Source organism: Planococcus sp. VCh962 (assembly GCF_057748275.1).
The window spans coordinates 1,206,384-1,321,726 of record NZ_JBYLHS010000001.1 but is presented as its reverse complement, the minus strand read 5'-3'; the positions used below and the strand labels follow the sequence as shown (position 1 = coordinate 1,321,726).

Sequence of the window (115,343 nt, the reverse complement as noted above, 5' to 3'; positions counted from 1 at the left end):
TATCGGTTTTGCGGTTGACGTCGGCATTGCAGGGGATACACCGGGAATCTCTTCCCAGGAATCCAACAGCAAAATGGGAGCCGGTCCGCAGATTGTGTTATACGATGCTTCGATGGTTTCCCACCGTGGTTTGCGCGAGCTTGTTCTCGATACTGCGGAAGAAGCTGGCATTCCTTATCAATTTGAAACGATCCCTGGCGGAGGAACTGATGCAGGATCCATCCACTTGACAGCAAACGGTGTGCCATCACTTTCGATCGGTGTAGCTACCCGCTATATCCACTCGCATGCCGGCATCCTGCACCGCGATGACTATGAAAATGCAGTGAAGCTGGTCATTGAAGTGATTAAGAAATTAGATAAAGACACAGTTGCTCGGATTACATTCGAGTGATTGACCAACCTTCGCCTTTGGCGGAGGTTTTTGTATTTAATGGATGAGTGATCATAGAACAGCCTTGAGTGATCATAGACATGCTGCGAGTGATCATAGAATCTCCCAGAGTGATCATAGAAAAAAAAAACCGCAGAAATCATCATGGATGATATAATTCATCTACCCTAGAAAGGAGGAAGATATGAAATTATCAAGAGCAGAAGCATTGCAAGGCGCAATCCGGAGGTTGAAAGCGGGTTCTCCCGATCAACTCTTTCTCGAAAAAGAGCTATTTAACACAGAAGCTGGAATACGAGGAGAGCAGCGGTTGCGTAAAAAGTTTATTGAATTTTATTTTCCAGAAGGATACGAAATTATTTGGAACAATTGCCTCACATTAAATCAGTGGCCGGTTCAGATCGATGGACTGTTATTAACGAAAAAAGTAGCCATTATTATCGAATCAAAAAATATTAGCGGCGAACTATATTTCGATAACGACACAAGCGAATTTTATCGCGTTGATGGAACCGGTATTAAAACAGTTATGGACAACCCAGCAATACAAGTGGAGAAACACATACGCTTCATGAAAGCTTGGTTCGCGGCACATTCTATCCAGCTGCCTGTCGATGGACTCCTGGTTTTTACCGCCAAGCAATCCGAACTCAAATCCCTCCCCCGAAATATTCGTACATGTAGACATCACCACATGATTGAAGTTCTTTTTAAAATCATCAAAGAATACAAACCTCCAACGAACTTACGAACTTCCCTTGAGTATACGAAGAATTTAATCGAAAGCAACCAGACACCTTTTCCGCAAAAGCCGATTCTAGTCCAGTATTCAATAAAACCTGAACTGTTGGATCACGGTATTTTTTGTGAGCACTGCGAAACGCCAACTGTAGCCAAACATCTTCGCAGCTGGCGATGTTTACAATGCGGGCTGGTCGACAATCACAGTCCTGTAAGAGCAGTGCTCGAATATATTTCTTTTTTTGGCGGGCCGGTTTCAAATGAAAATATAAGAGATTTTACCGGAATAAAAGATCGCCATACTGTTAAACGGTTGCTCACTTTAAATGATTTTGAAAAAGCCGGACAAAAAAGGCACAGCAGATATTTTCTGAAGTAAATATCTGCTGTAATTAGAGTGAATGATCATAGAAAGCCGCTGAGTGATCATAGAAGTCAAATAGTGATCATAGAACGTTGATGAGTGATCATAGAATTGTCTTCAACGCTCATAGACTCTCCAAAAGTGATCATAGAAAATCAGAAAGCTCTCTTTTAACGCTTTTCGCCCGCGAAAAGCATCCATTTAAATTCCTTTTCTCTCGGTTTTTCCAATAATCCATACTCACAAGCCCTCCGCAGCCAGCGGAGGGCCTTTTTAATTATAATGACCCCGGTCCGCTGTTCGCCAGCGAACAGCTGCCAGAGAAAAATGTTAATTATACTTGACTTAATGTTAAGTAAACTATACATTATGTTATATAGACCGAACATCGGCAAAAGGAAGGATGAAGCGGATGCTGAAGAATCGGGTGAAAGAGCTGCGGGCACGGTACGGTTTTACACAAAGTGATTTAGGCAAGCAAGTGGATGTCACACGGCAGACGATCGCGTTTATTGAAAAAGGCGAGTTTTCGCCTTCAATTACGTTGGCGCTAAAGCTTGCGAAAGCATTACAGACGAATGTGGATGAATTATTCTGGTTGGAAGGGGATGAAGAGGATGAAAAATGATTTTCGCTTGCAGTATCCATTGTGGATGATGGGGTTTATCGTGGTACTGGGGATTTTTGCTTATGGCATCAGTTCACCCATTACAGAAGTGATCGAAACAGATAATGAAACGAGCATTATGGTAAGCATCGGACCGGCAGAAGGTATATTTGCTGTAGGCTCAGTGATTTTGTATTCAATCATGCTGGCAATATTCGCTTACAAATTGAGAAGCCACAATAAAAGAAACCCAGCACAACGAGTTTCTGCATTTTCAATACGGCCGCCTGAATACATGGAGCAGGATGAAGGTATGACTTACATCACCCGGAAAGCAGCCCAAAAAGTATATACGTTCATTACATGGGGATTGCCTCTCCTGGCAGCATTTGCGATTGTCATGCCCTTGCCAAGAATTTTCATCATTTGGGGAATCTTGTGCATCGCGCTTGGCCAGTACTGGATTTATTACCGAGAAGTCAGCAAACACTTGAAGGAGGAAGCTGAATGATTTACGAATATTTTCTTGTATTTCTTGGAGCCGCGATTCCGTGGCTTGAAATTGCATTGGTCATTCCACTCGGAATTGTCTGGGGACTGTCGCCGTTTTGGGTAATGGTGATGGCTTTTGTCGGCAATATGTTGACGGTGCTGGCGCTCATTATCGGTTTTGACCGATTCAAAGTCTGGTATTTAAAGCGGCAAGAGGAAAAAGGGAAAATCCATTCCAAGAAAAACGAACGGGCAAAGCGAATATGGAATAAATATGGTTTGCCTGGACTTGCGCTTCTGGGTCCGATTCTCATCGGCACACATATCGCAGCTTTCATCGGAATGACGCTTGGGGCGACGAAAAAGAATACGACACTTTGGCTGACCATCAGCATTGCGCTGTGGACCCTCTTTTTCGGACTCGCGACAGCATTAGGCTTCGACTTTTTCACGAAGGAATTGTAAGCTGTATCCAGACTCCAGCGCTCAAGCATAAGCTAATCCGGCTACGCGGCAAAAGCGTCGCTTCGCCTATGCTTGTCGAATCTACATGGGCACCTGTGCATTTCTATATGCTATACTTGAGCTATTCTGAAATAAAGGCGTGAACCACATTATGAAAAGAATTGAATCCACTCAAAACTCACTCGTCAAGCATTGGAAAAAGCTTGTCACCACCAGAAAAGAGCGCGATAAATTTGCCGAGTTTCTGGTTGAAGGCTTTCATTTGACGGAAGAGGCATTGAAAAAGAAAGAACTCATCAAATCCTTGATTGTCCGTGAAGGCGTCGATATTCCAGAGGACTGGGATGTATCGGATGTTCCTCAGTACTCGGTGACGGCAGCGGTTGCGAAAGAAATTTCTGAGACGGAGCATTCGCAAGGGATTTTCGCCCATTGCGCACAGCCGGAATTTATGGAAGACGAACAGCAATCGTGGAGCAAATTATTGCTGATTGATGCGGTCCAAGATCCAGGCAACATTGGAACGATGATCCGCACAGCTTCAGCTTGTGGCATGGATGCGGTCGTTCTTGGGAAAGGCTGCGCAGACCCGTTCAGCCCGAAAACGGTCCGTTCCGCACAAGGCTCCCATTTCCAGATACCTGTCGTAAAAGGCGAACTGACAGAATGGGCAAGTGCACTGAAAAACCGCAGCATTCCATTGTTCGGGACAGCCTTAGTCAACGCGACGCCTGCGCATGAAGTAACAAGCCAGGAAGATTTTGCTTTGATTGTCGGCAATGAAGGCAGCGGCGTGGATCCGGTTTTATTGAATCAGACGGACCAGAACTTGGTGGTGCCATTATACGGCGAAGCAGAATCATTGAACGTTGCAGTAGCTACGGGAATCCTGCTGTATAGTCTGGTGCCGAAAAACTAAGTTTGATTAAACTTGTGAAATTTCGTATAATTGAAAGGTAAATAACAAAAGCTGTGACCGGGAAAAGTACGTCGCGAAGTTGCAAAAAGGGAGTCTGCACCTTGACTGGAAGTGCGGATATGCAAAACGCCTCGGAAGTTCACCCCGCGAGCTGCCTGACGGGACCAGTAGAACTGCTGTAAAGACAGGCCGGTGAAGAGCCGTTATGTAAATGAGTGATTGCGCCTGACGCAATAACTAGGGTGGTACCGCGAATAATGCCTCGTCCCTTTTTTGGGACGGGGCTTTTTTATGTTTAAAAGGAGGAGAAAAAATGGAAGCACAATTGCAGGAATTAAAAACCGCAGCGCTGGAGAAAATTTCAGCGGCGACAAATGTAAAAGAATTGAACGATGTCCGCGTTGCCTACTTAGGCAAAAAAGGGCCGATTACGGACTTATTGAAAGGCATGGGGAAACTGCCGGCTGAAGAGCGCCCGAAGATGGGCGCGCTGGTCAATGTGATCCGTGAAGAAGTGACAGCTTCTCTTGAAGAACGCATGGCGATTCTAGAAGAACAAGCGATCAATGAAAAATTGCAAAGCGAAATCATTGATATTACATTGCCTGGACGTCCGGTAAAAACGGGCAATCCTCATCCGCTGACACGTGTTGTTGAGGAAATCGAAGATTTATTCATCTCCATGGGCTACGAAATCGCGGAAGGCCCGGAAGTGGAAAAAGATTATTACAACTTCGAAGCGCTCAACTTGCCAAAAGGCCATCCGGCACGCGATATGCAGGATACCTTCTATATAACGGATGAAATTTTGCTGCGCACGCATACTTCACCCGTGCAGGCACGCACAATGGAAATCAAAAAAGGGGAACCGTTCAAAATCATCTGTCCGGGGAAAGTGTACCGCCGCGATAGCGACGATGCGACACACTCTCACCAGTTCACGCAAATTGAAGGGCTGGTCATCGGCGAAGATATCCGCATGAGCGATTTGAAAGGGACACTTCAAGTGTTTGCGAAGAAAATGTTCGGCGATGACCGTGAAATCCGTCTGCGTCCAAGCTTCTTCCCGTTCACGGAGCCTTCTGTTGAAATGGATATTTCTTGCTTCAAATGCGGCGGAAGCGGCTGCAACGTCTGCAAGAAAACCGGCTGGCTTGAAATCCTTGGTGCCGGCATGGTTCACCCGAATGTGCTTGAAATGGCTGGCTACGATTCAAAACGGCTAACTGGTTTTGCGTTTGGTATGGGACCTGAACGGATCGCGATGCTGAAATACGGTGTGGAAGATATCCGCCATTTCTATACGAACGACGTCCGCTTTTTATCCCAATTCCAACGCACGGAAGTTTAAGGAGGAAATAAAATATGTTAGTATCCATTAAATGGCTGAAAGATTATGTAGATACACAAGAATTAGCACCTGCTGACCTTGGTGAAAAAATCACGCGTTCCGGCATTGAAGTCGATGCAGTGATCGACCGTTCACATGGCATGACGAATGTCGTCGTCGGTTACGTTGACTCATGCATCAAACATCCGGAAGCGGATAAATTATCCATCTGCCAGGTGAATGTCGGCGAAGAAACGACACAGATCATCTGCGGCGCACCGAATATTGCAGCCGGACAAAAAGTAATTGTTGCACGCCCAGGCGCCATACTGCCAGGCGGCATGAAAATTAAAAAAGCGAAGCTTCGCGGAGAAGAATCGAACGGCATGATTTGCTCTCTTCAAGAATTAGGAATTGAAGGCAAGCTTGTACCAAAAGCATACGCAGAAGGCATTTATGTCTTGCCGGAAGACGCGGAAATCGGTTCTGATGTCATCACGAATTTCGACTTGGATGATACCATACTTGAATTAGGCCTTACGCCAAACCGTGCAGATGCCATGAGCATGCTGGGTGTCGCTTATGAAGTTGGCGCTATTTTATCGGAAGAAGTAAAACTTCCGGAAGCGGCTTACATGGAAGCAGCGGATACAGCACAATCCATGCTGACATTGAACATCGATGCACCGGACGCCAATCCGCTATACGTCGCTAAAGTGATCCGCAATATCGAAGTGAAAGAATCGCCAATGTGGCTGCAGCAGCGCTTGATGGCTGCCGGAGTACGCCCTTTGAATAACGTAGTCGATGTCACGAACTACGTGTTGATGGAATACGGCCAGCCGCTGCATGCGTTTGACTACGATTCTTTGAAAACAGGCAATATCACCGTAAGAAACGCCAAAGAAGGTGAAAAAATCACCACTTTGGATGACACGGAACGTACGTTGTCTGCACATAACTTGGTTATCACAAACGGCGAAGAGCCTGTCGCGCTAGCTGGTGTCATGGGTGGCGCAAATTCGGAAGTCAGCGATTTGACTGAGACCATCGTCATTGAATCTGCATATTTTGCGTCAAATTCAATCCGTCAGACATCAAAAGACCATGGCCTGCGCAGCGATGCAAGTTCACGCTATGAAAAAGGCGTCGACCCGAACCGCGTCATTCCTGCAGCGGAACGCGCAGCGAGCCTGATTGCTGAACTTGCCGGCGGGGAAGTGCTTGCTGGATCGGTCATTTTCGATAAGCTGGACCGGGAAGAAAAAATCGTCAAAGTTTCTCCAGACTTCATTAATACACGTCTTGGCATGAAGATTCCTTTTGAAGACATGATGGAAATTCTGGACCGTTTGAAATTCAATGCGGATGCCATCAATGGCCAGTTGGTCATCTCGGTGCCGACGCGCCGTCAAGACATTCAAATAGAAGAAGATGTTGTAGAAGAAATCGCCCGCCTTTATGGCTATGATGAAATTCCTGCTACTTTGCCGGAAACAGAAGCGACTCCAGGCGGCTTGACGCCGTATCAGGAAAAACGCCGCATCGTCCGCCGTTATTTGGAAGGCGCAGGGCTTCTGCAAGCAACGACTTATTCACTGACGTCTGAGAAATCAGCGACTCAATTTGCGCTGACTGAAACAGAAACGACAAGACTGTTGATGCCGATGAGTGAAGAACGCAGTGTTCTTCGCCAAAGCCTGCTGCCGCATTTATTGGAATCGGTATCGTACAACACGGCTAGAAGAATGGATTCTGTGGCTATGTATGAAACCGGTGCGGTGTTCTTGAAAACAGAAGGCGAATTGCTGAATGAAGAAGAACATTTAGCAATCGCTATGACTGGATTATGGCTGGACAATAGCTGGCAAGGGGAAAAGAAAGCCGTCGATTTCTTCGTATTGAAAGGAATCGTGGAAGGGCTGGCAGCTAAACTTGGTGTTGAACTGGCGTTTGAACGCGGTCAAATGGATGATTTGCATCCAGGACGTACAGCATTTATCATGCTGAACGGAAACCGTGTCGGTGTTATCGGACAGCTGCACCCGAATGAACAAAAAGAACGCGACTTGAAAACGACCATCGTTATGGAATTGAATATGTCGGCGTTGTTGAATGTTGAACCGGAAGCACTGGTTTACACACCGGTGCCTCGTTATCCGTCCATTTCGCGTGACGTTGCCTTAGTCCTTTCGAAAATTGTGGAAGCCGGTACCATTGAAACTGTCATCCGCAATGCAGGTGGCAAACTGCTGAAAGATGTGCGTGTCTTCGACTTATACGAAGGAGATAATCTGGAAGAAGGCAAAAAATCAGTGGCGTTCTCATTGACATACTTTGATCCGGAGAAAACCTTGACCGATGAAGAAGTAACAAACGTCCATGAAAAAGTACTTTCAGCTTTAACAGAAGTAGGCGCGGAACTGCGCAGCTAATCGAATAAGCATCAGCAATAAGTAAAAGCGGAATCTTTATGATTCCGCTTTTTTCTATTGAGCAATAAATTATGATTTTATGGATTTTAGTTACATTTACATTGGTAAAAAGCACCGCTTTTATTTATTTAATATGTTAAACTTACCTTAATAGAATTTAGAAGGCTTTAAATGACATGTTTAGAGAAACGCCTTAATTGTAGAAGTGAGGGAAAAGCCTATGAAAGAAAAATTTCAAAATGAACATGGCATGACTCTGGTGGAATTGTTAGTCTCACTTGTTCTTTTGGCAATAGTATTAGTTACATTCATGTCATTCTTTACCCAATCAGCTAAATTTACTGCGCATAATAGTGAGAAATTGACGGCTGTACAAGTGGCTGAAGATGTTATGGCGGAAGTTCGACAAGGGAGAACCAGTATTCCTAGCAATAATTATGAAAATTATATAATAGCAATTGAAGTATCTAATGGTCCTCCAAATACTAATTTGAAGAAAGCGGTTATCACAGTGAAGTCGAATTCAAATCGTGAGCTTAAGAGTAAGAATTTTGTGACAGAAATGTATTTTAAACAGCCTGCGGGGTCAGCACTATGAAAAACGAACGTGGAATAACATTGGTCGAATTGTTGGCTGCATTAGCTATTGTGGGAATTATCACTGCATTAGCCGTTTCTGTATTCGTGAATGGGTCCAATGCGGCAAACAGAAATGCAGCAAACCAGAGAATGCAGCAAGAAGCGAATTATATTGTAGAAGTTATCAGGAATAAATATCTGGAGAATAGTGATCAAGTCATTACATTGGAAATCCGTGCAGGAGGAAATCCGGAAGTTTTATTGATGGATGGAACGAAAATTTCAGAAGGCTATAACTATTCTTCTTCTACTCTTATAATTGATCGGCGCCAAGATGTGAAATTTATTATGACCTTAGAAATTGAACCAAGGGCTACATATGAAATTGAAACCACATTTAGCAAGCTTCGCTGAGGAGGTAACCAAATGAAGACCATAAAAGACGAAAAAGGATATGCATTAATAATGGTTATGTTACTAGTACTTGTATTTACTATTCTTGGCGTGGGCTTGTATACAATGAATATGAATGCTGCGAAACAGTTTAATAACAAGGAAGACCAAGTTCAAGCTAGGCATTATGCTGAAATGGGTTTATTGCATTATCAAGCACTTATAACCAACGTAGTTGAGAAATATAAGTTTAACGCTACACAAGCACAAGCGGGTACAGCGATTTCCAGAAGCCGTCAGGAATTATGCAATCAAATCCGTGCAATCGGCATTATTGAACAAAATCGGATTGAGGGTTCTTATAAAGTGCCAACGGCCGACCTTAGTAGATGTGCTGCTCATGATACGGGAAGAATCACTGTAGTAATGAAAAGTACTGGAATCGCTGAAAACGGGACTAGCAAATTAGTGGAAGGCAGTATGGAAGTGGCTCCCCCAGAAATTGCAACAAGTAGTGTGGATCCTGTGAGTGGACCCGCAATTCCGGCAAAACCGGTAAACAACACTGGTAAAGAAACCATTACTACCTACCCTTCATCAGGTGCGGTTAGAGAATTTGTAGAATTAAATGGGCCATTTACGATTAACAGGGCTGCTTATAATTTTGAATCATTTATTATCAATTCACCATCTCCATCGGATAATGCATTGATAAATACAGGCGGAAACAACAACGATTCCCTTAAAGTTGAAAAAGACTTGTATATAGGAGGGGGCGTCTATTCAAATAACCATATCTGTATTTATGTCCAAGGAAATTTGACTGTACTGGGAAACATAGATTTAGGCCCACATAGTCTTATTCTTGTATATGGTAATGCGTACTTTAAAGGATCTGTTAATACTAATTCAACTACAAAAATACATGTTATCGGAAATACGTATGTAGGTGCTTCCAAAACCTTGACCAATGCATATAAGAATTTTCAAGGATACACCAGTAAATGTGAAAAGGACATCACTTGGCCGGACCCGGAAGAAGTTGCGCTTACAGGAAAAGAATATAATTGGATTACGGATAACAAGCTTGATGTTATTTATCATTGATTTAAAAACCATAAGAAATATTTCTTATGGTTTTTATTAGTTCCCCTCCAGTGTCTCCCAGTCAAATCCATTGAATCTTCACATTCGTAAAATAAGCTTTAATATTCAACTGCGAAAATTCTACGCCATGTTTCAGCGGGAATTTCCTGCCGCTTTGTTCCCAATTTTCTCTATCTTTTGGGAGAAGTCACCGAGCTTTCTTGAGTAGAGTGTCCATTTCGTTAAAGTAGCCAAAGCATGCAAAAATCGATACACAAGCGACTGGATTAATGAAAGTCTTCTACCATGGTTGAAAAAGAACTTTCTCGCTGATAATTCCGATGCGGTTCTAATGAAATTACACTAGATTCAGCGTTCGACGAATCGGTCAATTAAGTTCATTTCCGACTTTTTGAATCCACGGATTCCGTTTTTTCATCTCTAAATTACCTAGTACAAAATCCTTAAAAAAACTTTCTTTCTTCCAGAGATATGGTAAAATAAGAATGTTCTAAAAATTTGAAGGCGACTTAAAAAGCTCAAGGATTTATCCCTCAAGCTTTTCAAATGAATTTTTATCAATGGGAGCGTCTTTTAGATGCCAAATCTTTCGCTTTCTTCGTATTGGCGAAATGGACTTTCGTGATTGACTGCAAAAAAGCCTCGCCGTGCTTCAGCAGAATTTTGGCTGCCGCTTCATCAACAATTTTCCCTGCGCCTTTTGGTAAAGTGACGCCAGCTTTTTGGCTGAGCGCATCCATTTCTTCCAAAAAGGCGACACGTGCAATAATGGATGCGCAGGCTACTGACACATGCAGGCCTTCCGCTTTTGTGGAAAAGAGTACATTTTCGCGGATGATTTCCGCTTCATTTTTAATGTGGTTATAATAGATGCCACGTTCGGCAAATTGGTCAATCAGGATCGCTTCCGGCTTCTCGGGAGCCATTTTGCGCAGGACATGTTTTAATGCCTGATTATGCAAAAGCGCTTTGATTTTTCCTTGAGACCAGCCTTTGCTTTGGACAGCGTTGTATTTATCGTTTTTCAAAGTCAGCACACTATGCAGAAAGGCCGCTTTCAAGTCCGGTGCAATTAGGCGCATATAATCATCCGTCAATTGCTTGGAATCTTTCACTCCCAGTTCATGGGCAAGTGCGACTTTGTCAGCTGGTACAAAGCAAGCGGCGACCGTGATCGGTCCAAAAAAGTCGCCGGTTCCTGTTTCGTCAGAACCGAGAACTGATTTTTTAGCGAAATTAGAAGGCAAGGCATCGCCTTTTGTGGAAACGGTTTTGGCAGTAGGGGAGGCTGAACCCCATCTGGCCGCTTCCCGTTCGGCACCGGCTCCTTGGAACATAACTTTCCCGGAATTATAAACAGTTACAACCGTATCGGACAATTTAGCTGTAAAGCGGATATAGGGAGCTTTCGCTGCCACTTTTTTATTTTCATAATGATTAATGATCTGGAGGAGACTTTCCTCGGGAAGTTGAAGCACTGTATTTGACATGGGTGAGTCTCCTTTCTTATAATTCACTTTCTAGATTAGTTCATGGTATGATTATGTATAGGATTTCTAAGGAGGGATGGAGCATTGGCAGAGGATCACAGAATTCGCACTTCAGTAAAGATATATGGCTATACTTATAAAATGGTTGGCACAGAAACATCCGCACACATGCAGCTAGTCGCGTCGATTGTGGATGAGAAGATGCGTGAAATCCATGCGATGAACCCATCACTTGATAGTTCGAAGCTCGCTGTATTAGCCGCTGTTAATATGGTACATGATAATCTTAAACTGAAAGAGCGAGTAGAACAATTAGAAAATGAATTGAGAAAGTTGAAGGGTTGACGAACATGCTTGATATTATTTTATTGGTTTTGTTGATTGGCGGAATTATTGTTGGCGCCAAACGGGGTCTCGTACTCCAGCTGATTCACATGGTAGGCTTTATTGTCGCACTCGTCGTTGCTTATCTTTATTATAAACCTTTAGCCGACTACTTCGTTCTGTGGGTGCCGTACCCGGTTGTCAGCGAAGATTCCCGGTTTACAATTGCCATTGAGCAGTTGGATCTGGACCAAACATTTTACCAGCTATTCGCATTCGCATTAATTTTCTTTGTGGTGAAATTTGGATTGCAGTTGATTGCAACAATGTTTGATTTCCTGAAATATTTGCCGGTTCTTGGTTTTGCCAGCAAAATTCTTGGAGCGGCTTTAGGGTTCATCGAAGTGTACATACTTCTGTTCATTTTCATTTACGTGTTTGCGCTGCTTCCGATGGAGGCCGTACAAAGCCAGCTCGAGAATTCCGGCATATCCCAGTTCATGCTTGAACGGACACCTTATTTCTCAGAGAAAGTAAAAGAATGGTGGTATATTTATACGTAAGCAGGAAAGGAGTTGTCCTAACGCAATTGGGACAGCTCCTTTACAACGAAGCTAGCTGAGCGATGCGAATCCATTGCAAAGATAGGAGCAACGATTAATCATAGTTTTATTATATGGAAGGTTGTTCAATAAGTTATTTTTCAACTTGTTGGGCAGCCCCTTTTTTAAGTCGAATTTATACTGGAGGGCTCTGGATGAATAAAAAAATTATCATCAGAACACTTGAAAAAATTGCATTGTATATGGAATTAAAAGGCGAAAATCCCTTTAAAGTTTCGGCATTCCGAAAAGCGGCGCAAGCGCTTGAACTGGATCAACGCAGTTTGGATGAATTGGAAGACGTCACAAAATTGAAAGGCATCGGCAAAGGTACAGGAGATGTCATTCTGGAATTGATTGCAACTGGAAAATCAACGGTCCTGGAAGAACTCCAAGCAGAAGTGCCAAAAGGGCTTGTGCCATTGATGAAACTCCAAGGAATGGGCGGCAAGAAAATTGCGAAGCTGTACAAAGAGCTAGGGATCGATTCAGCTGAAGCGCTGAAACAGGCATGCCTTGATCACGAAATCCAGAAATTACCTGGCTTCGGGCCAAAATCCGAAGAGAAGATTTTAAAGGAATTGACGGAATTCGACTCCAAACCAGGCCGCCATCCCATATGGAAAACGGAAGAAGCCGTGGAGTTCGTTGAAAGTGTGCTGTCGGGCATCGAAGGCATCAGTGAGTTTTCTGTAGCCGGCAGTTACCGGCGCACGAAAGAAACGAGCAAAGACCTTGATTTTATTGTAGCAACTGCTGATCCGGCTGCTGTAAAAGAACAATTGCTGGCCGCTCTCCCAATACAGGAAACAATTGCCTCAGGAGATACAAAAGTTTCGGTGACGGTGGAATTCCAGGATCCGATTGACATTGACTTCCGCTTAGTGGCGCCAGAAGAATTTGTCACGGCTTTGCATCATTTCACGGGTTCAAAAGATCATAATGTGAAAATGCGGCAGCTTGCGAAATCACAGAATAAGAAAATCAGTGAATACGGTGTAGAGCAAGAAGACGGTACAGTGGCAACTTTTGCATCTGAAACCGATTTCTATGCTCATTTTGGATTGCCGTTCATTCCGCCGACTGTGCGGGAAGATGGGCGGGAATTGGATCTTCTGGATGACCTCCCGCTGATCGTCGATTTGTCGGATATGAAAGGCGATTTGCATATGCATACAACGTGGTCGGACGGTGCCAATTCACTGACGGAAATGATTGATGCTTGCCGCAGCCGCAAATACAGTTATATGGTGATTACGGATCATTCAGAGTATCTGAAAGTCGCCAACGGCTTATCGCCGGAACGTCTATTGAAGCAAAACGCGGAAATCCGTGAACTAAATCAGAAATACGACGACATCGAAGTGCTGTCCGGAACGGAAATGGATATCCTGCCGGACGGTTCGCTCGATTTTGATGATGAAGTGCTGGAACAGCTTGATTTTGTCATTGCCAGCATTCATTCCAGTTTCCAGCAGCCACGGGAGCAGATTATGGAACGGATCTTGACGGCGATGAAAAATCCCCATGTGGATATGATTGCCCACCCAACCGGCCGCATTGTGGGCCAGCGGAGCGGCTATGACCCGGATATGGAGCAGCTGCTGGATTGGGCAAAGGAATACGGCAAAATTGTCGAATTGAACGCCAGCCCGTACCGCCTGGATCTGGCGGTCGAACATCTGGAAATGGCACAGGAAAAAGGCGTGCCTGTCGCCATCAATACGGATGCCCACGCCATCGAACAGCTTGAAGTGATGGCCATTGGCGTCCGCCATGCCCAAAAAGCGTGGCTGAGAAAAGACAATGTTGTCAATACTTGGCCATTGGAGAAATTGAAAGAATACCTGAAAAAATAGGAGGTGTCTCGCTTGATCGCTGAACGCGCATTGAGAACACTTGAGTTTTATAAAATCCGCGATGAAGTGGCACGATATTGTACCTCATCTCTTGGGAAATCAAAAATCGATGAATTATTGCCATCGACCGATATAAATAGAGTCAACCGTTTGCTTGAAGAAATGGACGAAGGCGCTGGGGTGCTGCGAGTCAAAGGAAATGTGCCAATGGGCGGCATTTTTGACATCCGCATGCATGCCAAACGAGCACAGATCGGCGGCAGTTTAAGCCCGATGGAGTTGATGGAAGTATCTTCGACCATCCGGGCAAGCCGGATTCTTCGCCAATTTTTCGAAGGCATCCGGGAAGAAGGGACCATTCAAATCCCTCATTTTCTCGAGAAAAAAGAGTCGATGCCAATATTGACGGCGCTTGAACATGACATCAATATGTGCATCGATGACAATGGCGGCGTCCTGGATAGTGCAAGTTCTACCCTCCGGACAATCCGCCAGCAATTGCGCTCACAGGAAAGCCGTGTGCGTGAACGCTTAGAGAGTTTGGTACGCGGCAAAAACGCCTCGAAGATGCTGTCAGATTCCATTGTGACCATTCGCAATGACCGGTTTGTTATTCCGGTCAAGCAGGAATACCGCAGCCATTATGGCGGCATTGTGCATGACCAGTCTTCATCTGGGCAGACTTTGTTTATTGAGCCGGATGCAGTGGTCCAAGCCAATAATGAAGTGCGCCGGTTGAAAATGAAAGAAAAAGAAGAAATCGACCGCATCCTGCAAATGCTTTCGGCCGAGGTGCAAGAAGTGGCGCATGAACTTTTTGTCTTGGTTGAGGTACTGGGAGAGATCGACTTGATTTTCGCGAAAGCGAAATACGGTTCAGCCAATAAATGTTCGAAGCCCGAAATGAATACAGAAGGCTATATCAATTTACGGAAAGCTCGTCATCCTTTGATTCCAATCGATGAAGTGGTGGCTAACGATATTGAATTCGGCCGTGATATTACGGCAATTGTCATCACCGGACCGAATACAGGCGGGAAAACGGTGACCTTAAAAACGGTGGGCCTCTTTACCTTGATGGCCCAGGCGGGATTGCCGGTTCCGGCGCTAGACGGCTCGGAACTCGCAGTTTTTGATCAAGTTTTCGCCGATATCGGTGATGAGCAATCAATCGAACAAAGTTTGAGTACATTCTCTTCCCATATGGTCAATATCGTTGATATTTTAACGAAGTTCGATGAAAATTCATTGGTCATTTTTGATGAACTGGGGGCAGGCACCGACCCGCAAGAAGGAGCGGCTCTTGCCATTTCTCTCCTTGACGAAGTCCATGGACGTGGCGCCAGAGTCATGGCCACTACCCATTACCCGGAACTGAAAGCTTATGGCTATAACCGGCCAGGCGTCGCCAATGCCAGCGTAGAGTTTGATGTGGAAACGCTCAGCCCGACCTACCGCTTATTGATTGGCGTTCCGGGGCGAAGCAATGCCTTTGAAATTTCCAAGCGGCTTGGCTTGCCGGATCATATCATCAAGCACGCGCAGAGTTTTACCGGTACGGACCGGCGTGAAGTGGATTCGATGATTGAGTCTCTTGAAAAGAGCCGAAGAGAATCCGAACGCGATGCTGAACAGTCAAAAGAACTGTTGGAAGAAGCGGACCGCTTGAAAAAAGAGTTAGCCGACCAGTTGAAGCAGTACGAAAATCAAAAAGAGAAATTAGAAGAAAAAGCAAAAGAAAAAGCCCGCAAAATCGTGGAACAGGCAACAAGAGAAGCAGAAGAGGTCATGTCCGAGCTGCGTAAAATGCAGATGAACCAAGCGTCGAGCATCAAAGAACATCAATTGATTGATGCCAAAAAACGCCTGGAAGCTGCCATGCCGGAAAACCGCGTTTTAAAGAAAGCTGCAAAAGCAAATCAGACAAGAGAGCTGAAAGTGAACGACGAAGTAAAAGTCATTTCATTTGGCCAAAAAGGGACGCTGGTAGAAAAAGTGTCGGATAAAGAATGGATTGTGCAAATCGGCATTTTGAAAATGAAGCTGCCTGAGTCGGATCTGCAATATACAAAACCGGAAAAACAGAAGGAAACCAGAACGATGGCGACGCTGAAAAACCGTGACAGCCATGTTAAACTGGAACTTGATCTCCGCGGGGAGCGCTATGAAGATGCAATAGCCCGTGTTGAAAAATACATTGATGATGCGTTACTATCTAATTATCACCAAGTATCGATTATCCATGGAAAAGGGACGGGGGCCTTGCGCCAGGGTGTCCAGCAATACTTGAAAAAGCATCCTCGGGTGAAAAGCTACCGTTTCGGCGAAGCGGGAGAAGGCGGCTCTGGAGTTACAGTAGCTGAATTAAAGTGATTTTGCATAAGGGAGATTGAAGCATGTCAGAGACTGGATTTTGGACCCATCCGCTGGTAGAAACAGCTGGATACTTCAGCGTTGTCGTATTATGTTTAATCGTATCCATGGTGATTTTTGAAATGGTCACCAAGTACAAAAACTGGGAAGAAATCAAAAAAGGGAATTTGGCAGTAGCCATGGCAACAGGCGGTAAAATTTTCGGAGTTACGAACATTTTCCGTTTTTCGATTGAAGAGCACAATACCTTGCCTCAAATGATAGGCTGGGGATTGTACGGATTTACGCTGCTGATCTTTGCTTATATTCTGTTTGAATTTCTGACACCAAAATTCAATGTGGACGAAGAAATTGAAAAAGACAACCGCTCAGTCGGATTTATTTCATTGACCATTTCAGTCGGCCTGTCTTATGTCATTGGCGCGAGTATTTAATAGGAGTTGTGGGCAATGGAAAACCTGATAAAAATACTATTTGTTTTTTGCGTGTTGTTCGTCATTGTGGGTATTGTTTTTCTGTTCATGATCTAGACGGAACGGCCAGTCAGCGACTGGCCGTTCTTTTTTGTTACAAAAAATCGAAAGAAATCGTAATCAGCAGAATATCAAGAGCGGTAGCATGATTCGCTATTGAAAGCGTTACCAATTAAAGTTATAATTAAAAATAGGAATATTCGCACTATTCTATAGCCCTAAAGGAGGAAGAATGAATGACTGAAAAACCATGGCTAGCCCATTATCCGCCAGAAATTCCTCATACTTTAACCTATCCAAATATGCCTGTACAAGAGTATTTAACACAGGCCTATGAACAATTTCCTGATAAAGTGGCTATTCATTTTCTAGGGAAAGACGTTTCCTATCGGGAATTGTATGATTCATCAAAAAGGTTTGCAAACTATCTGCAGACGCTCGGCATAAAAAAAGGGGACCGTGTAGCCATTATGCTGCCGAACTGCCCGCAGGCGGTCATCAGCTTTTATGGCGTCCTGTATGCCGGCGGCGTTGTCGTTATGACCAATCCGCTGTATACCGAAAGAGAAATTTCTTATCAGATGAACGATTCAGGAGCACGCGTTATTGTGTCACTGGATATTTTATTTCCCCGTATTTCAAAAGCAATCAAAGATACAAAACTGGAAAACGTCATCATCACCGGAATCAAAGATTATTTGCCATTCCCGAAAAACATCGTTTATCCATTGGTGCAAAAAAAGCAGATGGGCATGTCAGTAAAAGTTGAACACCGCGGCATTTATCACCTTTTTACAGAGGTTATGAAAATTGCTTCAACAGAAGTAGCCAAGACTCCATTTGATTTTGATGAAGATTTGGCGCTGCTGCAATATACAGGCGGAACAACAGGATCTCCTAAAGGCGTTATGCTGTCGCATAAAAATATTATTTCAAATGCGACAATGTGCGATCATTGGCTGTATAAAAGCAAAAAAGGCGAAGAAACAATCATGGGCATCATCCCGTTATTCCACGTTTACGGTTTGACAACTGTGTTGATTCTTTCGGTTATGCAAGGCAACCGCATGGTGCTATTGCCAAAATTCGATCCGGAAACCGCCCTGAAAACCATCAGCAAACAAAAGCCGACTTTATTCCCGGGAGCCCCGACACTTTATATCGGCTTGATGAATCATCCGGATATAGCAAAATATGATTTGTCTTCGATTGAAGCTTGCTTGAGCGGTTCTGCCCCATTGCCGGCGGATGTTCAGGAAAAATTCGAGAAAATTACCGGCGGCAAATTGGTGGAAGGCTATGGACTGACTGAAACTTCACCGGTCACGCATTCTAACTTGGTGTGGGGTGAACGGACAAAAGGTTCAATCGGATTGCCATATCCCGATACCGACTGCAAGATTTTCCTGCCAGGCACAACAGATCCTGTTCCAAATGGCCAAATTGGCGAAATTGCCATCAAAGGGCCGCAAGTGATGAAAGGTTATTGGAACCGTCCAGAAGATACCGCTGCAACGATTGTGGATGGCTGGCTATTAACCGGAGATTTGGGGTATATGGACGACGAAGGGCATTTCTTCATCGTCGATCGCAAAAAAGACATGATCATTGCAGGAGGCTTTAATATTTATCCGCGCGAAATCGAAGAAGTCCTGTATGAACATGAAGCTGTTCAGGAATGCGTGGTAGCGGGTGTTCCAGATCCGTATCGCGGAGAAACTGTTAAAGCATACATTGTCCAAAAAGAAGGGTATAATATTTCAAAAGAAGAATTTGATGCGTATTGCCGCAAGCATCTGGCATCGTTTAAAGTACCGCGTGTATATGAATTCCGCAAGGAGCTTCCTAAAACCGCGGTAGGCAAAATTTTGCGCCGTGCCTTGGTAAATGAAGAAATCGCCAAGCAAAATGAAGCGGTGCCTTCTTAATGAAAGTCGATCCCTTCCATGCTTTTTGAATGCGAATGCAACAATAGCTTGTGGACCAAAGATAGCCAGAAAAGCTTGACACCATAATGGATTAACTATAATATGAAAATATGAATGAACCGCCATTCATATTTTCATATTTTTTTGGGTGGTGATGAATTGGTAAAGAAGGATAAACCGAAATATAAGCAAATCGTTGATGCGGCAGTAATTGTAATAGCTGAAAATGGCTACCATCAAGCGCAAGTTTCAAAAATTGCCAAGCAAGCAGGCGTTGCAGACGGTACGATTTATTTATACTTCAAAAATAAAGAAGATATTTTAATTTCAGTTTTTCAGGAAAAGATGGGTGTGTTCGTTGAAAAACTGGAACAGATTCTGATTAGAGAAATCCCGGCTTCAGAGAAACTGCGATTGATGATCGAAAGCCATTTTGGTCTGTTAGCCAGCGATTTGCATCTTGCCATCGTGACCCAGTTGGAGCTTCGGCAGTCGAACCATGACATCCGCCTGAAAATAAATGGCGTGTTGAGAGAGTATTTATTGTTGTTGGATAAAATCTTGGTCAAAGGCATGGAAGACGGAGAATTTGATAAAGAGATGGATATCAGACTAGCCAGACAAATGGTTTTTGGTACAATGGATGAGACGATTACCACTTGGGTAATGAATGATCATAAATATGATTTAGTCGACTTGGCGCCGAAAGTTCATCGCTTGTTGATGAAAGGGATGCGCGCATAAGAAAGGGGCTCATCGGATGGAATTTATCAGTTGGAAGAAAGAAGACGGTGTGGCGATTGCTACCATCAATCGTCCACCGGCAAATGCTTTATCGCGTTCACTCATTCTCGAAGTGGACCAACTGCTAGATGAAGTGGAAAATGACGACGAAGTCCGGGTTGTTTTGTTGCATGGAGAAGGCCGGTTCTTTTCCGCTGGAGCAGACATCAAGGAATTCACTGAAGTCTCTTCAGGTCAAGAATTTTCGCAATTATCAGCTAGTGGGCAAAAAGTTTTTGAACGCGTAGAAACATTCCACAAACCAGTCATTGCAGCGATTCACGGAGCGGCGCTCGGTGGAGGGCTGGAGCTGGCGATGGGCTGCCATATGCGGTTTGTCTCTGAAAATGCTAAACTGGGATTGCCGGAACTTCAGCTGGGGCTTATTCCTGGATTTGCGGGAACTCAGCGTTTGCCAAGATTTGTAGGGGTGGCAAAAGCGGCTGAAATGCTATTGACGAGCGAACCGATTTCAGGAAAAGAAGCAGCACAGCTGGGATTAGCTAACCGGGCTTATGCAGAAGAAGATTTATTTTCGGAAACGCTTTCAATTGCGAAGAAGATTGCGAAAAAAAGTCCGGTGTCGGTGAAAGCGGCCATCCAAATGCTGCAATATGCGAAACATGCTTCTTTCTATGAAGGAGTTGACGCAGAAGCCGAATCATTCGGAACGGTTTTCGTTTCTGAAGACGCAAAAGAAGGCATCCAGGCATTCCTGGAAAAACGCGAAGCACAATTTAAAGGGAAATAATACTTGGGAGGTTTACGTTCATGAACATTTATGTATTGGTAAAACGCACGTTTGACACAGAAGAAAAAATCGTCGTTTCAGGTGGCAAAATCCAGGAGGACGGTGCGGAATTCATCATCAATCCATACGATGAATACGCGATTGAAGAAGCGATCACTGTCCGTGATGAACACGGCGGAGAAGTAACGGTCATTACAATAGGCGGAGAAGAAGCTGAAAAGCAGCTGCGCACAGCTTTGGCCATGGGCGCTGATAAAGCGGTTTTGATCAATACTGAAGACGATGTGGAAGAATTGGACCAGTTTACATCTGCGTACATACTGGCTGAATATTTAAAAGACAAAAACCCGGATTTGATTTTGGCAGGAAATGTCGCGATCGATGGCGGTTCTGGACAAGTCGGCCCACGTGTTGCGGATCTTTTAGGCATCAACTACGTGACGACGATCACAGACTTGAAAATTGACGGTTCTACTGTAACGATTGTCCGAGACATCGAAGGGGATGCGGAAGAACTTGAAACTTCATTGCCATTGCTTGTGACAGCCCAGCAAGGCTTGAACGAGCCGCGTTATCCATCGCTTCCTGGCATCATGAAAGCGAAAAAGAAGCCGCTTGAAGAAGTGGAACTGGATGACTTGGATATCGAAGAAGATGACGTAGAAGCGAAGACAGAAACAATCGAAGTCTACTTGCCGCCGAAAAAAGCTGCAGGACGCGTCCTGGAAGGCGATCTATCGACACAAGTATCTGAATTGGTTGGTCTGCTGCGCAACGAAGCGAAAGTCATATAATAATCGAAAAGCGGAAGCGACTCGAAGGGCTGGGTGCAGCAGCTGGACAATGAGAAAAGCGGAAATGGCCGTTAAGGTCCGACTGGCATAAGACGGATCGGCGAAGTGGCGCTCTTTGCCACACAGCCGGAACGGCTTATGACCCGAGGACCTGGTCATTGCAGCTAGACAAGAAAAGCGGAAGCGGCCGTGTTAATTTAACAGGTCACTGAAGCATCAACTGTATATATTCGTTCCATTGATTTTTCACATCTACTTAGGGGGTAAACGGATTATGGCGAAAAAAGTATTAGTATTGGCAGAGACGCGTGAAGGCGCTTTGCGAAATGTTTCATTTGAAGCAATTGCCGCTGCGAAAAAAGTTTCTGGCGGAGGAGAAGTGGTTGCAGTATTGCTTGGTGATTCTGTTAATGACTTTGGACAGGAATTGATCAATTACGGAGCGGACCGTGTCATTACGGTGGAGCACCCGCATTTGAAGCATTATACATCTGATGGATACGGCCAGGCGTTCATGGCAGTTATCGAACAGGAAAATCCGGAAGCTTTGGTATTCGGCCATACAGCAGTCGGAAAAGATCTTTCTCCGAAAATCGCTTCTAAACTGCAAGCCGGTTTGATTTCCGATGTTACAGATATCGAAGGAGAAGGCGATGACGCAGTATTTGTTCGCCCGATTTTCTCAGGTAAAGCGTTTGAAAAAGTGAAAAACAAAGAAGGCATTCTCTTCTTCACTGTTCGCCCGAACAACATTGCGCCACTTCCAAGAGAAGAGCGTTCTGGAGAAGTAAGCGCGCTTTCAGTAGACATCACAAACTTGCGCACGATCATCAAAAACGTAGTGCGCAAATCTGCTGAAGGCGTCGACCTTTCTGAAGCAAAAGTGATCGTGGCAGGCGGACGCGGAGTAAAGAGCTCGGATGGCTTTGCACCATTGCAGGAATTGGCGAATCTTCTAGGCGGCGCAGTCGGCGCTTCACGTGGAGCATGTGACGCTGATTATTGCGATTACTCACTTCAAATAGGTCAGACAGGGAAAGTCGTGACACCGGACCTTTACATCGCCGCTGGTATTTCTGGGGCTATCCAGCATTTAGCAGGGATGTCCAACTCAAAAGTAATCGTAGCGATCAACAAAGATCCTGAAGCGAATATCTTTAAAGTGGCAGACTACGGCATTGTAGGTGATTTGTTCGAAGTCATCCCGATGCTGACAGAAGAATTCAAAAAAGTAATGTAATCAAAAAAGCGGCCATTAACACTTGGGCCGCTTTTCGTTTGATTTCCTATATTTAGGGTAAAGTAAGCTTAGGCAAATAAATAGCTAGTGAAAATAGTGCATGCTATAATCAATTCAGAGTTTGGTTATACTACTAAGGAGGAATTATTCATGGCAATTGTACACGGTACAGATCAGAACTTTTCACAAGAAATCTCAGAAGGTTTAGTATTGGTAGATTTTTGGGCTACTTGGTGCGGACCTTGTAAAATGATTGCTCCAGTTTTAGAAGAGTTGGATGCAGAAATGAACGATAAAGTGAAAATCGTTAAAGTGGATGTTGACGAAAACCAAGAAACAGCCGGCAAATATGGCATCATGTCAATTCCGACTCTTTTGTTGATGAAAGACGGAGAAACAGTTGACAAAGTGGTTGGTTTCAGACCAAAAGAAGCTTTAGCAGAATTGGTTAACCAACACGCATAATTCTAAACCGGGTCCAGCAATGGTGCCCGGTTTTTTAATAGGGTGAGACTATGGCAAACGAATTAATCCAACATAAATTAGCGATACTTCCAGACCAGCCTGGCTGTTATTTGATGAAAGACCGCCAAAATACGATTATCTATGTCGGCAAGGCGAAAGTGCTGAAAAACCGCGTGCGATCGTATTTCACGGGAAGCCATGACGCCAAAACACAGCGGCTGGTAGGAGAAATCGAGGATTTTGAATATATTGTGACCAGTTCGGAAAAAGAAGCATTGATTCTGGAACTGAACTTGATCAAAAAGCATGATCCGAAATACAATATCATGCTGAAGGACGACAAAACCTATCCTTATTTGAAAATCACAGGTGAGCGCCATCCGAAGCTCATCATCACACGGCAAGTGAAGCGGGACAAAGGCAAGTATTTCGGCCCTTATCCGAATGCCTATGCCGCCAGTGAAACAAAAAAACTGCTCGACCGCTTGTATCCATTGCGAAAATGCCATACAATGCCGGACCGTGCCTGTCTTTATTACCATATGGGGCAGTGTTTGGCGCCGTGCATCAAACCGGTGGAACAGGAAACCTACCAAGATATGATTGACGGCATCACAAAATTTTTGAACGGCGGATTCCGCGAAGTCAAAGAGCAATTGGTTGAAAAAATGTCGGAAGCTGCTGAGAACCTGGAATTTGAGCGAGCTAAAGAATATCGGGACCAGATTGTCCATATCGAAACGGTTATGGAAAAACAGAAAATGGCGATGAACGATTTTACCAACCGCGATGTTTTTGCCTATGCCATCGACAAAGGCTGGATGTGCGTACAGGTGTTTTTCGTGCGCCAAGGCAAGCTGATAGAGCGCGATGTCTCGCTGTTTCCGTTATATCGCGATCCGCAAGAAGAATTTATGACCTATCTCGGCCAATTTTACGAGCAGTCGCATCATATGAAACCCAATGAAATTCTTGTGCCGGAAGGGGCAGACGCGGATTTGATCCGGGAATGGCTCGATCTCCGTGTGCTGGTGCCTCAGCGCGGCAAGAAAAAGGATTTGGTGGAATTGGCGAAAAAAAACGCGGAAATTGCCATAAAAGAGAAATTCCAACTGCTTGAGCGCCAGGAAGAACGGACAGTAGGCGCCTGCATTGAATTGGGAGAGGCTATGAATATTGAGACACCGCTCCGGATTGAAGCATTTGATAACTCCCATATCCAAGGGGCAGATGCCGTTTCAGCAATGATCACGTTTATCGATGGCAAACCGTCGAAAAAAGATTACCGCAAATATAAAACCCGCAATGCCTCGAAACCGGATGATTACGCTGCGATGCGTGAAGTGATTCGGCGCCGCTACTCGCGTGTACTAAAAGATGGCCTTCCGCTTCCGGACTTGATCGTCATTGACGGAGGGAAAGGGCAGATGGAGTCGGCTCGAGAAATCTTGGAAGACGAACTTGGTTTATCGATACCGATTGCCGGCCTTGCAAAAGATGCCAAGCACCAAACATCGCAGCTTCTTTATGGCGATCCCGTTGAAGTAGTGCCGTTAAAACGGACGAGCGAAGCGTTTTACCTGCTGCAGCGCATCCAGGACGAAGTACACCGCTTTGTTATTACGTTCCACCGGCAATTGCGCGGGAAGAATTCCATTCAATCAGCACTCGATGACTTAGAAGGCGTAGGACCAAAGCGTAAGCAACAATTGTTAAAGCATTTTGGTTCTGTCAAAAAGATAAAAGAAGCGACAATCGAAGAACTGCGCCAGGCGGGCATGCCTGAGAACCTGGCCAAATCCATTCAGCAGCATTTTGCTCAGCAGGCATTGCCAAGCGAGCAATAACATGCTATCGTAAAAACATAATTAAATCACTTGGAAAAGTGATGATAGAGGCGCGAACGTCAATAGTATCTACTCAGAGATTTGCAGAATCTGTGAAGGGTAGAGAAAGGGGCGGTCGCCGAAGTGTGCGGGATTTTTGCAAACCCGTATGCTGGTCCGGCATTTAAGAAGTGCCGGGCTGTCAGAGTTAATCTCTGGAGGGCTATCTCACATGGACGTTTTTCGTATTCGTACATGATAAAAGAGGTAGCTTGCCGTAATTTCGGCGAGCTGCCTTTTTTTATTGCCAGGCACCCGGTGCCCGGCATGTTGAGAGCCACATCTTAAAAATGTGGGAGTGGATGAAATGAAGACGATCGTAATGAAATTTGGCGGAACATCTGTTGCAACACCGGAAAAAATTATTGCAGTGGCCAAACGGGCCATCCTTGAAAAAGAAAAAGGTTATCGTGTAGTTATTGTTGTCTCAGCCATGGGCAAAACGACAGATGCGCTGCTCCAACTGGCAGGGGAAATTTCTGCTGAACCGCCGAAAAGAGAAATGGATATGCTGTTGGCAACAGGTGAGCAAGTAACGATTTCTTTGCTTGCTATGGCATTCAAATCACTGGGGCATGAAGCATTGTCGTTCACTGGATGGCAAGCAGGCATTGAAACAGAATCCGTTCCGCGCAATGCCCGCATCGAAACCATCCATACAGAGCGCTTGGAAGGTGTGCTGAATAACGGCTACTTCTGTGTGGTTGCCGGATTTCAGGGAGTTGACCGGATTGGCAACATCACGACATTGGGCCGTGGCGGCTCCGACACGACTGCAGTCGCATTGGCAGCAGCACTAGGGGCCGATAAATGCGAGATTTATACCGACGTTGATGGTGTTTATACATCAGATCCACGATCTGTGACGGGTGCACGCAAACTCGAGCAAATTTCATATGATGAGATGCTCGAACTTGCCAACCTTGGTGCAGGTGTCCTGCATCCCCGTGCGGTCGAATTTGCGAAAAACAATAAAGTCCCGTTGTCGGTCAGAGCAAGCTATTCGGATGAACCGGGCACAATCATACAAGAGGTGATCACTGTGGAGAAAAATCTTATTGTCAGAGGCGTAGCATTTGAACCGAGAATTGCACGGGTGACCGTTTCCTATGAAAAACCATTCAATGGTTCATTGGCAAGCATTTTTACAAAACTGGCAGAAAACCATATCGATGTTGATATCATTGTACAAAGCATCACGGATGAATTTCCGCCGTCTGTGTCGTTTTCCATTAAACAAGACAGCTTGGAGGAAACGAAACGGGTGCTAAATGAATTTCAGCAAGATATCCGTTTCTCCAGCGCCAACTACGAAGTGGGCTTATCTAAAGTTTCGATTGTCGGATCCGGCATGGTTTCAAATCCCGGAGTTGCTGCACAAATGTTCGATATTCTCCGCTTGCACGAGATCCCAGTGAAAATGGTCAGCACTTCAGAAATAAAAATTTCGGTTGTAGTGCCGGAAGCGGCTATGGAAAAATCAGCGAACGCTTTGCACGATGCGTTCGGCTTATCGGAATAAAAATGCAAACGTATTCGAGTGTGCTAATCCACAAAATTTTCAAGTACAATTAAAAATCCATCACGCACCATGTGTATAAAAAGCCACAATAACCATCGGATGCCGACCATAAAAATATTCTATCCACGATGTATGTCAGATAAATGACAATTAATCAGATGTTTATAATGGGAAAATGAAATTATTATTGAACAATAAGAATAGGAAAACCCACTTCATAAAAATGAAGTGGGTTTTCAGCGGTTATGCTTTTTCACGGAGATCAGTTTTCAGCGTTATACGGATTACATTTCTTTTTAATTGAACTTCTTCATAAGCTTCAGTTAAAAAACCGTCGATTATTTGTTTTTGCTGTGCCAGAAATCCAGCTTCTAATTTAAAGCAGCGCTGTTCGAATTTAGAAGGAGACAATACGTACACTAACTCACTCTTGCTCGCTTTTTCGAGTGTTAACGAGCCGAAATTAGCCTGTTGGAAAAAATCCGGCACTTCTTCCAGCGAATAAAGCGGAAATTTCCGAGCCAGTGATTTTCCCGCCCAATAAAGAATATCTTCTTCGTGCTTTCCTAAAATTTCTGGCAATACATGATCACGTATAATTTCATAGCCAAAGTTCTGATGGATCTCGGGTTCTTTCAAAGTCATGCTAATCCTACTTTCAATATAATAAATTGCTATTAAGAATCGTACGGAAATACCTTTAGTTACCTTGACGCTCCCATTTTCGGAGAGTACAATAAATATGTCATATTATTGTATCATGATGCAAGTGGCAGTCAATGGAAGCTTTCGTGCATTAGTTCGAATGTCTTTTTTTTTGCTGCGCAACAATGTTTGAGGGAGGTAAAATTTTGGAAAATCGAGAATTTTTAATGCGCAGGTTACATTCCCTACTCGGTATCATTCCGATCGGTCTGTTCTTGACGCAGCACTTAATCGTCAACCATTTTGCAACACAAGGTGAATCGGCATTTAATGCTGCATCTCACTTCATGGCGAATCTTCCATTCGTTATCTTCTTGGAGATCTTCGTTATTTATATACCGTTGTTGTATCATGCATTCTACGGTTTATACATAGCGTTTACTTCAAGGCATAATGTGGGCAAATACAGTTATTTGCGCAACATGCTATTCACGGCACAACGCTATACTGGGATTTTCTTAGTAGTCTTCATCGCATGGCATGTGTTCGAAACCCGTTTCCAAGTAGCAATTGGCAATGCAGCAGACGCTGATTTCAACATGATGGCTAATATCTTAGATAACCCATTAATGTTAGCGTTTTATATTGTCGGTGTTTTGGCAGCGACTTTCCACTTGGCAAACGGCCTATGGTCTTTCTTTGTAACTTGGGGAATTACTCAATCGGAGAAAGCCCAGAGAGGCGCAACTTATTTCACACTTGTAGTGTTTGTTGTGCTTTCAATCATTGGTATCAGAGCTTTGTTAGCGTTCGTCTAAGAACGTTTGGATTATTGGTGAACTAAAAGAGGAGTGAATACCGAAATGGCGAAAGGCAAACTTACTATTGTCGGGGGCGGCCTTGCTGGATTGATGGCAGCTGTTAAAGCAGCCGAAGCAGGCTCACCCGTTGATTTATTTTCTATCGTCCCAGTAAAAAGATCCCACTCGGTTTGTGCTCAAGGCGGGATAAACGGGGCTGTAAATACAAAAGGTGAAGGAGATTCACCGGATATTCACTTTGATGACACTGTTTACGGTGGAGATTTCCTGGCGAACCAACGCCCGGTTAAAGCGATGGCGGACGCAGCACCAGCGATCATCCGCTTGTTCGACCGCATGGGTGTTATGTTTAACCGGACTCCGGAAGGATTGCTTGATTTCCGTCGCTTCGGCGGAACGATGCACCACAGAACGGCTTTTGCCGGTGCCACAACTGGCCAGCAATTGCTTTATGCACTAGATGAGCAAGTTCGCCGCCACGAAGTGAGCGGTCTTGTAACGAAATACGAAGGCTGGGAATTCCTAGGACTTGTTCTGGATGACCAAGGCGTCAGCCGAGGCATCACTGCACAGAACATGACAACTATGGAAATCAGAGCTTTCCGGGCTGATGCGGTCATTATGGCGACTGGCGGACCGGGAATTATCTTCGGTAAATCGACGAACTCCGTAATCAACACAGGATCTGCAGCTTCGATCGTTTATCAGCAAGGCGCATATTATGCGAACGGCGAATTTATTCAAATCCACCCGACAGCGATTCCGGGAGACGATAAACTTCGTCTAATGTCTGAATCTGCACGTGGGGAAGGCGGCCGTATCTGGACTTATAAAGACGGCAAGCCTTGGTACTTCCTGGAAGAGAAATACCCAGCGTATGGTAACTTGGTGCCTCGGGATATCGCGACTCGCGAAATCTTCGACGTCTGTGTTAACCAAAAGCTAGGGATTAACGGCGAAAACATGGTCTATTTGGATCTTTCACATAAAGATCCAAAAGAACTGGATATAAAATTGGGCGGTATCATCGAGATCTACGAGAAATTCACAGGTGATGACCCACGCAAAGTACCGATGAAAATCTTCCCGGCTGTCCATTACTCAATGGGCGGACTATGGGTTGACGATCATCAGTTCACAAGCATCCCAGGCGTACTTGCTGCCGGTGAATGTGATTATTCACAGCATGGCGCGAACCGCTTAGGGGCAAACTCACTGCTATCTGCTGTTTACGGCGGGATGGTTGCGGGTCCAAATGCGATTGAATATATTCAAGGATTGGATGTTCTTGCAGAAGACCTTCCATCAGATATCTTTGACCGGGCGGTTGCTGAAGAGCAGCGCAAATGGGAAGAAATTCTGGCCTTGGATGGTACAGAAAATGCATATATTCTTCATAAAGAGCTTGGCGAATGGATGACAGATAACGTAACAGTGGTTCGCTACAACGATAAACTGAAAGCAACGGATGAAAAAATCCAGGAGCTGCTTGAACGTTTCAATAACATCAACATTACGGATACACAGCTTTGGAGCAACCAAGGCGCAATGTTTACACGTCAGTTGAAAAATATGCTACATTTAGCACGAGTGATCACCATTGGGGCTTTGCTTCGCAACGAAAGCCGTGGAGCGCATTACAAACCTGAATTCCCAGAGCGTAATGATGAGGAATTCTTGAAAACAACAATGGCGAAATTCAACGGATACGATGAGCCGATCTTCCATTACGAAGAGGTTGATACGTCCTTGATCGTGCCGCGTAAACGCGATTACTCAGCGAAACATTAAGAAGGGAGCTAATTTACCATGGGTGAAGCAGCAAAAACGGTTATATTTGAAATCGAACGCAGAAACTCTACGAACGAAGAGTCGTATTGGGAAAAGTTCGAATTGCCATATCGCATGAACATGAATGTCATTTCGGCATTGATGGAGATCCGTCGTAACCCAGTGAACATGGAAGGGAAAAAAACCTCTCCAGTAACATGGGACATGAACTGCCTCGAAGAAGTTTGTGGCGCTTGTTCAATGGTTATCAACGGCAAAGCTCGCCAGTCTTGTACGGCGCTCGTTGACCAATTGGAACAGCCGATCCGCCTTCAGCCGATGAAAACATTCCCTGTAGTCCGCGACTTGATCGTTGACCGCAGCCGTATGTTTGATTCATTGAAAAAAGTTAAAGCATGGATTCCGATTGACGGAACCCATGATCTTGGTGAAGGTCCTCGTATGCCAGAACGCAAACGCCAATGGGCTTACGAATTATCAAAATGTATGACTTGCGGTGTGTGCTTAGAAGCATGCCCGAACGTCAACGACAAATCCGATTTCATCGGACCAGCTCCACTTTCCCAAGTGCGCCTTATGAACGCGCACCCAACAGGTGCCATGAACAAAGACGCCCGCTTGAACGCCATCATGGGCGAAGGTGGATTGGCTAGCTGTGGTAACTCTCAAAACTGTGTGGAATCTTGTCCAAAAGGAATTCCTTTGACAACTTCAATCGCAGCTTTGAACCGCGACACAACAGTTCAAATGTTCCGTAACTTCTTCGGAAGCGACAGAATGGTAGACTAGTAACGAAAAGCGGAAGTGTCCGTAAAGCCCCGACAAGCGCTGGAGGGCTTGCAGTGAATGGCGTCCTTTGTCATTCGCAGCAAGACCGAAGCGACTCGAGGGGCTGGACGCAGCAGCTAGACAGTACCGAAAAGCGGAAGCGCCGATTAAAGGCACTTCAATTGGATCACTATTTAAAACCCTGCTTCGGCAGGGTTTTTTATTTGTTTTTGTGCAAGGGCTGCAATCAAGGAGTAGAATAGTTTGTTATACTGATAAAGCAAATATCTATTTGGAGGGTTTATGATGAAAGCCAACTACATCAAGGATTTTGAAGCATGGAAAAAAGGTTTTAACTTTTCTGCGCCGGTTCAAGTTCGTTTTTCGGAAACTGACATGTTCGGACACGTCAATAACACAGTGCCGATCATTTATTTTGAATACGCCCGCATTGAATACATGAAAGAAATCGGTTTAATGCAAAGATGGCTGGAAGGCGGCAGCGAATTTTTTCCGGTAGTTGCGGATATCCAAGTCGATTATACACAGCAAGTTTATTTCGATGAGAAATTGGCTGTCCATGTAAAAGTTGACTCGATTGGCAATTCTTCAATGGACGTCCACTACTGGGTGACCAACGAAAAAGGGGAGACTTGCTTTACGGGCCGAGGTGTCATGGTGCAGCTTTCCAAAAAAACCGGCAAAGGCCATCCTTGGACAGCGCAGGAAAAGCAAATGTTCACAAATGGCGAGTTAATTTCTACAAAAAATTAAGTGAGTTCTTGCCATATTAATAAAAAACCGTCACTATAGAAGAGTAGATTTGTAGCCAAGGAGTGGTGATTTCAATGAATGATAACAACCAAAATAATCTCCATGATGCGGAACGCATAGCGTTTCTGGAAAAGGAACTTCGGTATATTTCCGGTATTATTAAACAAAAAGGCCGGGAAATCTTAAATGCTTATACAATTACACCACCTCAGTTCATAGCCTTGCAATGGCTTTTTGAACATGGGGATATGACGATTGGTGATCTTTCCAATAAAATGTATTTAGCTTTTAGCACAACGACCGATCTGGTTGACCGGATGGAAAAAAATGAATTGGTTGTACGAATCCGTGAAGAACAGGACCGCCGCGTGGTCCGCATCAAGTTATTAAAAGAAGGCGAACGCATAATTGAAGAAGTAATCAAAAAGCGACAGGATTATTTGGAAACTGTTCTCGCCGATTTCAACGAAGATGAAGTTCAGCAATTATCATTCTTGCTTGAAAAACTTCACAACAACATGAAATAGAATTGAGGCGATGAATGTGAATGCGCCAATTGGGGTAATCGATTCAGGGGTAGGCGGATTGACTGTTGCAAAAGAAATCATGAAGCTATTGCCTAATGAACAGATTTTTTACATAGGAGATAATGCCAGATGTCCGTATGGTCCGAGATCTCTTCAGGAAGTCAAAAAATACACATGGCAGATGGCACAAGCCTTGATGAAAAAAAAAATAAAGATGCTGGTCATCGCCTGCAACACCGCAACTGCTGCAGCTTTGGATTCTCTTCAAAAAAAACTGCCGATTCCGGTGATCGGAGTCATTTTTCCAGGAGCCCGAGCTGCGGTTAAAACGTCCTCATCCAAGGATATAGCGGTACTTGGAACGCTTGGGACTGTGCAAAGCGGCGCTTATGAGAAAGCGATCAAATCGCTGGTATCATCTGCCCATGTTGTTCAGCTTGCTTGTCCACGGTTTGTTCCATTAGTGGAAAGTGATGAGTACGAAGGTGAGTTTGCGCGTAAAATGGTACAGGAGACACTGTCTCAGCTGGAAGGTGAAACGTTCGATACCGCTATCTTAGGCTGCACCCATTATCCGCTGCTGCAAGGGTTTATCGAAGAAGTGCTGGGCGACGGGGTCCATGTACTTTCTTCTGCTAAAGAAACAGCGAAAGATGTGGAACGGCATCTGCGGTTCAAGCAGCAATTTGCTGCCCGCACAAAGCCGCCGGTGCACCATTTTTATACATCGGGATCTCTTCCGATCTTTAAAACGATTATTGAGAAATGGCTGGTGATCGAAGAACCTGTAATCCATGCCATCCGATTTCCAAAAACCTGACAGCGACGCCGTCAGGTTTTTGGCTGTGGGAGAGCAAATATGATACGCTAGATGAGCAGATACAAGGAGGAACTATACAATGACACGAATAGATGAAAGAAAAGCGGACGAACTGCGTCCGGTGCAAATGGAAGTCGAATACCTGATTCATCCGGAAGGCTCGGTATTGATTACAGTGGGACAGACCAAGGTAATTTGCACAGCGACAATTGAAGATAAGGTGCCTCCATTTTTAAGAGGGCAGGGCAAGGGATGGGTGACAGCCGAATATTCCATGCTGCCTAGAGCGACAAACAGCCGTAACCGGCGCGAGTCTTCACAAGGCAAAGTCGGAGGCCGGACGATGGAAATCCAGCGCCTGATCGGCCGGGCGTTGCGCGCGGTTGTTGACTTGGAGAAGCTTGGAGAACGGACATTATGGATCGATTGCGACGTCATCCAGGCCGATGGCGGCACTCGGACAGCTTCGATTACCGGAGCATTTGTCGCAATGGTCATGGCTATCGGAAAATTGGAATTAACAGCATTCCCGGTAACGGATTTTCTGGCAGCGACCAGTGTGGGGATAGACGCTGAAAATGGAGCGATCCTGGACTTGAACTACGTGGAAGATTCTTCTGCAGAAGTGGATATGAACCTCGTAATGACAGGGGCTGGCCATTTTGTAGAATTGCAGGGAACGGGCGAAGAAGCGACATTCAGCCGCGCTCAGCTCAATGAAATGATGGATCTTGGAGAAGCGGGGATCCGACAGTTGATCGCGTTACAAAAAGAAGCACTTGGCGAATTGGCCAATCGTGTTGGTGAAGAGGTGAATTCAAATTTATGAAAAAAGTGATTATTGCCACGCAGAATTTAGGGAAAGCAAGAGATTTTGAAGCTTTATTGCGCCCGCTCGGCTATGATGTGTTGACGTTGCATGACGTCGCACAGGACATGGACGTTGAAGAAACAGGCACAACCTTTGAAGAAAACGCCATATTAAAGGCTGAAGCTGTCGCAGAGGCGCTGCAGATGCCAGTTATCGCCGACGACTCCGGACTTGAAATTGACGCCTTAAACGGCGAACCAGGCGTGTATTCTGCACGCTATGCAGGTGGAGAAAAGAGCGACGATGCCAATATCGATAAAGTGCTTGAGAAAATGGCCGGCGTGCCTGAAAGCAAACGCACAGCGCGTTTCCGCTGTGTTTTGGCAGTGGCTGCACCGAATCAAAAAACCGAAACTTTCTCGGGTTCATGTGAAGGGGAAATTTTGACCGAGCGCCGCGGAGAAAACGGCTTCGGGTATGATCCGATTTTCTGGGTGCCGAGTGAAGGGCGTGCCATGGCAGAACTTAAGCCGGAAGAAAAAGCGGCTATTTCTCACCGAGGCAATGCGCTTCACCAATTAAATCAATCAATGCCAAAATGGTTATTATCGGACCAATAATATTAATTCAATTATTTTTTTAAAATAGCATTGACTTTTCTTCAAATCATTTCTATAATTAAAATTGTCTTTCAGTTAAGAAAGCATGTCCCAGTAGCTCAGCTGGATAGAGCAACGCCCTTCTAAGGCGTCGGTCGGGAGTTCGAATCTCTCCTGGGACGTTATAGGAATGTACATAAAAAAAGCCTTGAAGCAAAAGCTTCAAGGCTTTTTTATTTTTGTTTGAAAAATACCCGATAACATTGGAGGAAGCGTTTGGAAAAGATTTTATGAGACCAATTCAACAAACTGCGAAACCAAAAGCTCTGCTAAACGTATAGTAATTTACAGGAGTTGATGAAAATGCCGGAATGCACTAATTGCAAATCACAATGGAGCTGGAAGCAGACGATTAAAAAAATGTTCACTTTGAATACCAGGATGGAATGTCCGGTTTGCAGAAAAAAACAGTACATAGCACAAAAATCAAAAAAGCGACTCAGTCTTTTAAATATGGTGATCCTTTTGCCATTACTCTTGAATTTATTTGCCTCAATAAATCCGCTATTCATCATCATCCCCATTCTCATTTTATTTCTCATCAGTTTGGTCCTTATGCCTTTTCTTACAATACTTTCGGATAAAGAAGAGCCGATGTGGTAGAGCAGGTTCCCGGTTCAGGAAAAAAATTTAATACTTTTTTTATTTCTTGGCGAAAATGTGAAGCGATTTCATAAAAAATATCATAAAAAACATGAACTAGAGTTCATGTTTTAAAGACGAGCGTGTTATTCTTAACTGTGAGGTGAGAAGATGCAGCACGAAAACCTTGTCGGAGATTTTCCGACGTTCCCTAAACAACTGCGTTCCAAGCAAAAAAGAGAAGCGCTGATTGAAAGTGCAAAATTGTTATTCATCGAAAAAGGTTATGAACAGACAACTGCAAAAGAAATTGCTGCCCATGCAAAAGTGGCAACGGGAACGTTTTACCGGTATTTTTCCGATAAACGCCAATTGCTTATGACATTGATTGACGATCAAATAGATTCCATGATTCCTCTTGATTTGGAGTGGAAAAGCGGCGATCCAGAAAAGCTTTTGGCCGGCCGTTTGGAAATGCATTACCATAAGATCAATGAGAAAAATCTGCAGAAATTGGTACCGGAACTTATGCTGAAAGATGCAGAGCTTGCCGAAGTGGTCAATAACGCCAAAATGCGCATGCAGGAAAAAGTGCTGAGCCATCTCAAAAAGCTTCATAAAAGAGGATTAATGTGGCCGGATATCGAAATAGAGACCTTGATTTGGTGTTTGCACTCCTTACTTGAAAAACTTCAAGCCCGCAAAAATGAAGGGGCTAGTGTTGATTATAATGAATTTTCAAAAGTGTTTTGCCGAATGCTGTTTCCGCCAGATATTATCCGCCAAATGCGCACTGGAAAAATCAATGTATGGAAAGGACCGTGAAGAGATGAAAGCCAAATTATTTACCGCCACAAGCAACACGTCTTGCCGAAAAGCGATAGCCTGGCTCAACGAATATAATATTCCCTATGTCGAAAAAAACATTTCTACGACACCGATTACGATAGAGGAAATTCAGGAAATCCTGTCTTTGACGAATGAAGGAACTGAAGAAATCATTTCGAAAAAGGCTTATGCCATAAAAAAACTGAAACTTGATTTTGATACTTTATCAATGCCCCAGTTATATCAAGTCATCCAAGATAACCCCGGTGTGCTGCGTCTGCCAATTCTTCATGATGGAAAAAAACTGCAAGTTGGTTACAATGATGACGAAATTCGCCAATTTCTTCCCCGATGGTTCCGTACAAATCAATTCCAAAGTTTATTGAGCATGTAATAGATGGTTTACGGGTTTAATAATAAAGAACCGTAAACATAACTTCTGGGTTTTCTCGCATCTTTTATCAAGCCATGATCCAGATTTGCTTTGGATCATGGCTTGATTGTGGAAAAAGCAGTTGTTCTTGTAAAAAGTTTTTTTCATCCTTAACGCTCACTATTGAATATTTCTAAAAAATCTGTCATTTTATTTTCGCGCAAAATGCCGTTATGTTATTATAGATAGTACAAATGGGGTGTTTAAATGCGGAAAAAATATAGAGAGTTAAAGCGGAGAGGCAATGTAATTGTGTTCCCTAACACGATCAACCGGCTGTTGACTGAAGGTATGAATTTGCTGAAAGATGAACAATATGAAGAAGCGCGTGATAAGTTGTACCAAGTGCTGTCTTATGAACCGGAGCATGCCGGCGCCCTTGGTGCGTATGCATATTGCTTATTTGAGCTGGAAGAGTATGAAGAAGCACTGGATGTCTGCCGGGAATTACTGAAAGTCGGCCCAGTCCATTATTTGGAGACAATGGAATTATACATAAGTATTTTAATGCAAGTCCGGGAATTTGAAGAAGCTGAACGGATGATCGAAATTTTAATAGAGGAAAAGATCCTTCCGGAAGAGCGCCTGGCTCAATTTCAGCAATTGCGTGACTTGAACGAACGCATTGTAGCGAATATCGCCAGCCCAAAGATAGATCCAACATTATATGCGGTTAAAAACTTTATCACTTTATCTCCGAATGAACAGGAAAGGCTGATCGTGGAATTGCCGCCTGCATCTTATGAAGTAATGAAAGGCAGTTTACTGGAAATAGTGGAGCACCCGGAAACCGACCTTTTAACGAAAACATACATATTATTTATGATCCACCAGGAAAAAGTGAAAGCCCGAGTGAAAGTGAGCAAATTTCATTACGAAGGTGAATTTTCCGTAACGAAACTGCCGGATCCGATCAACAACCCCCGTATTCATGCAATCAAGCGAATGATGGAGGACGTACTCGAGAAAGATCCGACCCGCTTGGAGATGGTACAAGAATTGTTCGAGCGGCATATTTATTTGTTTTACCCGTTTCAATGGGATGAGTTTGAAGAAGCCGAAGTCGCGGACGCTTATATCAATTATTTAGAACAGTTATTTACCGGAGAAATGAATTATTCAGGCGATCCTACTTTGATGAGCTTGATTTTTTATGCCGAGCAATGGTTTGAATTGCGCAATGGATAGAAATAGTTGAACATAGCGTCAACTATGCTATAATATTGAGGTTGTCAAAATTCGTATAAAACGTAATATGACTTTGTAGAAAATGTTTGGAGGGCTTATATATGTCAGCAAAATGGGAAAAGCAAGAAGGTAACACAGGAATTCTTACAGTTGAAGTACCTGTAGAAGAAGTGAACGCAGGATTGGACAAAGCTTTCAAGAAAGTTGTTAAAGAAATTAACGTACCAGGATTCCGCAAAGGTAAAATGCCGCGCCAGATGTTCGAACAACGTTTCGGTGTAGAATCACTTTACCAGGACGCTCTAGACTTCATCTTGCCGGATGCATATGCAAACGCTGTTGAAGAAGCTGGACTTAACCCGGTTGACCGCCCGGAAATCGACATCGAAACAATGGAAAAAAACAAGCCGCTTGTATTTACTGCTAAAGTAACAGTTAAACCTGAAGTTCAACTTGGCGAATACAAAGGACTTGAAGTTTCTAAGCCGGATACAGATGTAACGGACGAAGAAGTTGAAAACCAATTGAAAGAAAACCAAGAGCGTTTTGCTGAGCTTGCTGTTAAAGAAGACGAAGCAATCGTAGAAGGCGATACAGCAGTTATCGACTTTGAAGGGTTCGTTGATGGAGAAGCGTTTGAAGGCGGAAAAGGAGAAAATTATTCTCTTGAAATCGGTTCAAACTCATTCATCCCAGGATTTGAAGCGCAATTGGTAGGCGTGAAATCTGGAGAAGAAAAAGACGTAGAAGTCACTTTCCCAGAAGAATACCACGCTGCTGAACTTGCAGGCAAAGCCGCAACATTCAAAGTGAAAGTTAACGAAGTAAAAGCAAAAGAGCTACCTGAACTTGATGACGAATTCGCTAAAGAAATCGATCCTGAAGTTGAAAGCCTTGATGCACTTCGCACGAAAATGAAAGAAACATTGGCCGAGCAGAAAAAAGCGAACGCTGATGCAGCACTTCGCGACGAACTAGTTCAAAAAGCTGCTGAAAACGCAACAATTGATCTTCCGCATGCAATGATCCACACTGAAATGGACCGCATGATGGCTGATTTCGAGCAACGTTTGACTCAACAAGGTATGAACCTTGACCTTTACTACCAGTTCTCAGGCCAAGACGAGCAAGCTTTGCGCGCTCAAATGCACGACGATGCAGAAACACGCGTACGTGTATCATTGGTACTTGAAGCAATCGCTAATGCTGAAAACATGGAAGTTTCTTCAGAAGACATCGACAAAGAACTTGAAAAAATGTCTAGCCAATTCAACATGGACATCGAACAAATCAAGACTGCTTTGGGTGGAACTGAAATGCTTGAAAATGATATCCGCATGCAAAACACAGTTGAATTCTTAGTGGAAAACGCTAAATTCACTGAAAACACTTCAGCAGCTGCAGACGCTGACGCTGAATAAACGCACCACATAAGCATCAAGATTAAACAAGGCACGGCAACGTGCCTTGTTTTACTCTACATAGAAATAAAATTCGATTACATAAAAAGCTTTCTCTTTGTCGCAATTCTAATTAGTTGCTACAATAAGCATAATCTTGTAAGATAATGGCTTGAATAGGGGTGAATACATTGTTTAAATTCAATGACGAAAAAGACCATTTAAAATGTTCATTTTGTGGAAAACCACAAGAACAGGTTCGCAAACTGGTTGCAGGACCAGGCGTATATATTTGTGACGAATGTATTGAGCTCTGCACGGAAATCGTAGAAGAAGAGCTTGGTACGGAAGAAGCAGTCGAGTTTAAAGAAGTGCCAAAACCGAAAGAGATTTTGGATATTCTTAACGGTTATGTAATCGGCCAGGAAAGAGCTAAAAAATCGTTGGCTGTTGCTGTTTACAATCATTACAAACGCGTTAATTCCAATAGCAAGATCGATGACGTCGAGTTGTCGAAATCAAATATCGTATTAATCGGACCAACGGGGAGCGGTAAAACTTTGCTTGCCCAGACTTTGGCCCGCATTCTGAATGTGCCGTTTGCCATCGCCGATGCTACTTCTTTGACAGAAGCAGGATATGTCGGTGAAGACGTTGAAAACATTTTATTGAAACTGATCCAGGCAGCTGATTACGATGTGGAACGTGCGGAAAAAGGCATCATTTATATCGATGAAATCGATAAAGTGGCGCGCAAATCCGAAAATCCGTCCATCACTCGTGATGTTTCAGGCGAAGGGGTTCAGCAAGCGTTATTGAAAATTCTGGAAGGCACAACTGCCAGCGTTCCACCGCAAGGCGGCCGCAAGCATCCGCATCAGGAGTTCATTCAAATCGACACAACGAATGTATTATTCATCGTGGGTGGCGCATTTGATGGAGTTGAACAAATCATCAAACGCCGTTTGGGCAATAAAGTCATCGGTTTCGGTGCTGACCCGAACAAAGAAGAGTTGGATGATAAGTCATTGCTTAGCCAGCTGATTCCGGAAGATTTGCTGAAGTTCGGTTTGATTCCTGAATTTATCGGCCGTTTGCCTGTATTGGCAAGCCTCGAGCAATTGGATGAGAATGCGCTGGTACAGATTTTGACTGAACCGAAAAACGCATTGATCAAACAATACCAAAAAATGATGGAACTTGATGATGTAGAATTGACGTTCGAAGAAGATGCTTTGGTTGAAATTGCGAAATTGGCAATTGAACGCAAAACCGGAGCCCGCGGACTTCGTTCGATTATTGAAAACATCATGCTTGAAGTCATGTTCGACTTGCCTTCACGTGAAGATATTGTTGAATGCGTCATTACGAAAGAAACGGTAACGAATAACGAATTGCCGAGACTCATCTTAGAAGATGGCTCTGAATACGATGAAAAAGACAACGAAAAAACATCCGCATAAAGTGAAACTTCACTTAGCGGTGAAGCCGCTAAGTGTTAGTTGAACCAATCGGACCGTTAGGGGCAGTTTTACTGCCCATTGGTCGGGTAAAGTGAAACTTCACGAAAAGGCGAAACCGCTGAGTGTTAGTTGAACCAATCGGATCGCTAGGGGCAGTTTTACTGCCCGTTGGGGTCGGGTAAAGTGAAACTTCACGCATAGGTGAAACCGCTGAGTGTTAGTTGAACAATCGGCCTTCAATGGCAAAGCTTACGAATAAAGTAAGTGTAGCTGGCTGTTGAAGTGGGTAAAGAAAGGATGATACGGGCTGACTCTGATCGTGCACATCCGCGCGTTAGGGTCAGCTTGTTTTTTTGATGAAAATAATCGGAGGTGCAACTCCCAGATGGCTAAAAGAAAAGTAAGTAAACGTGTACCGTTATTGCCGCTACGAGGGCTCCTCGTATTCCCGACAATGGTACTTCATATTGATGTTGGCCGTGAACGTTCAGTGGCTGCATTAGAACAAGCCTTGCTTGAAGACAATATTGTCTTTTTGGCGACCCAAAAAGAAATGAGCGTCGAACAGCCTGAAAAAGATGATCTGCAAAAAATCGGGACCTTGGCTTATGTCAAACAAATGCTGAAATTGCCGAATGGCACAATCCGTGTTCTTGTTGAAGGCCTGGAACGTGGCCAGTGGAAAAACTACGAAGAAGATGAAAATTACACGGTAGTAGAAGTCACTTCGTTCCCTGATGAAACGGAACGCACGGCTGAACAGGATGCTTTAATGCGCATGCTGCTCGAGCATTTTGAGAAATACGCGAAAGCTTCCAAAAAAGTATCAACTGAAACGTTTAACACGGTGGCAGATATAGAGGAGCCAGGCCGTTTAGCGGATATGGTCGCTTCCCATTTGCCGTTGAAAGTGAACGAAAAACAGGAAGTGCTGGAAACATTTGATGTCAACAAGCGCTTAGAGATGCTGATTACCCGCCTTCACAATGAACAAGAAGTAATTGATCTTGAAAAACGTATTACGCAGCGTGTGAAAAAAGCGATGGAACAAACGCAAAAAGAATTTTATTTGCGTGAACAAATGAAAGCGATCCAGACAGAACTGGGCGATAAAGACGGAAAATCCGGTGAAATCGTTGATTTGCGTAAACGCATCGAAGACGCGGGCATGCCGGAATCGACCGAAAAAGCAGCCCTAAAAGAGTTGGACCGCTACGAGAAATTGCCCTCAGCTGCGGCAGAAAGCGGCATTATCCGCAATTATCTTGAATGGCTGGTGACCATTCCTTGGTCGGAAGCGACAGAAGACCGCTTGGATATCAAATATGCGGAAGAAGTGCTTGACCGTGACCACGATGGACTTGAAAGCGTCAAAGAACGGGTGCTTGAATACCTGGCTGTCCAGCAGATGACCAATTCACTGCGCGGCCCGATTCTTTGTTTAGTCGGACCTCCTGGTGTGGGGAAAACTTCATTGGCAAAATCCATTGCTGAATCGCTTGACCGTAAATTTGTCCGCGTTTCGCTTGGCGGCGTACGGGATGAATCTGAAATACGCGGACACCGACGGACGTATGTCGGGGCTATGCCAGGACGCATCATCCAAGGGATGAAACGGGCTGGCACCATCAATCCGGTTTTCCTATTGGATGAAATCGATAAGATGTCGAATGATTTCCGCGGCGACCCATCGTCGGCAATGCTCGAAGTGCTGGATCCTGAACAGAACAATTCATTCAGCGACCATTATATTGAAGAAACTTATGATTTATCAAATGTCCTTTTTATTGCGACAGCGAATGATTTAAGCACCATTCCAGGACCTCTTCGCGACCGTATGGAAGTCATCACGATTGCCGGGTATACAGAAGCGGAAAAACAAACGATTGCAAAAAATCATTTGGCTCCAAAGCAATTGAAAGAACATGGCTTGAATGAAGACCAGCTCGAATTTGAAGAAGACGCTTTGCTGAATATTGTCCGCTACTACACACGTGAAGCGGGTGTCCGCGGCTTGGAACGCCAAATTGCTTCGATTTGCCGGAAAGTGACCAAGCAGATTGTTGCAGGCGAAAAAGAGAAAGTGGTCGTTACTGCAGATGCAGTCGAGGACTATCTCGGAAAACGAAAATTCCGCTATGGCATGGCAGAAACCGTCAACCAAGTCGGAGTTGCTACAGGACTTGCTTATACCACAGTAGGCGGCGATACGCTTCAAATTGAAGTGTCCCTGTCTCCGGGCAGCGGCAAATTGCAGTTGACTGGTAAACTAGGGGATGTCATGAAGGAATCGGCGCAAACCGCTTTGTCATTTGTCAGAGCGCGGGCAGAATCCCTTGGCATTGATCCGAATTTCCATGAGTCGCAGGATATTCATATCCACGTTCCGGAAGGCGCAGTTCCAAAAGATGGACCTTCAGCGGGCATTACAATTGCCACTGCTTTAGTGTCTGCCTTATCGAAACGCCCGATCCGCCGGGAAGTCGGCATGACCGGGGAAATTACACTCCGCGGACGCGTATTGCCAATCGGCGGAGTCAAAGAAAAAACATTGAGCGCTCACCGTGCCGGATTGAAAACGATCATCCTGCCGCTCGACAACGAGCGGGATATCGAAGACATTCCAGAAAGTGTCCGCGAAGCATTGACGTTCAAACTCGTTTCTCAAGCGGATGAAGCGCTTGAAATCGCATTAGAAGGAGTAAACGAATGATTGTCAATAATGTAGAACTTGTTATCAGTGCCGTCCGCCCGGATCAATATCCCGAAGACGGCTTACCGGAATTTGCTTTAGCAGGGCGTTCGAACGTCGGAAAATCGTCGTTCATCAATAAAATGATCGGCCGCAAAAGCATGGCGCGCATTTCCTCGAAACCGGGGAAAACGCAGACGCTGAACTTTTATAAAATAGAAGAGAAATTATTTTACGTCGATGTTCCAGGCTATGGCTATGCGAAAGTATCCAAGACGGAACGTGAAGCATGGGGCAAAATGATTGAACGCTATATTACGGGCCGCGAGGAATTGCGTGCGGTGATCCAAATCGTCGATCTTCGCCATCCGCCAAGCAAAGACGATATCGCAATGTATGACTTTATGAAGCATTACGATATTCCGTGCATCATTATTGCTACAAAAGCGGATAAGATCCCGAAAGGCAAATGGGAAAAGCATAAAAAGATAGTCCGCCAGACACTCGAAATGGATAAGAACGATCCATTGATCGTGTTTTCATCCGAAACAGGTCTTGGGAAAGATGTGGCTTGGGCGGAAATCGAAAAAAGAATGTAACGAACATGAAGCACAGCTCCGGCTGTGCTTTTTTTGTGGGGATTTTTTAAAAGGACAAGGCTTGTGCAATCAGTTTTTAGCTTTGGGGTGTTGAGGAGGCAAGTATCCAGGAGAGCATAGAATGGGTGAGTTACAACCATTCAACGATGAATTACAACGAATCGGACAGGAATTAAGACCTTTTCATGCCGAGTTACGACCAACTCCAACTTCTTGACGCACGCAAGTTCTCTCACTATTTCGACTAAGAGCGTTATGCTTGTTAGAGGGGTTTCGCTTTGATAAACTTAGTTTATAATAATTATAAATAAACATACTTTCATTGCTTGTTCACAATTTTAAAGGCTTACACCGGCAAGAAAGTGGTATACTTATTTATATTGAAATATGAACGTGAAAGGTGTTTTGATCCCATGCATACATTAGTAGTCGGGGTGAATTATCGCTCTGCACCTGTGGAAATCCGAGAAAAGCTTTCATTCATCGAAGCAGAACTGCCACAGGCCATGCAAGCGTTAAAAGAACAAAAAAGCATATTGGAGAATGTCATCGTGTCGACTTGCAACCGGACGGAAATCTATGCGGTGGTGGATCAGCTTCACACTGGACGTTATTATGTGAAGCAATTTTTGGCGGATTATTTCGGAATCCCCCAAGAATCGTTGTCCCAGTATTTATTTGTCCATGAACAGCAAGAAGCGGTTGAGCATTTATTCCGTGTGACTGCCGGCATTGATTCAATGGTGCTTGGTGAAACACAGATTCTCGGCCAAGTAAGAAACAGCTTTCTTGCCGGACAGGAATACGGTACGACGGGTACAGTATTCAATCAGTTGTTCAAGCAAGCTGTGACGCTGGCGAAACGCGCACATTCTGAAACAGCAATCGGCGAAAACGCAGTTTCTGTTTCCTATGCAGCGGTTGAACTGGGCAAGAAAATTTTCGGCACGCTGAAAAACAAACATGTCGTTATTTTAGGTGCGGGCAAAATGGGCGAACTGGCCATCAAGAACTTGCAGGGTAGCGGTGCTGACAATGTGACGGTTATTAACCGTACATTTGAAAAAGCTGAAGATTTGGCTCGTAAGTTCAACGGACATGCGATTCCAATGAATCAACTGCAATGCGCGCTTCTTGATGCGGACATTCTGATTTCTTCCACAGGTGCTACAGATTATGTCATCGACTTTGAATTGATGCAGTATGTGGAAAAACTTCGCAAAGGCAAGCCATTATTCATGGTGGACATTGCTGTTCCGCGCGATGTAGATCCGCGTATTGGGGATTTATCTAATGTATTTTTATATGATATCGATGATATGCAAGGAATTGTGGAAGCGAACCTTGCTGAACGTGAACGGGCAGCAGGGCAAATCATGACGATGATTGACCAGGAGACACACCAGTTTAACGACTGGTTGGCGACACTTGGAGTAGTTCCGGTGATTTCTGCATTGCGCCAGAAGGCACTGAACATCCAAGCGGAAACAATGGCGAGCATTGAAAACAAAATGCCTGACTTGACTGACCGTGAAAAGAAAATATTGAACAAGCATACAAAGTCGATCATCAACCAATTGCTGAAAGAACCAATTCTGCAGGCGAAAGAAATGGCCGGATCATCCAACTCGTATGAGAAGCTTGAGCTGTTCCAGCAGATTTTCGGCATTGAAGATGAGGTTGAAGCGGAAGTCAATAAACAAATGAGCGCTCCGCAAACCAAGGCGGCTAAAAACATAGAACAGACCAAACAAAAACAAGAAACTCCCGGATATTCATTTTAAGCTTTCTGAAAGAGGCGTTTTCGAATCTATATGCTAAAATGTAGATGCGGAAACGCCTTTAATTATGGAGACGAAGGGGAATGGGATGGCTGATATAACAATGGCAAGGCTGCACGAAGCTATGGTTATTCTATATGCTGTCAGCCTTGTTTTTTATTTTATCGATTACTTATATAAAGAGAAAAAAGCAAGCCGCATCGCCATGACATTGCTCGGTGTTGTATGGGTCCTGCAAACGGTGTTTCTGGTCATGTATATTATCGAGACACAGCGCTTCCCAATACTGACGCTGTTTGAAGGGATTTATTTTTATGCCTGGCTGTTGGTGACCCTGTCACTGGTTTTGCGGATTTTCTACCGCTTTGATTTTGCCGTATTTTTCATCAACATCATTGGATTCATCTTTATGACGATCCATACATTTGCGCCGGTCCAGATCGAAAAATCTCCAGTCGGGCAAGACCTTGTATCGGAATTATTATTTATCCATATCACATTCGCGATTCTATCATACGTGGCATTTTCCTTGTCTTTTGTTTTTTCAGCGCTGCATATGATACTTTACCGCTTGCTGAAAAAGAAAAAATGGACAAAGCAATGGAGCAATTTGCCGTCGCTCGGTCAAACGGAGATTGGCATGACGATTTCGATCCTCGTTGGAATTTCGCTATTGTTCGTGTCACTGGTATTAGGCCTGCAATGGGCTTATATTTCACTGGCGGAATTCTCGCTGCTTGATTTTAAAATCATCGGATCATTCATTTTGCTGATCGTCTACAGCGTCGTGCTGTATCGCCACCGCAAAGGCACGATGAACGGCATGTCCTATGCCATGGCCCATATTTATGCGTTTTTATTGTTATTGATCAACTTCTTTTTAGGAAGCCGGCTATCTGAATTTCATTTTTGGTATTAAGGAAAGGTAGGATTCATTTGAGAAAAATTATTGTAGGTTCACGAAGAAGCAAGCTTGCGTTAACGCAGACAAATCAATTCATCGAAAAACTGAAAGCGTCAGGAGCGCCATTTGAATTTGAGATTAAAGAAATCGTTACAAAAGGTGACCGCATTCTGGACGTGACACTTTCCAAAGTCGGTGGCAAAGGGCTATTTGTAAAAGAAATCGAGCAAGCGTTGCACGATAAAGAAATTGATTTCGCTGTTCACAGCATGAAAGATATGCCATCGGTTTTGCCTGAAGGCTTTGTCATCGGCTGTGTGCCTGAACGTGAAGACCCGCGCGATGCGTTTATTTCGAATAACCATGTGAAATTCATGGATCTTCCTGTAGGAGCGGTTGTTGGTACAAGCAGTTTGCGCCGCAGTTCTCAATTGCTGTTGATGCGCCCAGACCTGGACATCCAATGGATCCGAGGCAACATCGATACACGTTTGGAAAAATTGAAATCAGGTGAATTTGATGCAATCCTTCTTGCAGCTGCCGGCCTTAAACGGATGGGCTGGAAAGACGAAATTGTAACGGAATTCCTGGAAGTGGATGAATGCCTGCCAGCAATCGGCCAAGGTGCACTTGGCATTGAATGCCGAGAAGACGATGTAGAATTGCTTGCAGCATTGGCAAAAGTCAACGACGAGAATACAGCATTGGCGGTTACGGCAGAACGTAAATTCCTAAAAGACATGGATGGCAGCTGCCAAGTGCCGATTGCCGGCTATGCGACAGTGGATAATGGCGAAATTTCATTTACCGGCCTGATTTCATCACCGGATGCCGACGAAATCTTCAAAGAATCCATCATCAGCCGCGACCCGATCGAAGCAGGGCGTACGGTGGCTGAACGCATCAGCTCACAAGGCGGCTATGAATTGATCCAAAAAGTTAAAGCTGAGAACCATGTTTGATCCTGATTTCCCATTAAAGGGCGAAACGATTGTTTTTACGGGCTCCAATCAGCCGGAAGAAGCGGTTGCGCTTGTTGAAAAACTTGGCGGCAAGCCCTTGTATTGCCCACTTATAGAAACTTCAGTCCGGCAGTCGCAACTGCCGGATTTCGAATGTTACGACTGGTTGATTTTCACAAGCGCAAACAGTGCGGAAGCGTTTTGCCAATTGCATATGGCAACGCACGCAAAAATCGCCGCCGTTGGAGAAAAGACAGCGGAAGTGCTTGAACAGCATGGCTATCAAGTGAGCTTTATGCCGACTGTCTACAGCGCGGATGTATTTGTGCAGGAATTCCCTGAAGTTGCCGGCGAAGCCACGTGTTTATTCATTAAAGGCTCACTTGCCAGAAACACCATCGCATCGATGCCGATGAAGGTGGATGAATGGATTATTTATGAGACCACCTTTAAAATAGAGAATGCCGAGAAATTAAAAGCCTTGAACGGGGTAACCGTGATATTTGCCAGCCCTTCAGCTGTTTCCGCTTACCGGGAAGCAGGCGGGGACTGGTCTGGAATCCGGGTTGCTGCCATCGGGCATGTTACGGAGAACGCCATCCGCCAAGAAGGCGGAAGCGTCGACTTTATTCCTGAGAAATATACGTATACCGAAGTCATCAACGAAATCGTGAAAGGAAGTTTTAAATAATGAATGAATTGAATTTCAACCGCGGACGCCGCTTGCGCACATCTGCGAATCTCCGCTCAATGGTCCGTGAAACCAGCTTGCAAAAAGAAGATTTCATTTACCCGATTTTTGTCGTAGAAGGCGAAAACGTCAAAGAAGAAATTTCTTCAATGCCGGGTGTGTTCCATTTTTCATTGGACAGACTGGGTGAAGAACTTGATGAAGTGGTCGGACTGGGCATTCCATCCGTTATTCTTTTCGGTGTGCCGAACGAAAAAGATGCTGTCGGAACACAAGCTTACCACGATCACGGCATTACACAGGAAGCCATCCGTTTTGCGAAAGAACGCCATCCGGACCTTGTGGTCATCGCTGATACTTGCCTATGCCAGTATACAGACCATGGACATTGCGGAGTCATTGAAAACGGCGTGATCTTAAATGACGAGTCGCTGGACCTATTGGCACGCACAGCTGTGTCGCAAGCGAAAGCAGGGGCTGACATCATTGCACCATCAAACATGATGGACGGTTTTGTGGCAGCAATCCGCTTCGGGCTTGACCAGGCTGGCTTTGAAAACACGCCGATCATGAGTTACGGTGTGAAGTATGCATCAGCTTATTACGGACCGTTCCGTGAAGCGGCTCATTCAACGCCGCAATTCGGTGACCGCAAAACTTATCAAATGGATCCGGCAAACCGCTTGGAAGCACTTCGTGAAGCAACTTCCGATATCGAAGAAGGCGCGGATTTCATGATTGTAAAACCGGCACTTTCTTATTTGGACATCATCCGCGAAGTACGCGACAATTTTGATATTCCGATTGTTGCTTACAACGTTTCAGGAGAATACGCCATGGTCAAAGCTGCTGCTTTGAATGGCTGGGTGGACGAGAAGAAAATGGTTCTTGAAACGTTGCTTAGCATGAAACGGGCAGGGGCAGATATCGTGATGACGTACCACGCAAAAGACGCGGCACGTTGGTTGGAGGAGAAATAATGGGATACGAAAAATCGATTGCAGCATTTGAAGAAGCTAAAAAATTAATGCCGGGCGGTGTCAACTCGCCGGTTCGCGCATTCAAATCAGTCAATATGGATCCGATCTTTATGGCTTCCGGCAGCGGAGCCACGATCACTGATATCGATGGCAATACGTACATCGACTATGTCTTATCATGGGGACCGCTGATTTTGGGTCATTCTCATCCGGGAGTCGTCAAGGCGATCCAGGAAGTGGCGGTATCCGGAACGAGCTTCGGCGCTCCGACTTTGCTGGAAAACAAATTGGCGAAACTGGTCATGGAACGTGTGCCTTCAATTGAAATGGTCCGCATGGTTTCTTCCGGCACAGAAGCGACAATGAGTGCTTTGCGTGTGGCTCGCGGCTATACAGGCCGCAGCAAAATCCTGAAATTTGAAGGCTGCTACCACGGCCATGCCGACAGCTTGCTGATCAAAGCAGGATCAGGCGTTGCGACATTGGGCTTGCCGGACTCACCAGGCGTTCCGGAATCAGTCGCGAAAAACACCATCACTGTTCCTTATAACGACCTTGAAAGCGTGCGTTTGGCATTCAAGGAATTCGGGGACGATATTGCCGCTGTCATCGTAGAACCAGTGGCAGGCAATATGGGGGTTGTTCCTCCGAGCGAAGGCTTCTTGCAGGAATTGCGCAACTTGACGCATGAAGCGGGAACGGTTCTGATCTTCGATGAAGTCATGACTGGATTCCGCGTCGGCTATAACTGCGCACAAGGCCATTTCGGTGTAACGCCGGATATGACTTGCCTTGGAAAAGTGATCGGCGGCGGACTGCCGGTCGGAGCATTCGGCGGCAAGCGTGAAATCATGCAGCAAGTGGCGCCAAGCGGCTCGATTTACCAGGCAGGCACTTTGTCCGGTAACCCGCTAGCGATGACTGCAGGCTACGAGACATTATCCCGTCTAAACGAAGAAACGTACGAAACTTTCGTGAAACGCGGCGATCAGCTGGAAGCCGGATTCCGTGCTGCAGCTGAAAAATACAATATCCCGCACACTGTGAACCGTGCAGGCTCGATGATCGGCTTCTTCTTTACGAATGAACCTGTCGTTGACTTCGCATCAGCGAAAACATCGGATACCGAATTGTTTGCAGACTACTACCGTTTGATGGCAGAAGAAGGCATTTTCCTGCCGCCTTCCCAGTTTGAAGGCATGTTCTTGTCTTCAGCGCATACGGAAGAGCATATCGCGAAAACAGTGGAGGCATTCCATACCGTGTTTGCTAAGTTAGCTAGATAAGTGAGAGAAGACCCAGCCATTTTGATGGCCGGGTCTTTTTTTTGCGGATTTTGGGAGTGAGTGATCATAGAGGTGAATTGAGTGCTCATAGAATCACAGGAGTGATCATAGAAGTGGGTTAAGTGATCATAGAAGTAAGTGGAGTGCTCATAGAACCCAAAAATGTGCTCATAGACTTTCCCGGATCTCATACAGCCGGTTCTGAACGAAGTTTTTATTCCAAATCAGAAGATTTTACCCGCTTAATGAGATAACATGGAATTAATTAATGTTTCGTATAACGAAAGGAAGGTGAGCGGATGTACATATTTTTCAGAACGGCATTGATTGCTGTCTTGTCGGGTTGGCTGTTTGAAGCAGCGGGCATGTTTTTGCCATGGTTGCTGGGCCCGATGTTTACGCTGTTGCTGGTCAGCCAATTTACCAAAATGGAATTGTATTGGCCAAAATCTCTGCGGACAGCAGGACTTGTGCTGCTGGGTGTCCAGATTGGCTCTTCGTTTACGCGCGATGCGGTTTTATTGATGTGGTTCGATTTGCCGTATATGGCGTTCATGACACTATCCGTTGTGGCATTGTCCATCTTGCTCGGGCTGCTGTTCAAAAAGATGGTCAATGAAAGCCTGGCGACGAGCTTGCTGGGATCCATTCCGGGAGGGCTTGCACAGATGGTGGTCATTGCGGAAGATGTGAAATCTGCAAACATCACAGTGGTGACGATGATGCAGACCATCCGCATTTTCATGGTTGTCACAATCGTTCCGTTTCTGACGGTATTTCTGACAGGCAGGGAGCAGGGCGAACTGGCTGAGCAGTTATTCACTTTTGCTCCAGTGGCGGTACTTGCCGGCCTGGTTGCCGGTTTGCTGCTGTATTTCGGAATGAAACGGATCGCTTTCCCAGCTGCGGAACTCCTGGCACCGATTTTGACACTGGCCATTGTCCAGACGGTGACAGGCGATATTTTAATCGACATGCCATATTGGCTTATCGCGATTGCGCAAATTTGCATCGGCGCCAATCTCGGACTGCAGATGGAACAAATCGGCGATAAGCTGACTTTCCGTTTAGGCGCAGCGATTGTCCTCAATAATGTGCTGCTCATCAGTTTTACGGTATTCATCGCGTACATCCTGACCAATTGGCTGCCGAACTATATTTTCCTAGATTTCTTTTTAAGTGCGGCGCCTGGCGGCATAGCGGAAATGGCGATTACGGCGCTGGCGACTGGCGGGGATGTAGCACTCATCACCAGCTTTCAATTGTTCCGGCTGTTTTTTATTCTGCTGATAGCATCTCCGATCGTCACTTACATTGTCAAAAGACTTGACGCTAAAAGCGGAATTTGAGTATAATGAACGAAAGTATATATTTGATGCATTGATGAGGATAGTAAAATGTGCGTACATTTCAGAGAGAAAACCGAGTGGTGAGAGGTTTTCATGAACAATCATTTGAATGTCACCTCGGAGCAGTTCCCGTGAAATTCGAGTAGCGGAAACCGGATGTGAAATCCGTTATCGAACTTGAGAGCCAGGTTTATTTTGACTTGTGCATAAAGGTGGTACCGCGAACAACTCCTTCGTCCTTTTACAGACGAAGGGGTTTTTTTATTTTCCGGGAAAACCTTCTCTCAAGGCAACATATAAAAAGGAGGAATTTCAATGACTGAACAAATCCCGACAACCCAACAAATGCCGACGAAGTACGATCCGCAATCGATTGAAAAAGGACGCTACGAGTGGTGGATTGATAACAAATTTTTTGAAGCAAAACCTGAAAGCGGCAAAACGCCGTATACCATTGTGATTCCGCCGCCGAACGTTACCGGTAAATTGCACCTGGGCCATGCTTGGGATACAACGCTTCAAGACATCATGACGCGCATGAAACGCATGCAGGGCTTTGACGCTTTATGGCTGCCTGGCATGGACCATGCCGGCATCGCTACTCAGGCGAAAGTTGAAGGCAAGCTGAAAGAAGAAGGGAAGTCCCGCTATGATTTAGGGCGCGAGAAATTCCTCGAAGAGTCGTGGAAATGGAAAGATGAGTACGCCGGACATATCCGCCAGCAATGGTCGAAATTAGGTCTGGGCCTTGATTACTCACGCGAGCGCTTTACGCTGGATGAAGGCTTGTCGAATGCCGTTAAAGAAGTATTTGTTAAGCTGTACGAGAAAAAATTGATTTACCGCGGCAAATACATCATCAACTGGGATCCGGCAACAAAAACCGCGATTTCCGATATTGAAGTTATTTACAAAGACGTACAAGGCGCGTTTTACCATATGCGTTATCCGCTGACAGACGGTTCTGGGCATATTGAAATTGCGACGACCCGTCCCGAAACGATGCTTGGCGATACAGCGGTAGCAGTTCACCCGAAAGATGAACGCTACCAGCACTTGATCGGAAAAACGGTAACATTGCCGATTATCGGCCGCGAAATGGAAATTGTTGCAGATGATTATGTAGACATGGAATTCGGAAGCGGTGCAGTGAAGATCACACCGGCTCACGACCCGAACGACTTTGAAATCGGTAATCGCCATAACTTAGAGCGCGTACTGATCATGCACGAAGATGGCACGATGAACGAAAACGCCGGCAAATACGAAGGCATGGACCGCTTCGAATGCCGCAAGCAAATCGTTAAAGACCTGCAGGAAATGGATGTTTTATTCAAAATCGAAGAGCATTTGCATTCAGTTGGGCATTCAGAACGCAGCGGGGCTGTAGTTGAGCCGTATCTGTCGACGCAATGGTTTGTTGATATGAAGCCGCTTGCGCAGCAGTCGGTTGATCTGCAAAAAGGCGAAAACGGCGTTAATTTCGTTCCGGACCGTTTTGAAAAAACCTATTTGCACTGGATGGAAAACATCCGTGACTGGTGTATTTCTCGCCAACTGTGGTGGGGCCATCAGATTCCGGCTTGGTACCATAAAGAAACCGGTGAAATTTACGTAGGAATGGAAGCGCCGGCGGATGCCGACAACTGGACACAGGACGAAGACGTTCTCGATACATGGTTCTCTTCTGCATTATGGCCATTCTCGACACTTGGCTGGCCGGAAGACAGCGATGATCTGAAACGCTATTACCCGACAGACGCCTTAGTAACGGGCTACGACATCATCAATTTCTGGGTATCACGCATGATTTTCCAGGCGCTTGAATTTACGGGTGAAAAACCATTTAAAGACGTATTGATCCACGGACTGGTTCGTGACGCCGAAGGACGCAAAATGTCGAAATCGCTTGGCAATGGTGTTGATCCGATGGATGTTATCGCTGAATACGGAGCGGATTCGCTTCGCTACTTCCTGGCAACTGCATCATCTCCAGGACAGGACCTTCGCTTCTCGATGGAAAAAGTCGAGAGCATCTGGAACTTTGCCAATAAAATCTGGAATGCTTCCCGTTTCGCATTGATGAATATGGACGGCATGACATATGAAGAAATCGATCTTTCCGGCAAACGCTCTGTTGCGGATTCATGGATCTTGACTCGTTTGAATGAAACCATCGAACAAGTGACAAGCCTAGCTGAACGCTACGAGTTCGGTGAAGTGGGCCGTTCGCTTTATAACTTCATCTGGGATGACTTCTGTGACTGGTACATCGAGATGGCGAAACTGCCATTATACGGTGAAGACGAAGATGCGAAGAAAATGACGCGTTCGGTTCTTGCTTACGTACTCGACAACACGATGCGCTTATTGCACCCGTTCATGCCATTCATCACAGAAGAAATCTGGCAGAACCTACCGCATCAAGGCGATTCCATCACAGTAGCCGCTTGGCCGACTGTAGATGAGTCGCTGACAGACCAAAGCCAGTCGACCAGCATGAAGCTGTTGATGGACATCATCACTGCGGTTCGCACGATCCGTGCGGAAGTTCAGTCGCCGATGAGCAAGAAAGTGCCATTAACGATTTCAGCGAAAGACGCTGAAACACACGCAGTTCTTGAAGCGAACGCCGCTTATATCGAGCGTTTCTGCAACCCGGAAACTTTGACGATAGGCCAGAACATCGAAGCACCGGAAAAATCGATGTCAGCCGTTGTATCAGGTGCCGAGCTGTTCATGCCGCTTGAAGGCTTGATCGATGTAGAAGCAGAACTGGCCCGTTTGAATAAAGAACTTGAAAAATGGGCAAAAGAAGTCAAGCTTGTTCAAGGCAAACTATCAAACGAACGCTTTGTTTCCAAAGCGCCGGAAGCGGTAGTTGCAGAAGAACGCAAAAAAGAAGCCGACTATTTGGAGAAACACGCAACAGTCGAAAAACGCATGGTTGAATTGCAGAATCTATAAAAAGACAGCCGCTTCTCTTCGGAGGAGCGGCTTTTTGTATGCCTAAAACATGGGGGGAATCAAAGTGGCTGACTCTATCGGTGTTTTGAACCACTCCAATCAGTGTTTCTAGCATTTTAATCAGTGTTATGAACGTTCCTATCGGCGTTTCTGCACTTTCAATCGGCATTTCACCTATTCCGATCGACATTTCAAAACGGACCCTCTTCAATTGACATCAAAAATGAGGCGTGTTATATTTACCTTACGAACGGTCGGGAGGGTGATAATGTGACTGAGCAACAATTAAAAGAAGCCGCATTGAACCGCTTTGCGGAACATGGTTACGATGGAACTTCAATGGCGCATATCGCTGATGATGTCGGCATCAAAAAGCAATCCATTTATACGTATTTTAAAGGAAAAGATGAGCTTTTCCTTCAAGTGTTCCACGAAGTGATGGAAAATGAAGTAAATACTGTTATCGAGTTTATTGAACAGAACAAAGCTCGATCGATTGAAGACTTCTTGTATGATTTCCTGGTGCACCATAAAAAGCGCTATGAACAAAACGCGGATACCAAGTTTTGGCTGCGTATTTCGTTTTTTCCGCCAGCGCATCTTTACGAAGAAGTCATGAAAAATGTCTATGCCTACCTGGACAAGATGGAAGAGCTGCTCGAACCGATCATGGAAAAAGCGGTAAGTGAAAAACAGCTCAGCGGAACCATCGATGTTCAACGGGCAACGGCTGCTTTTCTAGGTGTGCTGGACGGGATATTTGTGGAAATGCTTTACGGGGGACCAGAACGGTTGAATAAAAGATTGGATGCTTCCTGGCATTATTTTTGGCGCGGAGTTTCAAAAGATTAATGAAAGTTGAGGAATAGATATGAATAAGCATTGGATGCTCGTCATCATTGCAGGGATAATTGAAATACTATGGGCGGTCGGATTGAAGTACGCCTCTAGTTGGATAGCATGGGCGCTCGTTGCCGTTCTCATTTATGTTTCATTCGTCGTGTTGTTAAAAGCTTTGGAAAAAGTGCCGGTAGCTACAGCTTACGCGGTGTTTACTGGAATTGGGACAGCTGGGACAGTCATCGTGGAAATACTTGTATTCGGAGAACCATTCAGTTGGACGAAGGTATTTTTCATTAGCTTATTGCTGATGGGCGTCATCGGACTGAAGCTGGTTACCGCAGATCCCGACAAGAAAGAAGAGGTAATGTAACATGGCTTGGATTTACTTGATATTAGCTGGCTGTTTTGAAGTATTAGGGGTAATAGGAATGAACCGGGTGGTCAAATACAAGACGCTTGAGTCGTATATCATTTTGGTCGGTGGATTCGTGGTCAGTTTCAGTTTGCTTGGCTTAGCGATGCAAACCTTGCCGATGGGCTTGTCGTACGCTGTCTGGACAGGCATCGGCACCGTCGGCGGCACGCTTGTCGGCATGTTCATCTATGGCGAATCAAAAGACTGGAAACGTATCGGGTTTATTGCCATGATTGTGGCAGCCGTAATCGGTTTGAAACTGACTTCTTAATAAAAATAGGAAAACGCTCCTGAATGAAAATCAGGAGCGTTTTTATTTTAATTTCAAATCATCTCAATAAAATTCACTTTGTGGAAAACTTATATAAATAAAATTATGTTATGCAAAATAATGCCGCCTTTATCGGCGTTTCTGGAGTCTCTATCGACGTTTCCCCAGTTTCAATCGGTGTTTCAACGACTCTTATCGACGTTTCACCGATTTCAATCGGTGTTTCAAAAAAATTAAGCAAAATAATAAATAAAAAGCGGCCTGCCCAAATGTTCTATTCCTTCTTTGTCCAGAAAGGCCGTTCTCTTTCAATTTTCTTCAAATGTTCGACCAGCAGTTCAGCTATGTTCTCTTCATGCGTTTCATAAAAAGACCGCGCGCCGACTGGATCTTCGATTTCATTGAACAAATGCCGTCCGTCCGGCAACAGCAAGAAATCAATTCCAATATAGTCGCTATTCAGCGCCCGCGCAATTCGCAGCACATCTTTTTCCTGTGCCGCCGACACGACGTATTTCTCTGCCGAACCGCCGAGCGAGTAATTGGCTTTAAATGAATCGGCAGAACTCCGTTTAACAGCGCCAACCACTTTATTGCCAATCACATAAACCCGCACATCTGCCGTATGTTCCACGACCGGTTGGAAGATGAGCGAATCTGATTTGAACGAAATCTCATCCAGAGAGCTGACTATTTCCACTTCAGCACCGCCGTGGCCGTCCGTCGATTTCACAACACAAGGAAATTCCGGAGCTTCCCGGAAAGTCGGAACTACTGGCACACCAAGCATCAGCATCATTTGAAAGCTCTGCCATTTGTCATTCGCCACGCGATTTACTTCCGCCCGGTTCACCACAAAAATACCTCGGTCTTCCAAGAAGCGGGCAGCAGCCGGCCGGCGCACACGGAACAGCACAAGCTCCCCTGAAAGTTTCGAGACCAATTGTTCCAGTCCATCGCCAGTCCAATCATCCCATTCCACCAGACGAACATCGCCAAAGTTCTGCAGTTCCCGGATAAAGCCGGCATTCCGCCGCGCATCCGCCGTTTCATACAAAACAATCATTGCAAGTCCTCCAGTATATAGGCGATCATGGCATCGGCTACGTTGACGCCTGTTACATTTAGGATATTCCGGATATGGGCCGCCGCATTCACTTCGCAGACAAGCGGCTGCTCATTCGCATCAAACAGCAAATCCACTCCGGCAAACACCGCTCCAACAGCTTCTGCTGCATCCAGCGCCATTTTCTTCTGGGCTTCCGTCAAATCAATCGGAGAGGCGATTCCGCCATTGGTGATGTTCGCCCGGAAATCTGTTTCAGAATGGCGGTACATCGCCGCTACGATTTCACCGCCGACAATATTCACCCGGATGTCGCGGCCTCGGCTGGAGGCGATGAATTCCTGGAACACAAAATCGATGCCGCGCAGCGATTCGACTTTCTGATAAAATTCCGTTTCATTTTCAATCAAATAAACTTTCATCCCGAAGGAGCCATGGCCTTCTTTAATGATCATCGGAAACGTTAATCTCTCGATGACCCGTTCAAAATAACCCGATTCCAAAATGGAGAAGTTGGGATATACTTTCGGCGCTACAATCGTTCTCGGCATGGGCAAGCCTGCAGCAGCTAAACGGATATATTGGGTAGCTTTGTTGTCGCATAAATCGATGATGGCGGGATCGTTATATACCGGAACGCCGCGGCTTTTCAAGAAGTATCCGAGCAGGATATCTTTATCCAGCAAAACCGCAAAGTCCGGCATTTCTGCATCGTTCTTCAGATCCATCACGATGTCGTAATTCTTCATTATAAGGACAGTTATTCCGGCGCGTTCTGCCGCTTCAGCAACAAGGCGCGCCTGGTCCGCAAATTTATCGGAAACCAAACTCCCGTTGTAAATCACCCAACATGTTTTCATTTCTACTCCACCTTCATGCTATAATTATACTTAAAAAAGTGTATCACGTTTAACGCGGAAAGGAGGCTATATAATGATAAATGGACTCGACATCTATAAAAAGAAATGGAATATCCACACCGATTCATCGATCAAGCCAGGCTTAGAGGCCATTACGGCCGCATTAGCAGAATTAAACAATCCACACCAAAAAGGATACTTTATACATATAGCTGGCACGAACGGAAAAGGTTCGACCGGTGCTTTTCTGACTGCCATCTTGCGGAAGCATGGCATGACCGTCGGCAATTTCTTCTCACCGAACATAGAAGATTTGCACGATCAAATTCAAGTGGACGGAAAAGCAGTGACCGAAGAAGAGATGGACCTCGCAATGGCCCGTTTGTCGAAACTGGAAACGCCATTGACGGATTTTGAATTGCTGACAGCTGCGGCTTTTTTGATTTTCGAGCAAAAAAAGCCGGACATCACAATTATTGAAGCAGGAATGGGAGGGAGGTATGACAGTACTAATGTCATCAACCCGGAACTTGCCATCATCACCTCAATTTCATATGAGCACACAAATTTTCTTGGCGATACACTGGAAATTATTGCTTGGCATAAAGCAGGCATTATAAAAAAATGGAAACCAATAATTATTGGAAAGCTTCCAGAGGAAGCCAGACAAGTCATTGAAAATGAAGCGAAAATGCAGCATGCAGAATTGATTTTGCCCGAAAAGCAAATCGATATTGAATTGAAATTAAAAGGCAGGCATCAGAAAGAAAATGCCAAACTGGCTCTTGAAGCAGCAAAAGAGATTCTTCTATTGAAGTTTAATCATGATTTGGCAGAAAAAGCGATGGCTGCTGCCACCATCCCGTTTCGCTTTGAAGAAATTTATCCGAATCTTATCTTGGACGGAGCCCATAACGAAGAAAGCGTCAAAGCATTGGTGGAAACGATCAAAGATCTATATCCCGGCAGATCCATCCATATTGTCATGGGCATTCTGAAAGATAAAGAGTATAAAAAAATTCTGCGGTTGCTGGAAACTGTCAGCGATCATTTCACGTTTGTTGACTTTGAAAACGAAAGGGCATTGTCAGCGAAAATTTTGTTTTCAGAAAATAGAAGTAAAATAAAGACAATTTTAAAATATTATGATATATTACCTGTACCGAATAAAAATGAAGTGACAATAGTCACAGGATCTCTCTATTTATTGGCAAATATACGAAGAAATCATTTCGAAATGTTTGAAAACTATCGCAAACATACATACTAATTATAAAAACTAATCATAAATGCTAATCAATTTGGGGAGCTGATGGAATGGGTGCTATAAGCAATAGAAAAACGATACTTTGGGCTTTATGGCTTGTGCTTGTACCGCCCGGCTTGTTCTTGATCTATCAAACTTTTCCTCCTCCTCAAATTGACCCTTGGCATTTAACCGCCTATATTCTCTTTTTTGTCATCACTTGCTTGATGCCGATGAACATCAATGGGGCATCAACTTATCTGGTTCAGTGGGTGACAATAGCTGTATTCTTAAAATACGGAATATTCATTGAAATCTTAATTTCCCAGCTGACCATGCTGATCGTATTAACCAGGAGCCGGACCAACGAACCTCTTTCCATGCGCATTCCTTTCAATTCCATGATGTTTTTCATGATCTCATGTTGTTCGGGGCTTGCTTATTTGGCAGCAGGCGGCCAGATTGGCTCACTCAACTTGGTCCATATTATATTTTACGGATTGATTTTCCAGATCGTTTCAGTCACTTCCAATCAAATCATCTATTACTCCTACGACCGCATAACGGGAAGTGAGGCGAAGTTCTTTTCAGTTGATGCCATGTGGGATTTTGCATTGACCCTTCTCGTGTTTCCATATGCCATCGCTTTGTACATTTCAGAAGCTTATATCGGAATTCCGGCATTATTGCTGCTGGGCATTCCATTCCTCATCATGACGGCTGTCATGAAAATGTATAACAACTCCGAGCAAATCAACAGCGATTTGAAAAAGGCAGGGGAGATCGGCCATCAGCTGGCAGCCCGGCTATCAACAGACGAAGTGCTCGACCAGTTTGTCATCCGGGTATCCGAGATGTTTAAAGCGGATTATGCCTATGTCATTGACTACCGCGAAGGCAATCTGCTGATGCTGCGGATGTTTGAAAACCAGGAGTTCCAGAAATCTGCTGTTCCGCCGGTCCGCTATAACAAAGGAATAGCTGGAAATGTCATTGTTACCAATACACCGGTCATTTTTAAAAAGAAAAGCGAATGGAAAGATATCGTCACTGGATATATTCCCATCGATACAGAAAGCATCATGTGTACGCCGATTGCCCGCAACAATAAAATCGAAGGCATTCTATTGCTGGCTTCCCGCAAAAAATACGCCTTTGCCAATCACCAATTAAAAATCCTGGATATTTTAAGCACTTATTTTGCCGTCTCGCTTGAAAAAGCAGGATATGTCCAAAAAGCCATCGCCAAGAGCGAACGCTGTGGATTGACTAAATTATATAATTACCGTTATCTGGATGAAACTCTTGAAAAGAGCATGGAAAAATTGAAGTTAGGAAAAATCGAGAATTTATCGCTTGTTATGATTGATATCGATTACTTTAAAGGCATTAACGATAAATATGGCCATCAAAGCGGAAATGATATTTTAATTGGACTTGCACGGGTCTTGGAAGCGGAAGTCGGAAATGAAGGCATTGTCGCACGGTATGGCGGCGAAGAATTCGTCATCCTGTTTGAGAATTACAGCAAAGACCTGGCTCTCTTATTTGCAGAATCCCTCCGCCAGAAAATTGAAAAGCATCGTTTCCTGATACAAAGAGATCTGGATCAGGAACGCACCGTAGAAAATGTCCAAATTACGTTAAGCATCGGTGTATCAACAGCGCCTGATGACAGCGACGAACCGAATGCTTTAATCCGCAATGCGGACCGCGCATTGTATATCGGGGCGAAACAAGCTGGGCGAAACAAAGTAGCTGCATACGTAAAATAAGGCTGTGAAATGAGAAATCACTCATTTCACAGCCTTTTTTCCTATAAACTTAACCAAACAAATTTAAATTTGTAGTAAAAAGAATAGATTTTACTGCAAATAAACGGTGCAGAGCTGTAGATTAAATGTAATAATAAGCTTATAATGGCGAATGGCTAAAAAGAAATTATAATAAGGAAAAAATTTCTTTATTATCAGTGCTAATATATTGTAGAAGGATTATTATGCGAAGGTCAAACCATTAAAGAATTAACATCAGTTGAAATTCTTGCTGCACTCGTCATTCTAAATATCAGTATGATGACCAGCTTCCCTCAGATGACGTTATTTAATAATAGGAGTCAAATTGGAATTCGATAAAACTCGCTTTGTAAAGCAATGAGGAATTTTTTGATCAAACTGACGGATTTGGAAGCACTTAAAGGACAGATTACAATCGGCGGTATGAGTTCGTTGTTTTATTACGCTTCCACATCAGATCCTAGCCATACAAAGTGTAGATCATTAGAGGCGAGGGAAAGTTTAACCTTCGGAATCAAATGCCAGGATTAAAGTGGAATCGAACTGTTCGAACACATTAAAAATGCGTGGAGTTACTGTAACAAAAGCAGATATAGCGCCTCATATCAACGACACAGGTTTCGATTTTGAAGTAGTTTATTAAACCCGATAAATATAGAGATTATCGTTCCACAAACAACCAGGAGGTTATGTTTTGATACGTTTATTGCTTTTAATCATCATTGCAGCAATCGTTCTAGCACTTGCGTTTTTCCAGTTTAAAAGCGTGTCGGCAGCAAGAAAGATGACTTTAGCAGGCGGTGGATTGACCGCTGCCGCAACTGGCATCTTGCTCCAAAGTGGATTTGCCTGGTATATGCCTTTGCTGGCGATAATCGCTGTGTCACTTCTTTCGAGCCTCATTTATATGAAGGTCTTGGAAAAAGAACAAAAGGAAAAAGAGCGTTTAGCCGAAGAGCGGAAAGAGCGACGGAAAGAATTGATTTCACTGGCTCCAACAGCACTATCGGTTATTGAGAAAGACCTGTCAGTAAAAGAGCCGGTTCCAAGCAAAGAACCGGAAGCGATAAAAGAGCATGAGATGGTTAAAGGACCTGAAAAGATCGAAATGCCGGAAACAGTGAAGATGCCAGTACTCCATAAAGAAGCTGAAGAAAGTAAAGAGCCCGAGCGCATAAGGGAACTGGTCGGAGCAAAATCATTCGGCATGGAATCGATTAAGCCAGTCGGGAAGGAGGATGGACGTGGACAATAAAGTATTCGGTCTAACCTTTGCAGCCATATTCGCATCAGCGCTGTTCTTTTTCGGCGTTGCCAACGCTGGTGCATTAGCTGTGGACACGTGGATTTTCCCGACGGAAAAATTCGAAGAAAACACGTATATCGGCACTACGGATGTGTCAAATATGGAACTCGAACAGGCAAAACAGCTTTTTGTAGGCCAAGTGGAGTCATGGAGCACGGCAGCGGAGCTTTTAGTGACTTATCAGGATGCAACGGCAAGTTATCCGCTTGAAAACGCGGAAATGTTGCTGGATGAAACCATTGGGCAAGCACAAAGTGGAGCCCGGAACAATTTCGTTTTCCAATTATCGCCGGAAACGACTCAAACATTTTTAGCACAGCAATTTCCAACCGCTGTTTTTTCAGAAGCGGATGCAGAAAACATTACAGCAAAACTGGAAGCCGCATTAGCGGAGGGGCAGACAAAAACAGTAGTCGCAATCAGTGACGATACGCTGCAAGTCAACCGGGATGTCGTTTCTGAGGCGACAATTCCGCATACATTGACCAGTCCGGACGCAATGGCTGTCGTGAATGCGCTCAATGGCATCGAATTGCCGGCAGCAAGCCGATTTTCCTTTTTGGAATTTCTAGGGGACGTGGAGTTGACGGATGTAACGGATGCAGAACTGACGCAAATTGCTTCTGCCATTTATGCAGCCGTTTTGAAGACCAATTTTACAATTGAAGAACGCAGCATCGGTTCAAGCGCTCCTGCCGCAGTGCCGCTGGGCCAGGAAGCGGCAATCAACCGGCCGCTTGGAATCGATTTTGTCTTTACAAATACCAATAGCAGTTCCTTTACCTTGAATTTATCGATGGACGGCGGTTCATTGAGCGCTATGCTCACTGGATACCCATTTGTTTATCAATACGAAATCCAAACAAGCGGCGAAGAAAAAGTGAAACCGCGATTAATTAAGCAATACAGTGCCTTTGTTGCTTCGGGTGCAGCAGTGGAAGACGAAGGCCGTGAAGGCGTGAGAATCAATGTGTTGCGTTCCATTACAGCAGACGGCAAAGAAGTGGAGATCGAACCGGTTTCAACTGATTTTTATCCGCCGGTCCACCGCATTGAAATTTACCCGTTGACGAAAACCGAAACGGCTCCTGCCCCAGGGACAGCTACACCGCTTCCAGGGGAACCGGGTTTCATTGACACGAATGGTGACGGTGTCCACGACAGTCCGGCTGCAGCTCCAGTGGCGCCGCTTCCGGGAGAACCAGGGTTCACTGACGCGAATGACGACGGTGTTCACGACAATCCGGCTGCAGTTCCAGTGGCCCCGCTTCCGGGAGAGCCAGGATTTACTGACGCCAATGGTGACGGTGTCCATGATGTTCCACCAACCAATCCACCAAGGGGCAGCACAACGCCGGATGACACAGAAATAGACAAAGAGGAAGAATCCGAGCCTGAGTATGATAAAGGCGGGAATTTAATCAATCCTTGACCGGTTTTGAGGAGGGAAAAGTTTGGCAAAAAGACGCAAAAGACTAGGAGATATATTGATAGAACTAGGCCTTCTGAGTGAAGAAGACCTTCAAGGGACGCTGAACGAAAAGCAGACAGACCAGAAACTGGGCGATGCGCTTGTGCAGCGCGGATTGATCACCGAGCAGCAATTGATAGAAACTCTTGAAGTGCAGCTCGGCATTCCGCATGTCACGCTGTTCCGTTATCCGTTCGATCCGAATTTGTTCAATGTGGTGCCGAAGGATTTCGCCAAGCGGAAATCGCTGGTGCCGTTGAAAACCGAAGGCGATAAGCTGTTTATCGCCATGACAGACCCGACAGATTTCATCACCATTGATGATCTCCGATTGACGACAGGCTTCCAAATTGAACCGGCAATCGCATCGAAGGAAGATATCCTGAAAACGATCGCTAAATATTACGAAGAAGAATCGTACGATGACATGCTGGAAGAAATGCCGCAAAATACGGCGTTAGAAGAAGATATTTATGACATCGACGGACCGATTGTCCGATTAGTCAACCAGATTCTGTCGAATGCCGTCTCGTTAAAAGCGAGTGATGTGCATTTTGATCCGCAGGAAAACCGCCTTCTTGTGCGCTACCGCATTGACGGGTCCTTGCGGACGGAACGGATTTTGCCAAAATCGATGCAGCAAATGGTAACCGCGCGCATCAAGATTTTAGCGAATTTGGACATCACCGAAAACCGAATTCCGCAGGATGGCCGCATCAAGACGACTGTCGAGCTGCGTGCCATTGATCTGCGGGTATCGTCCTTGCCGACGGTTTTCGGGGAAAAAATCGTTATGCGGATTTTGGATTTGAGCGCGAACTTGACCGATATTTCCAAGCTTGGTTTTAATGACACCAATATGGAGCGTTTTCTTCGTGAAATCGATAAGCCGAATGGCATCATCCTGATTTCAGGGCCGACCGGTTCCGGTAAATCTTCAACGTTATATGCGGCACTCAATAAATTAAACAGCGAAGAAGTCAATATCATCACGGTTGAAGACCCGGTTGAATACCAGCTGGAAGGCATCAATCAAATCCAAGTGAACTCCAATGTCGGCTTGACATTTGCTGTAGGATTGCGTTCCATTTTACGGCAAGATCCCGATATCGTCATGGTCGGGGAAATCCGGGACAAAGAAACGGCCGATATTTCCATCCGGGCTTCTTTGACAGGCCACTTAGTATTAAGCACCATCCATACGAACGATTCGATTGCTTCGATTACCCGCTTGATGGATATGGGTATTGAGCCTTTTCTTGTCACCGCTTCATTGAATGCAGTTGTAGCCCAGCGTTTGATCCGCCGGGTTTGCCGCGACTGCCGTGAAGTCCAGATTGCATCTGTCCGCGAACAGGAAATTTTCGCAAAAAGAGGGTTGGCGATTGATGTTGTGGCACGCGGCAAAGGCTGCCCGCGCTGCAATATGACCGGATACCGGGGCCGTATGGCGATCCACGAAGTCCTGGTGGTCGACGAAGATATGAAAACAATCATCAACCGCAGCGGAACGGCAGCAGAAATCCGTGAAGTGGCGGTCAAAAACAACACCATCTTCTTAATCGACGATGGCTTACTAAAAGTGAAGGAGGGTCTGACAACGACAGAGGAAGTGCTGCGCGTTGCCATGACAGAATAATTCTATGAATATGACGTTAAACTTTGTTGATACCGTCCTGACAGCAGCCATTGACTTGAAAGTTTCTGATATTCATATGACGACCGGTATTCCGCCGGTATTCAGAATGAACGGCACGTTAAAGCAATACGGCGATGAAAAATTGCTGCCGGAAAAGACCAAGGAAATCGCCCGGGCATTAATGCCTGAAGCGCTTTGGAACACGTTTCTGGAAAAAGGGGAAATGGATTATTCGTACTCTATTCCTGGCGTTGCCAGGTTCCGCGTCAATTCGTTCCATCAGCGCGGTTCGATTTCACACGCATTCCGATCAATTCCAACGAAGATTCCATCCATCGATGATTTAAATATGCCGGATACATTAAAAAAACTTTCGGATACGCACCAAGGCTTGATTTTGGTGACCGGCCCAACCGGTTCCGGTAAATCAACGACGCTTGCGGCGATGATCCGCCATATGAATGAAAATTTCACGAAGCATATTATTACGCTGGAAGATCCAATTGAGTATATGCATAAACATGGCACTTCAGTCATCGACCAGCGGGAAGTCGGTTTTGACACAAGTTCATTTGCCAATGGCCTGCGTGCAGCGCTGCGCCAGGATCCCGACGTTATCTTGGTCGGAGAGATGCGTGATTTGGAAACGATCACGACAGCGATTACCGCTGCCGAAACAGGCCACTTGGTCATGGGAACGCTCCATACATCAAGTGCCGCTTCTACAGTTGAACGGATTATCGATGTCTTTCCGCCGGAACAGCATGCCCAAATCCGGACACAGCTTGGCGGGATTTTAAAAGCGGTCATATCCCAGCGACTGCTTCCAACAGCGGATGGCAAAGGGCGAGTCGCGGCAACGGAAATCCTGATCAATAATGCAGCGATTGCAAACTTGATCCGCACGCAGAAAGTGCATCAAATTCCGAATATCATTTTAACGAACCGGGCAGCCGGCATGCACATGATGTCGACGTCCGTACAGGAACTTTTGAAAAAAGGAAAAATCTCTCGCCAAGTTGCTTTTCCTTATTTGGAAGGAGAGGAATAACTTGGCACGTTTCAAATACGAAGGGCGTGACCGCAAGAAAATAAGGTCCGGCGTTATCGTAGCCAGCAACCGGCGCGAAGCTGTTGAAAAATTGCGCGACGAAGGAGTTCGCGTGATTGACATCCGGGAAATCCCGACGACGGCACTTCAAAAAGACATAACTTTCGGGAATCCGGTCAAGCGCGACCAATTCATCATGTTTTTGCGCCAATTTTCCACATTGATGCGAGCGGGAGTGACGATTGTTGATGCAGTTAAAATCCTTTCCCAGCAAGTGGAATCAAAAGCTTTGCGCAAGACTTTAAGCGAAGTGGATGATGAGCTGCGAAAAGGCAATTCGCTATCAAGCACGTTGGCGAGATATCCAAAAATCTTTGAACCGTTGACGATCAATCTGATCCGTGCAGGAGAACTGTCGGGGAATATCGATGAATCATTGGATCGGCTGGCGACCCATTACGATAAAGCCTACCAGACGCGGCAAAAAGTCATTTCTGCGATGTCTTATCCAATAGTGGTTGGCGTTTTGGCAATCGGAGTTGTCATTTTCCTGTTGTCTTCCATCGTCCCGATGTTTGCAGACATGTTTGCAGGGTTTGGCGGAGAACTTCCGATGATCACCCAGATCGTCATGGGAGCCAGTGATTTTGTGAAAGGGTATTGGTATCTCTTGATTTTGGCGGCACTTTTATTTGCCGGAGCCATTTGGCTGATGAAGCGCAATGAAAAAGGGATTTATATTCTGGATACGATTGTGCTGAGAATCCCATTATTCGGAAATATGCTGAAAAAGTCCGCATTAGCCCGGCTGACCCGGACATTGAGCTCGTTGTTTTCCAGTTCGGTACCGATTTTGCAGGCTATGACAATGACGGAAAAAGTGGTCGGCAATGCGGTGATGTCCAAAGTCATCATTGCTTCACGCGATTCCCTGGAACGCGGCGGCTCATTGACTGAACCGATGAAGAACCATTGGGCGTTTCCGCCGCTGATTCCGCATATGATTGCCATCGGAGAACAGACCGGATCGCTTGACCATATGCTGGCCAAAGTAGCCGAGTTCTATGAAAAAGAAGTGGAAGCTGAAACCGATCGGCTGAAAGCGTTAATCGAGCCCTTAATGATAGTAGTTCTGGCTGCTTTAGTCGGGACTATAATACTAGCTATTATGATGCCGATGTTTGAAATGTTCCAAAATGTAGACCAATTGTAGGTATAATTGATAAGAACAATTGAAATTTTTTCAAGAAAACGTATTGTTTAATTCATGACTATTGATATAATTAAGCTGTACTCAACATAGTACTAAAATGATAAACTACTAGGAGGAAATAAGAATGAAAAACTTTGTTCAAAAGAAATTAAAAGAACAAAAAGGTATGACATTGATCGAGCTTTTGGCCGTTATCGTTATTATTGCGATTATCGCAGCGATCGCTATTCCGGCGATTGGGAATCTTATACAAAATTCTAGAGAAAACGCTTTGGTTGCTGATGCGCAAAATGTAATGAATGCTGCTAGTATTTATTTTGCTGAGAATGGAGATAAACCTTCTGTTACAGCAGCTGACTTAATTACTGGTAAATATTTAGAATCTGATGGTGAACTTACTTCTGCTACTGTTACTAAAGGATCTCCCGATACTATTACTTTTACGGGAACGGCTGGAAATAAGACTTTAGGGGCCACAGGAGTTACTAAAGACACATTAGCTCAAACTGGAAGAGGAGCACTCAGTGCACCGACGCCAGCAGGATCAGGTGGTTAATTGATTATAAATATACTTTGATTTATAGGAGCTGAAAAAATGGCCTTATCGTTTTTATCGAGAAAAGCGCGAGTCGCGACCATAACCATAGAAGAAGACGCGATCCGTCATGTCGAACTGAAATCCCATTCACCGCTCGAATTGAGCTGTGCGGAAGAGCTTGCATTTCCCGCAGGCATCATTGAAGATGGGAAAATCGTCGATGCGGAAGCGCTGGAAGCGATACTCGATAAGGCTGTCAATCAGTGGGGTCTCTCTAAGAAGTCAGTCCGATTCCTCGCCCCTGACGAATTCGTTATTATCCGCAAAGTGCCATACCCCGAAGATGTTGAACAAGATGAATTGAAAGGCCATTTCTTCATTGAAATCGGTTCAACGCTTTACTTGCCCTTCGAAGATCCCGTCTTTGATGTGGTGCCGTACCATACCGACAGTGAAAGTCCGGAAGTGATTATCATCGCTTCAAAGGAATCGGTCATCAACGATTACGAAAATGCTTTGGACAGCGTGAAATTAAAAGCGGTGGTCGCGGATATCACTCCGCTCGCTTTATACCGCCTGGCCCATCTTCAGCATGACTTTATGGAAGACGAACATATTATGCTGATTGATCTGCAATCGAAGAAAATGACGATTTCCATTTTCCATGAACATTTTCCGTTGTTTATGCGGCCGGTCGATTTGGAGCTGCCTTCGATGATTGGAGAAGATCCGGAAGCGGTAATGGAATTGATTGAAGATGAATCTGAAAAACTTGCAAATTTCTACCGTTATAATATGAATGGCGGCGAAGCTGGCATCACGAAAGTGATCTGCAACGGTGAATATACGGATTGGGACGCGTTCCAGGCACGGTTGGAAGAGCGTTTTTCTTTGCCGGTTTTGCCAGTTGTCATTGATGCCATTCCTTCCGATGATTCGGAAGATGTACCCGGACGTTTTAACCGCGCCATCGGTCTTGCGCTGAAAGAGGTGTGATCCATGCTTGTAGATATTAACTTATTGCCGCAGAAAGAGCGGGACCGTCCCGCTTTTATCATTGCGGCGATTTCTATTTTATTGCTGGCCGTCATTATTTGGGCCGTTTTTGCATTTTTGGCGAATGCCAACGAAAATGAACAAGCAGAATTGGCAGCCCAGTCCGCGCAAGTCGCTGCAGAACAAGCGGCTATCCGGGAACAGCTGGAAGCCACTCAAGGCTTGAATGAAGAACAGCAATTGAAAGTGACGGTCGACTGGGCAGAAAGTTATCAATTTGATACCTTGCCGCTTTTAAAGGATTTGGTCTCCAAATTGCCGGCTCGCGGCTTCTTCGATAGTTTCTCCTATGTCGGCCTTGATCAAGCTGTTTTAACCGTGCAGTTTGATACTGCCCGTGAAGCGGCATTTTACTTAGCTCAATTAAAAACCTCCGAACTGCTCCAGTCCGCAACATTGGATTCGGTAACTCAGGAAGAATTGGAAGAAGAAACAGCGGCTGAAGGCGAAACTGTCGCAGTAATTGAAGAGGAAGATGCGGTCATCGAAAATCCGCGCTACCTTGCAACATACACGCTGTTATTTGTTGATGACCGGATTCCGGCAGAAGTGGTTGAAGGCGAAGTGCCAGCCGAAGGCACTGCCGAACAGCCTGCAGCGGAAGCGCCGCCTGCTGAAACGCCAGCAGAGACAACTCCACCTCCTGCAACCGAACCGGCAGCGGATGTTGAAGTGAATGTTAATCAGGAAACACCTGCCACTCCAGAAGGAACGGAGGGGGATGGACAATGAGCAGTTTGACAAAAAGCCAGAAAGAAAAAGGGCTTGTGATTTTAGCTATCGTCTTTTTATTACTATTGGGAGCTTATTCTTATTTCATGGTCTACGCACCGGCAAAAGATGCACGCCTGCAAGCGGAGCAGACTTTGAGTTCTGAGCGCGATGTCTTGATCGCGCTTCAGACGCAACTGAAGGAACTGCCGGAAGGCGAAAAAATCAGCACCAGTGAATTGCAGCAAAAAGTATCGATTGAGCCGTTATCGGAACTGCTCGTCTTGCAGATTGAACAGGCAGAATTGCTTTCCCAATCGCTTGTCACCGATATTGGAATCGTAGAAGAACCGGTGACATTGCCGGTGCCGGTAGAAGGTCTGGAAAATCTCCAGCAAGTGAAAACAACGGTATCTTTTAAAACCGCTGATTATAAAGGTATCACGACGTTCATCAAAGAAATTGAAGCGATGGAACGGATCCTCGTCATCGATTCTATCGATTTTGGCGCCAACGAAGAAGTGACGACAGTGGAAGCGGAAAAAGATCCGCTTGAAGTCACGCTGAGCTTTTCTGCTTATTTCCGCCCGGATCTGATCGCTTTGGCGGACACATTACCGAAAGTTGATGCACCGCCGCCGGCCGGCAAAATGAATCCACTGCCACAAAACGACGGCACGGCTTTGGTGGAAGAGGAAGAAGCCGAACCTGCTGAAGGTGAAACGGATGTCGACGTAGACGTTGAAGTCAATGTGGAAGCCGATGAATCAGCAGCTGACGGCCAGTGATGAATGAAACAGCAAAGGAGAAATCATGATGATTTCTCCTTTTTCAATAAAAATCTAACAGACGAAGAAGGAGTCCTATGTTCATTGTCTATACAGCTTTCTTTTCGATATTCGGGCTTGTTTTCGGGTCCTTTTATAACGTAGTCGGGTTGCGTGTGCCGAAAAACGAATCCATCGCTTTTCCGCCTTCCCATTGCACGAAATGCGAGCGCCAGCTGACAGCGCTCGACTTAGTCCCGGTCTTATCCTATCTGTTCTTGAGAGGGCGCTGCCGTTCGTGCAGTGAAAAGATCCACTGGGTCTATCCGTTGATGGAGGCGATCACTGCCGCCTTATTCGCTATTTCTTTTTGGCAGCTGGGCTTTACCCCAGAGCTGATCGTCGCACTCATTTTTGTGTCGCTGCTGGTCATCATCACGGTGTCGGATATCGCTTATATGCTTATTCCGGATAAAGTGCTGTTGCCGGTCGGCATCGTGCTGCTGGCCTTGCGTTTGTTCATCCCGCTTGATCCGTGGTGGGATGCCCTGCTCGGAGCTGCAGTCGGATTCGGTATCTTATTATTGATTGCCATCATCTCAAAAGGCGGCATGGGCGGCGGCGACATCAAATTGTTTTTCGTCATCGGATTGGTGCTGGGGACGAGTGGGACGTTAATGACTTTATTCTTTGCATCACTCATCGGAGCGGTTGCCGGAATCATTCAGCTGCGCGTCCATAACCAAGACCGCAAAACGCCGGTGCCATTCGGCCCGTCAATTGCACTTGGTGCCATTATCACTTATTTCTGGGGCGAAGCTTTGTTGAATTGGTATATGAATTTCTGGGGATGAAGCTGAGGGCTTCATCTTTTTTTGTTTGATCTAAGTTAGCAAGGATGAAGGATATAGATTGAGGAACCAAACAGCGGAGAAAACCGTATTGCCTTTGCGTTGTGCCTGCATCGCTTCGTTGCGTCGTCTTAAAGACTTGGCCTCACAAACCTCGGCCAATGTCTTCGCAGCTGTATTGCGGAATAACAACTGGTACTATCTTTTGAAAATATTTATTCAAACCGCGCAGCAGATTGATTCTGCTCCAAATCCTCCTCCAAATCTCATTTTTGATTGCCGCATTTCGAAGCAAAATTAATTTTTGCGAATTTCACTACAATTTTCATCTTTTCGGATTTTGGGTATGATGCTACAAAAGGGAGGAATTCAGTTATGAAATTTAAAGCGAACCAGCCGGTCATCTTGGCGTCGGCATCACCACGGAGAAAAGAATTGCTGGAAGGGATCGGAATCGACTTTTCTATCATTCCAAGTTCGAAAGAAGAGCCGGATCCGGCGAAGTTCCAGACGGCGATGGGCTATGTCATTGAATGCGCGCTGCAAAAAGCGAAAGACGTTGCGAGAAAACATCCGGAAGCGGTTGTCATCGGTTCGGATACAGTCGTCGTACTGGACGATGAAATTTTGCTTAAGCCGCAGAACAAACAGCAAGCACAGGATTATCTGCGGAAACTGTCAGGTAATACACACGACGTCATCACAGCCGTCACCATCGTCAAAGGCGGCAGCGAGCAGTCGTTTGAGGAAATGACCCGCGTGACGTTCTATGACTTGCCTGACGCCTGGATTGACGCCTATACGAATACAGAAGACCCGTATGATAAAGCAGGCGCATACGGCATCCAGACGATATCAGGATTATTCGTGAAAAAAATTGACGGTGATTACAATACCGTCGTCGGTTTGCCGATTGCGAGCCTGACGCAAAAGCTGGTGCTGTCTGGCTATGTGTCATTGGAAGGGAGACGCGTCCATGCAGATTGAGCAGGCGTTGATGATCCGGGACGTCCATGCCGCTGACCGGCCACGAGAGCGGCTTGTCAACCAAGGGGCGATGAGCTTGTCGAACCAGGAGCTGATTGCCATTTTGCTGCGCACCGGCACCAAACAGGAATCCGTTTTGCATCTTTCAAACCGGGTGCTGACTTATTTCGAACAAATCCAGGGATTAAAAGATGCGACCATAGAAGAAATGACTTCCATCAAAGGCATTGGCCAGGCAAAAGCGGTGCAGCTGCTCGCAGCTGTGGAGCTTGGCCGGCGCCTATCCTCTAAACAGACCGACGCGAAATTCACGATCCGATCCCCGAAAGATGCCGCTTCCTATTTGATGGCAGATATGACTTCGCTCAAACAGGAGCATTTTGTTGTGTTGTTCCTCAATATCAAAAACCAGGTCATGCACAAGCAGACGATATTTGTCGGAAGCTTGAACGCCAGCATCGTTCATCCGCGAGAAATTTTCCGTGAAGCGGTCAGAAGGTCGTCTGCGTCCATAGTCTGTGCGCATAATCACCCATCTGGAAACCCGGCACCTTCTCCTGAAGACATCGCTGTTACCAAGCGTTTGACGGAAGCGGGAAGCATTATTGGCATTGAACTTTTGGACCATATTATCATAGGGGACCATCAGTTCACTTCTTTGAATGAAAAGGGATTTATGTAGGACTGTTACTTTTTCTTTATTTCAGCTATAATGAAAGGTATTGTATTGACTCTATGGCTTTTTGGCATATAAAGAAGGGAAGAATTTACGTGTTTGGAATTGGATCAAAAGATGTAGGTATTGATTTAGGTACGGCTAATACACTAGTTTTCATTAAAAATAAGGGGATTGTTCTTCGTGAACCGTCTGTTGTGGCTAAGAATACCAATACGGGTGACATCGTTGCAGTCGGGAATGATGCACGCAATATGATCGGCCGAACGCCTGGGTCAATCGTCGCAATCCGTCCGATGAAAGATGGGGTAATCGCTGATTTCGATACGACTACAGCGATGATCCAATATTATTTGCGTGAAGCGTTAAAATCGTCCGGCATGAGCTGGCAAAAGCCGAACGTCATGATTTGTGTGCCTTTTGGCATAACTTCGGTGGAAAGCCGCGCCATCATTGATGCGGCTCGCCAAGCGGGAGCGCGCGAAGCTTTTACGATCGAAGAACCGTTTGCGGCTGCAATCGGTGCAAGTTTACCGGTTTGGGAACCTACTGGCAGCATGGTCGTCGATATTGGTGGCGGTACGACTGAAGTGGCCGTCATTTCACTTGGCGGGATTGTGACTAGCCAATCTGTTCGTGTTGCTGGTGATGCATTTGACATTGCAATTACTCAATATATCCGCAAAATGTATAACTTGACGATCGGCGAACGGACAGCAGAAGCGATTAAAATGGAAATTGGTTCTGCTCGCACTGTAACAGAAGCAGAGAAAAATGTTAAAATGGAAATCCGTGGCCGTGATATGCTTACGGGGCTTCCAAAAACGATTGAAATCTCTGCAGCAGAAATTTCTGAAGCGCTGAAAGAAGCGGTGGCATCCATTATCGATGCAGTGAAATCCACGCTTGAAACGACTCCTCCTGAACTTTCAGCGGATGTTATGGAGCGCGGCATCGTGTTGACAGGCGGCGGTGCTATGCTTAAGAACTTGGATAAAGTGATTGCCGATGAAACGAATATGCCTGTGATCATTGCAGAAAATCCGCTTGACTGCGTAGCAATCGGGACTGGTAAAGCTTTAGATAATATAGAACAGATTCGACGCCAGCAATCACATAAATAAGGAGGATTGCCGTAATGTTCCATTTTTTTACAAACAAGCGGCTAATTTTGCTGCTGTTGGGCGTCATCCTGCTTGTTGCCTTAATTTCTTTTTCTCTCCGGGACCGCGATAATGTGTCGCTTCCGGAGCAAATCATCAAGGATGCCGTCGGAGCCGGCCAGATGGTCTTTTCTGTGCCTGCTCATTTCGTCACCGGGATTTTTGACAACGTAGATTCTCTTTTGAATACATATGAAGAAAATAAGTATTTGAAATCTCGTTTAGAAGAGTTTGCCAGTGTGCAAGCGGAAGTGTCCGATCTGCGTTCTGAGAACGACGAGTTAAAAGCCTTGGTCGGCAAAGAAGAAGATATGCGCAGCTACAATCCGATACATGCAACTGTCATTGCCCGGAATCCGGATCAATGGGAAGAAAAAATCATTATCAATGAAGGCTCGACGAGCGGGGTCAAGGAAAATATGGCCGTGATGACCGCTCAAGGGCTTATCGGTAAAGTGGTGCTGACAACACCGTTTACCTCCACCGTTGAATTGATTTCGACCCAGAACCCGAATTACCGGGTATCGGCCATGGTTATTGGCGGCAAAAAAGATGTGTTCGGATTGATTGAAGGTTATGATGTTGAACGCCGCGAATTGCTGCTGAAACGGATTGACGCGGATATCGACTTGAAAGAAGGCCAGCAGGTCATTTCCAGCGGGCTTGGCGGCATTTTTCCAAAAGGCATTGTCATCGGGGAAATCACCGAAATTGCCATTGATGAATTTGGTTTGACCAAGCTTGTGTATGTAAAACCGGCAGCTGATTTCTCTTTGCTGAATCATGTGGTGATCGCCGACAGAGTGTTGCCGGAAGTTGACGGGGAAGATAATGGGGTAGTTGGAGATGAAGAATCATGATGAGATTTCTGATTCCGGTCATCGGGCTTTTCCTCTTTTACTTGGAACCGGTCTTCGGCTTGTTTTCGCCTTTGCAGCTTAACGGGGAATATTATTACGTTGTTCCTCGTTTTTTGATTATGTTTTTGATTTTTGTATCGGTTTATTTCGACACAAAACACGCAATGTTTTACGGATTATTTTTCGGGCTCTTGTATGATGTGTTTTTCATCGATATAATTGGGCTATATTCATTTTTGTATCCAGTTATTTGTGTAGTAGCCGGTTACATTGTGAAAAATGTACATCGGAATTTATTCATCGCCACGGCGCTGACCTTGGTATTGACTGCTGCATTCGAATTTATCCTGTATCAGTTTTTCGCCTTGATTTCACTGACGAGCATACCAATCGGCACATTCTTGAATACACGGCTATTGCCGACGATGATTGCGAATTCGATATTTCTGATCATTCTCGGCTGGGCATTCAGATCCGTCATTGTAGGCCGTTTTTTGGAACGGCAAAAGAATCCAAGTTTATCGCGCTTTAATGGACAATGAAGTTCGAAAAAAAAGCTTGGTGTTTGAAGTTTTAATTATTATAATGGAAGCGCAGGTGACACATTTTTGAAGAATCTTGTCTATATCAAAGGGACGAAACAGGGGCTTGTGCTGCAGCTCGACGACCAGTGTTCTTACACCGATCTGCTAAAAGAGCTGCAGGCAAAGGTGTCGGACCCTGCGCTTGAAGGCAGTGCAGAAGTACAGATTAACCTTGGCAACCGGTATTGCACGGAAGCCCAAATCAAAGAAATTATCAGCGTCATCCAAAAAGATACGGAATTGCGTGTCGTACGCGTTAAAAGCGATGTCATTACGGTCGAAGAATGCAATCGCCGTATTCTGGAGCGTCAGTCCGAGACCTATGTCGGCATCGTGCGCTCCGGACAAATCGTCAAAGCAGACGGCGACCTTGTGGTTGTCGGAGACGTCAATCCGAATGGCCGCGTAATCGCCGGCGGCAATATCTACGTGCTTGGACGCCTGAAAGGCATTGCGCATGCAGGAGCAAACGGCAACCGCCAGGCGGTAATTGCCGCTTCTTGGCTCGAAGCGACGCATTTGCAAATAGATGACGAACTGGAAATCATGACAGATGAATTGACCGTATTATCGGAACAGCCGGAAATGGAATGCGCTTATTTACATAAAAATGGCAGCATCATTATCGACCGTTTGCAGGAATTGCGATTCTTGCGGCCTGAAATTTCAACGTTTAAAGGAGGAAGCTAATGTGGGAGAAGCAATAGTGATTACATCAGGTAAGGGAGGCGTCGGAAAGACGACGACAACCGCCAATCTCGGCACTGCATTGGCTCTTCAAGGGAAAAAAGTATGCTTAATCGATACGGATATAGGTTTACGGAATTTAGATGTTATTCTAGGGCTCGAAAACCGGATCATTTACGATTTGGTGGACGTCCTCGATGGCCGCTGCAAAGTGCACCAAGCGCTTGTCAAAGACAAACGTTTTGATGATATGCTGTATCTGCTGCCAGCTGCGCAGACGACAGATAAAAATGCGATCAATCCGGAGCAGATGAAAGAGCTCGTCACTCAACTGAAAAAAGAGTACGACTTTGTCATCATCGACTGCCCGGCAGGTATCGAGCAAGGCTATAAAAATGCCGTAGCCGGTGCGGACAAAGCGATTGTCGTGACCACTCCTGAAATTTCAGCAGTGCGCGACGCCGACCGCATCATCGGCCTATTGGAACTTGAAGAAGGCATCGAACCGCCGAAATTGATCATCAACCGCATTCGCCAGCATTTGATGAATAACGGAGATTCGATGGATATCAATGAAATCACGACGCATCTGTCAATCGATTTGCTGGGAATCGTAGCGGACGATGAAACGGTCATCTCCAGCTCGAACCGCGGTGAACCGGTTGTCATGGATCCGACAAACCGTGCCGCTCTTGGCTACCGCAACATCGCCCGCCGGATTCTTGGTGAATCCGTGCCGCTGATGACGATGGATAAGAAAAACCAAGGCGTCTTTTCAAAAATCAAAGCGATTTTCGCAAAATCCTGATAGCCATGCCCCCGCAGAGATGCGGGGGTTTTTGTTTGGAATGGAACTTTGATTGTGAGGGAGAGTCTATGATCATATGGAAGAGGTCTATGAGCGGTATTGGAGAGTCTATGATCACTCCAGAAGTTCTATGGGCGTTCACGGCGATTCTATGATCACTCAGGAGCGTTCTATGGGCGTTCGCAGGAATTCTATGATCAGTCAGCAAATGATCGGGCGCCAAATGAGTTTTATGGCGCAGATTATAAAAGCTCAAGCAGGGTAATTAACAATTAAGCAGGGAAGAATTGCCGCTGATTGAAGTTTTCTTTATTCCAATCGTGAGAATATCCGGATATCTGTTGACGTGGACCTGAGCACATGGTATTATTCTAATGTTATGTTTGTAGCGCACCTGTGCTACAACCGCTCGAATCAGGTCATATAAGAATCTGCAGCAATGCGATCACCTGAATAGGCGAGTCTTAGTCTAAGAGGAGGTGCAAGGATATGTACGCAATTATTGAAACTGGTGGTAAACAAATCAAAGTTGAAGCGGGCCAAGAGATCTACGTTGAGAAATTGAACGGAGAAGCTGGTGACGTCATCACATTTGACAAAGTTTTATTCGTAGGTGGAGAAGACGCTAAAGTTGGTGTTCCTTTTGTTGAAGGAGCTACTGTTACAGCTAAAGTTGAAAAACACGGCAAACAGAAAAAAATCACTGTCTTCAAATACAAAGCGAAAAAGAACTACCGTAAAAAACAAGGTCATCGTCAGCCATACACGAAATTGACTGTCGACGCGATCAACCTGTAAGAAATGATACGAGTAAAGGTAAAAGAAACATCTGACCGCATTTTGTCTTTCGAAATGTCGGGTCATGCGGATTTTGCTGAACACGGGCAAGACCTCGTATGTGCTGGAGCATCCGCTGTCTCATTTGGAGCGGTGAATGCCATTATGGAGCTGACGAAAATCGAACCTCAAATCCAGCAGGAAAGCAGCGGCTTTTTAAAAGTCGTGTTTCCCGAAGGCCTTGATGAGAAAACAGATGAGCAAGTTCAATTGCTCGTGCGTGCCATGATCGTTTCCTTAAAAACGATTGAACATGATTACGGAAAATATATCAAAATAACCTTCACAGCTTAGGAGGTGGAACAGAATGTTAAGATTAGATCTTCAGTTTTTTGCATCCAAAAAAGGTGTAGGTTCAACGAGAAACGGACGTGACTCAGAATCTAAACGCCTTGGCGCAAAACGTGCAGACGGCCAACTCGTTTCTGGTGGCTCAATTTTATACCGTCAACGCGGTACTAAAATTTACCCAGGTGAAAACGTAGGACGTGGTGGGGACGATACACTTTTTGCTAAAGTTGACGGAATCGTACGTTTCGAACGTTACGGACGCGACCGCAAAAAAGTTAGCGTATACCCTGTAGCACAAGAAGCTTAATACAAAACGAAAAGGGCTGCGCTTGCAGCCCTTTTTCTTTTTCAAGAAATTCCGGCGAAATATTGGTATACTAATGTAAGAAGCTGATACGGGACGTGACTTATGAAGGAAATGAAAACGGTGGCACAATCGCTTCGGCATGCGCGCCATGACTTCTTGAATGAATTGCAATTGATCAATATGTATTTGGATCTTGGACGGCAGGAAGAGGCACAAGCGATCATTCGCTCGCATGCCGAAGCGGCTGTGCATCTCAGCCGGCTTGCCGGTTTGAAGATGCCATTGACAGAAGAATGGCTGCTGCTTGCAAAATGGCAGCATCCGGAGTTTCATTTTCAAGTGGAATGTTTGGCACACCAAGCCTCAGCAGAACTGGATGCGGCTTTTGTCCGTCTGCTGGAGCTTTTCGTAGAAACGGCGCAGCCCCAAATGGATCCGTATGCGGAGTATGAATGCTGCATCAGGTTGGTTGATGATGAAGAGTCGTTGGTGATGGAAATCACATTGAATGGAAACTGGACGGATATTGAGTTTCCTGAAGTTTCCGGTTTATATGCTGTAAAAGAGTGCGGTCCGGACAGTTTGAAAATAACTGCACGCGCACAGATGGAGGGATAATATGTTTGTCGATCACGTAAAAGTTTATGTTAGAGGCGGAGACGGCGGGGACGGTATGGTTGCGTTCCGCCGCGAAAAATATGTACCGAATGGCGGTCCTGCAGGCGGCGACGGCGGTAAAGGCGGCGATGTCGTATTTATCGTTGAAGAAGGCCTGCGCACGCTAATGGATTTCCGTTACAAACGGATTTTCAAAGCTGACCGCGGAACACACGGAATGAGCAAAAATCAACACGGCGCGAAAGCATCTGATACGTTCATCAAAGTTCCGCCTGGGACTGTCGTAAAAGACGCCGACACGGGCGAAACGATTGCCGATTTGGTGGAACATGGCCAAACAGCAGTCATTGCACGCGGTGGACGCGGCGGGCGCGGGAACTCCCGTTTTGCCACTCCTCAAAACCCTGCTCCGGAACTATCGGAAAAAGGGGAACCAGGATTTGAACGCAATGTTATTATGGAATTGAAAGTATTGGCAGATGCCGGTTTAGTCGGATTCCCGAGCGTCGGAAAGTCGACTCTTTTATCAGTCGTTTCCGCTGCCAAACCGAAAATTGCGGAATACCATTTCACTACAATCGTACCGAACCTCGGCATGGTTGAAACAGATGACCAGCGCAGTTTCGTTATGGCGGATCTACCTGGATTGATTGAAGGCGCGCACCAAGGTGTCGGGCTTGGCCATCAATTTCTGCGCCACATTGAACGCACTCGCGTCATTATCCATGTCATCGATATGTCCGGCATGGAAGGCCGCGACCCGTATGAGGATTATGTGACCATTAACGAAGAATTGAAACAATATAATTTGCGCTTGACTGAACGTCCGCAATTGATCGTGGCCAATAAAATGGACATGCCGGATGCGGAAGAAAACCTGGAGGCGTTCCGCAAGAAAATGCCGGAAGATGCACGCATTTTCCCGATTTCTGCATTAAGCCGCCAAGGTTTGTCCAATCTTTTATTCGCGATAGCGGATCTATTGGAAGTAACGCCAGAGTTCCCGTTGATCGAAGAAGTGGACGAAGAATCAGAAAACGCGGTTCTTTACAAACACGAATCGGATGCGGATGGATTTACGATTACACGCGATCCAGATGGTTCATTTGTATTGAGCGGTTATGCGATCGAGCGTTTGTTTAAAATGACCGATTTCTCAAGAGAAGATTCGATTCGCCGATTTGCCCGCCAGATGCGCGGCATGGGCATTGATGATGCTTTGCGTGAACGCGGAGCAGAAAACGGCGATACGGTCCGTCTGCTTGAGTTTGAATTCGAATTTATGGACTAATAGGGAGTTAAACCTTATTAGCCTTAGTTTCACTTTATCTGGAGGGCTGTGGAATGAAGGATATATCGGAACAACGGTTTTATTTGGTGCGCGAAGACGTTTTGACCGAGGCGATGGTGAAGACGCTGGAAGTCAAACGGCTCTTGCAGCGCGACCGCATGTCAATTTTGGATGCGGTCAATAAGACCGGTTTGTCACGCTCTGCGTTTTATAAGTATCGAGATGCGGTATTTCCATTCCATTCAATCGTCAGAGAGCGGATTCTGACGGTATTCCTGCAATTGGAGGACCGCTCAGGCACGCTTGCAACACTTCTTCAAACAGTTGCTGAAGCCCGCTGTAATATTTTGACCATCCATCAGACGATTCCGATTCAAGGCCGGGCGAATGTTACGCTGTCTTTGGACGTAACCGCGATGGAAATGGAATTGGATGCTTTTCTGCAACAGTTGAAAAAACTCGATTTTGTCGAGTCGGCTGAAGTGGTATCAAGTGGATCATCATAAATAGAGGAGTGTTTGGATGGCTGGACAAACTGCAAATAACCGAATTTCATATTTAGGGCCGGAAGCGTCGTTTACTCATTTGGCGGCGCTCCGGGTATTCCCGGAAGGCAAGCAGGTCCCGTTCGCAACAATCCCGGAATGCATCGAAGCAGTGGCGGAAGGCAGCGTGGATTACGCTGTCGTGCCCATTGAAAATGCATTGGAAGGATCTGTTTCGCTGACAGTCGATTACCTGTTCCATGAAGTACAATTATACGTAACGGCCGAAGTGCTTTCGCCGATCGGACAGCATTTTCTGGTTCATCCGGAAAATGCCGATGCCGATTCGTTCGAAGCCATTTATTCACACCCACAAGCTTTGGCACAGAGCCATAAATTTTTATATTATACATACAAAAATACGCCGCTTGAGCAGTACAGCTCTACGTCAGCGGCGGCTAAAATGGTGTCTGAACTACCGGAGCGCCCGATTGCAGCCATCGGCAATGAGTTCTCTGCGCAGAAATATGGTTTGACGATCCTGCACCGGGATATCCATGATTTCCATTTCAACCACACACGCTTTTTTGTGCTGTCGAAAACCGACCATAAATTGGATGTGGCGAGTCATGAAAGCCAAGTCAAAACGACTTTGATGATCTCACCGCCGAAAGACGACCGGTCAGGTGTGCTTCATCAAGTGCTTTCTGTCTTTGCATGGCGCCAGCTGAACTTGAGCAAAATCGAGTCGCGTCCGCTGAAAACCGGGCTCGGCAATTATTTCTTCATCATCGATGTGTTGGAAGATGAAAGTGCCACGATGATGCGCGGCGCGTTCGAAGAACTGGCCGCCATCGGCTGTGAAGTGAAAACGCTCGGTTCTTATTTTACGTACCGAAGCGAATAAGGAGATTCCGCAGCATACGTGCTGCGGGATTTTTTATTTGGACAAGTGTCGAAAAATGCTGAACGCAAATAAAAAATTTTAAACGCAAATAAAAGCTTGCCGAACGCAAAAAAAACTTTTTGAGCGCAAATAAATCGAAATGAACGCAAATAAAATTCTTCTGGAGAAAGCTCTTATTAGAAAGTCCGCTTTTCGCGGGTTTGGGTGTTACTCAATATCTAACGCAAGAGCGAATCGTCAGGGCGAATGGCTTTCTTCAAGAATCAAAAGCAACAATTCGGCGGCAAAAAGCATGTTTTTTAGGAAAGAAAAACGCCCGAATCCACAAAAAACCCGAAACCGCCAAGCAGTTTCAGGTTTTCTCACACATTTTACTCGCTGTCTTCCAGTAAAAAGCCGTGTTCCCGCATGGCAGCAATGGCGCTTTCAAGCATGGCGACGTTCGGTGCGGTAATGGTATGAAGGTGGGTGCCTTCGGTCAATTCCAAGAGATAGCTCGCGCCGGTATCGCGGACGCGCTGCATGAACGATTCGACTTCAGCCGCATTTGATACGTGTATGCCGGCCGTCAATTCACCGTATACCGGGTGCTCCACCGATACATCTTTAACTGTGACGCCGGCTGCCACCAGGATTTTCAGTTCCTGTTCGGTTTCTTTCGGTTTATGGCGGCAGGCAATGCGCCGGCTGATCGTTTCCGTGCCGCGTTCGCGCAGATACAGATAGCCTTGGCTTGTCGCGATAATCGGTTCATTGCGCGCTTTAAGAAGTGTCATGTCGCTGACGATCACTTGCCGCGAGACACCAGCGAAAGCTGCCAGCTCGCCGCCGGTCAGTGGCTCGCTTGAAGTTCTTAATTTTTCCAAAAGGATTTGCCGGCGCTGTTCGCCGTAAAGTTTTGTCATAATAAAATCCCAGCTTTCTTAAATGTTAATTCTATTCTAACATGCCTATTTTCTTAGCGGGTTTATTTCGTATAAGGGGAACAAATATGCTATAATCAATAAGTTAAATTGAAGGGGCGACGTACATGTACGATTACATAAAAGGGGTTGTCACACGGGTGACGCCTGAATATCTAGTAGTGGAACAGCAAGGGATCGGCTGGCAGATTTTTGCTCCGAATCCGTATTCGTTTGGATCAGAGGAACTGCAAGTGTTTGTCCATTATCACGTGAGGGAAGACGCCCATCTGCTGTTCGGTTTTCCGACGCTCGAGCAGCGGGAATTGTTCCGTAAACTTATCTCTGTGTCAGGAATCGGGCCAAAAGGAGCGCTCGCCATCTTGGCAAGCGGACAGCCGCAGCACGTCATTGAAGCGATTGAGCGGGAAGATGAGTCGTATCTCGTGAAATTCCCGGGTGTCGGCAAAAAGACGGCACGCCAAATGATTCTTGATCTGAAAGGCAAGCTGGCGGAATTCTTCGGGGAACCGTTTGTGACAGACGAGCCGCATGGCTTGCTTGCGCATGACGACGTTGAACTTGAAGAAGCGATGCTGGCACTTGGTGCACTTGGCTATTCCGAGCGTGAAATAGCGAAAGTGAAACCGAAACTGAAAGACCTGGATTTGGATACCGAAGGCTATATGAAGAAAGCATTGCAGTTATTATTGAAACAAAACTGATGAAAAGGAGGCGGACGGCATGGAGGAACGGGTAATCGGAGGCGAGATTTCTGAATTTGACGAGCGTTTTGAACAATCGCTGCGGCCCCAGTTTTTAGCACAGTACATCGGCCAGCAGAAAGTGAAGCATAACTTGGAAATCTTCATCGAAGCGGCAAAGATGCGCCAGGAGAGCTTGGACCATGTACTTTTGTACGGGCCTCCCGGACTCGGTAAAACGACATTGGCGACGGTGATTGCCAATGAAATGGAAGTTAACGTGAGAATGACCAGTGGGCCAGCGATCGAGCGCCCGGGCGACTTGGCAGCCATAGTGTCGTCACTGGAGCCGGGGGATGTGTTATTCATTGATGAAATCCATCGCTTGAACCGTTCGATCGAAGAAGTATTGTATCCGGCCATGGAAGATTTTTCTTTGGATATTGTGGTTGGCAAAGGGCCTACCGCGCGTTCGGTGCGGCTCGATTTGCCGCCGTTTACATTGATTGGTGCCACCACGCGGGCAGGTGCTTTGTCAGCGCCGCTGCGCGACCGCTTCGGCGTCCATGCACGGCTCGATTATTATGACACCGAATCGCTGACGGAAATCGTGGTGCGCAGTTCAAAGCTGTTTGAAGCGGAAATCGACCCAATTGCGGCTGTTGAAATTGCACGCCGGTCCCGCGGGACTCCGCGTATCGCGAACCGCTTATTAAAGCGGGTCCGCGATTTTGCGCAAGTTCGCGGCAACGGCACCATTACAGAAGACATTGCCAGCCAGGCACTCGAGATGCTGCAGGTCGATCCGCTTGGCCTTGACCATATTGACCATAAACTGATGACCGGCATGATGACGCGTTTCCGCGGCGGCCCGGTCGGATTGGATACGATTGCAGCGAGCATCGGTGAAGAGTCGACGACGATTGAAGACGTCTATGAACCGTATTTGCTGCAAATCGGTTTTATTCAGCGGACCCCAAGAGGCCGTGTGGTGACACAGATGGCCTACGAGCATTTCAATATGGAAATGCCGGAATGATTCTAGATAAAGGAAGTTTTTAAACATGAACGTTAACGATTTTGATTTTCACTTACCGGAAGAATTGATTGCACAAACGCCGCTGCTTGACCGTACGTCGAGCCGGCTGCTTGTGATGAATAAAGAGACAGGCGATGTCACACACCGCCATTTCCGTGACATTAAAGATCATTTGCAGGCTGGAGATACGCTTGTATTGAACGATACACGCGTATTGCCGGCACGATTGATGGGCGTCAAAGAAGAAACGGGTGCCCATATCGAATTGCTGCTGTTGAAGCAGATTGAAGAAGATGTGTGGGAAACGCTCGTGAAACCCGCGAAAAAAGTAAAAGTCGGCACCGTGATTTCATTCGGCGACGGGCTGTTGAAAGCGGAATGCACGGGGCTATTAGACCACGGCGGCCGCCATTTCAAAATGATCTACGATGGCATTTTCTACGAAATATTGGAAGGGCTCGGCGAAATGCCGCTGCCTCCTTATATCCGCGAGAAACTGGAAGACCAGGACCGCTACCAGACCGTTTTTGCCAAAGAGCGGGGCAGCGCGGCGGCACCGACTGCCGGCCTTCATTTTACAGAGGAATTGCTTGAGGAAATCCGTGCCAAAGGCGTCAATATCGCCTTTATCACGCTGCATGTCGGACTCGGCACATTCCGTCCGGTGTCGGTCGATTCGATTGATGACCATAAAATGCATGCGGAATTTTACCGCATCACGCAGGAAACGGCTGATCTCATCAACAACACTAAAAAACAAGGCGGCCGTGTCATTTCTGTCGGCACCACTTCGACGCGGACGCTTGAATCCGTGGCGGATAAATTTGGTGGCGAACTGCAGGAAGACAGCGGCTGGACCGATATTTTCATTTTCCCGGGCTATGAATTCAAAGCCATTGACGGCTTGATCACCAATTTCCATTTGCCGAAATCGACGCTGGTCATGCTGGTCAGCGCCTTATCTAGCCGCGATGCGATTTTAAACGCCTATAACGAAGCAGTGAATGAACGCTACCGTTTCTTCTCATTTGGAGATGCGATGTTCATTGAACCACAGAAAAAGGAGACTCACCAATGACTGAAGCAGTATGGTATGAACACATTAAAACTTGTAAACAAACCGGTGCCCGTTTAGGGATTGTCCACACGCCGCACGGTTCATTTGAAACACCTGCTTTTATGCCGGTCGGTACGCAGGCGACTGTTAAAACAATGTCGCCGGAAGAATTAAAGGCGATGGAAGCGGGCATTATTTTGAGCAATACGTATCACTTATGGCTGCGCCCGGGCAACGATGTTATCCGGGAAGCCGGCGGGTTGCACAAATTCATGAACTGGGACCGTCCGATTTTGACGGATTCCGGCGGTTTCCAAGTGTTTTCACTGAGCGAATTCCGCAACATCAAAGAAGAAGGCGTCCATTTCCGCAACCATATGAACGGTGACAAATTGTTCTTGAGCCCTGAAAAAGCGATGGAGATCCAAAATGACCTCGGTTCTGACATCATGATGGCGTTTGATGAATGCCCGCCTTACCCGGCGTCACATGAATACATGAAGTCAAGCGTCGAACGCACATCCCGCTGGGCAGAGCGCTGCCTGGAAGCGCATGCGCGCAAAAACGATCAAGGCTTGTTCGGCATTATCCAGGGAGGCGAGTACGAAGATCTTCGCAAACAAAGTGCCCAGGACCTGGTATCGCTTGATTTCCCTGGATACGCAATCGGCGGCTTGTCTGTCGGCGAACCGAAAGATGTCATGAACCGTGCGCTGGAATTCACAACGCCGCTGCTTCCGGCAGACAAACCGCGTTATTTGATGGGCGTCGGCTCTCCGGATTCCTTGATTGACGGGGCCATCCGCGGCATCGACATGTTTGACTGTGTATTGCCAACGCGTATCGCACGAAACGGCACGCTGATGACAAGCACCGGCCGTTTGAACATCAAAAACGCCGCTTTCAAACGTGATTTTGGTCCGATTGACGAAAAATGCGATTGCTATACATGCACAAATTACACGCGCGCATACGTTCATCACTTGATTCGTGCAGATGAAACATTCGGAATCAGACTTACTAGTTATCATAATCTACGTTTTCTGTTAAACTTAATGGGACAGGTACGCCAAGCGATTCGTGAGGACCGCCTGGGAGATTTCCGCGAAGAATTTTTTGAAGCTTATGGTTTCAATAAGCCAAACGCTAAGAATTTCTAAAAGATAAAGAGAAGTGAAAGGGGGAATTTGAAAAATGGATACTTTGGTAGCATTATCACCTTTACTATTAATGTTCTTGTTAATGTGGTTTTTCATCATCCGTCCTGCACAAAAGCGTCAAAAAGCGACAGCTACCATGCAGTCGGAATTACGCCGTGGAGACCGCGTAGTAACAATCGGAGGCCTACATGGCCAAGTGGATGCTGTGGATGACACAACCATCTACTTGACTGTTGCTGACGGAACTCGCCTGCAGTTCGAACGCCAGGCGATTGCGCGCGTAATCGATTCATCTAAAACAACTGTCTAAAGAAAGCTCGCCTTCGACTTTGAAGGCGATTTTTTTTGAATAAAAATGAGGATTTAATATGTAGTTGAATTCTAAGATCGATGTTCTGTAATACAGCTACGCGTGCTGCATTCCTTAAAAAATAACTGGAATAAAAATATGGACTGTTGTTCTCAATCTTCCTGCAATGGGATACAATGGAAAAGAACGGTTGAAAGGAGTTAAAATATGTTAAAATTTACCGAACAATACGATATCGTCTTGCCGGCATTGGAAAGCAAATGCGCGGAATTTCATTACTTACAATACGACACCGTGACTCCTGAAGAATTATGGCAATACTGTATCAAGAAAAAGTGGCGGAAAAAAGACATCGGCGAAATGAGGCTGCATGAAATGGTTAACGACATCATGGAAATGACCGCTTCGGAATTTGTGGCTTTTCACCAAGTTGAGGGATTAAGAGGCGCCAACTTCTTCTCTGAAGGAAACCTGGCTGAACTTGAACAGCTGCTAAGGCCTTCTTCTAAGAAACCTACTTCGATTTGACACTGTAAAGCTCCTGTTTCATAATGATAGTGCTGTGTTTTTCACACTGAGGAGGAATAGTTACATATGAAAGCAAGAGGTCGTTTAATCGCCTTTTTCCTAATCGTCATTGCGTTAATAGGAATCATGGCTCCCACGAGTTTACCCATTGCAAAAGACATCAGATTGGGATTGGATCTGCAGGGCGGGTTCGAAGTTCTGTATGAAGTAAAGCCGCTTGAAGGCACCGACATGAAAATTACGGAGGAAGTTCTGGCGGATACCTCTCAAGCTTTGATGAGCCGGATCGACGTTCTCGGCGTCAGTGAACCGGTCATCCAGATTGAAGGGGAAGATCGCATCCGCGTACAGCTGGCTGGCGTAGAAGACCAAGCGTCTGCCCGTGAGTTGTTGTCCACAGAAGCCAATCTGACGTTCCGCAATGCTGAAGATGAAGTGATGCTGGACGGCAGCGATTTAAAGCAAGGTGGAGCGGCGGCGACATTTGACCAGAACGGTGCGCCTGTTGTAACGCTGGAATTGAATGATCCAGGAAAATTTGCGGAAATTACCGGCGAAATTTCTCAATTGCCGCCGCCTGCTAATGTGCTGGTCATTTGGCTCGATTTTGAAGAAGGCGTTGATTCATATGCCGAGGAACTCATGAAACCGGATCCGAAATTTGTTTCTGCTCCGCGCGTTTCCGAACGCATCAACTCTTCTTCCGTTGAAATTTCGGGTGCTTTTACAGTAGAGGAAACGCAAAGCTTGGCAGGTATTTTGAACGCCGGCGCTTTGCCGGTGAGCCTTGAAGAAATCTACTCGACTTCGGTCGGAGCACAATTTGGTGCTGAGGCCCTTGATCAGACGATTTTAGCAGCGACGATCGGTATCGGGCTTGTGCTCTTGTTCATGCTTGTTTATTACCGTTTGCCGGGGCTGATCGCGGCAATCACGCTTGCCGCTTTCGTTTATTTGATCCTGCTGACATTTGAATGGATTGGCGGGGTTCTGACATTGCCAGGTATTGCTTCCATTGTGCTCGGTGTCGGGATGGCAGTGGATGCCAATATCATCACCTACGAACGGATTCGTGAAGAGCTGCGCATCGGACGCAGCGTCAAAGAATCATTTAAAGCCGGGGCAGCATCTTCGTTCTCAGCGATTCTGGATGCCAACGTGACAACGTTGATTGCGGCAATCGTGTTATTCATCTTCGGTACAAGTTCCGTTAAAGGATTTGCGACTCTTTTGATCATCTCGATCTTAGTATCGTTCCTGACAGCAATTTGGGGTTCACGCATCTTATTGGGCTTATTGGTCAACAGCGGGATCCTGGACGGCAGAGTCGGCTTGTTCGGACTTAGAAAATCACAAGTTCATAAACAGGAAGAAAACCTGGAAATTCTGGATCTTTCCACTCGTTTTGACCGCTATGATTTTGTGAAGCACCGCAAAAAATTCTTTATTGCTTCAATCGCTTTGATTGTTGCAGGGATGGCTGTCATCGGCATCTTCCGTTTGAATCTCGGCATTGACTTCTCGAGCGGTACGCGCGTTGAAATCACTTCAGATTCAGCGGTCACCAAAGAGCAGGTTGAATCGTTCCTGACTGAAAACGGCTACCCGACGGACGATGTGGTCATTTCGGGTGATCAATCCAATATCGGCGTAACCCGTTATGTGGAGGAGTTTAGCCAGGAAGAAATCAATGACTTGAAAGCTGTGGCAATGGACGAGTTCGGCAATGAACCGAATATCTCGACCGTATCGCCGACAGTCGGCCAGGAATTGGCTAAAAATGCAGTCTATGCTTTAGCGATTGCGGCAATCGGCATCATCATCTATGTTGCGTTCCGCTTTGAGTGGCGCATGGGTGTCGCTTCTATTGTCGCGTTGCTGCACGATGCCTTCTTTATTGTTGCCGTCTTCAGCTTGCTGCGCCTTGAAGTGGATATCACGTTCATCGCGGCAGTACTGACAATCGTCGGTTATTCGATCAATGATACGATTGTCACGTTCGACCGGATCCGTGAAAACTTGAAGCGCATGAAAAAAGTCGATTCGGCAGAGCAATTGGAAATCATCGTCAACAAGTCTCTCCGGCAAACGCTGGGCCGCTCTGTAAACACCGTTTTAACGGTTGTGCTGGTCGTTATCGCGTTACTAGTCTGGGGAGCACCATCAATCACAAACTTCTCTCTAGCATTATTAATCGGTTTAGTGGCTGGTACGTATTCTTCTATTTTCATCGCAGCCCAGTTGTGGTTCGTGCTGAAAAAACGAGAATTACAGAAAAAAGGCCCGATCGATATCGAAAAACTGGAAGAGAAGAACAAATGGGGTTCTGACGAGCCTGTCGTTTAAAGAGAAACTTCACTCAGTGGGTTCTACATGCCGCTGAGGAACAGCAGAAGTACACCGTGTCCTGCAGCAACAAATATGAGGCTGGCATCCTGTCGGCCTCAATGGGGCTTTTAGGGGCAATTGATTTTTCTCTCGCAGAAGCGGGATAAGTTTATATAGGAAAAGGAACAGGGTATAGAGTTTATGACTCTGTTCCTTTTTTTATATTAAACAAATAGGAGATGTCTAGCATGAATTATCAAGGGTTCGCTATACTGAGTTTGGTTTTTGCGATAATTATTGCTGTTTTTGCCATTGCTAACATCGATCCTGTACAGGTCAATTACTTGTTCGGAGAAGCCCAGTGGCCGCTTATTCTTGTTATTCTTGGCTCGGCTATTCTTGGTTTTCTTATATCGTCGTTACTTAACACGTGGAGGAAATTAGCCCGGAAGAGATCGAAGTCTTGAATGCAGCGGCGGAGGAACAGTTCGGCCGCCTTGCACATATGTCTGCTTTATCGCAGACCGCATGCTAGAAAGCGGTCAAGCGGGATAAGTTTATAAAAGAAATGGAACAGGGTATAGAATTTATGACCTTGTTCCATTTTTTTATTTAAACGAAAGGTGATGAACGATATGAAATACCAATGGCTTGCTATACTAGGTTTTGTTTTTGCAGTGATTATCGCGGTATTTGCTGTAGCCAACGTAGATCCTGTACCGGTCAATTACATTTTCGGACAAGATCGATGGCCGCTTATTCTCGTTATTCTCGTATCAGCTCTTTTAGGTTTTCTTCTCAGCGGTACAGTCGCCATTATCCGGACATTCACTTTGCAGCGAAAAGTGAAAGCACTCCAAAAAGAAATTGCCGTAAAAGAATCATTGATCGCCACGCAGCAAAATGAAATTGCAGAATACCAAAAAGCCGATGTAAACCCTGAACCCATGGTGGTTACAGATGATCGGCAGGTTCGATAAACAAACAAACCTTTCGGAGAATAGTCCGAAAGGTTTTTGTCTGTGCGGAAATTCTGTATAATGAACGGGTAAGGAAGTGAATGATGATGATAGAATCCAAAAAGAGATGGCGCTTAACCACTCCCGATATGGAATTGGTCCAGGCAATCCAGAAAGAATTATCCATTTCATCCGTTTTGGCCAAAATATTAGTGACACGGGGCATCACAACAGCCGAAGAAGCACGCAGTTTCATGAACATGGACGCACAAGGAATACATAATCCTTACCTCATGAAAGATATGGATATTGCTGTCCAGCGCATCCGCCAGGCAATTGAAGAACAACAGAAAATTGTTGTTTACGGCGATTATGACGCGGATGGAGTTACAAGCACGACCGTCATGGTGACGGTTTTAGAAGATTTAGGGGCACTTGTCTCATTTAAAATCCCGAACCGTTTTAAGCATGGCTACGGCCCGAATAAAGAGCTGTTCCAGCAAGCTTATGACGAAGGAGCGAAATTGATCGTCACGGTCGACAACGGAATTTCCGGCATGGAAGCAGTCGATTTTGCCAATAGCCTTGGCATGGACGTAATCATCAGCGACCATCATGACATCGGGGAAGTGATGCCGAATGCTTTGGCGATCGTCCACCCGCGCCATCCGGAAGGGAATTATCCATTCGGCGAATTGGCAGGTGTTGGAGTCGCTTTTAAAATCGCCCAGGCACTTTACGAGGAAATTCCGGACCACCTTCTGGAGCTGGTGGCCATCGGCACGATTGCCGATTTGGTGCCGCTGCATGATGAAAACCGCATTTTCGTAAAAGCGGGGCTGGAAGCGCTCCGTGATTCGCCGCGGCCGGCGATCGATGCATTGTCGGAGGTCTCAGGAGTCAAACAGCGGGAAATCACGGAAGAGACGATCGGCTTTATGTTCGGTCCCCGCATTAATGCCATCGGCCGCTTGCAGGATGCAGATCCCGCTGTGCAAATGTTTTTGACAGATGACCCTGCAGAAGCACGGAGTCTGGCGAGCGGGCTCGATGTGCTCAATAAAGAGCGCCAAGGCATCGTCAAGCAGATTTCCGAGGAAGCGGCTGCACAAGTCGAACAGCGCTATCCGGAAGGCGCGCCGCGCGTTATCGTCGTGGCCCAGGAAGGCTGGAACCCTGGCGTCGTTGGAATCGTGGCGTCGAAATTAGTGGAAAAATATTACCGCCCGACAATCGTTTTGTCGTTGGATCCGGAAACTGGCAAAGCGAAAGGATCAGCGCGGAGCATCGAAGGATTTCATTTGTATAATGAACTGGCGGCAAACCGTGATATTTTGCCGCATTTTGGCGGACACCCGATGGCGGCCGGCATGACACTCGAGATGAGTGACGTCGATGAGCTGCGGGAACGTCTGAATAAACAAGCGGAAACAAGTTTAACGGAAGAGGATTTGGTGCCGGTGGTCGAAATCGATATTCCGGTCCGATTGGAAGAAATCGATATCGAAACGATTGAATCGATGCGCTATCTGGCACCGTTCGGCATGGGCTTTGCCAAGCCGAAGTTTTTCCTGGATGAAGTGACGGTGGCATCCATCCGGAAAATCGGATCTGCCCAGAACCATTTAAAAATGGAATTGGCCCAGAATGCCGCAACCATTGATGCGGTCGGGTTTGGCATTGGCTTTATCGGGGATGAATTGACGCCGGATGTGAAAATTGATGTTATCGGCGATTTGCAGATCAACGAATGGAACGGCCGCAAAAAGCCGCAATTGATGATTGAAGATGTTCGCACCGATGAATGGCAGCTATTTGATATCCGCGGCATTCGGCAAGTATCGCGCTGGTCAAAACTGATACCGGAAAAAGATCAAGTGTATTTGGCATTCAAGCCGGAAACAGTGGCCGTCTTCCAAACGCTCCTGCAGCAGCCAATCCATAACCTGGAGACATTGAAAGAGCAGGAGGCGCTGAAACATCATTTGGTGCTGCTTGATTTGCCTGAATCGGAAGAGCAACTGGCTAGCGTCTTGGCGCAGATTAAGCCGAAACGGATCTATGCGCATTTTTATGCGAAAGAATCGCAGTATTTTGAGCAGATTCCTACACGGGACCAATTTGCGTGGCTGTTTTCATTCATTAAAAAACGGGGTTCGTTCGATTTTAAAAAGCATTGTGACGAGCTGGCGAAACATAAAGGCTGGACCCGGGAAGCATTATTTTTTATGCTTCAGGTGTTTTTTGAACTCGGTTTTGTTACACTTAACAATGGACTTACAGAGATTGCCGAAACTCCAAGCAAACGCGATTTGTCGGATGCGCCGATTTATAAAAAGCGCCAGCAGCAAATCGCCTTGGAACAAAAGCTTTTGTATGCTTCTTATAAAGACTTAAAAGAGTGGTTTGATGCGAAAGTGTCTGCCAAGGAGGAAGAATTATGGATTTAAAGCAGTACGTAACAATCGTTGAAGACTGGCCGAAACCAGGCATTCGATTTAAAGACATCACAACCATCATGGACAACGGTGAAGCGTATAAATACGCGACAGACCAAATGGTGGAATACGCGAAACAAGTCGGCGCTGAAATTATTGTCGGCCCTGAAGCCCGTGGATTCATCATCGGCTGCCCGGTTGCCTATGCATTAGGAATCGGCTTTGCACCTGTCCGTAAAGAAGGCAAATTGCCGCGTGAAGTAATTCGCGCTGAATACGGCCTTGAATACGGAAAAGACGTATTGACTATGCACAAAGATGCCATCAAACCTGGCCAGAAAGTGCTGATCACGGACGATTTATTGGCAACTGGCGGAACAATCGGCGCAACCATCAATTTGGTGGAGCAGCTGGGCGGAATCGTAGTCGGCTGTGCGTTCTTAATCGAGCTGACATACTTGGACGGCCGCAAGAACTTAGACGGCTATGACGTCATGACTCTTATACAGTATTAATCCTATCTCTCCACCTTATTCAGGTGGAGGGATTTTTTTATTGTGCGGTGGGTATGGAAAGGAGAGGTGATGGAAAATGCAATTAAGTAAATATCACGATCCAGCCAAAAACAAGGAATTGCTGGCAGCGATTTTAAACGAATCGATGTCAATTGAAGAAATTACGAATGAAACCCGGCAGCTTTTCCGCCAAATAAAACTGGAAGAACGGCCAAGTGAAAAGGCTGTTTACAAAAAGACATGGCTGGAATGGCTATGGTCGCTGTTGGCAGAAAATCATTCAATCGTGGATCCGCACCATTATTCGGAGCGGGTGGAAGGCGATGAAGTTGTGCCGGAATGGAAAGCAGCTCTTGATAGAGAATATGAAAAACTGGAAGCAGCGATGACACGGCAGGTGAACGTCGAGGATTTTGGCGCTGTAGGAGACGGTGTGACGGATTGTACAACAGCGTTCAGGAAAGCTTTTGGTGATGGCAGGGTCGATGTGTTCGTGCCAGCGGGGATTTATCTTGTGCGAAAACTCGAATTGCCTTCTTGGACCCGGATTGCTGGTGCAGGGAAAGGGGCCACGGTTTTAAAACTCCATGATAGCGCACCCAAAAGGCAGCGTTTACTGGCAAACCGGAACATTGTGAAAGGCAATCACCATATTTCCGTTGAAAATTTGGGGCTGGACTGGAATGTCGAACGGCTTGGTGATGAGGCAAATACAAGTGCAGGCAATAATTTTTCCAGCTGTTTAACCTATGCGAACGTCAGTTATGGTTGGGTCAAAGAAGTGGCGGCGGTTAATCCAGGTCTTCATTGCTTTGATATTTCATCCACACTTTACAATTACGGCGGGGACGGACGCCGGGCACGAGGCGGAAGCCGCTACGTCTGGCTCGACCAGGTGAACGGCTATGGCTTTGGTGATGATGGCATCACAACGCATCACAGCGATTACATATTTATTTCCAATTCCCATTTCTGTGACCCAAGCGGGCGCTCGCATAAAAAAGGGTTTTCCAATTCGAACGGCATTGAAATTGATGACGGTTCCCGATTTGTCTGGCTGCTCAATAACTCGACGGCGCGCTGTTTCGGCGGTGTGGAAATCAAAGCGCATGCCACCAGCTCTGCCGCAACCGGGGTCTTCATTTCCGGCCATTTGTCAGTCAATGACAACCGGTCATTTAATTTCCGCCATATCGGCCATCATTCAGCAGCAGATCCGAAGTCGCTGTCAGCTTACAATATCGCAGCTCAGCGCATAGTTTCGGTGGCGCCGGTATTTACGGATATGTATGCAGGTTCAACACCGCGTGCGCTCGTCGTGTCAGGATTCCGCAAAGTTGCCATTAACCGGTTTATGTTTATCGGCGATCCAAATTATGACTATCAAGGCCAGCCGGCGGCAGCTGTACAGTTCAAAGCAGCAGGTATTTCGTTGACGAATGGCCGGGTGACAGGCTTTAAAAAATGTTCTGCGGATATTTATGTGGCGGGAGGCAAGCAAGGCGCGGACCGGGTGGCTGTACGCAATATCCGGAGCATCGATTCTGCGGGAAATCCGGTGAAAACAGGAAAAGGCCATACAGCGGTAGTAGTCGAAAATATCGCGCAGGAGACCCTTTCTCACGTATAAAGTTTTTGCAATAAAGAAAGGGATATTTCGTATAATTGTCGAATTAATGAATAAAATTGTCGAATTTTTATAAGTTAAATAATAAAATAAGCTGTAAAATAAGCAATTTACTGTAAATAACGTTAATATATAAGTAAACCGACCATAAAAGGGGGATTCGACAATGGCTTTAACTGGCAAAAAAATTCTTAGTTTTGTCCACCATGAATTCGAGGATTTGGAATTATGGTACCCGATTCTGAGGCTGCGTGAAGAAGGCGCACAAGTGGATTTAGCCGGAGAAGAAGCCCATGTGAAATACATCGGCAAATACGGAGTGCCGGCAGAATCGGATTTTTCATACGGGGATATCAGCCCGAAAGATTACGATGCCATTCTCGTTCCGGGCGGCTGGGCGCCTGATAAGATTCGCCGTTTTCCAGAAGTGCTGAATATTGTCCAATTTATGGACGAGCATAAAAAGCCGATTGGCCAAATATGCCATGCCGGCTGGGTGCTCATTTCGGCAGGGATTTTAGAAGGCAAAAAAGTGACAAGCACACCTGGCATCAAAGACGATATGGCGAATGCTGGTGCTGAATGGGTGGATGAAGCCGTAGTCGTGGACGGCCATTTAGTATCGAGCCAGCGTCCGCCGGATTTGCCTGAATATATGCGGGAATTTATTAAAGTGATGGAGCATCAGTAACAAAGCTTTACTTTTATGCCCATTGTTTTTTATAATTATAGGATATACTTTTCGAAAAAATAGAAGCAAGGTGGGCAATTATGGCGAAAGATCAAGTTAGGACACCTGAAGACGTATTCGAAATGGTTGCGTCTTATATGAATGCCGATCATGTTGAAACGATAAAAAAGGCATACCAAGTAGCATTGGAGGCCCACGAAGGACAATTCCGGAAATCCGGCGAACCTTATATTGTCCATCCTGTTCAAGTTGCTGGAATCCTGGCGGAATTGCAAATGGATCCTGCCACTGTGGCAGCTGGTTTTTTGCATGACGTTGTAGAAGATACAAAAGTGAGCCGGGAAGACATTGTCCGCGATTTTGATGAAGAAGTGGCGATGCTGGTTGATGGCGTCACCAAATTGAGCAAAATCAAGTATATGTCAAAAGAAGAACAGCAAGCGGAAAATCATCGCAAGATGTTTGTCGCCATGGCTCAGGACATCCGCGTCATTTTGATTAAGTTGGCAGACCGGTTGCACAATCTTCGGACTTTGAAATACCAGTCGGTTGAGAAACAGCGCATGAAAGCGAATGAGACGCTTGAAATTTTTGCGCCGATTGCACACCGCCTCGGAATCAATACGATCAAATGGGAGCTGGAAGATACAGCCCTCCGTTATTTGAATCCGCAGCAGTATTACCGCATTGTGAATTTGATGAAGAAGAAACGCACGGAGCGGGAAGAATACTTGAATAATGTCATGGATGAAATTCGCACGCAGCTCGACGAAGTTGGCATAAAGGCGGATCTTTTTGGACGTCCCAAACATATTTACAGCATTTACCGGAAAATGGTCATGCAAAATAAGCAATTCAACGAAATTTATGACTTGTTGGCAGTGCGGGTTACGGTCGAAAGCATCAAAGACTGCTACGCTGTACTCGGCATCATCCATTCGACGTGGAAGCCGATGCCTGGCCGTTTCAAGGATTATATTGCCATGCCGAAACAAAATCTGTATCAGTCGCTGCATACGACTGTTATCGGGCCGCAAGGCGATCCGCTTGAAGTGCAGATCCGCACAGAAGAAATGCACCGACTCGCGGAATACGGCGTAGCCGCCCACTGGGCTTATAAAGAAGGCAAAAAAGTCGATATGCCGAAAAACACAGTGGATTCCCGTCTGACTTGGTTCCGTGAAATCCTGGATTTCCAAAACGAATCTGACAATGCGGAAGAATTCATGGAATCGCTGAAATACGATTTATTCTCGGATATGGTTTATGTATTCTCACCAAAAGGCGATGTCATCGAGATGCCGGCAGGTTCGGTGCCGATTGACTTCGCTTACCGTGTCCACTCGGAAATCGGCAATAAAACAATCGGCGCCAAAGTGAACGGCAAAATGGTGCCACTTGATACGGAACTGAAAACCGGTGACATCGTGGAAATCCTGACTTCCAAACAATCATTCGGCCCCAGCCGCGACTGGCTGAAAATCGCCAAGTCGACACAGACGAAAAACAAAATCAAGCAATTCTTCAAAAAGCAATTGCGTGTCGACAATGTCCAAAAAGGCAAGGAATTGATTGAAAAAGAAATCAAAGCCCAGGAATTCCCGGTGAAAGAAATCCTGACAAACGAGAACATCAAACGCGTCTGTGAGAAATTCAATTTCGCCGGAGAAGACGATATGTATGCAGCAGTCGGATTTCAAGGCATCACCGCGCAACAAGTGGTGAACCGCCTGGCGGAAAGACAGCGCAAAAAACGGGAACAAGAAGAAGCACTCGAAAAACTGACTGTGGAAATGAAAACTAACACACCGACAAGACAAACCGAATCCGGTGTTATTGTCAGAGGCATCGACAATATGATGATCCGCCTGTCCCGCTGTTGCAATCCGGTTCCCGGCGACAGCATCATCGGGTTTATTACAAAAGGGCGCGGAGTTTCCGTGCACCGTGCGGATTGTCCGAATGTCCAGTCCAACCAGACCGACCGCCTGATTCCGGTGGAATGGGAAAATGCCGGCGCTCCGGATAAAAAAGATTACCATATCGATATTGAAGTGGAAGCTTTCGACCGCACCGGCTTGATCAATGAAGTCATGCATATGGTCAGCGAAACTAAGACCACGATCACGGCAGTCAGCGGACGGGCAAACTCGGATAAAATCGCGACCATCAATATGACGATCATGATTCCGCATATCTCACATTTGAACCGGGTTGTTGAGCGGATCAAGCAAATTCCGGATGTCTATTCGGTCAAGCGTGTGACAAATTAAGGAGGAACTATGCGAGTCGTATTACAGCGTTCAAAAAAAGCAAGCGTGACTGTTGAAGGCAATGTGACGGGAGCCATCGATTCCGGCTACGTCCTGCTGGTCGGCATCACGCATGAAGATACAGAAAAAGACGCCAAGTATGTGGCGGATAAAATAGCCGGCTTGCGGCTGTTCGAAGACGAAGACGGCAAGATGAACCGCTCCATTTTGGAAAATGGCGGTGACATCTTGTCGATTTCCCAATTCACGCTTTACGGCGATGTTAAAAAAGGGCGCCGCCCAAGTTTTACATCAGCTGCACGGCCAGAAACTGCTGAGCCGCTTTGGCATCTGTTTAACGATGCTTTGCGTGGCAATGGGCTTACGGTTGAAGAGGGTGTGTTTGGCGCAATGATGGATGTGGAGCTGGTCAACGATGGGCCAGTTACGATCTTAGTCGAATCAAAATAAAAATAAAATAACCGGCACAGGAAAGTGACTTCCTGTGCCGGTTATTTGTGTGTTCGTTTAAATTTTGCGGAGCATGTATTAAGTGAACATAACAAAAAAACAGCTTAGGAGAACGAATTCTCCCGTGCTGTCAAGCTGTCGAGAAATTCTCGGCAGCCTTTTTCATTGCGCTCCAGGGCGGACGCTTTCCGTGGGGAGCGGCCTGAGCCTCCTCGCTCGCTGGCGCTCCCTGCGGGGTCTCAGGACTCGCTCTATTCCCACAGGAGTCGCCGCCTTTCGCTGCATTCAGCTACGTTTCAGCATCTTTTTGATTCTCTAAAAACGGTGATTGTTCGCGAAAGCTCTCTAATGTTTGTATCTGCTCTCCAGATATGGAGCCAACCAGCGGAGACGCCTGCGGGAAAGCGAGACAGCCGAGACCCTGCAGGAGCGCAGCGACGAAGCGGCTTGGCGCTCGCCCGCGGCAAGCGGAGCTGGTTGGCGGAATATCGGTTAAGGGATAATCACTAATGCAAATTTAGACTTTCTCAACAAGCTGGCAGCACAGGAGAACAAATTCTCCCGTGCTGTTTTATTTCACTATTCCAATTGTGCATCAAAGTAATTGACGATGCCGGTATACAAGCCAAGTGCCGCTTGTTCTTGGAATTTTGTCGCCGTCACGATGCGCTCGTCATTGTAATTGCTCAAATAGCCCAGTTCAATCAATACGGCAGGCTGTCGGTTCTCACGCAGCACGAGATAATTGCCTGGCTGGACGCCGCGGTTGCGCAAGTCGATTTTTCTGCTGAGCCCCGAGTTGATGGCTTCAGCCAAGGGTTCCTGATAATCATGCAAATAATAAGCGGTGAAACCGGAGACGCTATTGTCCTCTGTGGCATCATAATGGATGCTGATAAAGGCATCGGCTGCCACTTGATGCCCAGCAGCAACCCGCTTCCGCAAATCGACGTAGCTGTCGGATTGCCTTGTCAAGATGACGTCCGCACCAGCAGAACGCAGATGGTGCGACAGCGTCTCCGCGGTTTGCAGTGTCAAATCTTTTTCTTTCGTCTTCCGGACGCCGACCGTGCCGCCGTCATTGCCTCCATGGCCAGGATCGAGGACAATCGTCAACCCGTTCAATGTGCCTTTTTTGCGGGAAGGCTGTTCTTTTTCTTCATTTTCTTCGGCTGCAGCTTCACCGCTGGTCACAACCCAAGTGGCGATAAAAGCAGTAGTGCCATCCGGCAATGAAACCTGATACCAGTCACCGTTTTGCTGGACCACTGCTAACTCGTCACCGGCATCCGCACGGCTGACTACACTGGAAGCCGTTGACGGTTCAGACCGCAAATTTGTGCCATTTGTAATGACTGTTACGGTATTTGATGTGTCTGCTGAAGTTTTCTTCACCGCTTTAGCGGATTGGTCAGACATATGCCCGTGGAAGGCATACACCCAGCCGGTTTGATCACCAGAAATCTGGATTTCAACCCAGTTGCCATTCATAGACTCCACAGGGAAGACTTCTCCTTTTTGGACGGTCGCTTTCACTGAGGAACTGAGATCGGGCTTTTTTCGGACGTTCAAAGCATCTACGGCAATTTCGAAAGAAGAAACGCCGCTAGTTGCAAGGGCCGGTTTTTCAGCTGTTGGTTCGGAAATGCTTATGTATTGTTTTGATACAAACCCGCGTGTATTCCGGAAATCAACTTCAATCCATTCGTCTGCTTCGCTGATCACCGTTGCCTGGTCTCCGGCATTCATTTGCCCGAGAACAGAAGCCGAAAGGTCTGGCTGCGAGCGGACATTCAAGCGGTCCACGTTAGAAACGGCGGTCTGTCCCGCAGCTTCAGAGTTACCTGATTCGGCACCGGCAGTCAGCCAAGAAGCGATCCATCCTTGTTCACCACGAACCGCTACTTTTAGCCAATCACCACTTTGGGACAGTACAGATACTTTTTCCCCTTTTGAAAGTGATCCCGAAACGCTATACGAAAGTCCAGGCCCGGTCCGTACATTGACGGTCGATCCTGTAATTTCAACATTTTCGGTTGCCGCAAGTGCTTCTTCTGCAACCGGGTCAGAAAATACTCCCGATGCCAATAAAATAAATAAAATAAAGGCAATAAGCCATTTGCGGTTCATTTAGCACCTCCTTAAATTTCGGTCTATTTGTATTATTAAAAAAATCCGGGCATTTGTCAAAAAAGGTTGACAAGTTTTGGGGGAGTCCTTAAGATTAAGTTTATTATACTTATATAAATTTGCTGATGACGAAGAAAGTAGTTGCAAGATTGGCTGAAAAGAGAGGGGAAGTCCTGGGCTGTAAACTTTCCTGCAGGGGTCTGTAATGAAAAACACTTTAGAGGCTTTTTTCTGAAAGGCGGAAGTTTTCGCTTATTAGGAAAAAACGGAACCGGCCGTTACCCGGAATGAGAGGATGCCGGAATAGTTGGCATCAACTAGGGTGGAACCGCGGAAGCTGATATAAAAGCTCTCGTCCCTTGCGTAAGCAAGGGGCGGGGGCTTTTTTGTATGGAAAAATAAAGGAGTGAAATCGATGAACATTCAAGCACCACGCGGCACATACGATGTGTTGCCGGACCAGTCCGCCAAATGGCAGGAAATCGAACAAAAAATCAATGAGCTATGCCGGCTTTATCAATACAAGGAAATCCGCACGCCGATTTTTGAACATACGGAGCTATTCCAGCGCGGCGTCGGCGACACAACTGATATCGTACAAAAAGAAATGTATACTTTCCAGGACCGTGGCGACCGCAGCTTGACGCTGCGTCCGGAAGGCACGGCTTCTGTTGTCCGTTCTTTTGTGGAAAATAAATTATTCGGCTTGCCGGATCAGCCGGTCAAACTTTTCTATACAGGCCCGATGTTCCGCTATGAGCGCCCGCAAGCTGGACGCATGCGCCAGTTCGTGCAATTCGGTGTGGAAGCGATCGGTTCAAAAGATCCGGCGATCGATGCCGAAGTCATTTCGCTGGCAATGGAGCTTTACCGTTCCGTCGGCTTAAAACAGCTGCGCTTAGTTCTTAATTCTCTTGGAGATACAGAGAGCCGCATGGCACACAGAGAAGCTTTGGTAAAGCATTTCGAACCGCGCATTGAGGAGTTCTGCAACGACTGCCAGACACGGCTTGAGAAAAATCCGCTGCGCATTCTGGATTGCAAAGTGGACCGCAACCACCCATTGATGGCGACGGCTCCTTCGCTGGCTGATTATTTAAATGAAGAATCGCAGCAATATTTCGGCCAAGTTAAAGTGTATCTGGAAGAGCTCGGCATCGATTATGTGGTGGATCCGAATTTGGTGCGCGGTCTGGATTATTATAACCACACCGCTTTTGAAATCATGAGCGATGCGGAAGGCTTCGGAGCCATTACGACGCTGTGCGGAGGCGGGCGCTATAACGGCCTGGTGGAAGACCTGGGCGGACCAGAATCGCCGGGGATCGGCTTTGCAATGAGCATCGAGCGGTTATTATTGGCTTTGGAAATGGAAAAAGTCGAAATTGGCCAGTCGCAGAACCTGGAAGTTTACGTGATTGCCATGGACGATGCTTCAAAGAAAAAAGCCTTCAGCATTATCCAGGAGCTGCGCTCAAATGGCATTTCAGCGGATATGGACTATACTGGCCGGAAACTGAAAGCACAGATGAAGTCTGCAGACCGTAAGGGAGCTGGTTACGTGATTGTAATCGGTGAGACGGAAATGGCAAGCGGCCAAGTGGCATTGAAAGAAATGGCGACTGGCGAACAGCAGCAGGTTGCTTTCGCAGATATTGCTGAAACGATTAAGAAAAAATAAGAGGTTCACCCTTTATTCCTGCTACGGACGCTTTGGGTATAGCTTACGCAAGAAGCCAGGAAGACCAGCTGTCTTCTTGCTTCGCCTAGCCCCTGGACGCGCCTTCGCTGGATGAGCTTTTTAGAAAAGAGAGAATTATTGAGATAGCTCTTTGAGGATTGCTCACTTTAAGGATTTAGATAGAGAATAAAGATTATAAATTTTGGAGGAATAGATATGTCGAGAACGCATTATAGTGGGGAAGTCACCGAAGCGGCCATTGGCCAGCGCGTATCATTAAAAGGATGGGTGCAAAAACGCCGCGATTTGGGCGGATTGATCTTTGTCGATGTCCGTGACAGAAGCGGCATCGTCCAAGTGGTTTTCAATCCTGAAATTTCCGAAGAAGCAGCAAAAATCGGGGAAACCTTGCGCAACGAATTCGTGGTGCATATTGACGGGCTGGTTGTTGCCAGAGCAGAAGGGCAAATCAATCCAGCGATGAAAACCGGGACAGTGGAAGTGCAAGTGGACCACGCAACGATTATCAACGCAGCGAAAAACCCGCCGTTTGCAATCGACGACAACACAGAAATCAGTGAAGATTTGCGCTTGAAGTACCGGTACTTGGATCTTCGCCGCCCGGCAATGTTTGAAACGTTCAAAATGCGCTCTGATATTACAAAATCGGTTCGCCGGTTCCTGGATGAAGAAGGCTTCCTGGAAGTTGAAACGCCGATTTTGACGAAATCCACTCCAGAAGGGGCACGTGATTATTTGGTGCCAAGCCGTGTGCACGAAGGCGAATTCTACGCGCTTCCACAATCACCGCAATTGTTCAAGCAAATGCTGATGGTGTCCGGATTCGATAAATATTATCAGATTGCCCGCTGTTTCCGTGATGAGGATTTGCGTGCTGACCGCCAGCCGGAATTTACGCAAATCGATATGGAGATGAGCTTCAAATCAATGGAAGAAATCATCGAAATGAACGAACGGTTGATGGTCCGGATGATGAGCGATGTCAAAGGCATCGACATCGAACCGAAATTCCAGCGCATGAGCTATACCGAAGCGATGGACCGTTACGGTTCGGATAAGCCGGATGTGCGTTTTGGCCTTGAATTAATCAACGTTTCCGACTTAGTAAAAGATTCTTCATTCAAAGTGTTTGCTGGAGCGATCGAGAACGGCGGACAAGTGAAATTGATCAACGTCAAAGGACAGGCTGCCAACTACTCACGCAAAGATATCGACGCACTTGGCGAGTTTGCTGCAGTTTACGGAGCGAAAGGATTGGCTTGGCTGAAAGTGGAAGCTGAAGGCATCAAAGGGCCGATCGCAAAATTCTTCGAAGGCGAAGCGGCTGCTGCTTTGACTGAACGTGCGCAAGCTGAATCAGGAGACCTTCTTTTATTCGTAGCGGATTCTTCGGCAGTTGTTGCTGATGCGCTAGGAGCTTTACGTTTGAAATTCGGAAAAGAACTTGGCTTGATCGACAACTCCCAGTACAAATTCCTGTGGATCACGGACTGGCCGCTGTTTGAATACGATGAAAAAGAAGGTCGTTATTTTGCGGCTCACCATCCGTTCACGATGCCGTTTGAGGAAGACCTTGAGATCTTGACAACAGAACCGCAAAAAGTCCGTGCGCAAGCATATGACCTTGTATTGAATGGCTATGAACTGGGTGGCGGCTCATTGCGTATTTACCGCCGTGATATCCAGGAAAAAATGTTCCAAATGCTCGGATTCTCGGAAGAAGAGGCGCGTGCGCAATTCGGTTTCCTGATGGATGCATTTGAATATGGAACACCTCCGCATGGCGGAATCGCTTTTGGTCTGGATCGCCTCGTTATGCTATTGGCAGGACGCACGAACTTGCGTGACACCATTGCTTTCCCGAAAACCGCCAGCGCCAGCGACTTGCTGACAAATGCTCCAAGCCCGGTTTCTCAAGCGCAGCTTAAAGAATTAAGCCTATCCGTAAGTATTCAGAATAATGAAAAAGCACCAGAGTAAATATCTTGTGCAAATAAATAAGGTGTGCTAACATACAAGTAGTAGAGAATCCTGATGTGTTCGTTTTAAGCTATTCAGTTTTGACCCAACATTTTGTCGTCGGGAGACCAGATTTCATCATGGCTAACATGCCTCTAAGGGGAAGTTATAAGTGATGGGGAGGTCACCCACCTGCTAGAAGCGGGTTCAAAAACGATATGCAACAACAAGGACGGCACGATCGGGATTCTCCATTATTTTAACTTTACGCCCTTCGGCAATTTGTCGGAGGGTTTTTATTTGTGTATAATTCCTAATAGACAGACGTATCATCTTTGAATTTGAAGGGCAGGGAAATCATGTTACATCAATTTTCACGAAATGAATTAGCAGTAGGCAAAGAAGGAATCGAATTACTGAAAGGTACAACAGTAGCTGTACTTGGCGTCGGCGGAGTAGGTTCTTTCGCTGCTGAAGCGTGTGCCAGAAGTGGCGTAGGGCGGATTATACTGGTTGACAAAGATAATGTCGACATCACCAATATCAACCGCCAATTGGTCGCCAACTTATCAACCGTCGGCAAATCAAAAGCCGGTGTGATGAAAGACCGCATTGCAGACATCAACACGGAATGTGAAGTGATTTCTTTACATATGTTTTACACGGAAGAAACGTATGAAGAGTTTTTCAGCTACGAGCCGGATTATGTCATTGATGCATCCGACACGATGATTTATAAAGTCCATTTGATGCAGGAATGCTACAAGCGTGGAGTCAAAATCATTTCAAGCATGGGTGCTGCGAATAAAACCGACCCGACGCGTTTCCAGATTGCTGATATTTCTAAAACACATACCGATCCATTAGCAAAAATCATTCGCAAAAAATTACGCGAAGCCGGAATTCGCAAAGGCATTCCGGTTGTGTTTTCTGATGAAAGCCCGATCGTGATACGCGAAGACGTTGTAGGTACAGTCGGCAAGCCGGATGCAGCTATCCGCAAAGCAAAAATGCCGCCAAGTTCCAATGCGTTCACGCCGTCAACTGTCGGCTTGATCTGCGCCAGTTGGGTAGTCAACGATATCACCCGTTCGATTCCAATTGAACGCGTGCGAAATAATTAAAGAAAAGCCGGCTCGCAACTTGAGCCGGCTTTTGTTTGGGAATTTGTATGAGATATTTTGAACGCTTATAAAACTTTTTTAACGCACATAGAAAGACGGATGCCAAAAGAAAGAGCGCTTTTCGCTGGCGAAAAGCATCAAAATTGGTCTTGAAGTTTGGTTTTGGTTGTCGAATTTTGTTGAACGCAAATAAACCTTTCGCGAACGCAAATAAAAGTTTTTAAACGCAAATAAAACCTCTATGAACGCAAATAAAATAAGAAAAAGCCTTTCCGCGAACGAAAATGGCTTTTTCTCATCATTTTTTCTTCCGGAACGACTTCAGTTTCTCGTAAATTCCAGCATATTTCTTTTCCGCACCGGCGATGACCGGCTGATAATACTCCGCGGACTTCACTTCTTTCGGCAAATAATCCTGGTCGACCCAGCCGCCGAACGATCCAAGCGGCGTATCGTGCGGATATTTATAGCCGCCGTGCCCGAGTTCGGCTGCACCGGCGTAATGTCCGTCGCGCAGATGCATCGGGATATCGCCGGTATCACCTTTGTTGATTGCGGCAATGGCTGCATCAATCGCTTTGTAGGCGGAATTGGATTTTTCCGACAAGCACATTTCAGCGACGGCTTGGGCGAGCGGAATGCGGGCTTCCGGCAAGCCAAGACGGTCTGCCGCTTGGCAAGCAGCCAGCACATGGCCGCCAACTTGCGGGTTGGCGAGGCCGATGTCTTCGTATGCCATAACCAGTAAACGCCGCGTCACAGCGGTCAAGTCGCCATTCTCCAGTAAATGCCCCAAATAATACATGGCGGCATTCACATCGCTGCCGCGCACCGATTTTTGCAGGGCGGACAGCAGGTTGAAGAAATGGGAGCCTTTTTTATCACCAAAAACGCCAACACGTTTAATCATCTGTTCAACCATTTGGTCTTCAACGATATATTTGCCGTCGCGTTCATCTGAAGCGACAACGATCGATTCGAGCATCGTCAATGCTTTGCGGGCATCTCCGTTGGTGCCGTCGGCGATGCGTTCGACTTGCGCCGGTGATATTTCAATCTCATAATTGCCAAGCCCGCGTTTTGGATCGGTTAAGGCGTTGTTCAAAAGCTGGACGATGTCTTCATGTGTCAGCCGCTTGAGCTGCTTGATTTCGCCGCAGCGGGAGCGGATCGCCGGGTTGACGTCATGGAATGGATTTTCAGTGGTCGCCCCGATCAGCACGATTGCGCCGCTTTCAACATGCGGCAATAGCGCATCTTGCTGGAGCTTATTGAAACGGTGGATTTCGTCCAAAAACAGCAGGACTTTTCCGGTGATGCGTGCTTCTCCGACCACTTCTTCGACATCTTTTTTTCCGGATGTTGTGGCATTCAATGCGATGAACGGCAGTTTCGAAGTACCGGCGATGGCGTGGGCGATGGATGTTTTGCCGATTCCCGGCTCGCCGTACAGCAGCAGTGACGGCACATGGCCGTTCTGTATCATTTTATATAATGCCGTATGCGGTCCGATGACATGTTGCTGTCCGACAACTTCATCGATTGTCCGCGGACGCATGCGAAAAGCTAAAGGTTCGTTCTGCAAATCAAAAACTCCTTCCGTACATTCGTTCTATCAGTATATCGTTTCACCAAATAAAAGTCATTGCAAGTCCATTTCACGCAACTATGATATACTATTTTGAAGAATAATTGGAATCTGATTCAGGGGTGTAATAATGAAAATATCAACCAAAGGCCGTTACGGTTTAACTATTATGATCGCGTTAGGAAAACATTATGGAGAAGGTCCGATTCCGCTCCGCAAAATTGCAGCGGAATATGATTTGTCTGAAGCTTATTTAGAGCAGCTTGTCGGGCCGCTTCGAAATTCCGGCCTGGTTAAAAGTGTGCGCGGCGCATATGGCGGCTATATGCTGACGCGTTCACCGAAAGAAATTTCAGCCGGTGATGTCATCCGTGTCCTCGAAGGGCCGATTCAGCCGGTTGAAGGCATCGAAGACGAGGCGCAGCCGCAGCGTGAATTATGGGTCCGCATCCGGGACGCAGTGAAAAATGTACTGGACACGACTACGATTGAAGATTTAACCAAAACGCAAGACACCGATAACGAAAACTATATGTTTTATATATAAGGAGTCAGTCAAAATGAATCGAATTTATTTAGACCATGCGGCCACTTCTCCGATGCATCCGGAAGTGGCTGATGTATTTTCACAAGCGCTCGGGACGGTATTCGGCAATCCATCGAGCATCCACGGAACGGGAAGAATCGCGCGAAAAGCATTGGATGATGCGCGCCGCATTTTTGCGAAAAGCATCAACGCCGATGACCCGGAAATCATCTTTACGAGCGGCGGAACGGAAGCGGATAATTTCGCGATTTTCGGTACGGCGGCCAAAAAGCACGGAAAACACATCATCACTTCTGCCATTGAGCATCATGCCGTTCTCCACGCTTGTGCTAAATTGGAAAGCGATGGCTATGACATCACGTATTTGCCAGTTGACAAAAACGGCCTCGTGCGAGCAGAAGACGTGAAAAATGCACTGAGGGACGATACAATTTTAGTGACCATCATGCTGGGCAATAATGAAATCGGAACCGTCCAGCCTATTGCAGAAATTGGTGAGCTCTTAAAAGATACCGATGTTACGTTCCATACCGATGCTGTCCAGGCATACGGCGTTTTGCCGATTGATGTGGAAGGGCTGCATGTGGATCTGTTGTCAGTATCTGCCCATAAGCTGAATGGACCGAAAGGCATCGGCTTTTTATACCAGCGCAAAGGCACGCCGCTCGCTCCGTTATTATATGGCGGGGAACAGGAACGGAAGCGCCGCGCAGGAACTGAAAACGTCCCGGCCATCACGGCGTTCGCCAAAGCGTTGGAAATTTCACTCGCGACGATGGAGCAGAAGCAAACTGCCTACCAGCAGTATAAAGAAATTTTCAAAAACGTCCTCCGGCAGGAAGGCGTTGAATTCAAGGAAAACGGCATAAACCAGATGCCGCATATCCTGAACCTCAGCTTGCCTGGAATCGACATCGAGTCGTTTCTCGTCAACTTGGATCTTGCCGGAATTTCGGCATCCAGTGGCTCCGCTTGTACAGCAGGGTCGATTGATCCATCGCATGTTCTCGTTGCCATGTACGGCGAACAGGCGGAAGAATTGCGAAATTCGATCCGCTTCAGCTTTGGCATCGGCTTGGCCGATGAACACATAACAGAAGCTGCTGAAAAGACAGCTAAAATCAGTAAGCGCTTGGCGCTAAAATGAAAAGGTGATTATAAATGACTGCGAAAGCACCACAAGATACACGTGTTGTCGTCGGCATGTCCGGAGGGGTCGACTCTTCGGTTGCCGCGTATTTATTAAAAGAACAGGGCTATGACGTCATCGGGATCTTCATGAAAAACTGGGACGACACCGATGAAAATGGCTTCTGTACAGCAACGGAAGATTACGAAGATGTGATCCGTGTCTGCAACCAAATCGGCATTCCGTATTATGCCGTCAACTTTGAGAAACAGTATTGGGATAAAGTGTTCACATATTTCCTGGAAGAATACAAAGCAGGGCGCACCCCGAATCCGGACGTGATGTGCAATAAAGAAATCAAGTTCAAAGCATTTTTGGAGCATGCACTGAGCCTCGGTGCGGATTATTTGGCGACCGGCCATTATGCGCAAGTCCAGCATATGGAAAATGGCGAAACGAAAATGCTGCGCGGCAAAGACAATAACAAAGACCAAACGTATTTCCTCAACCAATTGAATCAGGAGCAATTGACGAAAGTCATGTTCCCGATCGGCCATATGGAAAAGAAACGGGTGCGTGAAATCGCACTTGAAGCCGGGCTTGCGACTGCTACGAAAAAAGATTCCACTGGCATTTGTTTTATTGGTGAACGCAATTTCAAGGAATTTCTCGGCCAATATCTTCCGGCACAACCCGGTTCGATGGAAACGCTGGACGGCGTGAAAAAAGGAAGCCATGACGGCTTGATGTATTACACCATCGGCCAGCGCCAAGGCCTTGGCATCGGCGGAGCAGGAGACCCGTGGTTTGTTATCGGCAAAGACTTGGAAAAGAATATTTTATACGTCGGCCAGAACATCAATCATGAAGCTTTGTTCTCTGACAGCCTGACAGCAGTAAACTTGAGTTTCACTTCTGATACGGCTCCAACTGGTACATTGAAATGCACAGCGAAATTCCGTTACCGTCAAGCGGATGTCGGTGTTACCGTTGAATTTAAAGGCGAAGAAGCGATTGTGACCTTTGACGAACCCGTTCGTGCCATTACACCGGGACAAGCGGTTGTTTTTTATGACGGCGAAGAATGCCTGGGCGGTGGAACCATCGACCGTGTGTTTAAAAACGGTGCTCGTTTAGAATATGTAGGTTAATAGGAGAGACGATGATGAATTATAACGAAATCGGCATTCAAGCCCTTCAAGAAGGCAATACCGAAGAAGCCATCAAAGCGTTTACGCAGGCGATTGAAGAAGAGCCGAACAATCCGCTTGGCTATATCAATTTCGGCCATGTACTGACATCAATGGACGATGTGGAGCGGGCGGAGCGTTTTTTCCAAAAAGCGATTGTGCTGGACGAAACTTCTGCTACCGCTTATTACGGCTTGGCAAATCTGTATTTCAATGTGGAGCGCTATGCAGAAGCATTGAAACTGTATGAGAAAGCGGTGAAATACGGACTTGAAGGAGCGGACGCGCATTTTATGATCGGCAAATGCTTCGAGAAACTGGAGCAGCCGAAACTGGCGCTTCCGTATCTTCAGCGTGCGGTCGAATTGGATCCGAATGATGCCCAGGCGCGTTTGAGCTACGGCATAACGCTTGCTTCGATGGAATTGTTCGAGCTGGCGGAACCGCAATTTCTGGAAGTGCTTGCGCAGGATTCGGAGCATGCGGATGCGCATTATAACCTGGGTGTTCTTTACGCGGTATCCACAGACCGTGTCCAAGATGCCATGCATCACTTGAAACAAGCTTATACACTCGATGAACGCAATGAAATGGCGCGTTACGCTTATGATATGATTGCTTCAAAACTACAATAAAACTGTGAAAGGAGACGGCAAATATGACCGGACAAATTGATTTATTCCATGAAGAAGCACAATTCGTGTTGGGTCGGCCAGTCGTCTCGATTTTTCACAATCCCCAAAATCTATTTTCCATCGCCAAAGTGAAAATCCAGGAAACCAATACCTCTTATCCAGAAAAGGAAATCATCGTTTCTGGCTATTTCCCGAAACTGTCGCTTGAGGAACAATACCGTTTTACGGGGGCTGTGAAAAATCATCCGAAATATGGTGTCCAGTTCCAAGTCAAAACTTTCACGAAAGAAGTTCCGGAAACCGAACAAGGCATCATCCATTATTTGTCGAGTGACATGTTTAATGGCATCGGCCGCAAAACGGCAGAGACAATCGTCAAAAAACTAGGCAAAGACGCCATCAAAAAGATTTTGGAAGACCCGGAAGCGCTTGATGTCGTACCGCGTCTGTCAGATGACAAAAAAGATACAATCCGTTCGACGCTTCAGATGAACCTGGGGTTGGAGCGGGTCATGATCCAGTTGAACGACTGGGGATTCGGTCCGCAAGTCGGCATGCGCATATACCAGGCGTACCGCGAAGAAACCATCGATATCCTGACCAAGAACCCTTATCGGCTGATTGAAGAAATCGAAGGGATCGGGTTCCAGCGCGCCGATGAACTGGGCGCAAAACTCGGCATTACCGGCAGCCACCCGGACCGTATTAAAGCTTCGATCCTGCATTTATTGAACCAGGCGTCGCTGTCGGAAGGCCATGTCTATGTCGATGCTAAAACATTGATTCCACTCGTTAAAGAAATGCTTGAAATAAACCCGCGAGATGAAATACCGATTGAATTGATTTCAAAAGCGATGATTGAGTTGAATGAAGAAGGCAAAGTGGCAGGGGAAAAAACCCGGCTTTATTTGCCGTCGCTTTATTATTCAGAACTGGGCATCGCAACGAAACTGGAAACGATGCTGGCTTCCCAAGCGAAACGCGACCGCTTTCCGGCATCGGAAGTAAGGCGTGCACTCGGTGAAGCGGAAGAACGGCTCGAGGTGAATTATGCCGAAACGCAAGTGGAAGCCATCGAAAACAGCATCAATTCGTCGGTCATGATCTTGACCGGAGGGCCAGGAACCGGGAAAACAACGGTTGTCCGCGGCTTAGTCGAAGTGTATGCCGAGCTCCATGGCTTGTCGCTCGATCCAAAAGAATATGCCAAGAAAAAAGAGCCGTTCCCGATCATTCTGGCGGCGCCTACAGGGCGGGCAGCCAAACGTCTCAGTGAATCGACGGACCTTCCAGCGATGACGATCCATCGTTTGCTGGGCTTTAACGGACAGGAAAAAGAAGAAGAAACCGAACGGGATATCGAAGGCCGCTTGATCATCATCGATGAAATGTCGATGGTCGATACTTGGCTGGCGCATCAATTGCTGAAAGCCGTGCCTGAAGATGCCCAGATCATTTTTGTCGGGGACCAGGATCAATTGCCGCCAGTCGGACCAGGCCAAGTGCTGCGCGATTTATTGGAATCAAAACGCATTCCGACAGTCGAGTTGACCGATATTTACCGGCAGTCATCCGGATCTTCGATCATCGAACTGGCCCACCAAATGAAAGTCGGCCAGCTGCCGGATGATATCACCGCGAAAACAGCGGACCGTTCGTTCATTAAAGCGGGACCCGATCAAGTTTCGGAAGTAGTCGAGAAAGTGGTGAAGAGTGCCCTTGCAAAAGGGCATTCCATCAAAGACATCCAAGTGCTGGCGCCGATGTATAAAGGCCCGGCCGGCATTGATGCACTCAACCGCATGATCCAGGAAATGGTCAACCCGAATAAAGACGGCAAGCGGAAAGAGCTCGTCTTCGGCGACATTACCTACCGCATCGGCGACAAAGTGCTGCAGCTTGTCAACCAGCCGGAAAGCAATGTTTTTAATGGCGATATGGGAGAAGTCGTCGCCATCATGAAAGCGAAAGAAACGGTCGAGAAGCAGGATATGCTCGTGGCTTCTTTCGACGGCATTGAAGTGGAATACCAGCGCAGCGATTTGAACCAGCTGACGCTCGCATATTGCTGCTCGATTCATAAATCACAGGGTTCGGAATTTCCGACGGTGATCATGCCGGTTGTCCGCAGCTATATGAAAATGCTGCGCCGCAATTTATTGTATACGGGAATCACGCGAAGCAAGGATTTTCTGATTCTATGCGGCGACCCGCAAGTGTTCCGCTACGGCGTTGAGCGGACTGACGATGTCCAGCGCATGACGACCTTGAGAGAACGCCTGCAATTGCCTGAAGAAGAAACGGCTGCCACAGAAGCGGAATCAATCGCCGCCGAAACCAAAGAGCCGGCGGAAAAAGTTAAAGAACCGGCCGGCCCGGTGAGTTTGACTGCAGAAAACGCCAACACGATCCATCCACTGATCGGCATGGAAGGCATCAAGCCGCAGGATTTTCTTGAAGCATGAAAAAGCGCCCATCGCGGGCGCTTTTTTCAGGTAGAATCGTATTTTCTCTCCAATGGATCGTATTTATGCCGTTGCTGGTCGTATTTTTCTCATTACTGGTCGTATTTCAGGCGCAACTGGTCGTATTTTCAAAAAGGCTGCAAGGCTTTATGGAATACGACCCAACAATCGTCTCTATTGACACGGCCAAGCTTTTTTCTATATAATTCTAACTATACTAATAAACAACACCTAGATGGAGACAGTATAAAATTCGCATCCGCTTAGAAAAAGGTTCCCCGGCTGAAAGAACCTTCGATATGCAGTTTTAGAAAGCTACTCCGGAGTGCAGCTAATCCCTGCCGTAAAGCCGCGTTAAGGCGTAATGAGAGACATGGGCGAATGTTGCCTGTGTAATTAGGGTGGTACCGCGAAATAAAGCCTTCGTCCCTTGCGCAAGCGCAAGAGATGAGGGCTTTTTATTATGTTTGAGGAGGAATACAGATGAAAACCATGAAGACGATGAAAGCTGCAGACATCAGAAGATTATATCTCGAATTCTTTAAAGAAAAAGGCCATGACCAGGAGCCGAGCGCACCGCTTGTGCCTTTTGAGGACCCTTCGTTGCTATGGATCAACAGCGGCGTGGCAACACTGAAAAAATATTTTGATGGACGTGTGATTCCGGAGAATCCGAGAATCGTCAACGCCCAAAAATCTATCCGGACGAATGATATCGAGAACGTCGGGAAAACGGCCCGCCACCATACTTTCTTTGAAATGCTAGGGAACTTCTCAATCGGTGATTACTTTAAAAAAGAAGCGATTCACTGGGCATGGGAATTCTTGACCGATGACCGCTGGATGGGCTTTGAACCGGAAAAATTATCGGTGACGATCCACCCGGAAGATGAAGAAGCATACGAGATCTGGCTCAATGAAGTCGGCGTACCGGCTGAACGCATCATCCGCCTCGAAGGGAACTTCTGGGATATCGGCGAAGGCCCGAGCGGCCCGAACTCCGAAATTTTCTATGACCGCGGAGAATCCTACGGCAATGACCTGAACGATCCTGAACTGTATCCGGGCGGCGAGAATGACCGTTACTTGGAAGTCTGGAACTTGGTGTTCTCCCAGTTTAACCACAATTCGGACAACACTTACACACCGCTGCCGAAGCAGAACATCGATACCGGAATGGGACTGGAGCGCATGGCTTCGGTAGTGCAGGACGTTCCGACAAACTTCGATACTGATTTGTTCATGCCGATCATCCAAAAAACCGAAGAGATTTCCGGCAAGAAATACGGTGAAGACAAAGAAGCCGATATGGCGTTCAAAGTCATTGCAGACCATGTACGCACCGTCGCTTTTGCAATTGGTGACGGAGCATTGCCGTCGAATGAAGGCCGTGGTTATGTATTGAGAAGATTATTGCGCCGCGCTGTCCGTTTTGCAAAAAAACTGGGCATCGAAAAACCGTTCATGTATGAGCTGGTGCCGGTTGTTGGCGATATCATGAAAGACTTCTATCCAGAAGTCACCGAGAAGCAGGATTTTATTACCCGCGTCATGAAATTGGAAGAAGAACGCTTCCACGAAACGCTTCACGATGGACTGGCGATTTTGTCGGCAGTCGTTGAACAGCAAAAAGCGGCAGGCCACATGGAAATTCCAGGAGAAGACGCTTTCCGTCTTTACGATACGTATGGTTTCCCGGTGGAGTTGACGGAGGAATACGCGGAAGAAAGCGGCATGGCAATCGATCATGCAGGCTTTGAAGCGGCAATGGAAGCCCAGCGCGACCGTGCCCGTAAAGCGCGTCAAAACGTCAACTCAATGCAGACACAATCAGAGGTGCTCGGCAGCATTACAGAACCAAGCGAATTTATCGGTTACAGCTTAACGGCAGCTGAAGCGCATGTGTTGGCAATCATCAAAGACGGTGAATTGGTAGACAGCGCCCAAGAAGGCGAAGAAGTGCAAGTGATTTTGGATCAGACACCATTCTATGCGGAAAGCGGCGGCCAGATTGCGGACCGCGGGACGTTGAGCAACGATTTGGTACAGGCATCGGTCCTTGATGTTAAAAAAGCGCCGAACGGCCAAAACTTGCATTCGGTGCGTGTCGATTCCGGTGAATTGACGAAATCGGCTGTTTACGCGGAAGTGGATGCAAGCGAGCGCCGTCATACGGTGAAAAACCATACAGCGACGCACCTTTTGCACCAAGCGCTTAAAGACGTTCTCGGAACCCATGTTAACCAAGCGGGATC

Annotated in this window: 110 protein-coding genes, 1 tRNA gene, 1 other RNA gene, 1 riboswitch and 5 other annotated features (2 of these 118 cut by a window edge); of the genes, 105 read left to right on the top strand and 7 right to left on the bottom strand. The window is 46.1% G+C overall.

Features of this window, described 5'->3' with window-relative positions; genetic code table 11:
- The 11 genes from AC3AQ9_RS06690 to AC3AQ9_RS06640 form a co-directional block, all read left to right on the top strand.
- Window positions 1-394, top strand: partial view of a M42 family metallopeptidase gene (locus tag AC3AQ9_RS06690; RefSeq protein WP_488306645.1) — the 3' portion only. 695 nt of this gene lie to the left of the window's left edge; 394 of the gene's 1,089 nt are visible here — the last part of the coding sequence; its start codon lies off the left edge, out of view; the stop codon is at window positions 392-394.
- A 184-nt stretch (window positions 395-578) separates the two neighbouring features.
- A complete protein-coding gene (locus AC3AQ9_RS06685; RefSeq protein WP_488306644.1) occupies window positions 579-1,514 on the top strand; it encodes a nuclease-related domain-containing protein in 936 nt (311 codons plus the stop codon).
- 397 nt (window positions 1,515-1,911) lie between these two features.
- Complete coding sequence (locus tag AC3AQ9_RS06680; RefSeq protein ID WP_300983796.1) at window positions 1,912-2,127, top strand: helix-turn-helix transcriptional regulator; 216 nt, start codon at window positions 1,912-1,914, stop codon at window positions 2,125-2,127.
- The gene (locus tag AC3AQ9_RS06675) at window positions 2,117-2,617 is read left to right on the top strand and encodes a hypothetical protein (protein ID WP_488306643.1); all 501 of its coding nucleotides are present in this window, start codon (window positions 2,117-2,119) and stop codon (window positions 2,615-2,617) included. Before AC3AQ9_RS06680 ends, AC3AQ9_RS06675 begins: the two co-directional genes overlap by 11 nt.
- Window positions 2,614-3,063 carry a small multi-drug export protein gene (locus tag AC3AQ9_RS06670; RefSeq protein ID WP_488306642.1) on the top strand — a complete coding sequence of 150 codons (450 nt, stop codon included), beginning with the start codon at window positions 2,614-2,616 and terminating at the stop codon, window positions 3,061-3,063. Before AC3AQ9_RS06675 ends, AC3AQ9_RS06670 begins: the two co-directional genes overlap by 4 nt.
- A 151-nt stretch (window positions 3,064-3,214) precedes the next feature.
- A complete protein-coding gene (locus AC3AQ9_RS06665; RefSeq protein ID WP_488306641.1) occupies window positions 3,215-3,982 on the top strand; it encodes a TrmH family RNA methyltransferase in 768 nt (255 codons plus the stop codon).
- A gap of 44 nt (window positions 3,983-4,026) precedes the next feature.
- Window positions 4,027-4,255: a binding site (T-box leader), on the top strand.
- A gap of 40 nt (window positions 4,256-4,295) precedes the next feature.
- The gene (pheS, locus tag AC3AQ9_RS06660; RefSeq protein WP_488306640.1) at window positions 4,296-5,333 is read left to right on the top strand and encodes a phenylalanine--tRNA ligase subunit alpha; all 1,038 of its coding nucleotides are present in this window, start codon (window positions 4,296-4,298) and stop codon (window positions 5,331-5,333) included.
- A gap of 14 nt (window positions 5,334-5,347) precedes the next feature.
- The gene (gene pheT, locus AC3AQ9_RS06655) at window positions 5,348-7,747 is read left to right on the top strand and encodes a phenylalanine--tRNA ligase subunit beta (protein ID WP_488306639.1); all 2,400 of its coding nucleotides are present in this window, start codon (window positions 5,348-5,350) and stop codon (window positions 7,745-7,747) included.
- A 220-nt stretch (window positions 7,748-7,967) separates the two neighbouring features.
- On the top strand, window positions 7,968-8,345 hold the full coding sequence (locus tag AC3AQ9_RS06650; RefSeq protein ID WP_488306638.1) for a prepilin-type N-terminal cleavage/methylation domain-containing protein: 378 nt from the start codon (window positions 7,968-7,970) through the stop codon (window positions 8,343-8,345).
- Complete coding sequence (locus AC3AQ9_RS06645) at window positions 8,342-8,740, top strand: PilW family protein (RefSeq protein ID WP_488306637.1); 399 nt, start codon at window positions 8,342-8,344, stop codon at window positions 8,738-8,740. Before AC3AQ9_RS06650 ends, AC3AQ9_RS06645 begins: the two co-directional genes overlap by 4 nt.
- Before the next feature lie 12 nt (window positions 8,741-8,752).
- Window positions 8,753-9,826, top strand: a complete 1,074-nt coding sequence (locus tag AC3AQ9_RS06640; protein ID WP_488306636.1) for a hypothetical protein — start codon at window positions 8,753-8,755, stop codon at window positions 9,824-9,826.
- Window positions 9,827-10,383: 557 nt separating this feature from the next.
- On the opposite strand, the gene rnhC is transcribed toward AC3AQ9_RS06640, so the two are convergent.
- The gene (gene rnhC, locus AC3AQ9_RS06635) at window positions 10,384-11,316 is read right to left on the bottom strand and encodes a ribonuclease HIII (RefSeq protein WP_488306635.1); all 933 of its coding nucleotides are present in this window, start codon (window positions 11,314-11,316) and stop codon (window positions 10,384-10,386) included.
- An 84-nt stretch (window positions 11,317-11,400) separates the two neighbouring features.
- Between rnhC and zapA the strand changes: the two genes are divergently transcribed.
- The 13 genes from zapA to AC3AQ9_RS06570 all read left to right on the top strand — a co-directional run bounded on the left by zapA (window position 11,401) and on the right by AC3AQ9_RS06570 (window position 26,316).
- A complete protein-coding gene (gene zapA / locus AC3AQ9_RS06630; protein ID WP_488306634.1) occupies window positions 11,401-11,661 on the top strand; it encodes a cell division protein ZapA in 261 nt (86 codons plus the stop codon).
- A gap of 5 nt (window positions 11,662-11,666) precedes the next feature.
- Complete coding sequence (locus AC3AQ9_RS06625) at window positions 11,667-12,203, top strand: CvpA family protein (RefSeq protein WP_488306633.1); 537 nt, start codon at window positions 11,667-11,669, stop codon at window positions 12,201-12,203.
- Between the two features lie 194 nt (window positions 12,204-12,397).
- A complete protein-coding gene (gene polX / locus AC3AQ9_RS06620) occupies window positions 12,398-14,101 on the top strand; it encodes a DNA polymerase/3'-5' exonuclease PolX (protein WP_488306632.1) in 1,704 nt (567 codons plus the stop codon).
- Window positions 14,102-14,113: 12 nt separating this feature from the next.
- Window positions 14,114-16,474: an endonuclease MutS2 gene (locus AC3AQ9_RS06615; protein ID WP_488306631.1), complete on the top strand. Its 2,361-nt coding sequence runs from the start codon at window positions 14,114-14,116 to the stop codon at window positions 16,472-16,474.
- Window positions 16,475-16,497: 23 nt separating this feature from the next.
- On the top strand, window positions 16,498-16,908 hold the full coding sequence (locus AC3AQ9_RS06610) for a DUF350 domain-containing protein (protein WP_488306630.1): 411 nt from the start codon (window positions 16,498-16,500) through the stop codon (window positions 16,906-16,908).
- A gap of 275 nt (window positions 16,909-17,183) precedes the next feature.
- Window positions 17,184-18,875, top strand: a complete 1,692-nt coding sequence (locus AC3AQ9_RS06605) for an AMP-binding protein (RefSeq protein ID WP_488306629.1) — start codon at window positions 17,184-17,186, stop codon at window positions 18,873-18,875.
- A 159-nt stretch (window positions 18,876-19,034) separates the two neighbouring features.
- On the top strand, window positions 19,035-19,619 hold the full coding sequence (gene fadR, locus AC3AQ9_RS06600; protein WP_488306628.1) for a fatty acid metabolism transcriptional regulator FadR: 585 nt from the start codon (window positions 19,035-19,037) through the stop codon (window positions 19,617-19,619).
- A 16-nt stretch (window positions 19,620-19,635) separates the two neighbouring features.
- Window positions 19,636-20,409: an enoyl-CoA hydratase gene (locus tag AC3AQ9_RS06595; RefSeq protein ID WP_488306627.1), complete on the top strand. Its 774-nt coding sequence runs from the start codon at window positions 19,636-19,638 to the stop codon at window positions 20,407-20,409.
- A 20-nt stretch (window positions 20,410-20,429) separates the two neighbouring features.
- Entirely contained in the window at window positions 20,430-21,203 is a 774-nt protein-coding gene (locus AC3AQ9_RS06590; RefSeq protein ID WP_488306626.1) for an electron transfer flavoprotein subunit beta/FixA family protein, read from the top strand.
- 274 nt (window positions 21,204-21,477) lie between these two features.
- Entirely contained in the window at window positions 21,478-22,443 is a 966-nt protein-coding gene (locus AC3AQ9_RS06585; RefSeq protein WP_488306625.1) for an electron transfer flavoprotein subunit alpha/FixB family protein, read from the top strand.
- A gap of 150 nt (window positions 22,444-22,593) precedes the next feature.
- Complete coding sequence (gene trxA / locus AC3AQ9_RS06580; protein ID WP_488306624.1) at window positions 22,594-22,908, top strand: thioredoxin; 315 nt, start codon at window positions 22,594-22,596, stop codon at window positions 22,906-22,908.
- A 50-nt stretch (window positions 22,909-22,958) separates the two neighbouring features.
- Entirely contained in the window at window positions 22,959-24,755 is a 1,797-nt protein-coding gene (gene uvrC / locus AC3AQ9_RS06575) for an excinuclease ABC subunit UvrC (protein WP_488306623.1), read from the top strand.
- Window positions 24,756-24,792: 37 nt separating this feature from the next.
- Window positions 24,793-24,968, top strand: a riboswitch (Lysine riboswitch).
- Between the two features lie 133 nt (window positions 24,969-25,101).
- On the top strand, window positions 25,102-26,316 hold the full coding sequence (locus AC3AQ9_RS06570; protein ID WP_488306622.1) for an aspartate kinase: 1,215 nt from the start codon (window positions 25,102-25,104) through the stop codon (window positions 26,314-26,316).
- A gap of 243 nt (window positions 26,317-26,559) precedes the next feature.
- Here AC3AQ9_RS06570 and AC3AQ9_RS06565 read toward each other — a convergent pair whose 3' ends face one another.
- Window positions 26,560-26,961 carry a YslB family protein gene (locus AC3AQ9_RS06565; protein WP_488306621.1) on the bottom strand — a complete coding sequence of 134 codons (402 nt, stop codon included), beginning with the start codon at window positions 26,959-26,961 and terminating at the stop codon, window positions 26,560-26,562.
- A gap of 203 nt (window positions 26,962-27,164) precedes the next feature.
- On the opposite strand from AC3AQ9_RS06565, the gene AC3AQ9_RS06560 reads away from it, so the two are divergent.
- From AC3AQ9_RS06560 to AC3AQ9_RS06425, 28 genes are all read left to right on the top strand, one after another.
- A complete protein-coding gene (locus tag AC3AQ9_RS06560; protein WP_488306840.1) occupies window positions 27,165-27,779 on the top strand; it encodes a succinate dehydrogenase cytochrome b558 subunit in 615 nt (204 codons plus the stop codon).
- Between the two features lie 45 nt (window positions 27,780-27,824).
- Window positions 27,825-29,573 carry a succinate dehydrogenase flavoprotein subunit gene (gene sdhA, locus AC3AQ9_RS06555; RefSeq protein ID WP_488306620.1) on the top strand — a complete coding sequence of 583 codons (1,749 nt, stop codon included), beginning with the start codon at window positions 27,825-27,827 and terminating at the stop codon, window positions 29,571-29,573.
- 18 nt (window positions 29,574-29,591) lie between these two features.
- Window positions 29,592-30,362 (top strand): succinate dehydrogenase iron-sulfur subunit, encoded by a 771-nt coding sequence (gene sdhB / locus AC3AQ9_RS06550; protein ID WP_437149748.1) that lies wholly within the window; start codon window positions 29,592-29,594, stop codon window positions 30,360-30,362.
- Window positions 30,363-30,647: 285 nt separating this feature from the next.
- Window positions 30,648-31,115, top strand: a complete 468-nt coding sequence (locus AC3AQ9_RS06545; protein WP_488306619.1) for an acyl-CoA thioesterase — start codon at window positions 30,648-30,650, stop codon at window positions 31,113-31,115.
- Between the two features lie 74 nt (window positions 31,116-31,189).
- Window positions 31,190-31,642: a MarR family winged helix-turn-helix transcriptional regulator gene (locus AC3AQ9_RS06540; RefSeq protein ID WP_488306618.1), complete on the top strand. Its 453-nt coding sequence runs from the start codon at window positions 31,190-31,192 to the stop codon at window positions 31,640-31,642.
- Window positions 31,643-31,658: 16 nt separating this feature from the next.
- The gene (gene racE / locus AC3AQ9_RS06535) at window positions 31,659-32,462 is read left to right on the top strand and encodes a glutamate racemase (protein ID WP_488306617.1); all 804 of its coding nucleotides are present in this window, start codon (window positions 31,659-31,661) and stop codon (window positions 32,460-32,462) included.
- A gap of 79 nt (window positions 32,463-32,541) precedes the next feature.
- Window positions 32,542-33,291, top strand: coding sequence for a ribonuclease PH (gene rph, locus AC3AQ9_RS06530; RefSeq protein WP_488306616.1), 750 nt, complete (start codon window positions 32,542-32,544; stop codon window positions 33,289-33,291).
- Window positions 33,288-33,893: an XTP/dITP diphosphatase gene (locus AC3AQ9_RS06525; RefSeq protein WP_488306615.1), complete on the top strand. Its 606-nt coding sequence runs from the start codon at window positions 33,288-33,290 to the stop codon at window positions 33,891-33,893. Before rph ends, AC3AQ9_RS06525 begins: the two co-directional genes overlap by 4 nt.
- Window positions 33,894-33,980: 87 nt before the next feature.
- A tRNA-Arg gene (locus tag AC3AQ9_RS06520) sits at window positions 33,981-34,054 on the top strand.
- Between the two features lie 175 nt (window positions 34,055-34,229).
- Window positions 34,230-34,535, top strand: a complete 306-nt coding sequence (locus tag AC3AQ9_RS06515) for a TIGR04104 family putative zinc finger protein (protein WP_488306614.1) — start codon at window positions 34,230-34,232, stop codon at window positions 34,533-34,535.
- Window positions 34,536-34,685: 150 nt separating this feature from the next.
- Window positions 34,686-35,339, top strand: a complete 654-nt coding sequence (locus AC3AQ9_RS06510; RefSeq protein ID WP_488306613.1) for a TetR/AcrR family transcriptional regulator — start codon at window positions 34,686-34,688, stop codon at window positions 35,337-35,339.
- Window positions 35,340-35,343: 4 nt separating this feature from the next.
- Window positions 35,344-35,736, top strand: a complete 393-nt coding sequence (gene spx, locus AC3AQ9_RS06505; RefSeq protein ID WP_488306612.1) for a transcriptional regulator Spx — start codon at window positions 35,344-35,346, stop codon at window positions 35,734-35,736.
- Window positions 35,737-35,982: 246 nt separating this feature from the next.
- A complete protein-coding gene (locus AC3AQ9_RS06500; protein ID WP_488306611.1) occupies window positions 35,983-36,963 on the top strand; it encodes a tetratricopeptide repeat protein in 981 nt (326 codons plus the stop codon).
- Window positions 36,964-37,064: 101 nt separating this feature from the next.
- Window positions 37,065-38,384 carry a trigger factor gene (gene tig / locus AC3AQ9_RS06495; RefSeq protein ID WP_488306610.1) on the top strand — a complete coding sequence of 440 codons (1,320 nt, stop codon included), beginning with the start codon at window positions 37,065-37,067 and terminating at the stop codon, window positions 38,382-38,384.
- Between the two features lie 170 nt (window positions 38,385-38,554).
- Window positions 38,555-39,826 carry an ATP-dependent protease ATP-binding subunit ClpX gene (gene clpX, locus AC3AQ9_RS06490; RefSeq protein ID WP_488306609.1) on the top strand — a complete coding sequence of 424 codons (1,272 nt, stop codon included), beginning with the start codon at window positions 38,555-38,557 and terminating at the stop codon, window positions 39,824-39,826.
- A gap of 385 nt (window positions 39,827-40,211) precedes the next feature.
- Entirely contained in the window at window positions 40,212-42,539 is a 2,328-nt protein-coding gene (gene lon / locus AC3AQ9_RS06485) for an endopeptidase La (RefSeq protein ID WP_488306608.1), read from the top strand.
- Window positions 42,536-43,117, top strand: coding sequence for a ribosome biogenesis GTP-binding protein YihA/YsxC (yihA, locus tag AC3AQ9_RS06480; RefSeq protein WP_488306607.1), 582 nt, complete (start codon window positions 42,536-42,538; stop codon window positions 43,115-43,117). Before lon ends, yihA begins: the two co-directional genes overlap by 4 nt.
- Before the next feature lie 413 nt (window positions 43,118-43,530).
- Window positions 43,531-44,901 carry a glutamyl-tRNA reductase gene (gene hemA / locus AC3AQ9_RS06475; RefSeq protein WP_488306606.1) on the top strand — a complete coding sequence of 457 codons (1,371 nt, stop codon included), beginning with the start codon at window positions 43,531-43,533 and terminating at the stop codon, window positions 44,899-44,901.
- 85 nt (window positions 44,902-44,986) lie between these two features.
- Window positions 44,987-45,817: a cytochrome c biogenesis protein CcsA gene (gene ccsA, locus AC3AQ9_RS06470; RefSeq protein WP_488306605.1), complete on the top strand. Its 831-nt coding sequence runs from the start codon at window positions 44,987-44,989 to the stop codon at window positions 45,815-45,817.
- Window positions 45,818-45,834: 17 nt separating this feature from the next.
- Window positions 45,835-46,764 carry a hydroxymethylbilane synthase gene (hemC, locus tag AC3AQ9_RS06465; RefSeq protein ID WP_488306604.1) on the top strand — a complete coding sequence of 310 codons (930 nt, stop codon included), beginning with the start codon at window positions 45,835-45,837 and terminating at the stop codon, window positions 46,762-46,764.
- Window positions 46,757-47,455 carry a uroporphyrinogen-III synthase gene (locus AC3AQ9_RS06460; RefSeq protein ID WP_488306603.1) on the top strand — a complete coding sequence of 233 codons (699 nt, stop codon included), beginning with the start codon at window positions 46,757-46,759 and terminating at the stop codon, window positions 47,453-47,455. The genes hemC and AC3AQ9_RS06460 overlap by 8 nt, the downstream gene beginning before the upstream one ends.
- Complete coding sequence (hemB, locus tag AC3AQ9_RS06455) at window positions 47,455-48,435, top strand: porphobilinogen synthase (protein WP_488306602.1); 981 nt, start codon at window positions 47,455-47,457, stop codon at window positions 48,433-48,435. Before AC3AQ9_RS06460 ends, hemB begins: the two co-directional genes overlap by 1 nt.
- Window positions 48,435-49,721: a glutamate-1-semialdehyde 2,1-aminomutase gene (gene hemL / locus AC3AQ9_RS06450; RefSeq protein ID WP_488306601.1), complete on the top strand. Its 1,287-nt coding sequence runs from the start codon at window positions 48,435-48,437 to the stop codon at window positions 49,719-49,721. Before hemB ends, hemL begins: the two co-directional genes overlap by 1 nt.
- 299 nt (window positions 49,722-50,020) lie before the next feature.
- A complete protein-coding gene (locus AC3AQ9_RS06445) occupies window positions 50,021-51,070 on the top strand; it encodes an AbrB family transcriptional regulator (protein ID WP_488306600.1) in 1,050 nt (349 codons plus the stop codon).
- A gap of 22 nt (window positions 51,071-51,092) precedes the next feature.
- Window positions 51,093-51,314, top strand: a binding site (T-box leader).
- Window positions 51,315-51,385: 71 nt separating this feature from the next.
- On the top strand, window positions 51,386-54,037 hold the full coding sequence (locus AC3AQ9_RS06440) for a valine--tRNA ligase (RefSeq protein ID WP_488306599.1): 2,652 nt from the start codon (window positions 51,386-51,388) through the stop codon (window positions 54,035-54,037).
- 270 nt (window positions 54,038-54,307) lie between these two features.
- On the top strand, window positions 54,308-54,889 hold the full coding sequence (locus AC3AQ9_RS06435; protein ID WP_488306598.1) for a TetR/AcrR family transcriptional regulator: 582 nt from the start codon (window positions 54,308-54,310) through the stop codon (window positions 54,887-54,889).
- Between the two features lie 19 nt (window positions 54,890-54,908).
- Window positions 54,909-55,250, top strand: a complete 342-nt coding sequence (locus AC3AQ9_RS06430) for a DMT family transporter (protein ID WP_488306597.1) — start codon at window positions 54,909-54,911, stop codon at window positions 55,248-55,250.
- 1 nt (window position 55,251) lies between these two features.
- Entirely contained in the window at window positions 55,252-55,566 is a 315-nt protein-coding gene (locus AC3AQ9_RS06425) for a DMT family transporter (protein ID WP_488306596.1), read from the top strand.
- 274 nt (window positions 55,567-55,840) lie between these two features.
- Here the strand turns inward: AC3AQ9_RS06425 and AC3AQ9_RS06420 are convergent, their stop codons facing one another.
- Both AC3AQ9_RS06420 and AC3AQ9_RS06415 read right to left on the bottom strand, forming a co-directional pair.
- The gene (locus tag AC3AQ9_RS06420; protein ID WP_488306595.1) at window positions 55,841-56,632 is read right to left on the bottom strand and encodes an ATP-grasp domain-containing protein; all 792 of its coding nucleotides are present in this window, start codon (window positions 56,630-56,632) and stop codon (window positions 55,841-55,843) included.
- Window positions 56,629-57,492: an ATP-grasp domain-containing protein gene (locus tag AC3AQ9_RS06415; RefSeq protein ID WP_488306594.1), complete on the bottom strand. Its 864-nt coding sequence runs from the start codon at window positions 57,490-57,492 to the stop codon at window positions 56,629-56,631. The genes AC3AQ9_RS06420 and AC3AQ9_RS06415 overlap by 4 nt, the downstream gene beginning before the upstream one ends.
- A 73-nt stretch (window positions 57,493-57,565) precedes the next feature.
- Here AC3AQ9_RS06415 and AC3AQ9_RS06410 point away from each other — a divergent pair, with 73 nt between their 5' ends.
- The 27 genes from AC3AQ9_RS06410 (at window position 57,566) to pheA (ending at window position 81,638) form a co-directional block, all read left to right on the top strand.
- Window positions 57,566-58,762, top strand: a complete 1,197-nt coding sequence (locus AC3AQ9_RS06410; RefSeq protein WP_488306593.1) for a bifunctional folylpolyglutamate synthase/dihydrofolate synthase — start codon at window positions 57,566-57,568, stop codon at window positions 58,760-58,762.
- Between the two features lie 47 nt (window positions 58,763-58,809).
- On the top strand, window positions 58,810-60,513 hold the full coding sequence (locus AC3AQ9_RS06405) for a sensor domain-containing diguanylate cyclase (protein ID WP_488306592.1): 1,704 nt from the start codon (window positions 58,810-58,812) through the stop codon (window positions 60,511-60,513).
- A 715-nt stretch (window positions 60,514-61,228) separates the two neighbouring features.
- Window positions 61,229-61,789 carry a hypothetical protein gene (locus AC3AQ9_RS06400; RefSeq protein WP_488306591.1) on the top strand — a complete coding sequence of 187 codons (561 nt, stop codon included), beginning with the start codon at window positions 61,229-61,231 and terminating at the stop codon, window positions 61,787-61,789.
- Entirely contained in the window at window positions 61,779-63,272 is a 1,494-nt protein-coding gene (locus AC3AQ9_RS06395; protein WP_488306590.1) for a VanW family protein, read from the top strand. The genes AC3AQ9_RS06400 and AC3AQ9_RS06395 overlap by 11 nt, the downstream gene beginning before the upstream one ends.
- A gap of 22 nt (window positions 63,273-63,294) precedes the next feature.
- Window positions 63,295-64,950, top strand: a complete 1,656-nt coding sequence (locus AC3AQ9_RS06390; RefSeq protein ID WP_488306589.1) for a GspE/PulE family protein — start codon at window positions 63,295-63,297, stop codon at window positions 64,948-64,950.
- Between the two features lie 4 nt (window positions 64,951-64,954).
- The gene (locus AC3AQ9_RS06385; protein WP_488306588.1) at window positions 64,955-66,001 is read left to right on the top strand and encodes a type IV pilus twitching motility protein PilT; all 1,047 of its coding nucleotides are present in this window, start codon (window positions 64,955-64,957) and stop codon (window positions 65,999-66,001) included.
- Window position 66,002: 1 nt separating this feature from the next.
- Window positions 66,003-67,214 (top strand): type II secretion system F family protein, encoded by a 1,212-nt coding sequence (locus tag AC3AQ9_RS06380; protein WP_488306587.1) that lies wholly within the window; start codon window positions 66,003-66,005, stop codon window positions 67,212-67,214.
- 124 nt (window positions 67,215-67,338) lie between these two features.
- Window positions 67,339-67,770 carry a type II secretion system protein gene (locus AC3AQ9_RS06375; RefSeq protein WP_488306586.1) on the top strand — a complete coding sequence of 144 codons (432 nt, stop codon included), beginning with the start codon at window positions 67,339-67,341 and terminating at the stop codon, window positions 67,768-67,770.
- A gap of 39 nt (window positions 67,771-67,809) precedes the next feature.
- A complete protein-coding gene (gene pilM / locus AC3AQ9_RS06370; protein WP_488306585.1) occupies window positions 67,810-68,748 on the top strand; it encodes a type IV pilus biogenesis protein PilM in 939 nt (312 codons plus the stop codon).
- A gap of 3 nt (window positions 68,749-68,751) precedes the next feature.
- A complete protein-coding gene (locus AC3AQ9_RS06365; protein ID WP_488306584.1) occupies window positions 68,752-69,540 on the top strand; it encodes a PilN domain-containing protein in 789 nt (262 codons plus the stop codon).
- On the top strand, window positions 69,537-70,307 hold the full coding sequence (locus AC3AQ9_RS06360) for a pilus assembly protein PilO (RefSeq protein WP_488306583.1): 771 nt from the start codon (window positions 69,537-69,539) through the stop codon (window positions 70,305-70,307). The genes AC3AQ9_RS06365 and AC3AQ9_RS06360 overlap by 4 nt, the downstream gene beginning before the upstream one ends.
- A 77-nt stretch (window positions 70,308-70,384) precedes the next feature.
- Window positions 70,385-71,140, top strand: a complete 756-nt coding sequence (locus tag AC3AQ9_RS06355) for a prepilin peptidase (protein ID WP_488306582.1) — start codon at window positions 70,385-70,387, stop codon at window positions 71,138-71,140.
- Window positions 71,141-71,198: 58 nt separating this feature from the next.
- The gene (locus AC3AQ9_RS06350; protein WP_488306581.1) at window positions 71,199-71,438 is read left to right on the top strand and encodes a hypothetical protein; all 240 of its coding nucleotides are present in this window, start codon (window positions 71,199-71,201) and stop codon (window positions 71,436-71,438) included.
- 74 nt (window positions 71,439-71,512) lie between these two features.
- Window positions 71,513-72,124: a Maf family protein gene (locus tag AC3AQ9_RS06345; protein ID WP_488306580.1), complete on the top strand. Its 612-nt coding sequence runs from the start codon at window positions 71,513-71,515 to the stop codon at window positions 72,122-72,124.
- Window positions 72,114-72,806 carry a RadC family protein gene (radC, locus tag AC3AQ9_RS06340; RefSeq protein WP_488306579.1) on the top strand — a complete coding sequence of 231 codons (693 nt, stop codon included), beginning with the start codon at window positions 72,114-72,116 and terminating at the stop codon, window positions 72,804-72,806. The genes AC3AQ9_RS06345 and radC overlap by 11 nt, the downstream gene beginning before the upstream one ends.
- Window positions 72,807-72,895: 89 nt before the next feature.
- Entirely contained in the window at window positions 72,896-73,924 is a 1,029-nt protein-coding gene (locus tag AC3AQ9_RS06335; RefSeq protein WP_488306578.1) for a rod shape-determining protein, read from the top strand.
- A 14-nt stretch (window positions 73,925-73,938) separates the two neighbouring features.
- Window positions 73,939-74,823: a rod shape-determining protein MreC gene (gene mreC / locus AC3AQ9_RS06330; protein WP_488306577.1), complete on the top strand. Its 885-nt coding sequence runs from the start codon at window positions 73,939-73,941 to the stop codon at window positions 74,821-74,823.
- Window positions 74,820-75,365 (top strand): rod shape-determining protein MreD, encoded by a 546-nt coding sequence (gene mreD / locus AC3AQ9_RS06325; RefSeq protein ID WP_488306576.1) that lies wholly within the window; start codon window positions 74,820-74,822, stop codon window positions 75,363-75,365. The genes mreC and mreD overlap by 4 nt, the downstream gene beginning before the upstream one ends.
- 66 nt (window positions 75,366-75,431) lie before the next feature.
- On the top strand, window positions 75,432-76,097 hold the full coding sequence (gene minC / locus AC3AQ9_RS06320; RefSeq protein ID WP_488306575.1) for a septum site-determining protein MinC: 666 nt from the start codon (window positions 75,432-75,434) through the stop codon (window positions 76,095-76,097).
- A 1-nt stretch (window position 76,098) separates the two neighbouring features.
- Entirely contained in the window at window positions 76,099-76,902 is an 804-nt protein-coding gene (gene minD / locus AC3AQ9_RS06315; RefSeq protein WP_488306574.1) for a septum site-determining protein MinD, read from the top strand.
- A gap of 393 nt (window positions 76,903-77,295) precedes the next feature.
- Window positions 77,296-77,377: a sequence feature (ribosomal protein L21 leader region), on the top strand.
- 14 nt (window positions 77,378-77,391) lie between these two features.
- Window positions 77,392-77,700, top strand: a complete 309-nt coding sequence (gene rplU, locus AC3AQ9_RS06310; RefSeq protein ID WP_488306573.1) for a 50S ribosomal protein L21 — start codon at window positions 77,392-77,394, stop codon at window positions 77,698-77,700.
- Between the two features lie 3 nt (window positions 77,701-77,703).
- Window positions 77,704-78,033, top strand: coding sequence for a ribosomal-processing cysteine protease Prp (locus AC3AQ9_RS06305; RefSeq protein ID WP_488306572.1), 330 nt, complete (start codon window positions 77,704-77,706; stop codon window positions 78,031-78,033).
- A gap of 13 nt (window positions 78,034-78,046) precedes the next feature.
- Window positions 78,047-78,337 (top strand): 50S ribosomal protein L27, encoded by a 291-nt coding sequence (rpmA, locus tag AC3AQ9_RS06300; RefSeq protein WP_204890370.1) that lies wholly within the window; start codon window positions 78,047-78,049, stop codon window positions 78,335-78,337.
- A gap of 102 nt (window positions 78,338-78,439) precedes the next feature.
- Window positions 78,440-78,955, top strand: coding sequence for a Spo0B domain-containing protein (locus AC3AQ9_RS06295; RefSeq protein ID WP_488306571.1), 516 nt, complete (start codon window positions 78,440-78,442; stop codon window positions 78,953-78,955).
- Between the two features lies 1 nt (window position 78,956).
- Window positions 78,957-80,246 carry a GTPase ObgE gene (gene obgE / locus AC3AQ9_RS06290; protein WP_488306570.1) on the top strand — a complete coding sequence of 430 codons (1,290 nt, stop codon included), beginning with the start codon at window positions 78,957-78,959 and terminating at the stop codon, window positions 80,244-80,246.
- Window positions 80,247-80,299: 53 nt separating this feature from the next.
- Window positions 80,300-80,752, top strand: a complete 453-nt coding sequence (gene thrR / locus AC3AQ9_RS06285; protein ID WP_488306569.1) for a transcriptional regulator ThrR — start codon at window positions 80,300-80,302, stop codon at window positions 80,750-80,752.
- A 16-nt stretch (window positions 80,753-80,768) separates the two neighbouring features.
- Window positions 80,769-81,638, top strand: a complete 870-nt coding sequence (gene pheA / locus AC3AQ9_RS06280; RefSeq protein WP_488306568.1) for a prephenate dehydratase — start codon at window positions 80,769-80,771, stop codon at window positions 81,636-81,638.
- Between the two features lie 371 nt (window positions 81,639-82,009).
- Here pheA and AC3AQ9_RS06275 read toward each other — a convergent pair whose 3' ends face one another.
- Entirely contained in the window at window positions 82,010-82,543 is a 534-nt protein-coding gene (locus AC3AQ9_RS06275; RefSeq protein ID WP_488306567.1) for a transcription repressor NadR, read from the bottom strand.
- Window positions 82,544-82,668: 125 nt separating this feature from the next.
- Here AC3AQ9_RS06275 and ruvA point away from each other — a divergent pair, with 125 nt between their 5' ends.
- The 15 genes from ruvA to dtd all read left to right on the top strand — a co-directional run bounded on the left by ruvA (window position 82,669) and on the right by dtd (window position 98,619).
- A complete protein-coding gene (gene ruvA / locus AC3AQ9_RS06270) occupies window positions 82,669-83,265 on the top strand; it encodes a Holliday junction branch migration protein RuvA (RefSeq protein ID WP_488306566.1) in 597 nt (198 codons plus the stop codon).
- Window positions 83,266-83,284: 19 nt separating this feature from the next.
- On the top strand, window positions 83,285-84,283 hold the full coding sequence (gene ruvB, locus AC3AQ9_RS06265; RefSeq protein WP_488306565.1) for a Holliday junction branch migration DNA helicase RuvB: 999 nt from the start codon (window positions 83,285-83,287) through the stop codon (window positions 84,281-84,283).
- 25 nt (window positions 84,284-84,308) lie between these two features.
- The gene (gene queA / locus AC3AQ9_RS06260) at window positions 84,309-85,361 is read left to right on the top strand and encodes a tRNA preQ1(34) S-adenosylmethionine ribosyltransferase-isomerase QueA (RefSeq protein WP_488306564.1); all 1,053 of its coding nucleotides are present in this window, start codon (window positions 84,309-84,311) and stop codon (window positions 85,359-85,361) included.
- A complete protein-coding gene (tgt, locus tag AC3AQ9_RS06255) occupies window positions 85,358-86,500 on the top strand; it encodes a tRNA guanosine(34) transglycosylase Tgt (RefSeq protein ID WP_488306563.1) in 1,143 nt (380 codons plus the stop codon). The genes queA and tgt overlap by 4 nt, the downstream gene beginning before the upstream one ends.
- 34 nt (window positions 86,501-86,534) lie before the next feature.
- Entirely contained in the window at window positions 86,535-86,810 is a 276-nt protein-coding gene (yajC, locus tag AC3AQ9_RS06250) for a preprotein translocase subunit YajC (protein ID WP_437149690.1), read from the top strand.
- Window positions 86,811-87,017: 207 nt separating this feature from the next.
- Window positions 87,018-87,338 (top strand): post-transcriptional regulator, encoded by a 321-nt coding sequence (locus tag AC3AQ9_RS06245; protein WP_488306562.1) that lies wholly within the window; start codon window positions 87,018-87,020, stop codon window positions 87,336-87,338.
- A gap of 66 nt (window positions 87,339-87,404) precedes the next feature.
- Window positions 87,405-89,684, top strand: a complete 2,280-nt coding sequence (gene secDF, locus AC3AQ9_RS06240; RefSeq protein ID WP_488306561.1) for a protein translocase subunit SecDF — start codon at window positions 87,405-87,407, stop codon at window positions 89,682-89,684.
- Between the two features lie 230 nt (window positions 89,685-89,914).
- On the top strand, window positions 89,915-90,133 hold the full coding sequence (locus AC3AQ9_RS06235) for a lipopolysaccharide assembly protein LapA domain-containing protein (protein ID WP_488306560.1): 219 nt from the start codon (window positions 89,915-89,917) through the stop codon (window positions 90,131-90,133).
- 168 nt (window positions 90,134-90,301) lie between these two features.
- A complete protein-coding gene (locus tag AC3AQ9_RS06230) occupies window positions 90,302-90,646 on the top strand; it encodes a LapA family protein (protein ID WP_488306559.1) in 345 nt (114 codons plus the stop codon).
- Between the two features lie 86 nt (window positions 90,647-90,732).
- Window positions 90,733-93,075: a single-stranded-DNA-specific exonuclease RecJ gene (gene recJ, locus AC3AQ9_RS06225; RefSeq protein WP_488306558.1), complete on the top strand. Its 2,343-nt coding sequence runs from the start codon at window positions 90,733-90,735 to the stop codon at window positions 93,073-93,075.
- Window positions 93,066-93,578: an adenine phosphoribosyltransferase gene (locus AC3AQ9_RS06220; protein WP_488306557.1), complete on the top strand. Its 513-nt coding sequence runs from the start codon at window positions 93,066-93,068 to the stop codon at window positions 93,576-93,578. The genes recJ and AC3AQ9_RS06220 overlap by 10 nt, the downstream gene beginning before the upstream one ends.
- A gap of 76 nt (window positions 93,579-93,654) precedes the next feature.
- The gene (locus tag AC3AQ9_RS06215) at window positions 93,655-95,208 is read left to right on the top strand and encodes a glycosyl hydrolase family 28-related protein (RefSeq protein WP_488306556.1); all 1,554 of its coding nucleotides are present in this window, start codon (window positions 93,655-93,657) and stop codon (window positions 95,206-95,208) included.
- Between the two features lie 163 nt (window positions 95,209-95,371).
- Window positions 95,372-95,896, top strand: a complete 525-nt coding sequence (locus tag AC3AQ9_RS06210) for a type 1 glutamine amidotransferase domain-containing protein (RefSeq protein WP_488306555.1) — start codon at window positions 95,372-95,374, stop codon at window positions 95,894-95,896.
- Window positions 95,897-95,976: 80 nt separating this feature from the next.
- On the top strand, window positions 95,977-98,169 hold the full coding sequence (locus AC3AQ9_RS06205; RefSeq protein WP_488306554.1) for a RelA/SpoT family protein: 2,193 nt from the start codon (window positions 95,977-95,979) through the stop codon (window positions 98,167-98,169).
- A gap of 9 nt (window positions 98,170-98,178) precedes the next feature.
- A complete protein-coding gene (gene dtd / locus AC3AQ9_RS06200) occupies window positions 98,179-98,619 on the top strand; it encodes a D-aminoacyl-tRNA deacylase (RefSeq protein ID WP_488306553.1) in 441 nt (146 codons plus the stop codon).
- A gap of 579 nt (window positions 98,620-99,198) precedes the next feature.
- Here dtd and AC3AQ9_RS06195 read toward each other — a convergent pair.
- The gene (locus AC3AQ9_RS06195; protein ID WP_488306552.1) at window positions 99,199-100,749 is read right to left on the bottom strand and encodes an N-acetylmuramoyl-L-alanine amidase family protein; all 1,551 of its coding nucleotides are present in this window, start codon (window positions 100,747-100,749) and stop codon (window positions 99,199-99,201) included.
- A gap of 116 nt (window positions 100,750-100,865) precedes the next feature.
- Window positions 100,866-101,112 (top strand) — a binding site (T-box leader).
- Window positions 101,113-101,164: 52 nt separating this feature from the next.
- Between AC3AQ9_RS06195 and hisS the strand changes: the two genes are divergently transcribed.
- From hisS to AC3AQ9_RS06175, 4 genes are all read left to right on the top strand, one after another.
- Window positions 101,165-102,430 carry a histidine--tRNA ligase gene (gene hisS / locus AC3AQ9_RS06190; RefSeq protein WP_488306551.1) on the top strand — a complete coding sequence of 422 codons (1,266 nt, stop codon included), beginning with the start codon at window positions 101,165-101,167 and terminating at the stop codon, window positions 102,428-102,430.
- Between the two features lie 216 nt (window positions 102,431-102,646).
- On the top strand, window positions 102,647-104,431 hold the full coding sequence (gene aspS / locus AC3AQ9_RS06185; protein ID WP_488306550.1) for an aspartate--tRNA ligase: 1,785 nt from the start codon (window positions 102,647-102,649) through the stop codon (window positions 104,429-104,431).
- A gap of 45 nt (window positions 104,432-104,476) precedes the next feature.
- A non-coding RNA gene (gene ssrS, locus AC3AQ9_RS06180) (6S RNA) lies at window positions 104,477-104,662 on the top strand.
- A gap of 107 nt (window positions 104,663-104,769) precedes the next feature.
- Window positions 104,770-105,534 (top strand): tRNA threonylcarbamoyladenosine dehydratase, encoded by a 765-nt coding sequence (locus AC3AQ9_RS06175; RefSeq protein ID WP_488306549.1) that lies wholly within the window; start codon window positions 104,770-104,772, stop codon window positions 105,532-105,534.
- A gap of 298 nt (window positions 105,535-105,832) precedes the next feature.
- Here the strand turns inward: AC3AQ9_RS06175 and AC3AQ9_RS06170 are convergent, their stop codons facing one another.
- Window positions 105,833-107,119, bottom strand: a complete 1,287-nt coding sequence (locus AC3AQ9_RS06170) for a replication-associated recombination protein A (RefSeq protein WP_488306548.1) — start codon at window positions 107,117-107,119, stop codon at window positions 105,833-105,835.
- 133 nt (window positions 107,120-107,252) lie between these two features.
- On the opposite strand from AC3AQ9_RS06170, the gene cymR reads away from it, so the two are divergent.
- The 7 genes from cymR to alaS all read left to right on the top strand — a co-directional run.
- Window positions 107,253-107,669 (top strand): cysteine metabolism transcriptional regulator CymR, encoded by a 417-nt coding sequence (cymR, locus tag AC3AQ9_RS06165; RefSeq protein ID WP_488306547.1) that lies wholly within the window; start codon window positions 107,253-107,255, stop codon window positions 107,667-107,669.
- A 13-nt stretch (window positions 107,670-107,682) separates the two neighbouring features.
- Window positions 107,683-108,816, top strand: a complete 1,134-nt coding sequence (locus tag AC3AQ9_RS06160) for a cysteine desulfurase family protein (RefSeq protein WP_488306546.1) — start codon at window positions 107,683-107,685, stop codon at window positions 108,814-108,816.
- 14 nt (window positions 108,817-108,830) lie between these two features.
- Complete coding sequence (gene mnmA, locus AC3AQ9_RS06155; protein ID WP_488306545.1) at window positions 108,831-109,949, top strand: tRNA 2-thiouridine(34) synthase MnmA; 1,119 nt, start codon at window positions 108,831-108,833, stop codon at window positions 109,947-109,949.
- A gap of 14 nt (window positions 109,950-109,963) precedes the next feature.
- Complete coding sequence (locus AC3AQ9_RS06150; protein ID WP_488306544.1) at window positions 109,964-110,623, top strand: tetratricopeptide repeat protein; 660 nt, start codon at window positions 109,964-109,966, stop codon at window positions 110,621-110,623.
- A gap of 23 nt (window positions 110,624-110,646) precedes the next feature.
- Complete coding sequence (gene recD2, locus AC3AQ9_RS06145; RefSeq protein WP_488306543.1) at window positions 110,647-113,088, top strand: SF1B family DNA helicase RecD2; 2,442 nt, start codon at window positions 110,647-110,649, stop codon at window positions 113,086-113,088.
- Window positions 113,085-113,294, top strand: a complete 210-nt coding sequence (locus AC3AQ9_RS06140; RefSeq protein WP_488306542.1) for a hypothetical protein — start codon at window positions 113,085-113,087, stop codon at window positions 113,292-113,294. The genes recD2 and AC3AQ9_RS06140 overlap by 4 nt, the downstream gene beginning before the upstream one ends.
- A 17-nt stretch (window positions 113,295-113,311) precedes the next feature.
- Window positions 113,312-113,522, top strand: a binding site (T-box leader).
- Between the two features lie 58 nt (window positions 113,523-113,580).
- A protein-coding gene (alaS, locus tag AC3AQ9_RS06135; protein WP_488306839.1) for an alanine--tRNA ligase crosses the window boundary here: on the top strand, window positions 113,581-115,343 show its 5' portion. 862 nt of this gene lie beyond the right edge of the window; 1,763 of the gene's 2,625 nt are visible here — the first part of the coding sequence; it begins with the start codon at window positions 113,581-113,583; its stop codon lies off the right edge, out of view.

Coding starts and splice junctions, on each gene's coding strand:
- AC3AQ9_RS06640 (WP_488306636.1), top strand. CDS start 8,753: ATGAAGACCATAAAAGACGAAAAAGGATATGCATTAATAATGGTTATG.
- rplU (WP_488306573.1), top strand. CDS start 77,392: ATGTACGCAATTATTGAAACTGGTGGTAAACAAATCAAAGTTGAAGCG.
- AC3AQ9_RS06355 (WP_488306582.1), top strand. CDS start 70,385: ATGTTCATTGTCTATACAGCTTTCTTTTCGATATTCGGGCTTGTTTTC.
- radC (WP_488306579.1), top strand. CDS start 72,114: ATGCAGATTGAGCAGGCGTTGATGATCCGGGACGTCCATGCCGCTGAC.
- obgE (WP_488306570.1), top strand. CDS start 78,957: ATGTTTGTCGATCACGTAAAAGTTTATGTTAGAGGCGGAGACGGCGGG.
- AC3AQ9_RS06585 (WP_488306625.1), top strand. CDS start 21,478: ATGGCGAAAAAAGTATTAGTATTGGCAGAGACGCGTGAAGGCGCTTTG.
- pheA (WP_488306568.1), top strand. CDS start 80,769: ATGGCTGGACAAACTGCAAATAACCGAATTTCATATTTAGGGCCGGAA.
- rnhC (WP_488306635.1), bottom strand. CDS start 11,316: ATGTCAAATACAGTGCTTCAACTTCCCGAGGAAAGTCTCCTCCAGATC.
- AC3AQ9_RS06220 (WP_488306557.1), top strand. CDS start 93,066: ATGGATTTAAAGCAGTACGTAACAATCGTTGAAGACTGGCCGAAACCA.
- ruvA (WP_488306566.1), top strand. CDS start 82,669: ATGTACGATTACATAAAAGGGGTTGTCACACGGGTGACGCCTGAATAT.
- rpmA (WP_204890370.1), top strand. CDS start 78,047: ATGTTAAGATTAGATCTTCAGTTTTTTGCATCCAAAAAAGGTGTAGGT.
- sdhB (WP_437149748.1), top strand. CDS start 29,592: ATGGGTGAAGCAGCAAAAACGGTTATATTTGAAATCGAACGCAGAAAC.
- AC3AQ9_RS06235 (WP_488306560.1), top strand. CDS start 89,915: ATGAATTATCAAGGGTTCGCTATACTGAGTTTGGTTTTTGCGATAATT.
- AC3AQ9_RS06625 (WP_488306633.1), top strand. CDS start 11,667: ATGCTTGATATTATTTTATTGGTTTTGTTGATTGGCGGAATTATTGTT.
- AC3AQ9_RS06440 (WP_488306599.1), top strand. CDS start 51,386: ATGACTGAACAAATCCCGACAACCCAACAAATGCCGACGAAGTACGAT.
- aspS (WP_488306550.1), top strand. CDS start 102,647: ATGTCGAGAACGCATTATAGTGGGGAAGTCACCGAAGCGGCCATTGGC.
- hemL (WP_488306601.1), top strand. CDS start 48,435: ATGGGATACGAAAAATCGATTGCAGCATTTGAAGAAGCTAAAAAATTA.
- pheT (WP_488306639.1), top strand. CDS start 5,348: ATGTTAGTATCCATTAAATGGCTGAAAGATTATGTAGATACACAAGAA.
- AC3AQ9_RS06150 (WP_488306544.1), top strand. CDS start 109,964: ATGAATTATAACGAAATCGGCATTCAAGCCCTTCAAGAAGGCAATACC.
- AC3AQ9_RS06345 (WP_488306580.1), top strand. CDS start 71,513: ATGAAATTTAAAGCGAACCAGCCGGTCATCTTGGCGTCGGCATCACCA.
- recJ (WP_488306558.1), top strand. CDS start 90,733: ATGATAGAATCCAAAAAGAGATGGCGCTTAACCACTCCCGATATGGAA.
- AC3AQ9_RS06545 (WP_488306619.1), top strand. CDS start 30,648: ATGAAAGCCAACTACATCAAGGATTTTGAAGCATGGAAAAAAGGTTTT.
- AC3AQ9_RS06140 (WP_488306542.1), top strand. CDS start 113,085: ATGAAAAAGCGCCCATCGCGGGCGCTTTTTTCAGGTAGAATCGTATTT.
- mnmA (WP_488306545.1), top strand. CDS start 108,831: ATGACTGCGAAAGCACCACAAGATACACGTGTTGTCGTCGGCATGTCC.
- tgt (WP_488306563.1), top strand. CDS start 85,358: ATGACTGAAGCAGTATGGTATGAACACATTAAAACTTGTAAACAAACC.
- AC3AQ9_RS06670 (WP_488306642.1), top strand. CDS start 2,614: ATGATTTACGAATATTTTCTTGTATTTCTTGGAGCCGCGATTCCGTGG.
- AC3AQ9_RS06415 (WP_488306594.1), bottom strand. CDS start 57,492: ATGAAAACATGTTGGGTGATTTACAACGGGAGTTTGGTTTCCGATAAA.
- AC3AQ9_RS06305 (WP_488306572.1), top strand. CDS start 77,704: ATGATACGAGTAAAGGTAAAAGAAACATCTGACCGCATTTTGTCTTTC.
- polX (WP_488306632.1), top strand. CDS start 12,398: ATGAATAAAAAAATTATCATCAGAACACTTGAAAAAATTGCATTGTAT.
- AC3AQ9_RS06590 (WP_488306626.1), top strand. CDS start 20,430: ATGAACATTTATGTATTGGTAAAACGCACGTTTGACACAGAAGAAAAA.
- AC3AQ9_RS06215 (WP_488306556.1), top strand. CDS start 93,655: ATGCAATTAAGTAAATATCACGATCCAGCCAAAAACAAGGAATTGCTG.
- AC3AQ9_RS06375 (WP_488306586.1), top strand. CDS start 67,339: ATGAAAAACTTTGTTCAAAAGAAATTAAAAGAACAAAAAGGTATGACA.
- yihA (WP_488306607.1), top strand. CDS start 42,536: ATGATTGTCAATAATGTAGAACTTGTTATCAGTGCCGTCCGCCCGGAT.
- AC3AQ9_RS06680 (WP_300983796.1), top strand. CDS start 1,912: ATGCTGAAGAATCGGGTGAAAGAGCTGCGGGCACGGTACGGTTTTACA.
- ruvB (WP_488306565.1), top strand. CDS start 83,285: ATGGAGGAACGGGTAATCGGAGGCGAGATTTCTGAATTTGACGAGCGT.
- dtd (WP_488306553.1), top strand. CDS start 98,179: ATGCGAGTCGTATTACAGCGTTCAAAAAAAGCAAGCGTGACTGTTGAA.
- AC3AQ9_RS06510 (WP_488306613.1), top strand. CDS start 34,686: ATGCAGCACGAAAACCTTGTCGGAGATTTTCCGACGTTCCCTAAACAA.
- AC3AQ9_RS06425 (WP_488306596.1), top strand. CDS start 55,252: ATGGCTTGGATTTACTTGATATTAGCTGGCTGTTTTGAAGTATTAGGG.
- mreD (WP_488306576.1), top strand. CDS start 74,820: ATGATGAGATTTCTGATTCCGGTCATCGGGCTTTTCCTCTTTTACTTG.
- hemA (WP_488306606.1), top strand. CDS start 43,531: ATGCATACATTAGTAGTCGGGGTGAATTATCGCTCTGCACCTGTGGAA.
- AC3AQ9_RS06405 (WP_488306592.1), top strand. CDS start 58,810: ATGGGTGCTATAAGCAATAGAAAAACGATACTTTGGGCTTTATGGCTT.
- AC3AQ9_RS06430 (WP_488306597.1), top strand. CDS start 54,909: ATGAATAAGCATTGGATGCTCGTCATCATTGCAGGGATAATTGAAATA.
- AC3AQ9_RS06500 (WP_488306611.1), top strand. CDS start 35,983: ATGCGGAAAAAATATAGAGAGTTAAAGCGGAGAGGCAATGTAATTGTG.
- AC3AQ9_RS06460 (WP_488306603.1), top strand. CDS start 46,757: ATGTTTGATCCTGATTTCCCATTAAAGGGCGAAACGATTGTTTTTACG.
- AC3AQ9_RS06385 (WP_488306588.1), top strand. CDS start 64,955: ATGAATATGACGTTAAACTTTGTTGATACCGTCCTGACAGCAGCCATT.
- spx (WP_488306612.1), top strand. CDS start 35,344: ATGAAAGCCAAATTATTTACCGCCACAAGCAACACGTCTTGCCGAAAA.
- AC3AQ9_RS06570 (WP_488306622.1), top strand. CDS start 25,102: ATGAAGACGATCGTAATGAAATTTGGCGGAACATCTGTTGCAACACCG.
- rph (WP_488306616.1), top strand. CDS start 32,542: ATGACACGAATAGATGAAAGAAAAGCGGACGAACTGCGTCCGGTGCAA.
- tig (WP_488306610.1), top strand. CDS start 37,065: ATGTCAGCAAAATGGGAAAAGCAAGAAGGTAACACAGGAATTCTTACA.
- AC3AQ9_RS06410 (WP_488306593.1), top strand. CDS start 57,566: ATGATAAATGGACTCGACATCTATAAAAAGAAATGGAATATCCACACC.
- sdhA (WP_488306620.1), top strand. CDS start 27,825: ATGGCGAAAGGCAAACTTACTATTGTCGGGGGCGGCCTTGCTGGATTG.
- AC3AQ9_RS06175 (WP_488306549.1), top strand. CDS start 104,770: ATGTTACATCAATTTTCACGAAATGAATTAGCAGTAGGCAAAGAAGGA.
- trxA (WP_488306624.1), top strand. CDS start 22,594: ATGGCAATTGTACACGGTACAGATCAGAACTTTTCACAAGAAATCTCA.
- AC3AQ9_RS06245 (WP_488306562.1), top strand. CDS start 87,018: ATGTTAAAATTTACCGAACAATACGATATCGTCTTGCCGGCATTGGAA.
- AC3AQ9_RS06515 (WP_488306614.1), top strand. CDS start 34,230: ATGAAAATGCCGGAATGCACTAATTGCAAATCACAATGGAGCTGGAAG.
- AC3AQ9_RS06360 (WP_488306583.1), top strand. CDS start 69,537: ATGAGCAGTTTGACAAAAAGCCAGAAAGAAAAAGGGCTTGTGATTTTA.
- lon (WP_488306608.1), top strand. CDS start 40,212: ATGGCTAAAAGAAAAGTAAGTAAACGTGTACCGTTATTGCCGCTACGA.
- AC3AQ9_RS06595 (WP_488306627.1), top strand. CDS start 19,636: ATGGAATTTATCAGTTGGAAGAAAGAAGACGGTGTGGCGATTGCTACC.
- AC3AQ9_RS06525 (WP_488306615.1), top strand. CDS start 33,288: ATGAAAAAAGTGATTATTGCCACGCAGAATTTAGGGAAAGCAAGAGAT.
- AC3AQ9_RS06160 (WP_488306546.1), top strand. CDS start 107,683: ATGAATCGAATTTATTTAGACCATGCGGCCACTTCTCCGATGCATCCG.
- thrR (WP_488306569.1), top strand. CDS start 80,300: ATGAAGGATATATCGGAACAACGGTTTTATTTGGTGCGCGAAGACGTT.
- pheS (WP_488306640.1), top strand. CDS start 4,296: ATGGAAGCACAATTGCAGGAATTAAAAACCGCAGCGCTGGAGAAAATT.
- yajC (WP_437149690.1), top strand. CDS start 86,535: ATGGATACTTTGGTAGCATTATCACCTTTACTATTAATGTTCTTGTTA.
- AC3AQ9_RS06675 (WP_488306643.1), top strand. CDS start 2,117: ATGAAAAATGATTTTCGCTTGCAGTATCCATTGTGGATGATGGGGTTT.
- AC3AQ9_RS06365 (WP_488306584.1), top strand. CDS start 68,752: ATGCTTGTAGATATTAACTTATTGCCGCAGAAAGAGCGGGACCGTCCC.
- secDF (WP_488306561.1), top strand. CDS start 87,405: ATGAAAGCAAGAGGTCGTTTAATCGCCTTTTTCCTAATCGTCATTGCG.
- AC3AQ9_RS06540 (WP_488306618.1), top strand. CDS start 31,190: ATGAATGATAACAACCAAAATAATCTCCATGATGCGGAACGCATAGCG.
- AC3AQ9_RS06565 (WP_488306621.1), bottom strand. CDS start 26,961: ATGACTTTGAAAGAACCCGAGATCCATCAGAACTTTGGCTATGAAATT.
- AC3AQ9_RS06605 (WP_488306629.1), top strand. CDS start 17,184: ATGACTGAAAAACCATGGCTAGCCCATTATCCGCCAGAAATTCCTCAT.
- cymR (WP_488306547.1), top strand. CDS start 107,253: ATGAAAATATCAACCAAAGGCCGTTACGGTTTAACTATTATGATCGCG.
- AC3AQ9_RS06665 (WP_488306641.1), top strand. CDS start 3,215: ATGAAAAGAATTGAATCCACTCAAAACTCACTCGTCAAGCATTGGAAA.
- AC3AQ9_RS06230 (WP_488306559.1), top strand. CDS start 90,302: ATGAAATACCAATGGCTTGCTATACTAGGTTTTGTTTTTGCAGTGATT.
- AC3AQ9_RS06195 (WP_488306552.1), bottom strand. CDS start 100,749: ATGAACCGCAAATGGCTTATTGCCTTTATTTTATTTATTTTATTGGCA.
- hemB (WP_488306602.1), top strand. CDS start 47,455: ATGAATGAATTGAATTTCAACCGCGGACGCCGCTTGCGCACATCTGCG.
- AC3AQ9_RS06295 (WP_488306571.1), top strand. CDS start 78,440: ATGAAGGAAATGAAAACGGTGGCACAATCGCTTCGGCATGCGCGCCAT.
- recD2 (WP_488306543.1), top strand. CDS start 110,647: ATGACCGGACAAATTGATTTATTCCATGAAGAAGCACAATTCGTGTTG.
- AC3AQ9_RS06205 (WP_488306554.1), top strand. CDS start 95,977: ATGGCGAAAGATCAAGTTAGGACACCTGAAGACGTATTCGAAATGGTT.
- AC3AQ9_RS06610 (WP_488306630.1), top strand. CDS start 16,498: ATGTCAGAGACTGGATTTTGGACCCATCCGCTGGTAGAAACAGCTGGA.
- AC3AQ9_RS06650 (WP_488306638.1), top strand. CDS start 7,968: ATGAAAGAAAAATTTCAAAATGAACATGGCATGACTCTGGTGGAATTG.
- AC3AQ9_RS06445 (WP_488306600.1), top strand. CDS start 50,021: ATGTACATATTTTTCAGAACGGCATTGATTGCTGTCTTGTCGGGTTGG.
- pilM (WP_488306585.1), top strand. CDS start 67,810: ATGGCCTTATCGTTTTTATCGAGAAAAGCGCGAGTCGCGACCATAACC.
- AC3AQ9_RS06685 (WP_488306644.1), top strand. CDS start 579: ATGAAATTATCAAGAGCAGAAGCATTGCAAGGCGCAATCCGGAGGTTG.
- hisS (WP_488306551.1), top strand. CDS start 101,165: ATGAACATTCAAGCACCACGCGGCACATACGATGTGTTGCCGGACCAG.
- AC3AQ9_RS06275 (WP_488306567.1), bottom strand. CDS start 82,543: ATGACAAAACTTTACGGCGAACAGCGCCGGCAAATCCTTTTGGAAAAA.
- ccsA (WP_488306605.1), top strand. CDS start 44,987: ATGGCTGATATAACAATGGCAAGGCTGCACGAAGCTATGGTTATTCTA.
- AC3AQ9_RS06645 (WP_488306637.1), top strand. CDS start 8,342: ATGAAAAACGAACGTGGAATAACATTGGTCGAATTGTTGGCTGCATTA.
- mreC (WP_488306577.1), top strand. CDS start 73,939: ATGTTCCATTTTTTTACAAACAAGCGGCTAATTTTGCTGCTGTTGGGC.
- uvrC (WP_488306623.1), top strand. CDS start 22,959: ATGGCAAACGAATTAATCCAACATAAATTAGCGATACTTCCAGACCAG.
- AC3AQ9_RS06420 (WP_488306595.1), bottom strand. CDS start 56,632: ATGATTGTTTTGTATGAAACGGCGGATGCGCGGCGGAATGCCGGCTTT.
- queA (WP_488306564.1), top strand. CDS start 84,309: ATGAACGTTAACGATTTTGATTTTCACTTACCGGAAGAATTGATTGCA.
- AC3AQ9_RS06210 (WP_488306555.1), top strand. CDS start 95,372: ATGGCTTTAACTGGCAAAAAAATTCTTAGTTTTGTCCACCATGAATTC.